The sequence below is a fragment of the Pseudomonas sp. NPDC089407 genome, from assembly GCF_044900445.1.
Classification (GTDB): Bacteria; Pseudomonadota; Gammaproteobacteria; order Pseudomonadales; family Pseudomonadaceae; genus Aquipseudomonas.
Map to the genome: position 1 here is coordinate 1 of NZ_JBJDNB010000005.1, position 112,581 is coordinate 112,581.

The following is a 112,581-nucleotide window of genomic DNA, read 5'->3' on the forward strand; positions in this document are numbered from 1 at the left end:
TCCAGGTAGTAGGAACGCAGGCGCTCCAGGTCACCGGAGAGTTTTTCGCGGGCGTACTTGTCGTCGTTCTTGAAGAACGACAGCCAGTTGGTGGTCTTCAGCTCGAACAGCTGGCCCAGGGTGTCATCGTCGAACACGTTGTTGCCAACGATGTTGATGTGCTGAATGGCAGCGACGGTGCCTTCGTTGATCTTGATCTTCAGCGCCACACGGTTGCGCGGCTGCGGCACCACCTCGGCGTCGACCTCGGCCGAGTAGCGGCCCTGGGCCACGTACTGGCGTTGCAGCTCGTTACGCACGCCTTCGAGGGTGGCACGCTGGAAGATCTCGCCTTCGGCCAGGCCCGATTGCTTCAGGCCCTTCATCAGGTCTTCGGTGCTGATCGCCTTGTTGCCTTCGATCTCGATGCTCGACACCGACGGGCGCTCGACCACGTTGATGATCAGCACATTGCCATCGCGGTTCAACTGGATGTCCTGGAAGAACCCGGTCTTGAACAGGGAACGGGTCGAGTCCACCAGGCGGCGGTCATCGGCCTGATCGCCAACGTTCAGCGGCAGGGCACCGAACACGCTGCCGGCGGAAACCCGCTGCAGGCCGTTGACGCGAATATCGGAGATGGTGAAGGACTCGGCGTGAACTTCAGCGATCATCAGTGCGGACATGACCGCAGTTAGCAGCAGACGTTTCATGAAGTCCTTTTATTCCAACTGGCAATAAACAACCCGCTGCAGCAAAACGGCAGCAGGTTCGCAATTGAGCGAAGCTTTATAGTCGACCCAGATCGTTGATCAGGGCGAGCAACATCACCCCTATGACCAAACTGATACCGATCTGGACCCCCCAACCTTGCACCCGATCCGACAGCGGACGACCGCGCGCCCACTCGACCAGGTAAAACAGCAAATGCCCCCCATCCAGTACAGGAATGGGCAGCAGGTTAAGAACCCCCAGGCTTATGCTCAGGTAGGCCAGGAAATTCAGGAAATCCCCCACGCCGGACTGGGCTGAAGCGCCCGCCACTTTAGCAATGGTTATCGGTCCACTCAAGTTTTTTACCGAGAGCTCCCCGAACAGCATTTTCTTCAACGATTCAAGGGTCAGCACACTCATGTTCCAAGTGCGCGACAGGCCCTCACCCACCGCATCAAGCGGGCCGTAGCTGACCTCGCGAAGCATGTCGGCAGGCCATTCGCCACCTTTTACCCCGGCACCAAGGTAGCCACCCAGAGCCTTACCCTCGCCCTTATGGGCCAGGGTCACCGGCACGTCCAGCGCCGCGCCGTCACGTTCCACGCGCACCAGCACTTCGGCATCCGGGCGGGCGCGCACACGGTCGACCACCTGCTGCCATTCGGTCACCGCCTCGCCGTCGACCGCCAGCAGCTTGTCGCCGGTTTTCAGGCCGGCAGCGGCCGCAGGCCCCTTCGGATCGATCTCGGCCAGCACAGGCGCGATCGCCGGGCGCCAAGGGCGCAGCCCCAAGGACTGGATCGGGTCAGGTTCATCTGCGCCCTTGAGCCAACTGTCGAGCTTGACCTGCAACTGGCGCTCGGCGCTCGCGCCTTCGTCGCGCACGCCAACCTGCAAGGTACCGCTTTCGCCCAGGCGACGAACCAGTTGCAGATTGACCGCCGACCAACCGTTGGTCGGTTTACCGTCGATAGAGACGATTTCCTGACCTGCGGTCAGCCCCGCCGATGCTGCCAGGCTGCCAGTATCGACAGCGCCGATGACAGGGCGGATTTGCTGAGTACCCAGCATCGCCAGTACCCAGAAGAACAGGATCGCCAGCAGGAAGTTGGCGATCGGGCCAGCCGCTACGATCGCGATACGCTGGCGCACCGACTTGCGGTTGAACGACTGCCCGGCCAACGCGGCCGGCACATCGCCTTCGCGCTCGTCGAGCATCTTCACGTAGCCGCCCAATGGAATGGCCGCCACTACGAACTCGGTGCCGTGGCGGTCATGCCAGCGCAGCAGCGGCGTGCCGAAGCCCACCGAGAAGCGCAGCACCTTGACGCCGCAGCGGCGCGCCACCCAGAAGTGGCCGAATTCGTGGAAGGTAACCAGCACACCCAAGGCCACGAGGGTGCCGATAATCATGTAGAGCGCTGTCATGTCCATCTCCGAATGATGTTCAGCGGGCCGGCTTCACGCCTGGCCCCTCATGAACCTGGGCAGGCCTGCGTCAGCGACCGTGACGCCTCAGCCACTCACGGGAACGCTCCCGGGCACGCTGGTCGGTGGCGAACACCGCATCCAGCGACGGCAGCGGCACGACGGACTCCTGATCAAGCACTTGCTCGATCATACCCGCGATTTCCGGGAAGCGGATACGCCGCTCGAGAAATGCTTCGACCGCCACTTCGTTGGCCGCATTGAGCACGGCAGGTGCGCTGTTGCCGGCCTCGGCTGCCTGCCGAGCCAGGCGCAGGCAAGGGAAACGTTGCTCGTCGGGCGCCTGGAAATCCAGACGGGCGATGGCGAACAGGTTCAGCGGTGCCACACCGGAATCGATCCGCTCAGGCCAGGCCAGCGCGTTGGCAATCGGCGTGCGCATGTCCGGGTTGCCCAACTGGGCCAGCACGGAGCCGTCCACATAGTCGACCAACGAGTGGATCACGCTCTGCGGATGCACCACCACTTCGACCTTGGCCGGCGCAGCATCGAACAACCAGCAGGCTTCGATCAGCTCCAGGCCCTTGTTCATCATGCTGGCCGAATCGACGGAAATCTTGCGACCCATCGACCAGTTGGGGTGCGCGCAGGCTTGCTCCGGGGTTACATCCAGCAGCGCCTCTACCGGCGTCTCACGGAACGGCCCACCCGAGGCGGTCAGCAGGATGCGGCGCACGCCCACGGCACTCAGGCCACGGGCATAGTCGCCAGGCATGCACTGGAAGATAGCGTTGTGCTCGCTGTCGATCGGCAACAATACGGCACCATTGCGCCGTACCGCGTCCATGAACAGCGCGCCCGACATCACCAGCGCTTCCTTGTTGGCCAGCAACACCTTCTTGCCCGCCTCGACGGCTGCCAAGGTAGGGCGCAAGCCTGCAGCACCGACGATCGCCGCCATCACTGCGTCCACCTCGGCCGCCGACGCCACCTGGCACAGCCCGGCCTCGCCTTCCAGCACTTCGGTGCCACAACCGGCTGCTGCCAGGCCTGCACGCAGCCTTACGGCTGCCTCGGCACTCGGCACCACGGCGAACGCCGGGCGATGGCGCACACACAGGGCCAACAGTTCATCGACCCGCGAATAGCCACTGAGGGCGAACGCCTGGTAGCGATCAGGGTGCCGCGCAATCACGTCCAGCGTGCTCAGGCCGATGGAACCGGTGGCCCCAAGCACGGTGATACGTTGCGGGCGACTCACATCACACCCCATTCGGCAGCCCACAGCAGCACAGCGAAGATCGGGATAGCGGCAGTCAGGCTGTCGATGCGATCGAGCACGCCACCATGACCCGGCAGCAGGTTGCTGCTGTCCTTGATACCAGAGCGGCGCTTGAACATGCTCTCGGTCAGGTCACCGACCACCGAAGCCATCACCAGCAGCGCTGCGCCCAGCAGGCCCAGCAGGATCTGGCCAAAGCCCCAGTCGCGGCTGATGCCGACCCCCAGGGTAATCAGCAAGCTGACTGCCAGACCGCCATACACGCCTTCCCAGCTTTTGCCCGGGCTGACCTGCGGGGCCAGCTTGCGCTTGCCGAATGCCCGGCCAGAGAAGTAGGCGCCAATGTCGGCAGCCCACACCAGCACCATGACCGACAGGATCAGCCAGTTGCCCAATGGCCAGTGCTTGAGCAGCACCAGCCCTTGCCAGGCGGGCAGCAGCACCAGCAGGCCGATCAGCAAACGGCAGGCGGCACTGGCCCACAGCTCGCTGCTGCGCGGATAGGTAAGCACCAGCCAGGTGGCCAGCCCCCACCAGATCACCGCAGCGCCGAGCACCCAGGGCGCCAGCTCCGGAAGGATGTACAGCAGCATCAGTGCCCCGGCGACCACCACGGCATAGGCTATGCGCAGCGGTTGGGCCATCAGCCCGGCCAGGCGCGCCCACTCCCAGGCACCGAGGGTCACCACGAAGCCGATGAACAGGGCAAAGTCGCCACCGTTGAGCAGGAAGAAACCGCCCAGCGCGATCGGCAGCAGAATCAGCGCGGTAATGATGCGTTGTTTAAGCATTAAGCACGAGCTCCAGCCTCGACCTGCTCGCTGGTCTTACCAAAGCGGCGCTGGCGCGAAGCGAAATCGGCCAGGGCATTGCGCATGGCCTCGTGTTTGAAGTCCGGCCAGTACAGGTCGGAGAAATACAGCTCGGCATAGGCCAGCTGCCACAGCAGGAAATTGCTGATGCGGTGCTCGCCACCGGTACGGATGCACAGGTCCGGCAGCGGTAGCTCGCCGGTTGCCAGGCAGGTCTGCAGCAAGCCCGGGGTAATGTCTTCCGGGCGCAAGTGCCCGGCTTGCACTTCCCGCGCCAGCCGCTGGGCAGCCTGGGCGATGTCCCACTGGCCACCGTAGTTGGCGGCAATCTGCAGGATGAAACGGTTGCTGCCCGCGGTCTGGGCCTCGGCCTCACGCATGGCAGCCTGCAATTCAGGGTGGAAACGCGAACGGTCACCGATGATGCGCAGGCTGATATTGTTCTCGTTGAGGCGCTTGGCCTCACGGCGCAGGGCCGAGAAGAACAGCTCCATCAACGCACCCACCTCTTCGGCCGGGCGCTGCCAGTTTTCGCTGGAGAAGGCGAACAGGGTCAGTACCTCGACCCCGGACTTGGCACAGACTTCGATGACCGCGCGAACGGCGTCGACACCCGCCTTGTGCCCGGCAACGCCGGGCAGCAGGCGTTTTTTCGCCCAGCGGTTGTTGCCATCCATGATGATCGCGACATGACGCGGCACCGAGGACGGCGCCGCTGGCTTGGTCTTTTCCATTAAAAAACCCCGGCCTTAAACGGCCATCAGGTCCTTTTCCTTGGCCTTGTAAGCAGCGTCGACGTCAGCGATGAACTTGTCGGTCAGCTTCTGGATTTCGTCAGCGGCGCGACGCTCGTCGTCTTCACTGATTTCCTTGTCCTTGGTCAGCTTTTTCAGGTCGGCCATGGCGTCGCGACGCACGTTGCGCACGGCCACCTTGGCGTCCTCGGCAACACCGCTGGCCTGCTTGGTGTAGCCCTTGCGGGTTTCCTCGGTCAGGGCCGGCATCGGCACGCGGATGGTGGTACCGGCGCTCATCGGGTTCAGGCCCAGGTCGGAGTTCAGGATGGCCTTCTCGATGGCGGCACTGAGGTTTTTGTCGTGAGCGACAATTTTCAGGGTGCGGGCATCTTCGACGGAGATCGCGGCCACCTGGTTCAGCGGCATTTCGCTACCCCAGGCAGTGACCTTGACGGTATCCAGGATGCTTGGGTGAGCGCGACCGGTGCGGATTGCCGCCAGGTTGCGGCCCAAGGCCTCGAGGGACTTGGTCATGCGCTCCTGCGCGTCTTTCTTGATGTCGTTGATCATGCTTGGCCTTCCTCGATCAAAGTGCCTTCGGCGCCACCCACTACGATATTCAGCAGGGAGCCAGGCTTGTTCATGTTGAATACCCGCAACGGCATGTTGTGGTCACGGCACAGACAGATTGCGGTCAAGTCCATGACGCCGAGCTTGCGATCCAGGACCTCATCGTAGGTCAGGTGATCGAACTTCTCGGCGTGCGGGTCCTTGAATGGATCGGCAGTGTATACGCCGTCAACCTTGGTAGCCTTCAGCACCACATCTGCATCGATTTCGATGCCACGCAGACACGCTGCGGAATCGGTGGTGAAGAACGGGTTGCCGGTACCGGCGGAGAAAATTACCACATCCCCGGAGTTGAGGTGGCGAATAGCTTTGCGACGATCGTAATGATCGGTGACACCGACCATGGAAATGGCCGACATGACCAGGGCCGGGATGTTCGAGCGCTCCAGCGCGTCGCGCATGGCCAGGCCGTTCATGACGGTGGCGAGCATGCCCATGTGGTCACCGGTAACGCGGTCCATGCCGGCTGCGCTGAGCGCGGCGCCACGGAACAGGTTGCCACCGCCGATCACCAGGCCGACCTGGACACCGATCCCTACCAACTGGCCAACTTCAAGGGCCATGCGATCCAGCACCTTCGGGTCGATCCCGAAGTCTTCCGAGCCCATCAGGGCCTCGCCGCTAAGTTTGAGCAAAATGCGTTTATAGCGAGGTTGGCGTCCACTCACCTGCTGAGCCATTGCGAGTCTCTCCTGCGGCGTACTTTTAGAAAATTCGTGCGGGCTGTTTGCAGCCTGCTAACTGTAGCGTGGCACCGTTTTGGTGCCAGCGGAGAGGAAGCCGGATAAACCCCCTCTCCGTTTGACAAAGAGGCTGCGCGCGTGAGCGGGCAGCCTCTTTGGGGCGACAGACGGGGCTGTCTTACTGCTTGGCAGCAGCTACCTGAGCGGCAACTTCAGCAGCGAAGTCGTCGACTGGCTTCTCGATGCCTTCGCCAACCTTGAAGTAGGTGAAGGAAACGATTTCAGCACCGGCTTTCTTGGCCAGTTCTCCAACCTTGACTTCCGGGTTCATGACGAAGGCTTGCTCTTTCAGCGAGGCTTCGGCCTTGAACTTGGTGATACGACCGTTGATCATGTTCTCAACGATGTTTTCCGGCTTGCCGGCGATCTTGTCAGCGTTCAGCTGCAGGAAGACGCCCTTCTCGCGCTCGATGGCCTCGGCGGAGATTTCCGACGAATCCAGGAACTCCGGGTTCGAAGCTGCAACGTGCATGGCGATGTTCTTGGCCAGCTCGACGTCGCCGCCTTTCAGGACAACAACGGCACCGATCTTGTTGCCGTGCAGGTAGGCACCGACAACGTCACCCTCAACGCGCACCAGGCGACGGATGTTGACGTTCTCGCCGCACTTGGCAACCAGGGCTTCACGAGCAGCTTCACGCGAGGCGATCAGCGGAGCAGCGTCGGTCAGTTTCTGGGCGAAGGCTTCTTCGAGGCTTTCGGCAACGAAGTTCTTGAAGTCGTCTTGCAGGGCCAGGAAGTCGGTCTGCGAGTTCACTTCCAGCAGAACGGCGGATTTACCGTCGGTCTTGACCGCGATAGCGCCTTCAGCAGCGACGTTGCCAGCCTTTTTGGCGGCCTTGATGGCGCCAGAGGCACGCATGTCGTCAATGGCTTTCTCGATGTCGCCGCCGGCCTTTTCCAGGGCCTTTTTGCAATCCATCATGCCTTCGCCGGTACGCTCGCGCAGTTCTTTTACCAGCGCTGCAGTAATTGCTGCCATTTCAAAATCCTCTTGGAAAGTTTTTCAACCATTCCACCCGCTTGTCACGGGCGTTAAATTCTGCAAATCCGCTGACTTCATTCAGCAGGCCCATGATGCGGGGCCGATGCTGACAGCAGGATTTCAAGGTGGCAAAAAGGGGGCAAAGCCCCCTTTTCGCGTGCCAAGTAGACGCTAGCGCCTAATTACTCAGCAGCAGGTGCAGCCGCTTCTTCAACATAGACTTCGGTGCCGCCAGCAACGTTGTTGCGGCCGCGGATGATGGCGTCAGCCATCGAAGTCATGTACAGCTCGATAGCGCGGATGGCGTCATCGTTACCCGGGATGATGTAGTCAACACCTTCTGGGCTGCTGTTGGTATCGACAACGCCGATAACCGGGATGCCCAGCTTGTTGGCTTCGGTGATAGCAATGCGCTCGTGGTCAACGTCGATCACGAACAGGGCATCAGGCAGGCCGCCCATGTCCTTGATACCACCCAGGCTGCGGTCCAGCTTTTCCAGATCGCGCGAACGCATCAGGGCTTCTTTCTTGGTCAGCTTGGCAAAGGTGCCATCTTCGGCCTGAGTTTCCAGGTCGCGCAGACGCTTGATCGAAGCACGGATGGTTTTGTAGTTGGTCAGCATGCCGCCCAACCAGCGGTGGTCAACGTATGGCGAACCGGCACGAGCAGCTTGCTCGGCGACGATCTTGCCGGCGGAACGCTTGGTGCCGACGAACATGATCTTGTTCTTGCCCTGAGCCAGACGCTCTACGAAAGCCAGAGCTTCGTTGAACATTGGCAGGGTTTTTTCCAGGTTGATGATATGGATCTTGTTACGCGCGCCGAAAATGTACTTGCCCATTTTCGGGTTCCAGTAACGGGTCTGGTGGCCGAAGTGCACACCGGCCTTCAGCATATCGCGCATATTGACTTGGGACATGATAGTTCCTTGGTAAGTCGGGTTGGGCCTCCACGCATCCCAATGACCAACCCACGCCTGCGAACAGGACGGGGCACCCAGGTCATCGTGTCGACACGTGTGTGGGTTTGGTACTTCCGGGGTCGTCCCCGAAAGCGGCGCATTTTATACCACAGACCGCGGGCAAACGGAACCCGCATACTGTTGCGTCTGTCAGCGGCTTTTGCAGCACCCCGCCAAACAGGCCAGAATGCCCTTATAAATAGCAGCTTCAGGGTATTCGGGGCCGCTGCGCGCCCCATCGCCGGCAAGCCAGGCTCCCACAAGGGTAACGCTATTTCTGTGGGAGCTGGCTTGCCGGCGATGGGCTGCACAGCAGCCCCAATTCTGCACCGGTATCCCGACCGATTGGCGCCCTGCTCTGCTAGAATCCGGCCTTTCCCGTTTGTTCGCGCCGTGCACGGCGCCGTAGAGAGCCTGTAATGACCGTCACCATCAAGACCGCAGAAGACATCGAAAAGATGCGCATCGCTGGCCGCCTGGCCGCCGACGTGCTGGAAATGATCGAAGAACACGTCAAGCCCGGTGTCACCACCGAAGCGCTCGACCGCCTCTGCCACGACTATATCGTCAATGTCCAGCAGGCCATCCCGGCACCGCTCAACTACAAGGGCTACCCGAAGTCGATCTGCACCTCGATCAACCATGTGGTCTGCCACGGCATCCCCAATGACAAGCCGCTCAAGGACGGTGACACGCTGAACATCGACGTCACCGTGATCAAGGACGGTTACCACGGCGACACCAGCCGCATGTTCCACGTCGGCACCGTACCGGTCTGGGCCGAGCGCCTGTCCAAGGTGACCCAGGAGTGCATGTACAAGGCCATCGAACTGGTCAAGCCGGGCTGCCGCCTGGGCGACATCGGCGAAGTGATCCAGAAGCACGCGGAAAAGAACGGTTTCTCGGTGGTGCGTGAATTCTGCGGCCACGGCATCGGCAAGGTGTTCCACGAAGAGCCGCAGATCCTCCACTACGGCCGCGCCGGCACCGGCATGGAACTGAAAGAAGGCATGGCCTTCACCATCGAGCCGATGATCAACCAGGGCAAGGCCGACACCAAGGTGCTGGGCGACGGCTGGACCGCCATCACCAAGGACCGCAAGCTCTCGGCCCAGTGGGAACACACCTTGGTGGTGACCGCGACCGGCTACGAGATCTTCACCCTGCGCAAGGACGACACCATCCCGCGCACTTCGGCCTGATCGCACCCCGACAGGCCACCCCCACGACAGGAACGTGACGCGATGCCCCAGGTGGATCCCGAGCTGTTCGACCGCGGCCAGTTCCAGGCGGAACTGGCGCTCAAGGCGAGCCCTATCGCCGCCTTCAAGAAAGCCATCCGCCTGGCCGGCGAGGTGCTCGACAAGCGTTTTCGCGCCGGCAGCGAAATCCGCCCGCTGATCGAGGCCCGCGCCTGGCTGGTCGACAATATTCTGCAACAGGCCTGGAACCAGTTCGACTGGGGCGACCCGAACGGCATCGCCCTGGTCGCGGTGGGTGGCTACGGGCGCGGCGAACTGCACCCGCACTCGGACATCGACCTGCTGATCCTGCTGGGTGCCGCCGAGCACGAGCAGTACCGCGACGCCATCGAGCGTTTCCTGACCCTGCTGTGGGACATCGGCCTGGAAGTGGGCCAAAGCGTGCGCACCGTCGACGAGTGCGCCGAGCAGGCCCGCGCCGACCTGACGGTGATCACCAACCTGATGGAAAGCCGCACCATTGCCGGCCCCGAGGCCTTGCGCCAGCGCATGCTGGAAGTGACCAGCACCGCGCATATGTGGCCGAGCAAGGAGTTCTTCCTGGCCAAGCGCGCCGAGCTCAAGGCCCGCCACCACAAGTACAACGATACCGAATACAACCTCGAACCCAACGTCAAGGGTTCGCCCGGCGGCCTGCGCGACATCCAGACCGTCCTGTGGGTAGCCCGCCGCCAGTACGGCACCCTCAACCTGCACGCACTGGCCGGCGAAGGCTTTTTGCTGGAAAGCGAGAACGAACTGCTGGCGTCGTCCCAGGACTTCCTGTGGAAGGTGCGCTACGCCCTGCACATGCTGGCCGGGCGCTCTGAGGACCGCTTGCTGTTCGACCACCAGCGCAGCCTGGCCGCGCTGCTGGGCTACAGCGACGAAAACCCCAAGCGGGCGATCGAGCAGTTCATGACCCAGTACTACCGGGTGGTGATGAGCATCAGCCAGTTGTGCGACCTGATCATCCAGCACTTCGAAGAAGTCATCCTCGCCGACGAGGAAAGCGGCAGCACCCAGCCACTGAACGCACGCTTCCGCCTGCATGACGGTTATATCGAGGCCGCCAACCCGAACGTGTTCAAGCGCACCCCGTTCGCCATGCTGGAGATCTTCGTGCTGATGGCCCAGCACCCGGAGATCAAGGGTGTACGTGCCGATACCGTGCGCCTGCTGCGCGAGCACCGGCACCTGATCGACGACACCTTCCGCACCGATATCCGCAACACCAGCCTGTTCATCGAGCTGTTCAAGTGCGAAATCGGCATCCACCGCAACCTGCGGCGGATGAACCGCTACGGCATTCTTGGCCGCTACTTGCCGGAGTTCGGCCTGATCGTCGGGCAGATGCAGCACGACCTGTTCCACATCTATACAGTCGATGCTCACACCCTCAACCTCATCAAGCACCTGCGCAAGCTGCAATACACCCCGGTGTCCGAGAAATTCCCGCTGGCCAGCAAGCTTATGGGGCGCCTGCCCAAGCCCGAGCTGATCTACCTGGCCGGCCTGTACCACGACATCGGCAAGGGCCGCCAGGGCGACCACTCGGAGATCGGTGCCGTTGACGCGCAGAAGTTCTGCGAACGTCACCAACTGCCGGCCTGGGACAGCCGGCTGATTGTGTGGCTGGTGCTGAACCACCTGGTGATGTCGACCACTGCCCAGCGCAAGGACTTGTCCGACCCGCAGGTGATCAACGACTTTGCCCTGCACGTAGGCGATGAAACGCGCCTGGATTACCTGTACGTGCTGACCGTGGCCGACATCAATGCCACCAACCCCAGCCTGTGGAACTCGTGGCGCGCCAGCCTGCTGCGCCAGCTTTACAGCGAAACCAAGCGCGCCCTGCGCCGCGGCCTGGAAAACCCGCTGGACCGCGAAGAACAGATCCGCCAGACCCAGTCGGCAGCACTGGATATCCTGGTGCGCGAGGGCACCGACCCGGACGATGTCGAACAGTTGTGGTCGCAACTGGGCGATGACTACTTCCTCAAGCACACCGCCGCCGACGTGGCCTGGCACAGTGACGCCATCCTGCAGCAGCCGGCCGATGGCGGGCCACTGGTGCTGATCAAGGAGACCACCCAGCGCGAGTTCGAGGGCGGTACGCAAATCTTCATCTATGCCCCCGACCAGCACGATTTCTTTGCCGTGACGGTGGCGGCCATGTCGCAGCTGAACCTGAACATTCACGATGCGCGAATTATCACCTCGAGCAGCCAGTTCACCCTCGACACCTACATCGTGCTGGACAACGATGGCGGCTCGATCGGCGATAACCCGCAGCGGGTGCGGCAGATTCGCGACGGCCTGACCGAGGCGCTGCGCAACCCCGAGGACTACCCGACGATCATCCAGCGCCGGGTACCGCGCCAGCTCAAGCACTTCAACTTCCCGCCGCAGGTGACCATCCTCAACGATGCCCAGCGGCCGGTCACCATCCTCGAGATCACCGCCCCCGACCGCCCGGGTCTGCTGGCCCGGCTGGGGCGGATATTCCTGGAGTTCGACCTGTCGCTGCAGAACGCCAAGATCGCCACCCTGGGCGAGCGGGTGGAGGACGTGTTCTTCATCACCGATGCCAACAACCAGCCGCTGTCCGACCCGCAACTGTGCAGCCGCCTGCAGGAAGCCATCGTGCAGCAGCTGCAGGCCGGCCAAGGGAGCGACACCAGCCCGACCCGCGTGACCTTTTAACGATTAGACGATTGACGAGACCTTGCGCCGATGAACCATGCCTTGACCCAGCTTCAGCCCTACCCGTTCGAAAAGCTCCGCGCCCTGCTGGGCACCGTGAAGCCTGCGGCGGACAAACGCGCCATCGCCCTGTCGATCGGTGAGCCGAAGCACGCATCGCCGGCGTTCGTCGCCCAGGCCATGGCCGACAACCTCGACAAGCTGGCGGTGTACCCCAGCACCATCGGCCTGCCGGCCCTGCGCCAGGCCATCGGCCAGTGGTGCGAGCGGCGTTTTGGCGTGCCGGCTGGCTGGCTGGATGCCGACCGCCACATCCTGCCGGTCAATGGCACCCGCGAAGCGCTGTTCGCCTTCACCCAGGCCGTGGTCAACCGCGCCGACGATGGCCTGGTGGTCAGCCCCAACCCGTTCTATCAAATTTACGAAGGCGCAGCGTTGCTGGCCGGTGCTACCCCGCACTACCTGCCGTGCCTGGAAAACAACGGTTTCAACCCGGACTTCGACGCCGTGCCGGCCGATGTGTGGCAACGTTGCCAGATTCTGTTCCTGTGCTCGCCAGGCAACCCGACGGGCGCGCTGGTGCCGATGGATACCCTGAAAAAGCTGATTGCCCTGGCCGACGAACACGACTTCGTGATTGCTGCCGACGAGTGCTACAGCGAGTTGTACTTTGACGAAGACGCGCCGCCGCCTGGCCTGCTGACTGCCTGCGCCGAGCTGGGCCGCAGCGACTTCAAGCGCTGCGTGGTGTTCCACAGCCTGTCCAAGCGCTCCAACCTGCCGGGACTGCGCTCGGGCTTTGTCGCCGGCGATGCCGAGATCATCAAGCCGTTCCTGCTGTACCGCACCTACCACGGCTGCGCCATGCCGGTGCAAACCCAGCTGGCCAGCATCGCCGCCTGGCAGGACGAGGCGCATGTGCGTGAAAACCGCGACCAGTACCGCGCCAAGTACGATGCCGTGCTCGACATTCTGCAACCGGTGCTGGACGTGCAACGCCCGGACGGCAGCTTCTACCTGTGGGCCAAGGTGCCGGGTGGCGATGCCGAGTTCACCCGCGACCTGTTCGAGGCCCAGCATGTAACGGTGGTACCAGGGTCGTACCTGTCGCGTGAGGTGGGTGGCGTGAACCCGGGTGCCGGGCGGGTGCGCATGGCCCTGGTTGCACCGCTGGCCGAGTGCATCGAGGCGGCGGAGCGGATTCGCGCATTCCTGCAAACCCTCTGACAGCATCGGGGGGCGCTTTGCGCCCCTTTCGCGACACAAGGCCGCTCCTACAGGGGTACGCGAAATACCTGTAGGAGCGGCCTTGTGTCGCGATCGGGCTGCAAAGCAGCCCCCAGCGATCTATTTGACTGACCCCAGGTTCGCCTCACTCATATCCAGCTCACCCAGCACTTGGCGTACCACTTCATCCCCCACCAAATGCTGGCGATGCAGGTTATACAGCTCCAGCCGCTGCGCCCTAAGCGCCCGCAGTCGCAAACGCCGCTCCAGCAAGTCCATCTGCTCCGCCAGGGCCTTGGCCTCGGCACTGTCGTTATAGCTGTCCAGCTCATCCCGGTATTCCGCCATCAACCGTGCCTTCAGCTCGGTCGCCAGGGTCGCCTGCGCGGCATCCTGCGGGGCATTGCTGTCGATCACCTCCTCTGCCTCCAGAGCATGGATCGCCGCCTCCGCCGTGCGCCGCCAGGCTTCCTGCACTTCCTGTTGCAAGCGTTCATCCGGGCTCTTGGTTACCCCTCGCAGCAGCAGCGGCAAAGCGATACAGGCACTGACCAACGACAGCAGAATCACCCCGGCAGCAATGAAGATCAGCAAGTCCCGCTCCGGGAAGGCCTTGCCCGCGCCCATCAGCAGCGGCACCGACATCACACCGGCCAGGGTCACTGCACCGCGCACCCCGCCCAGGGTCAGCAGCCAGCAGGAGCGCGCAGTAGGCATCAGCACCAGCGCCGGCTTGCCGCGCCAGCGCCGCACCACACCGATCGAGCGCCAGATGCTCTGTACCCAGATGAACCGCAGCAGGATCAGCGCCGCAAAGATCGCTACGACATCCAGGCAGCGGTAGGCCAGGGTGGGCCACACGGTCGCTTCGTGGCTGACCACGGCCTTGATGATGTCTGGCAGCTGCAGGCCCAGTAGCAGAAAGATCAGCCCGTTGAAGGCGAATTCCAGCAACGACCACACGCTGCGGTTGAGCAGGCGGGTGCTGGTCTGGCGTGGCAGCAGGTCGAGCCAGCTTTGCATCATGCCCGCCGCTACCGCCGAGAGAATGCCCGACACGCCAAGGCGCTCGGCCAGCACATAGGCGGCAAACGGCAATAGCAGCATGAACACCACATGGGTGGCCGGGTCATCCCAGCCACGGGCGATCATCCACGCGCGCAGGCGGCCGATCAGCCAGCTCAGCGCCACCCCCACCGCCAGCCCACCCAGTGCAACCAGAACGAAGCTGAAACTGGCGTCGGCCAGCGAGAACACCCCGGTGATCGCTGCCGCCAGGGCAAACTTGAAGGTCACCAGGCCCGACGCGTCGTTCATCAGCGCCTCGCCCTGCAGCATGTGCATCAGCGGGGTGGGCAGACGGTCCTGGGTAATCGCAGAAACGGCCACAGCGTCGGTCGGCGACAGCACTGCGGCCAGGGCAAAGGCCACTGGCAGCGGAATGCTCGGCATCAGCCAGTGGATGAAGTAGCCGGCGCCGACCACGGTAAACAACACCAGGCCCACGGCCAGCGCCACCACCGGCCCGCGTATGCGCCACAGTTCGCGCTTGGGAATGCGCCAGCCGTCGGCAAACAGCAGCGGCGGCAGGAAAAGGAACAGGAACAGCTCAGGGTCCAGGGCCACATGCAGGCCCAGCGTCGGCCACGCCAGCAAGGCGCCAGCCGCAATCTGCACCAGCGGCAAGGGCAGCGGAATCATGCGGCCGACCAGCTTCGACACGCTGACCAGCGTCAGCAGGATGAGGACGGTGTAGGCGGACTGCATCCGGTAAGGCTTCCTTTTTGAACCAGAAACGACAACAGGGCGAAACATCGCCATTGAAACAATATGTTAGCGGCGATCGGCGAGTTGGGGCCGCTGCACGATAGTCGCAGGTGGCTGGGGAATATGTAACATCATGATACTAGCGCCTGGTGGGTTGTGCAGGTTCGGACCCGGCTTGGCCTGGAGGTACATGCCTTGGGTGCTTTGGGGCTGCTGACATCGTGCGCCGCCCGCGCGGCGCTTCGCGGGGCAAGCCCGCTCCCACAGTCTGTTTCGGGCCAGTCACTCCAGTGCGGTCTCCACTGTCCGCCTTGGTGCATGACTGGAGACAGGTTGAACGGCGTCAGCGCCCACCAAGATATCTTGCCATGCCAACAAGGCGGGCCCTGATGGCTTCACAGGAGCAATTGGTCCGAAACAGACTGTGGGAGCGGGCTTGCCCCGCGAAGCGCCGCGCGGGCGGCGCTCGATCTCATAGGCGCCACAACTCCCAAGGCAAGCACCTCTCACAAGCACTGAAAACCTCAAGACATGCACACCCCGTGGCGCTCATACAATCGTTCCCGCATAATCCCGCGACTGACATCGAAAAACGGAGAGATTGGGGCAACCTGTGATCCCCAATGCACACAATGACCTACACGCTCTACGGCATCAAAGCTTGCGACACCATGAAAAAGGCACGTACCTGGCTCGAAGACCAGGCCATCGCCTACGAATTCCATGATTACAAAACCCAAGGCATCGACCGTGACAGCCTGAACCGCTGGTGCGACGAACACGGCTGGGAAGTCATCCTCAACCGTGCCGGCACCACCTTCCGCAAGCTGGACGACGCCAGCAAGGCAGACCTCGACCAGGCCAAGGCCGTCGAGTTGATGCTGGCCCAGCCGTCGATGATCAAGCGCCCGGTGCTCGACCTTGGCGCGCGTACCCTGGTCGGCTTCAAGCCCGACCTGTACGCCGCTGCCCTGGCCTGAAGCCCTTACCCTATTTCGCACGAGGTAATCACATGTCCAATACCCTGTTCAGCCTGGCCTTCGGTGTCGGCTCCCAGAACCGCCAGGGCGCCTGGCTGGAAGTGTTCTACGCACAACCCCTGCTCAACCCGAGCGCCGAACTGGTTGCCGCAGTAGCCCCTGTTCTCGGTTACGAAGGTGGCAACCAGGCCATTGCCTTCAGCAATGCCCAGGCCGCACAACTGGCCGAAGCCCTGAAAGGCGTCGACGCTGCCCAGGCCGCCCTGCTGACCCGCCTGGCCGAAAGCCACAAGCCGCTGGTCGCCACCCTGCTGGCCGAAGACGCCGCGCTGAGCTCGACCCCCGAGGCTTACCTCAAGCTGCACCTGCTGTCGCACCGCCTGGTCAAGCCGCACGGCGTGAGCCTGGCCGGCATCTTCCCGCTGCTGCCGAACGTGGCCTGGACCAACCAGGGCGCAGTCGACCTGGGCGAGCTGGCCGAACTGCAACTGGAAGCGCGCCTGAAGGGCGAGCTGCTGGAAGTGTTCTCGGTGGACAAGTTCCCGAAAATGACCGACTACGTGGTCCCGGCCGGCGTGCGTATCGCCGACACCGCCCGTGTGCGCCTGGGCGCCTACATCGGCGAAGGCACCACCATCATGCACGAAGGCTTCGTCAACTTTAACGCTGGCACCGAAGGCCCGGGCATGATCGAAGGCCGCGTTTCTGCTGGCGTATTCGTCGGCAAAGGCTCGGACCTGGGCGGCGGCTGCTCGACCATGGGCACCCTGTCCGGTGGCGGCAACATCGTCATCAAGGTTGGCGAAGGCTGCCTGATCGGCGCCAACGCCGGTATCGGCATCCCGCTGGGTGACCGCAACACCGTCGAAGCCGGCCTGTACATCACCGCGGGCACCAAGGTGAACCTGCTGGACGAGAACAACGAGCTGGTCAAAGTGGTCAAGGCCCGTGACCTGGCCGGCCAGACCGACCTGCTGTTCCGCCGCAACTCGCTGAACGGTGCGGTGGAGTGCAAGACCCACAAGTCGGCCATCGAGCTGAACGAAGCCCTGCACGCGCACAACTGAGAACCTTACCGGGTTTGAGGTGTTAAGATCGGGTCTGGCGCCAACGCGCCAGACCCGATTTTCATTCCAGGCCCCGCGAACATGTTCCAGCCCTCCCCCTGGCGTGCCGATTTCCCCGCCATCGCCGCCCTGCAACGGCAGCACCAGACCTATCTGGACAGCGCCGCCACCACCCAGAAGCCGCAAGCCCTGCTGGATGCCCTGAGCCATTACTACGGCCATGGTGCGGCCAACGTGCACCGTGCCCAGCACCTGCCCGGTGCGCTGGCGACCCAGGCCTTCGAAACCAGCCGCGACAAGGTCGCCGCCTGGCTCAATGCCGCCGACGCACGGCAGGTCGTGTTCACCCATGGCGCCACTTCGGCACTGAACCTGCTGGCCTATGGCCTGGAGCACCGCTTCGAAGCCGGTGACGAGATTGCCATCAGCGCCCTGGAGCACCATGCCAACCTGCTGCCCTGGCAACAGCTCGCGCTTCGGCGCAACCTGCGCCTGGTGGTGTTGCCGCTGGACATTCACGGCCGTATCGACCTGGACCAGGCCCTGCAACTAATCGGCCCGCGCACCCGGGTACTGGCGGTCAGCCAGTTGTCCAACGTACTGGGCACCTGGCAGCCGTTGCCCGCCCTGCTGGCTCACGCCCGTGCGCAAGGTGCAGTGACCGTGGTCGACGGTGCCCAGGGCGTGGTGCATGGCCGCCATGACGTGCAGCAACTGGGCTGCGATTTCTATGTGTTTTCCAGCCACAAGCTGTATGGCCCGGACGGCGTCGGCGTGCTCTACGGCAGCAGCCAGGCACTGGCGCTGCTGCGCCACTGGCAGTTCGGCGGCGAGATGGTGCAACTGGCCGACTACCACAGCGCAAGCTTGCGCCCGGCACCGTTGGGTTTCGAAGCGGGTACGCCACCGATTGCCGGGGTGATCGGCCTGGGCGCAACCCTGGACTACCTGGCCAGCCTCGACGCCGTGGCGGTCGAAGCCCATGAGGCCAGCCTGCACCAACACCTGCTGCGCGGCCTGGCCGACCGCGAGGGCGTGCGGGTGCTGGGTGCGCCGCAAACGGCCCTGGCCAGCTTCGTCATCGACGGCGTGCACAACGCCGATATCGCCCACTTGCTCACCGAGCAGGGCATTGCCGTGCGTGCCGGGCATCACTGCGCTATGCCGCTGTTGAAGGGGCTGGGCCTGGAAGGTGCGATCCGCGTGTCGTTGGGCTTGTACAACGACAGCGACGACTTGCAGCGCTTCTTCGACGCGCTGGACCAAGGCCTGGAGTTGTTGCGATGAACCTGCCGGAACAGGCGCTTCAGGCCCTGGAGGCTTTTGAAAAGGGCAAAGGCTGGGAACAACGGGCGCGGCTGCTGATGCAGTGGGGCGACCGGCTTGAGCCGCTGACTGACGCCGAAAAAACCGAGGCCAACCGGGTGCATGGCTGCGAGAGCCTGGTGTGGCTGGTGGCCGGCCAGGTCGACGGGGTATGGCGGTTCAAGGCCAGTAGCGATGCCCGCTTGTTGCGTGGGCTGCTGGCGTTGCTGCTGGTGCGGGTTCAGGGGTTGGCCAGTGCAGAGCTGGCCGGGCTTGATCTGCGGGAGTGGTTCAGCCAGTTGGGGCTGGAGCGACAGCTGTCGCCGTCGCGCAGCAATGGGCTGCATGCGGTGTTGCAGCGGATGGCGGAGTTGGCGGCCATCCGTTAGATGGGTGCTGGCATCTTCGCGGGTGAACCCGCTCCTACAGAGACCGCGCAACGCTTAGGCTGGCGCTGTACCTGTACAGGCTGTGTGAAAACCCCCGTCACTTTTCGATGATCGCGCTCGTACGTGAAATCTGAAAAGAGTTGGCTGCTCAGCAGACCCAGATTTTGCGTAAGAGCGCGATTTTTAGGATGTTTTTTGAACAGCTACATCGGTCGGGAGGTTTTCACACAGCCTGTGTAGGAGCGGCCTTGTGTCGCGATGGGGCACGCAGCGCCCCCCACAATTTCAGCTTAGCCGCGAACATTGCCGGGGCCGCTTTGCGGCCCTTTCGCGACACAAGGCCGGTCCTACAGGGACCGAGTAATCCCGTAAGATTTACTCGGGCTTGACCCGCTCCGAAGGCCTGCGCGCACCGGCCACCAGTTTCTCTATCGCCTTGCTCGCTGCCACCATGCCAAAAGTCGCGGTCACCATCATCACTGCGCCAAAGCCCCCCGAGCAGTCCAGGCGCACACCCTCACCAACGAAGCTCTTCTGCAGGCACACGCTGCCATCCCCCTTGGGGTAACGCAGCTGTTCGCTGGAAAACACGCACGGCACCCCATAGTTGCGGCTGACATTGCGCGAGAAGTTATAGTCGCGGCGCAGGGTGGAACGCACCCGCGAGGCCAAGGGGTCGTTGAAGGTCTTGTTCAGGTCGGCGATCTGGATCTGCGTCGGGTCGATCTGCCCGCCGGCGCCACCGGTGGTGACGATGGCGATCTTGCGCCGCCGGCACCAGGCAATCAGCGCCGCCTTGGCCATGACGCTGTCGATGCAGTCGATCACGCAGTCGAGGTTTTCGGTGATGTACTCGGCCATGGTTTCGCGGGTGACGAAATCGGCCACCGCATGCACCACGCACGCCGGGTTGATCGCCCGCAGGCGCTCGGCCATGACCTCGACCTTGGGCCGGCCCACCTGGCCTTCCAGGGCGTGCGCCTGGCGGTTGGTGTTGCTGACACAGACATCGTCCAGGTCGAACAGGGTGATCTCGCCCACGCCGCTGCGGGCCAGCGCTTCGGCCACCCACGAGCCAACCCCGCCAATCCCGACCACGGCCACATGGGCCTGGCCCAGGCGTTGTAGGCCCTGGTCACCGTACAGCCGGGCGACGCCGGCGAAGCGTGGATCTTCTGTGCTCATGTTCATACCCCAAAAAACCGGCGCGCATTATATGCCAGCGGGCCCACGGCCTGCACCGTTAGGAAAGACACGGCCAACCCTGCTTTAATGTCCTATCACTTCGACACGAATGGACGACAATGTCTTCACGTAAATTCGGCCTGAACCTGGTCGTGGTCCTGGCCATCGCCGCGTTGTTCACCGGCTTCTGGGCGTTGATCAACCGCCCGGTATCCGCACCTGCCTGGCCGGAACAGATCTCTGGCTTCTCGTATTCGCCTTTCCGCCTGGGGGAAAGCCCGCAAAAAGGGCAATACCCCAATGACGACGAGATGCGCCAGGATCTCGAGCAGATGAGCAAGCTGACCGACAACATCCGCATCTACACCGTAGAGGGCACGCAGGCCGACATTCCGCGACTGGCCGAAGAACTTGGCCTGCGGGTAACGCTGGGGATCTGGATCAGCCCGGACCTGGAGCGCAACGAACGCGAGATCGCCACGGCCATCCAGCTGGCCAACACGTCGCGCAGCGTGGTGCGGGTGGTGGTCGGCAACGAGGCGCTGTTCCGCAAGGAAGTCACCCCGGAAAACCTCATCAAATACCTGGACCGGGTGCGCGCAGCGGTCAAGGTTCCGGTGACCACCAGTGAACAATGGCACATCTGGAAGGAAAACCCCGAGATTGCCAAACACGTCGACCTGATTGCCGCGCACATCCTGCCCTACTGGGAGTTCGTGCCGATGAAGGACTCGGTCGAATTCGTGCTCGACCGGGCGCGCGAGCTGAGGCACCAGTTCCCGCGCAAGCCGCTGCTGCTGTCGGAAGTCGGCTGGCCAAGCAATGGCCGCATGCGCGGGGGCGCCGACGCCACCCAGGCCGATCAGGCCATCTACCTGCGCACCCTGGTCAACACCCTCAACCGTCGCGGTTACAACTACTTCGTCATCGAAGCCTACGACCAGCCCTGGAAGGCCAGCGACGAAGGTTCGGTAGGCGCCTACTGGGGCGTGTACAACGCCGGGCGCCAGCAAAAATTCAACTTCGAAGGGCCAGTGGTGGCGATTCCGCAGTGGCGTGCACTGGCGGTGGCCTCGGTGGTGCTGGCAATGATCGCCTTGATGGTGCTGTTCATCGACGGCTCGGCCTTGCGCCAGCGGGGCCGAACATTCCTGACCTTCATCACCTTCCTGTGCGGGTCGGTACTGGTGTGGATCGCCTACGACTACAGCCAGCAATACAGCACCTGGTTCAGCCTGACCGTGGGCGTGCTGCTGGCGCTGGGCGCGCTGGGCGTGTTCATCGTGCTGCTCACTGAAGCCCATGAACTGGCCGAGGCCGTGTGGATCCACAAGCGCCGCCGCGAGTTCCTGCCGGTGCAGGCCGACAGTGCCTACCGGCCCAAGGTGTCGGTGCATGTGCCGTGCTACAACGAGCCGCCCGAGATGGTGAAGCAGACCCTCGATGCACTGGCCGCGCTGGACTACCCTGATTACGAAGTGCTGGTGATCGACAACAACACCAAGGACCCCGCTGTGTGGGAACCGCTCAAGGCCCACTGCGAGAAGCTTGGCGAGCGCTTCAAGTTCTTCCACGTCGCGCCCCTGGCCGGCTTCAAGGGCGGTGCACTGAACTACCTGCTCCCGCATACCGCCAAGGACGCCGAAGTGATCGCGGTCATCGACTCGGACTACTGCGTCGACCGCAACTGGCTCAAGCACATGGTGCCGCACTTCGCCGACCCGAAAATTGCCGTGGTGCAGTCGCCGCAGGACTACCGCGACCAGCATGAAAGCGCCTTCAAGAAGCTGTGCTACAGCGAGTACAAGGGCTTTTTCCACATTGGCATGGTCACCCGCAACGACCGTGACGCGATCATCCAGCATGGCACCATGACCATGACCCGGCGCAGCGTGCTGCAAGAGCTGGGCTGGGCCGAATGGTGCATCTGCGAAGACGCCGAGCTGGGCCTGCGCGTATTCGAAAAGGGCCTGTCGGCCGCCTACGCCCACAACAGCTACGGCAAGGGCCTGATGCCCGACACCTTCATCGACTTCAAGAAGCAGCGCTTCCGCTGGGCCTATGGCGCCATCCAGATCATCAAGCACCACGCCAGCGCCCTGCTGCGCGGCAAAGGCAGTGAACTGACCCGTGGCCAGCGTTACCACTTCCTGGCCGGCTGGCTGCCGTGGATCGCCGATGGCATGAACATCTTCTTCACCATTGGCGCACTGCTGTGGTCGGCGGCGATGATCATCGTGCCGCACCGGGTCGATCCGCCGCTGATGATCTTCGCCATCCCGCCGCTGGCGCTGTTCTTCTTCAAGGTCGGCAAGATCGTCTTCCTCTACCGGCGGGCGGTGGGGGTGAACCTGAAGGATGCCTTCGCGGCGGCGCTGGCCGGGCTTGCGCTGTCGCATACCATCGCCAAGGCGGTGCTGTATGGCTTCTTCACCAGCAGCATGCCGTTCATCCGCACACCCAAGCATGCCGACAGCCATGGCTTGCTGGTGGCGATTTCCGAAGCACGGGAAGAGCTGTTCATCATGTTGCTGCTGTGGGGTGCTGCGCTCGGCATCTACTTGGTGCAGGGGTTGCCGAGCTCGGACATGCGCTTCTGGGTGGCGATGTTGCTGGTGCAGTCGTTGCCTTATGTGGCGGCGCTGGTGATGGCGCTTCTGTCGTCGCTGCCCAAGCCTGCGGAAAAGGCTGCCGAGGCGCAGCAGGCTTAAGATTTTGGTGGCGCTTTGCGCCCCTTTCGCGACACAAGGCCGCTCCTACAGGGTCACTGCTGCCCTGTAGGGCGGTGCAGTATCTGTAGGAGCGGCCTTGTGTCGCGATAGGGCCGCAAAGCGGCCCCAATGGCCCTTCAGTTTGATATAAGATAACGCCCCTCAGTTTTTCCCCCGCCTTGCCTTGCCCCGGAGTCCCCCATGACGGCCCCTGCCGAGCTCTCGCCTACCCTTCAACTGGCCTGCGACCTGATCCGCCGCCCCTCGGTCACCCCCGTCGATGCCGACTGCCAGGCGCAGATGATGAACCGCCTGGGCGCCGTGGGCTTCCAGCTGGAGCCGATGCGCATTGAAGACGTCGACAACTTCTGGGCGACTCACGGCAACCAGGACGGCCCGGTGCTGTGCTTCGCCGGCCACACCGACGTGGTGCCCACCGGTCCGGTGCAGCAATGGCAGCATGAGCCGTTCGAGGCGCTGATCGACGCCGAGGGCATGCTCTGCGGCCGTGGCGCCGCCGACATGAAAGGCAGCCTGGCGTCCATGGTGGTCGCCAGCGAGCGCTTCGTGCACGATTACCCGAACCACCGCGGCAAGGTCGCCTTCCTGATCACCAGCGACGAGGAAGGCCCGGCCCACCACGGCACCAAGGCCGTGGTCGAGCGCCTGCAAGCGCGCAACGAGCGCCTGGACTGGTGCATCGTCGGCGAACCGTCCAGCACCACCCTGCTGGGCGACGTGGTCAAGAATGGTCGCCGCGGTTCGCTGGGCGCCAAGCTGACCGTGCGCGGCAAGCAGGGCCACGTGGCCTACCCGCACCTGGCGCGCAACCCGATCCATCTGGCCGCCCCGGCCCTGGCCGAACTGGCCGCCGAGCACTGGGACGAAGGCAATGCGTTCTTCCCGCCGACCAGCTTCCAGATCTCCAACCTCAACGCCGGCACCGGCGCCACCAACGTGGTCCCGGGCGAGCTGAGTGCGCTGTTCAACTTCCGCTTCTCCACCGAGTCCACCGTCGAAGGCCTGCAGGCACGGGTGGCGGCGATTCTCGACAAGCACGGGCTGGACTGGTCGGTCGACTGGGCACTGTCTGGCCTGCCATTCCTCACCGAACCGGGCGAACTGCTCGATGCGGTAGCGGCCAGCATCAAGGGCGTCACCGGCCGTGATACCCAGCCCTCCACCAGCGGCGGCACCTCCGATGGCCGCTTTATCGCCACCATGGGCACCCAGGTGGTCGAGCTCGGCCCGGTCAACGCCACCATTCACCAGGTCGACGAGCGGATCCTGGCCAGCGACCTCGACCTGCTGACCGAAATCTACTACCAGACCCTGGTCCGGTTGCTCGCCTGATGCTCGCCTGCCCCCTTTGCCAGGCGCCGCTGAGCCGGCTCGACAACGGTGTGACCTGCCCCGCAGGCCACCGCTTCGACCGCGCCCGCCAGGGTTACCTGAACCTGCTGCCGGTGCAGCACAAGAACAGCCGCGACCCGGGTGACAACCAGGCCATGGTCGAGGCGCGCCGTGATTTCCTCGACGGTGGCCACTACGCCCCCGTCGCCCGCCGCCTGGCCGAGCTGGCCGCCGAGCGCCAGCCCGGTGCCTGGCTGGACATCGGCTGCGGCGAGGGTTACTACACCGCGCAGCTTGCCCAGGCCCTGCCCGCCGCCGACGGTTACGCCCTGGATATCTCCCGCGAGGCGGTCAAGCGTGCCTGCCGCCGCGCGCCGGAAGTGACCTGGATGGTTGCCAGCATGGCCCGCGTGCCACTGGCCGACGCCAGTTGCCAGTTCATCGCCAGCGTGTTCAGCCCGCTGGACTGGGCCGAGGCCAAGCGCCTGCTCAGCCCCGGCGGTGGCCTGATGCGCGTTGGCCCGACCAGCGGCCACCTGATGGAGCTGCGCGAAGTGCTCTACGATGAAGTACGCCCTTATGCTGACGACAAGCACCTGGCCCTGGTGCCTGAAGGCATGGCCCATGCCCACAGCGAAACCCTCGAATTCCGCCTGAGCCTTGCCGCGCCTAAGGCCCGCGCCGACCTGCTGGCCATGACCCCGCACGGCTGGCGCGCCAGCGCCGAAAAACGTGCGCGGGTGATCGACCAGCCCGAGCCGTTCGAGGTTACGGTTTCCATGCGTTATGACTATTTCGTGCGCCAAGACTGAGCACAACCGGAGCCCTTATGCGCCAACCTGATATCGAGATTTACCTGAAGGACGCCGACGTCGACCACAAGCAGATTGCCGAGTGGCTCGCCCAGGCCGTCGGCCCGTGCAGCGAATGGCAGCAGAAAGGCCATACCTTCAAATGCCAAGCCGGTAACATTCCGGTCACTTGGTTACCGAAGGCTGTAGGGAAATGGAACAGCCTGTACCTGGAAAGCGACCAGACGCCATGGGCCGATGACGTCGCCTGCGCCCGCGCCGCATTCGCCGCACTGGGCGTGGAAGTGCGCTGCGCGCCGGGTGGCTGGGTGGAAGAAGACGGGGAAGAAGATGCCGACCGCTGGGTCCGCATCAGTGCCGACGGTGAAGAGGAAATCACCTGGCGTACTTCTTGAGCTGCAAGCTGCAAGCGGGATCGCATCAGGCTGCAAGTACACGGTCACTTGCAGCTTGAAGCCTATAGCTTAAGGCTCAGAGGCCCACTACGTCTTCGGCTTGCAGGCCTTTCTGGCCCTGCACGCAGGCGTATTCCACCCGCTGCCCTTCGACCAGGGTACGATGCCCCTCACCGCGAATCGCCCGATAGTGGACGAACACATCCGCACCACCTTCGCGCTGAATGAAGCCATAACCCTTGGCATCGTTGAACCACTTTACATTCCCAGTCTCACGAGACGACATCTGAACTACTCCGGATTTTTATTGTGAAAATCGCCTTGTAGGCAAGGGGACACCTGCCCCGTACCAACGCCGCTTGCCGAAATATCCTGCAAGTGGCAGGCCGAGTATATGACACAGAACAAAAAAAATTGATGACGGTCCCGCTGTTGGCCGATTTTTGCTGAACTTACGCACATACGGCAGACTAAATAGCTGGATACTCACCTGAACATCACACCCAGGGCACACACCCCATGACCCGTTCCCCCCTGCGCCGCCTGATTTTCGGCGCCCTGCGTCGCCTGTTGTACCTGTGGGTGCGCTCCGAGACCATCAACCAGTCTTCCATGTCATTGAACCTGGACCGCAGCCGGCCAGTGTTCTATGCCCTGCCGTCACCGGCGCTCACCGACCTGGCCGTACTCGACCACGAGTGCACCAAGGCAGGGCTGCCGCGCCCGGTGCTGCCGGTCGCGGTCGGGCCACTGCAAGAGCCCGCCGCGTTCTTCTACCTGACCCCCGACCCGGACTGGCTCGGCCGCCAGGACAAGCGCGGTGCCCCGCCCACACTTGAGCGCCTGGTGGCTGCCATCAGCCAGCATGCCGAGGAAGATGCGCAGATCATTCCGGTCAGCGTGTTCTGGGGCCAGACCCCGGCCAGCGAATCCAGCCCGTGGAAACTGCTGTTCGCCGACAGCTGGGCGGTGACCGGGCGCCTGCGCCGGCTGCTGACCGTGCTGATCCTGGGGCGCAAGACCCGGGTGCAGTTCTCCGCGCCGATTCACCTGCGCGACCTGGTGCAACACAACAAGGGCCACGAGCGCACCGTACGCATGGCCCAGCGCCTGATGCGCGTGCATTTTCGCAACCTCAAGACCGCCGTCATCGGCCCGGACATCTCGCACCGGCGCAACCTGGTCAAAGGCCTGGTCCACGCCCCGCTGGTACGCCAGGCCATCGTCGACGAGGCGCAGCGCGAAAACCTGCCGCTGGCCAAGGCCGAAGCCCAGGCCCTACGCTACGGCAACGAGATCGCCTCGGACTACACCTACACCGCCATCCGCTTTCTTGAAGTGGTATTGAGCTGGTTCTGGAACAAGATCTACGACGGCATCAAGGTCAAGCACATCGAACAGGTGCAAAGCATCGCGCCCGGCCACGAAGTGATCTACGTGCCGTGCCACCGCAGCCACATCGACTACCTGCTGCTGTCATACCTGCTGTTTCGCAATGGCCTCACCCCGCCGCACGTGGCAGCGGGCATCAATCTCAACATGCCGGTGGTGGGCAACCTGTTGCGCCGTGGCGGCGCGTTCTTCATGCGCCGCACGTTCAAGGGCAACCCGCTGTACACCGCTGTGTTCAACGAGTACTTGCACACCCTGTACACCAAAGGGTTCCCGGTCGAGTACTTCGTCGAAGGCGGCCGCTCGCGCACCGGGCGCATGCTGCAACCGCGCACCGGGATGCTGGCCATCACCCTGCGCAGCTTCCTGCGCTCGTCGCGCACGCCAATCGTGTTCGTGCCGGTGTACATCGGCTACGAGCGCGTGCTCGAAGGCCGCACCTACCTGGGTGAGCTGCGCGGTGCCAGCAAGAAGAAGGAATCGGTATTCGACATCTTCAAAGTGTTCGGGGCGCTCAAGCAGCGCTTTGGCCAGGTCTATGTCAACTTCGGCGAACCGATCCGCCTGGCCGGTTTCCTCGACCAGCAGCAGCCCGGCTGGCGCGAACAGGACCACGGCCCGCAGTACCGCCCGGACTGGCTCAATGCGACTACCACCCGCCTGGGCGAGACCGTGGCCCGTCACCTCAATGAAGCGGCTGCGATAAACCCGGTCAACCTGGTGGCCCTGGCGCTGCTGTCCACCAGCCGCCTGGCCCTGGACGAACGCGCCCTGACCCGCGTGCTCGACCTGTACCTGGCGCTGCTGCGCCAGGTGCCTTACTCGCCGCACACCACCCTGCCCGACGGCGACGGTGCAGCGCTGATTGCGCATGTACGCAGCATGAACCTGGTCGCCGAGCAGAAGGACGCCCTGGGCCGCATCCTGTACCTGGATGAAGGCAACGCGGTGCTGATGACCTACTACCGCAACAACGTGCTGCACATCTTTGCCCTGCCGGCGCTGCTGGCCAGCTTCTTCCTCAGCAGCTCGCGGATGAGCCGTGAACTGCTGGGCCAGTACGTGCACGCGCTGTACCCGTACCTGCAGGCCGAACTGTTCCTGCGCTGGACACCCGAGCAGCTGGACGAGGTCATTGACCAATGGCTGGCCGCGCTAGTCGAACAGGGCCTGTTGCGCCAGGACAACGATGTATACGTGCGCCCGGCGCCCAGTTCGCGGCAGTTCGTGTTGCTGACCCTGCTCGCCCGCACCATCACCCAGACCCTGCAGCGTTTCTACATGGCCACCTCGCTGCTGCTCAACAGCGGGCAGAACAGCCTGAGCGCCGAAGAGCTGGAAGACCTGTGCGTGATGATGGCCCAGCGCCTTTCCATCCTGCATGGCCTGAATGCACCGGAGTTCTTCGACAAGACGTTGTTCCGCCACTTTATCCAGACCTTGCTCGAGCAAGGCGTGCTGCATGCCGACGCGCACGGCAAGCTGGGTTACCACGACAAGCTTGGCGAGCTGGCCGAGGGGGTAGCCAAGCGTGTGCTGTCGGCAGAACTGCGCCTGTCGATCCGTCAGGTGGCGTTGCACCGTGAGGACGGCCTGGAGACCTCTGCCTCTGATGGGTGTCCGCCACAGCATTTTCATCGCCTGTGAGATCGAGCGCCGCCCGCGCGGCGCATCGCGGGACAAGCCCGCTCCCACATTTGTTGCAACGTGCCAAACCTGTCAGGCCATGGTTGCCAGCCTGGCGGGCTGACTGGATTTCTGGGTTGGCACCAATGCCGCCCCACATGTCTCAAGCCTTACAACACCTCTCCCACAGGCATGGCCACGTTGCAACAAATGTGGGAGCGGGCTTGCCCCGCGATGCGCCGCGCGGGCGGCGCTCGATCTCCCAGGCGCTGCAAGACCAACGGCGAAGACCTGCAGCCAACGATTGACAACCCCTCACCAGCCGGGAAAATCCGCAACACTACCTCTCCACAAGGAAAGCTTCATGATCCGCACTTCCCTGCGCTTCACCACCCTGTGCGCCGGCCTGCTGCTGTCGGCCAGCGCCCTGGCCCTGTCGCTGGGCGACCTTAGCCAGAAAGACGCCACCGGCGGCCTGAAGGATGCCCTGACCCAAGGTGCGCAGTTGGCCGTCAAGCAACTGAGTACCCCGGGCGGTTTCAGCAACAACCCGGACGTGCGCATCGAACTGCCGGGCAACCTGGGCAAGGCCGCCAAGGCAATGAAAATGTTCGGCAAGGGTGAACAGGTCGAAGCCCTGGAAACCAGCATGAACAAGGCGGCCGAGGCTGCCGTGCCGCAGGCCCAGGCGATTCTGGTGGATGCCGTGAAGAACATGAGCGTGACCGATGCCAAGGGCATCCTCAGCGGCGGTGACGAGTCGGCTACCCAGTACCTGAACAAGAGCAGCCGCGAGCAGATCCGCGCCAAGTTCCTGCCAATCGTCAAGCAGGCCACCGACAAGGTTGGCGTGGCCCAGCAGTACAATGCCTTCGCCGCCCAGGCCAAAGGCCTGGGGCTGGTCAAGGATGACGCCAATATCGAAAACTACGTAACCGAGAAGGCGCTGGATGGCCTGTTCGAGATGATCGGCAAGCAGGAACAGAGCATTCGCCAGAACCCGGCGGCTGCGGCTACCAGCCTGGCCAAGAAGGTCTTTGGCGCCCTGTGATGGCCCTGGGGGCTGCTGCGCAGCCCTTTCGCGACACAAGGCCGCTCCTACACCGGAACGCAATCCCTCATGGAGGTGCGATCGCCTGTAGGAGCGGCCTTGTGTCGCGATAGGAGGGCGAAGCCCTCCCCTGCGGTGTCAGCCCTTCTTCACCCTGAACCACGCCGCATACAGCGCCGGCAGGAACAACAAGGTCAGCGCCGTAGCCACGATCAACCCACCCATGATCGCCACCGCCATCGGCCCGTAGAACACGCTGCGCGACAACGGGATCATGGCCAGCACCGCCGCCAGTGCGGTCAGCACGATCGGCCGGAAGCGCCGCACAGTGGCCTCGATGATCGCCTGCCAACGCTCCATCCCCGCAGCGATGTCCTGCTCGATCTGGTCCACCAGAATCACCGAGTTGCGCATGATCATCCCCGCCAGGGCAATGGTGCCCAGCATCGCGACAAAGCCGAACGGCTGGCGGAACACCAGCAGGAACAGGGTCACGCCAATCAGCCCCAGCGGTGCGGTGAGGAACACCATTACCGTGCGCGAGAAGCTGCGCAGCTGAATCATCAGCAAGCTCAGCACCACCACGATGAACAGCGGCATGCCGGCATTCACCGACTTTTGCCCGCGCTCGGAGTCCTCCACCGTGCCGCCCACCTCCAGCAGGTAGCCATCCGGCAGCTTGGCGCGGATCTCTTGCAAGGTCGGCTCGATTTGCTTCACCAGCGTCGCCGGCTGCTCCTTGTCGTAGATATCGGCGCGCACGGTCACCGTCGGCAAGCGGTTGCGGTGCCAGATGATGCCTTCCTCAAAGCCGTACTCCAGGGTCGCCACCTGCGACAGCGCCACGCTCTGGCCGTTGTCGGTCGGCAACGCCAGGCTGCCGAGGTTGCCCAGCTCGCTGCGCTCCTGCTGGGTACCGCGCAGCAGGATCTCGATCAGCTCGTTGTCCTCGCGGTACTGGCTGACGGTGGTGCCGATCAGCGAGCTTTGCAGGAAGCTCGACAAGTGTGCGGTACTCACGCCCAGCGCCCGCGCACGGTCCTGGTCGATCTCAAGGAACACCGCCTTGCTCGGCTCCTCCCAGTCCAGGTGCACGTTCACCACATGCGGGTTCTCGCGCACCTTGTCGGCCACTTCGCGGGCCAAGGCGCGGGCCTTTTCGATGTGCTCGCCGGTGACCCGGAACTGCACCGGGTAACCCACGGGTGGGCCGTTTTCCAGGCGGGTAACACGGGCGCGCAGGTCGGGGAACTGCTGGTCGACAGTGTCGATCAGCCAGCTACGCAGGCGCTCGCGGTCTTCCATCGACTTGGCCAGCACCACGAACTGGGCAAAACTGGCCGCCGGCAGTTGCTGGTCCAGCGGCAGGTAGAAACGCGGCGAACCGGTGCCCACGTAGGCCACGTAGTTGTCGATGCCATCCTGCTGCTTGAGCAGCGCTTCCAGCTGCTTGACCCGCTCAGCGGTATTGGCCAGCGAGGCGCCTTCGGCCAGCTTCAGGTCGACCATCAGCTCCGGGCGACCGGAGGCGGGGAAGAACTGCTGAGGCACGAAGCGGAACAACAGAATGCTGCCGACAAACGCGGCAATGGTCAGCAGGATCACCGTCTTGCGCCGCCGCACGCACCACTCCACCACCCGTCGCACGCGCTGGTAGAACGGCGTGGCGTACGGGTCGGGTGCATGGCCATCCTTGCCATGGCGGGCGGCATGCAGCTTGGCAAGGTCTGGTAACAGGCGCTCGCCAAGGTAGGGCACGAACACTACGGCCGCTACCCACGAGGTCAGCAAGGCGATGGTCACCACCTGGAAAATCGAGCGGGTGTATTCGCCGGTACTGGAGGCTGCAGTGGCAATCGGCAGAAAACCTGCTGCGGTGATCAGGGTGCCGGTGAGCATCGGGAAGGCCGTGCTGGTCCAGGCATAACTGGCCGCCTTTAGGCGGTCGTAGCCCTGTTCCATCTTGATCGCCATCATCTCCACCGCAATGATCGCGTCGTCCACCAGCAAGCCCAGGGCCAGTACCAGTGCACCCAGGGAGATCTTGTGCAGGCCGATGCCAAAGTAGTGCATGGCAGCAAAGGTCATGGCCAGCACCAGCGGGATGGCCAGCGCCACCACCAGGCCAGTGCGCAGCCCCAGGGAAAAGAAGCTCACCAGCAACACGATGACCAGCGCCTCGACCAGCACTTGGACAAACTCGCCCACACCGGCCTTGACCGCCGCCGGCTGGTCCGAGACCTTGCGCAGCTCCATGCCGGCCGGCAGGTTGTGCGCCAGCCGGTCGAACTCGCCTTCCAGGGCCTTGCCCAGCACCAGGATATCGCCGCCATCCTTCATCGACACCGCCAGGCCAATGGCATCTTCGCCCATGAAGCGCATGCGCGGTGCGGGTGGGTCGTTGAAGCCCCGGTGCACTTCGGCGACATCACCGATACGGAAGGTGCGGTCACCCACGCGAATGGGGAACTGGCGAATCTGCTCGACGCTGTCGAAGCGCCCGCTCACGCGCAGTTGCAGGCGCTCGCTGGGGGTTTCAAAGAAGCCGGCAGTGCTGACTGCGTTCTGCTCCTGCAGGGCCTGCTGCACCGCTTCCAGCGGTACGCCGAGGGTGGCCAGCTTGAGGTTGGACAGCTCGATCCAGACCTTTTCGTCCTGCAGGCCGATCAGCTCGACCTTGCCCACGTCCTTGACCCGCTGCAGCTGGATCTGGATACGGTCGGCGTAATCCTTGAGCACGGCATAGTCGAAACCTTCGCCGGTCAGCGCATAGATATTGCCGAAGGTGGTACCGAACTCGTCGTTGAAGAACGGCCCCTGGATCTCCGGCGGCAAGGTGTGGCGGATGTCCGCGACCTTCTTGCGGATCTGGTACCACAGCTCGGGGATATCCTTTGAATGCAACGAGTCGCGGGCCATGAAGGTGACTTGCGATTCGCCGGGGCGGGAGAACGAGACGATCTTCTCGTACTCGCCGGTTTCCATCAGCTTCTTCTCGATGCGCTCGGTCACCTGGCGCGACACTTCCTCGGCAGTCGCACCCGGCCACAGCGTACGAATGACCATGGCCTTGAAGGTGAATGGCGGGTCTTCGCTCTGGCCGAGCTTGGTGTAGGACATGGCGCCGATGGCTGCCAGCAAAATCATCAGGAACAGGACGATCTGGCGGTTGCGCAGCGCCCAGGCAGAAAGGTTGAAACCCATCGGGACTTACTCCTTGGCCGTCAGGTTCACGACGCGGTTGCTACGGTCCACGGGGCGTACCTGCTGCCCCTCACGCAGCACATGGCCGCCAGCGGCAACTACCCAGTCACCCGGGGCAAGGCCCTCGAGCACCGGCACGCTTTCGCTGCCATAGGCCCCCAGGCGCACCACGGCCCGCTCCAGGCGGCTGTCCTTGTTCACCCGCCAGACATAGGCCTGGCCGTTCTCCGCAGTAATCGCCGAAAGCGGCACGGCCAGCGGGATCAGCCCATCATGGGCGATGAATACGCGGGCGCTCTGGCCCAGCTCAGCCGGCGTGGCCGCCGTGGTAAAGGCGATGCGCGCGGCAAAGGTACGCGAACGCGGGTCGGCGGCCGGCGACAGCTCGCGGATGCGCCCCTGGAAGCGCTCCTGCGGGTGCGACCACAGCTCCACACTCACTGCCTGGCCTACGGCGAAGCGGGCGAACTGCTGCTCCGGCAAGCTGATGGCCACTTCCCGCTCGCCATCGGCGGCCAGGGTGAACACGGTCTGGCCGGCGGCGACCACCTGGCCCACTTCGACCTGGCGCTTGGCAATCACCCCGGCCTGCGGTGCGCGCAGCACGGCATAGTCGGCCTGGTTGCCGGCCACGTCGAATTCGGCCTTGGCCTGCTTCAGGCGGGCAAGGCCTGCACGGTACAGGTTTTCGGCATTGTCGTACTGGGAGTGGCTGACCATCTGCCGGTCCAGCAGCTTCTGGTAGCGGTCGCGCTCGGCGCGCACCAGCGACAGGTTGGCCTCGGCAGCTGCCATCTGGGCGCGGTTGGCTTCCAGTTGCAGGCGCACGTCCTGTGGGTCCAGCTCGGCCAGCGCCTGGTCGGCCTTGACCCGCTGCCCCTCTTCGACCAGGCGCTTGCTGACCTTGCCGCCAATGCGGAAGGCCAGTTCCGGCTCGAAGCGCGCGCGCACTTCACCGGGGTAACTGTCGGCAGCGGCGGCGGCTGGCTGCGGCTGCACCACCAGCGCCGGGCGTGGCGCGGCAGGCGGGGCGGCTTCCTGGCCGCATGCCGCCAGAAGCAGGGCAGCGGCGGCAGGCAAGGCGATGGACAAGGCATGGCGCAACATGATGAATCCTTTCCCGGAGGGCACTTCGAATATTTGTACTGGCGGGTATATTAAGTCAGGCGAGCGGTGCCGGGAAGGGTGTGACGGGTGGTTTTTGCGGGGAGATGGCTGAGGGGTGTGGTGCCCCGGGTGTAGGGCTTTAAGTTTGCAGCGCCTGTGAGGTCGAGCGCCGCCCGCGCGGCGCTTCGCGGCACAAGGCCGCTCCCACATTTGTTTCGGGCCAGTCATTCCTGTGCCAGAGGTGCGCGCACCCTGGGTGCATGGCTGTAAAACGATAAGCAGCAGCGGCACCCTCAATATCGAATGGAACAAACAAGGCGGACAGAGTTGACCTCACAGGAGAGACTGGCCCGAAACAGATGTGGGAGCGGCCTTGTGCCGCGAAGCGCCGCGCGGGCGGCGCTCGATCTCACAGGCGCTGCAACCCTCCCGCCAAACAACTGCCAACTCGACCGCCACTGACGCAAGCTCGATACCCTTTTCCAGATATTCAACCTGGCTTTAGCCGGATGGCCCCTGACCCGTTAAAATGAGCGATTCTTCAACCAGATGCAGACCACAATGTCCAACGACGCACCCATCGGCCCGGGCCGGCCCAAGGACCTGGCCAAGCGCGAGGCGATTCTTGAAGCGGCCAAGTCGCTGTTCTTAAGCCTTGGCTACGCCAACACCAGCATGGATGCGGTCGCTGCGGCGGCAGGTGTTTCAAAGCTCACCGTGTACAGCCACTTCACCGACAAGCAGACCCTGTTCTGCTCGGCGGTCATGGCCACTTGTCAGTTACAGCTGCCCGACCTGCTGTTCGAGTACCCCGCAGGGGCGCCGGTGGAAGAGGTGCTGCTGTCCATCGCCCGCGGCTTCCAGGCACTGATCAGCAGCGACGAAGCGGTCAAGCTCAGCCGCCTGATCATGGCTCAGGGCAGCCAGGACCCGAGCTTTGGCGAGTATTTCTACGAAGCCGGGCCCAAGCGTGTGCTGGCCGGGATGGAAGCGCTGCTGCGTGGCGCGGATGAGCGCGGGTTACTGCGTGTCGATAACCCGCTGCGGGCGGCGGAGCACTTTTTCTGTTTGGTCAAGGGTGCGCCGGATTATCGCTTGTTGCTGGGCTGTGCGGGGCCGCTGGAAGGTGAAGAGGCCGAGGCGCATGTGCGCGAGGTGGTGGGGGTGTTCTTGCGGGCGTTCCAGTATTGAGGATTGCGACAATTCTGGAACTACTCGAATTTTTTAGTCAACTGTAAGGAGCGCTACTTTCTTGCCCCACGAAAGTAGCTAACACAGTAGATCGAAATTCAAGTTTGCATACCCTAATACGCCCCCACAAAGGCGACTTAATCTACTGCCCAAAAGTTACCTGTTCTATTCTGTTCCGCAATCTGTCTGCCAGTCGCATATCCGCAGTCGACCCTCCCCCTCTCGTCTGCTCATTAAGAATATCCAACTCTCTAACAAGAACTTCAAGAGAGGCCGTCTTACGCGACTCACTCCTATCCAAGGAGCGTACAGAGTTATTCCCTTGCGCCACATCCGGCCAAGAGACTGAGGATTTTATAGCTTTAGACACTACATTCGAATTTGATGATTTATATTGAATCCGATCTAAAATTTCAAACTGCCCGGCGACAAACTCATCATTAAAACCCAGCACAGACGACACACTAGAGCGACCAGGCGATGCAGCCACCAACTTGCCAACAACATACTGTTTTTCTTGTGTTATATTTTCACTAGCAACAGAGTTCTTGATATTCACCTTCTTTGACGTCTTCGGCTTCATGCCAAACAGTCTTCTAAAGAATTTTCCAATCCCCCAGAAGTGCCCCGTCGGGTCAATACGGTTTGCGGGATCTCCCCCACAATATCCATATGCATTCAGACCACCCGCCCCAAACGGGCTCCAGCTGTCCGGGGAGCAAAACCGCATCATGACCGGACTAAACTGCCTGTAGCCATTCCCCAGGTGATAATTCCCCGTAACTGCATCCCGACGCTCGCCATTGAAGGCAAGCAAGGACAGTAAAACGTTCCCTTGGATGTGATGCCCATAGGGAGAATAAGCCTGCGACTCAGCAGCTATCCCCTCATGCATAGACAATACCGAGCGCTGCTGGTCGCACGCCACCAGCGTGCTAGGTAGGCCCGGAATCTTGTGGTTATTCTGAGCCAGTATCAGGCCATTGCCCTGAAGGAAACGCCAGCGGGCTTCGCCACTCATCTCAGTAGAGATCTTGCCGTTACAGTAAAAAAGCTGGCGCCTATTTTGATGGGTATCGGGAAGAGGCAGCATGAACATTAACCTTGATGAGGATTGAATGTTCGATATGTTCGCTCCCCCAGCCAAAAATTTGCTACTGGCAGAAATGACAGCTCAGCCGAGCGCGGTCATTGTAGGAGCGGGTTTACCCGCGAAGCAGGCGACGCGGTGGATGGCACCGGCGTTGCCGGTGTTCGCGGCTAAAGCCGCTCCTACAATGACCGTACTAGCCGGTCAGGCCTTCAGGGCCTTCTTCGGGTAGATGTCATACCGGCTCGACTTGCCTTCCAGGCTATGGCTCGGCTTCGGCCCGTCGATGATCGGCGCCTTGCGCGGGCGCTTCACCACCACCCGGTGGCTTGCCAGTGCCAGGGCAGCTTCAAGTAGCGCCGGGGCGTCCAGGTCATCCCCGACCAAGGGCCGGAACACGCGCATTTCCTTTTTCACCAGCGCGCTCTTGTCGCGGTGCGGGAACATCGGGTCAAGGTAGATGACCTGCGGCGCCTCGCCTTCCCAACTGCGCATGCGTTCGATGGCATTACCGGTCAGTAGGCGCATGCGCCCGACAATCGGCCCCACCTCTTCATCCAGCCGGGCGCGCGCCAGGCCATCCTCCAGCAACGCGGCAATCAGCGGCTGGCGCTCGATCAGGGTCATCTGGCAGCCCAGGCTGGCCAGCACGAACGCGTCTTTGCCTAGCCCTGCCGTGGCATCCAGCACCTGCGGCCGCACGCCTTGGGCGATGCCCACCGCCTTGGCGATCATCTGCCCATTGCCACCGCCGAACTGGCGCCGGTGCGCAGCCTGCCCTTCGACGAAGTCCACCCGCACCGGCCCCGGTGCCTGCGGGCCCAATTGCTGGATCTGCAAGCCATCAACGCCCACCTGCACGGCAAAACCGGCGTCCTCGTCCTGCAATGGCAGCGCCAGGCGCTCGGCCCACGCGGCGGCCTGCGCCTCGAATTCAGCCGACAGCGCCTCGACCCGGATACCTGTGCCCTGCTCTTCCATCATTCACACCTAGAAATTGAACCCAGCCCCTCATGTAACGGCCATCACGGCCGATACAGGCAATATCCCGCTATTCTGCCAGAGCACAACGCGCGCGACTGCCATGTCAGATACTCTTCCCATCGGCTTGACCTATTTGTCGCCAGTCGGCAACTACAGTCAGCACAACACCCAGGCACTCGGGGGCGTCAGCCACCTGTGGCAGGATTTTTTTGCCCGGGCCATGGCCGAGCAGCAGGAAGAGCCGGCAGACAGCGTCAGCCAGTCGTTCGTACAGTATGACCACGACAGCGGCGAACCCATCGGCGGCGCCCGCGCGCTGGCCATGATCGACGCCCAGCGCGCCTGCCCGGTGCAGGACACCGTAGTCGCACCGCCCGAACCGCTGTTCCTGCCCAAGGCCGAGCTGGAAGCCAAGCTGCTGCCACCGGCCCCTGAGCCGTTCAGCGCCATGGAACTGATCGAGCAGCAACGCCAGCTGGACATCAACAACAGCTGGCTGCGCCCGGTGGTGATGAGCCAGGGCCAGCTGATCGCCGAGCCTGGCCCAGGCCCGACCCCACGTTCGTTGTTCCTGCCGATCGCCGAGCTTGAAAGCAACCTGCTGGACCCAGCCCCGGAACCGTTCGACGATGCCACCCTGGCCAAACAGCAGAACGACCTTGAATTCGACATCCACTGGGCACGCCCGGTGGTGCTGAACAACGTCCGCGCTTACGCCTGAGGCTAGCGACAGACCTGCCAGCGCCCCATGTCCAGGTGAACGTGGTTGTGGTGCGCAGCGTTGTAATCCGGCCCCAATACCGTGCTGAAGCTTTCGCACGCCGCCTGCTGCACCTCACGCAAAAACTCCGCCTTCTGCCCGCCCGCCTGCCAGTCACGCGCCAATACGATGCGCTGGCCGTCCTGCAGGCGAAAACCGCTGATGTCCAGGGCATTGGCCGTGGCGTGCTGGCTCAGTCGGCCTTGCTTGCGGTGGTAGACGTTGCGGCAGGCAAAGCTACCCAGGTGGTCGACCTGTGTTACCGGCTGGCCCAGCACCCGCTGTGCCAGCGGCTGCAAGCCATGCTTTTCGAACAGCGCATAGGCCACCGCCAGCGGGCAACTGGCCAGGAAGCTGCTGCTGAGGCGCGCCTGGCCACCTTCGATACGCCATACATTTTGCAGCGGGCAATTGGCCGAGGCCGCGCTGTCGGCCTGCGCCCGGTAGCGTAGCTGGCTGGTTTCCAGTGCTTGGCGGCACAGCGCCGGGTCATCGCGCAGCCGCGCAAGCTTGTAAGTTGTCAGCAGGTTGGGCGGTTGGCGCACGTCCAACGGCGCCCACGGGTTCCACACCGCGGGCAGGCGCCAGCCGAAGTGCCAGGCCAGGCCAGCCAGTAGCAGCAGGCCAGCCAGCAGCGCCAGCACGCCCCGCATCAGCGGCGGAACAGGTCGTTGAGCTGGGCGAACGGCAGCGCCTGCTCGCCGTAGCCGAACGTGCCCTCATCACGGATTTCCAGGGCGGCCCGGCGGAAGGCTCCGAGCGCCGCACGGGCCAGCGATGAGCCAACGCTGATGCGGCGTACGCCCAGGTCTTGCAACTGGTTGACGCTCAGTGGCACGCCGGCCATGCCCATCAGCACGTTCACCGGCCGCGGGGCGACGGCCTGTACCACCGCGCGCACTTCCTCGACGGTACGCAGCCCAGGGGCGTAGAGCACGTCGGCGCCTGCCTCGGCATAAGCTTGCAGGCGCAGGATGGTGTCATCCAGGTCCATACGCCCATGCAGCAGGTTTTCTGCGCGGGCGCACAGGGTAAAGGGGAATGGCAGGCTACGGGCGGCCTGCACTGCAGCACGCACGCGCTCCACGGCCAGGCCGAAGTCATAGATGGGCGCGTCACTCCGGCCACTGGCATCTTCGATGGAACCGCCTACCAGGCCAACCTCGGCGGCGCGCAGAATGGTTTGTGCGCAGTCCTCGGGCAAGTCACCAAAGCCGTTCTCCAAGTCGGCGGCAACCGGCAAGGCGGTGGCGTCGACGATTTCGCCGGCATTGTCCAGGGTATCGTCGAGGCTCAAGGCACCTTCGGCATCCGGGCGCCCCAGGCTGAAGGCCAGGCCGGCACTGGTAGTGGCCAGCGCTTCGAAGCCCAGGCTGGCCAGCAGCTTCGCTGACCCGGCATCCCATGGGTTGGGGATGACGAACGCGCCATCGCGCTCGTGCAGGGCCTTGAAGGCTTCGGCTCGCAGGGTTTGCACATCCATGGTTGAACCTCCAGCAGTCGGGGAAAGGTCAGAGTAGACCCAGTTGTTCGACCTCAGGGGCGCGCGGCAATTCCGGCAGCGCTGCAAGGCCTGGCAAGCGCTGCATCAGGCGCTGGTGGAAACGCTTGGCCAGGGCCGCTGCCAGTCGGTTGTCCGAGGTATGCAGGAAGATGTAGGGGCTGCGACCTTCCTCGATCCAGCCGGCCACCTTATCCACCCAAGGGGTGAGAAACGCCTCGTTGGCATCCAGTTGCGGATGACCGATGAAGCGCACCTGCGGGTGCTGGCTGAAGGCTGCAGGGCGCGGCGGTACCTTGGGCTTCTTCGACTGCGCATGCAGCACGGCAGGCTCGCGCGAGGTGCAACTGAACAGCGCGCGCGGGTCGAGGCAAATGCGCTCGACGCCACGCTCGTGCAGCAGGCGGTTGAGCAACCGTTCCTCTTCACCCTTGGCGAAAAACGCCGGGTTGCGCACTTCCACGGCCACCGGCACGGCTATCTCATCAAGAAAATGGCAAAGCTCGCCCAGGCGTGCGGGGCCGAATTGGGCCGGCAACTGCAGCCAGTAAGGCGCTACGCGCTGGCCCAGCGGGGCCATCAGCCGGGTAAAGTCAAAGGCCGGCTCAAGTTGATCGCGCAGGTCGCCTTCGTGGCTGATGTCGCGGGGGAACTTGGCGGTGAAACGAAAGTGCTCGGGCATCACCTGCGCCCAGCGGGCGATGGTGCCGGGCGCGGGCCGCGCATAGAACGTGGTGTTGCCCTCGACCGCATTGAACACCTGGCTGTAGAAGCCCAGCATCTGGCCGGTGCTGGCGTCGGCGGGGTACAAGTAGTCGCGCCAGGCGTTTTCACTCCATGACGGGCAACCGAGAAAGTAAGGCAGTGGTGATGGACTCATCCATCAAATGTACAGGTCGAGCCCCAGTACTTCCATGTCCCAGTCGGTAAAACCGGCAGTGCTCAGGTAGCTGGCCAGTGCGTTGGCGGTGCGCCGGTCTCGGGCGCGGGGGAACACCATGTCCTGCTGGCGGGCTGGCAGGCCACCGCTGCGACGGCGGGCGGTGGTTTCCTGCGCAGCCGCTTCGGTTTCTTCGATCAGCTCAGCATCATCAATGGCCTCGTCACGCACCGCTGCCTTGCGCGGGGCGCGCTTGATCGGGTAGGACTGCGATGAGAAACCGTCGATACGCATGGCATGAGCACTCAGGACCAATGATGGCAATTTAGCAGCATCAGGGTTCCGTCGCTAATGCTTAAGTGATAACTGGACCACAGATCGCACAGAAGGTTTTAGTATCGCCAACGCAAACCGACGAACAGCACTCAGTGCTTCTTGGGCGTAGCGACATTATCGCGCAGGTAGACCGGTTGCGCCTGTTCGGCGTCGATTGCCTCGCCACGTGCCCAGGCGAAGCTGGCCAGGCTGAGTACGTCCAGCGCATTTGGCAAGGCGCAGGCATTGCTTGCCGCGGCCTGTACCGCCAGGCGCTCGGCATAGCCCCAGCCGGTACCGGCGCCGAACCACTCGCCATGGCTACCTTCAGGCAGGGCAACCTGCTCGGGCGGCAATACGGCCTCGCGGCCGACCAGGCGCATTTCGCCGGCCGTGGCCTGGTAGCAGCCCCAGTACACTTCATCCATGCGTGCATCGATGGCTGCCGCCACCTGCTGTGCACCGTGTTCGCGCATCGCGCCCTGGGCCAGCGCGGCCAGGTTGGAGACCGGCAGCACCGGGCGCTCGAGAGCGAAGGCCAGGCCCTGGACCACGCCGATGGCGATACGCACACCGGTGAACGCGCCCGGGCCACGGCCAAAGGCAATGGCGTCCAGCGCATTCAGCGCCACGCCAGCGTCGGCCAGCAGCTGCTTGATCATCGGCAGCAGCTTCTGGGCATGCATGCGCGGGATCACCTCGTAATGGCTGGTTACCTTGCCGTCATGCAACAGCGCGACGGAACAGGCTTCGGTGGCGGTATCCAGGGCCAGCAGGGTGGTCATCGAACAGGTATCCAGGTGCGAATGAAAAGAGCGGCAGTATAGAGCAGCGGCGGCGATGTGTCCCGAGGGGGCCGCTGTGTGGGCATTGCCCTCAGCCTGACGCGGTCCCTGTAGGAGCGGCCTTGTGTCGCGATGGGCCGCAAAGCGGCCCCGGCAATTTTTGCGGCGAAGCTGAAATTTTGGGGCCGCTGCGCGCCCCATCGCGACACAAGGCCGCTCCTACAGGGACCGCGTCAGGCCAAAGCCCCAAAACAACAACGGCCCGCAAGCGGGCCGTTGTCGAGGTGCGTCAGGTGTGGATCAGCTCAGGGCTGCCAGGACCTTGGCAGTGATGTCTGCAACCGAACCCACGCCTTCGATGTGGCTGTACTTCGGCTTGCCGGCATTGGCAGCCGACAGCTTCTGGTAGAAGTCCACCAGCGGCTTGGTCTGGCTGTGGTAGACCGACAGGCGATGGCGAACGGTTTCTTCCTTGTCGTCGTCGCGCTGGATCAGGTCTTCGCCAGTAACGTCGTCCTTGCCTTCAACTTTCGGCGGGTTGTACTGAATGTGGTAGGTACGGCCCGAGGCCAGGTGCACGCGGCGGCCAGCCATGCGGCCGACGATTTCTTCATCGTCCACGGCAATTTCGACCACGGCGTCGATGTCGACACCGGCAGCGACCATGGCTTCGGCTTGCGGAATGGTGCGAGGGAAACCGTCGAACAGGCAGCCATTGGCGCAATCAGGCTGGGCGATGCGCTCCTTGACCAGGCTGATGATCAGCTCGTCGGAAACCAGCTGGCCGGCATCCATGACTTTCTTCAGTTCCAGGCCCAGCGGGGTGCCGGCCTTGACGGCGGCACGCAGCATGTCACCGGTGGAGATCTGGGGGATACCGAACTTTTCGGTGATGAACTTTGCCTGAGTACCTTTACCGGCCCCGGGAGCTCCCAGCAGAATTACGCGCATCTCGTGCTCCTCAAATTTTTTTATGAAATTCAATGGATTCGGCAACCTGGGCCAAGTCCGGAAAATCGGGTATGACCATAAATCGGTCAGAAGGCTGCTCAAGATACACAGCGCCCGGCAGCCAGACAAGCGTCCCAAAGTTGCAGGAATGCGCCACTTGCGGCTGACCAAGCAGGCGGTTGCGCCCGGCGCAACCTCCCTCCCCGTCCTTGCACCGGGCCTGCACGGCACACACCTGGCATGGCCCTGGCATGCCTTCAGCCGGTGTTACGCAAGCCTGCGGCGATACCCGCCACGGTCACCAGCAAGGCCTGCTCCAACGGGCTGTCCAGAGCGGCTTCGCGGCTGCGCGAGCGGGCCAGCAACTCGGCCTGCAGGCGGTGCAGCGGGTCCAGGTAGGTGTTGCGCAAGCTGATGAATTCCAGCGTCTCGGGGCTGTGGGCCAGTAGCACCGGTTGCCCGGTCAGGCCCAGCACCACCTGGCACGACTGCGACAATAGGTCGCGCAGATGCACACCCAAAGCAAGCAGATGGGGTTGCACCAGACGTTCGTCGTAGGCCTCGGCGATTTGCGCATCGGCCTTGGCCAACACCATTTCCAGCATGTCGATGCGGGTGCGAAAGAATGGCCATTGCTCGCGCATCTGCGCCAGCAGTTCACCTTGGCCGCGCGCCAGGGCATTGCTCAGCGCGGTCTCCCAGCCCAGCCAGGCCGGCAACATCAGCCGGGTCTGGGTCCAGCCGAAAATCCACGGGATGGCCCGCAGGCTTTCGATCCCACCGGCGCGGCGCTTGGCCGGGCGGCTACCGAGCGGCAGGCGCCCCAGTTCCTGTTCCGGCGTCGACTGGCGGAAGTACTCGACAAAGTCGGGGTTTTCCCGCACGACGCTGCGGTAAGCCTTGACGCCATCGGCGGCCAGTTGGTCCATTACCTCGCGCCAGGCTGGCTGCGGTGGCGGGGGTGGCAGCAGCGTGGCTTCGAGTACGGCAGCCAGGTACAGGTTGAGGTTTTGCTCGGCAATGCCCGGCAAGCCGAACTTGAAGCGGATCATCTCGCCCTGCTCGGTAGTGCGGAAACGCCCCGCCACTGAGCCGGGTGGTTGCGACAGGATCGCCGCATGGGCCGGGCCACCACCGCGCCCGACCGTGCCGCCACGGCCGTGGAACAGCAGCAGTTCGACCTGGTGCTCGGCGCAGATGCGCACCAGGTTTTCCTGGGCCCGGTACTGCGCCCAGGCAGCAGCCGTGGTACCGGCGTCCTTGGCCGAGTCGGAGTAGCCGATCATTACCTCCTGCGGGCCGCGCAGGCCAGCGCGGTAGCCCGGCAGACCCAGCAGGCGCTGCATCACCGGGCCAGCATTGTCAAGGTCGGCCAGGGTTTCGAACAGCGGCACTACGCGCATCGGCCGGGTCAGGCCGGCTTCTTTGAGCAGCAACTGCACCGCCAGCACGTCCGAGGCGGCACCGGCCATGGAAATGACATAGGAACCCAGCGAGGCTGCCGGTGCTGCCGCCACTTCCCGGCAGGTGGCCAGCACTTCGGCGGTATCCGCCTGCGGTTTGAAATGCGCAGGCAGCAGCGGCCGGCGGTTTTTCAGCTCGGCCTGGAGGAATTCAATGCGCTGCTCTTCGTCCCAGTCGGCATAACGCCCCAGGCCCAGGTAGTCGGTGATTTCGGTGAGCGCATCACGATGACGGGCCGCGTCCTGGCGCACGTCCAGGCGGCCGAGGAACAAGCCGAAGGTGACGGCGCGACGCAGGCAGTCGAGCAGCGGGCCTTCGGCAATCACGCCCATGCCGCATTCGTGCAACGAGTGGTAGCACAGCTCCAGCGGCGCAATCAGGTCGCGGTTGTCTACCAGTACCTCGGCGCTGGCCGGCTGGCTGCTGGTCAGGGCCGAATGCGCCCAGGCACGCGTCGCGCGCAGGCGGTCGCGCAATTGCTTGAGCACGGCGCGGTAGGGTTCGGCGCTGTCGCCGGCCCGCTCGCGCAAGGCGTCACTGGCCTGCTGCATGGACAATTCGGCGGCCAGCGCGTCGATGTCACGCAGGAACAGGTCGGCGGCCATCCAGCGCGCCAGCAACAAGACCTCCCGGGTGACCACGGCGGTCACGTTGGGGTTGCCGTCCCGGTCACCGCCCATCCACGAGGCAAAGCGAATCGGCGCGGCCTCCAGCGGCAGGCGCAGGCCGGTGGCCTCGAGCAGGGCTTTGTCGACCTTGCGCAGGTGGCTGGGGATGGCGTGCCACAGCGAATGCTCGATTACCGCAAAGCCCCACTTGGCTTCGTCGACCGGGGTTGGCCGGGTGCGGCGGATTTCCTCGGTGTGCCAGGCCTCGGCGATCAACCGGCGCAGGCGTTCGCGTACCTGCTGGCGTTCGGTCGGGGTCAGGTCGCGGTGGTCCTGTGCGGCCAACTGGCCGGCAATGGCGTCGTATTTCTGGATCAGCGTGCGCCGGGCCACTTCGGTGGGGTGTGCGGTGAGTACCAGCTGGATGTCGAGCTTGGCCAGTTGCCGAGCCAGGGCATAGTTGCTGTGGCCGGCCTGTTTGAGGCGCGCAAGCAGCTCGGGCAGCACCCGCGCCTCGAACGGCTCAGGCTGGTCGGCATCGCGACGGCGAATCAACTGGTACTGCTCGGCCATGTTGGCCAGGTTGAGAAACTGGTTGAAGGCCCTGGCCACCGGCAGCAGGTCTTCTTCGGCGAGGTCCGCCAGGGTCGAGCTCAGTTGCTCTCCAGGGCCACGGCGGTCGGCCTTGGCACTGTGGCGGATGGCTTCAATCTTCTGCAGGAACGCATCGCCATGCTGCTGGCGGATGGTTTCGCCTAGCAGCTCACCCAACACATGGACATCTTCACGCAAACGCACATCGATATCGGTCATTGGCCCCTCTCCGTAACATCCCTTGCCGGCTTCACGCGACCCCTGTGGGCTTGCCCGCGAACACCGGCGCAGCCGGTGCCATTCACCGCGTCGTATTCTTCGCGGGCATGCCCGCTCCCACAATGGGCCGAGATATGCCCCCAAGAGTGCCCACAGCCGGGCAACGATGGCAAGCCGTGATCAGCCAAAGCAAACTAAAATGAAAGCACAGCACTCCGAAGCTATGCATGCCCTACGAGGCGCTTACTGAGGTCATCATGAAAATCCGTGAACTCGCCCAGCACTGGGAACAGAATGCCGCCGGCCCCCTCAGCCGCACGGGCCATGTCCTGCACCTGGACCTGGAGTCCGAGGCGCGCCTGGCCGCGTTGATCGACATGTACCCCAAACGCACAGCAGAGGAACTGCTCGGCGAATTGGTGGCGGCCGCGCTTGAAGAAGTGGAAGCCAGCTTCCCATACGTGCAGGGCCGCCAGGTCATCGCCACCGACGAAGAGGGCGACCCGCTGTACGAAGACATCGGCCCTACGCCGCGCTTTTTGTCCCTCTCCCGGCAGCACTTGCACACCTTGAGCAACCCCACCGACGACAGCAACAATTAACAGCCTGCATCATTGTTCCGGGCCATGCCACGGCCCGGAATACCGTTTCAGCCAGAGAAAGTTCCAGAAAAACACACTGACCGATCAGTCAGAAATAGTTGCCCGCAATCGCCACTTTTTTCTGAACTATCCGAAAAACGCCCCAGTCACAGCCAATAGCCATCACGCTAAAACCCTGCACACCTGCCGTTGTGCACCGTTGATTTCAGCGCGCGGACTTGTCAGGGAATGAGCGATGGACTGCTACGGACATCGTTATCAGGAGTGATCCAATGGAGCTGACCACCATGAAAACCCGCACTAGCAAACTGTCATTCACTCATGTGCGCGGGTTCAAGCTGGCCGCGCTGGCCCTGGGCAGTAGCCTGGTCCTGGCCGGCTGTGCGGGCAACCCGCCCACCGAGCAGTATGCAGTTACCCAATCCGCCGTGAACTCGGCTGTCAGCGCTGGCGGCACCGAGTTTGCCGCCGTGGAAATGAAAGCGGCGCAGGACAAGTTCAAGCAGGCCGAAATCGCCATGCACGACAAGAAGTACGACGACGCCAAGCGCCTGGCCGAACAGGCCGAGTGGGACGCGCGCCTCGCCGAACGCAAGGCCCAGGCGGCCAAGGCCCAGAAGGCCGTGCAGGATGCCCGCCAGGGTGTTCAGGACGTACGTGAGGAAGGCCTGCGCAGCGCTCAGTGAGCCCTGCCCCGCCAACCTTAGCCTTCGCACACGATCAAAGGATGAACACTATGCGCAATTACGTCATGATTCCCGCCCTGCTGGCCCTGAGCGTCGGTCTTGCTGCCTGCTCGCACGACCCGAACGCCAACCTCGAATCGGCCCGTACCAACTTCTCGGCGCTGCAAAGCGACCCGCAATCGAGCAAGGTGGCGGCGCTGGAAACCAAGGACGCCCAAGATTGGCTGAACAAGGCCGACAAGGCGTACATGGACCGTGAAGACCAGAAGAAGGTCGACCAGCTGGCCTACCTGACCAACCAGCGCGTCGAGGTGGCCAAGCAGACTATCGCCCTGCGCACCGCCGAAGGTGAGCTGAAAAACGCCTCGGCCCAGCGCGCCCAGGCCAAGCTGGACGCCCGCGACGCCCAAATCGCCAAGCTGCAGGACAGCCTTAACGCCAAGCAGACCGACCGCGGTACGCTGGTAACCTTCGGTGACGTGCTGTTCGACTTCAACAAGGCCGAACTCAAGAGCAACGCCTACCCGAACATCACCAAGCTGGCGCAGTTCCTCCAGGAAAACCCTGAGCGCAAGGTGATCGTCGAGGGCTACACCGACAGCGTCGGCTCGGCCAATTACAACCAGAGCCTTTCCGAGCGCCGCGCCAACAGCGTGCGCATGGCGCTGGTACGCGCTGGCGTAGACCCGGCACGCGTTGTATCGCAGGGTTATGGCAAGGAGTACCCGGTAGCGGACAACGGCAGCAACTCGGGCCGTGCGCAGAACCGTCGGGTGGAAGTGACCATTTCCAACGACAACCAGCCGGTGGCGCCACGCTCGGTGAGCCAGGTCAGCCAGTAAGACCGTTTGGCTGAACTGGAAAACCCCGCCTTCATGGCGGGGTTTTTATTTGGGCGTTTGGTCTCATGTCTTTAGAGGTGTGGTGGCTGGGTGACCGAGCGCCGCGCGGGCGGCGCTCGATTTCCCAGGCGCCACAAAAATCAAGTCGCCCCCTCACTGCACCTGCTGCGGTGTTTCCTCACCCATGCAGCGCACCGCGCGCTTGCGGTTGTCCACCAGCACGCCGGTCAGGCCTTTTTGCTGGGTGTCGAACAGCACCAGCACACCATCCAGGCACTGGGCCACCTGTGGCGCCGGGTCCAGCGATACCTTGTAATCCTCGCCCGGGATGGTCTTGAGCATGGTGAAGTCCTGCAGCAGCAGGGCATCTTCGGGCTTGGCGAAATGCAGGTAACCGTAGTACCACAAGGCCCCCACTGTCACGATGATGCTACCGACGCCGGTCAGGATCAGCGGGATGGCGTTGCGTTCTTCACTCATTGCTTGTTCTTCTCGTCAGGGAAATTGGGCACTTCGGCAAGCCGCCGCAGGCCGTTGAAATGGCTGGGGTCATCGAGGAAACGCAGCATCACGTGGCGCCACGTCGGGTCGGCGAAGGTCTGCACGTGGCCACCTCGGGTCAGTTGCAGCACCCGCGGCGGTGGTGCGTGCTGGTACAGGCGGATGCCGTTGTCCATCGGCACCAGGTTGTCGTCGATGCTGTGGAAGAACAGCTTGGGCGGGCCGCTCAGTTGCTCGATCGAGCGGATCGCGCTGTCGCCGTCCGGCACCAGCCACGACAACGGCACTTGCAACGGCCAGGTCAGCCATGAGGTGCTGAGGGCATATTGCCCCACCGCACGGTAACTGGCCGGCACGCCATCGAACACCAGCGCGCTGAAGCGCTGGCGCTGCTCGGGATGAGCGGCCAGGTAGTGAATGGCCAGGGCGCCGCCCAGGCTCTGCCCCAGCAGCACCAGCGGCTTGCCTTTGACCTCGGGGGCCTGGTCCAGCCAGGCCATGGCCGTATCGATGTCCTTGTACACGGCTGGCAGGCTCGGCTGGCCCTCGGACAAGCCATAGCCGCGGTAATCGATCATCAGCACCTGATAACCCTGCTCTGGCAACCAGTAGCTGGCCCCCAGGTGGCCTGGCAGGTTGCCGCCATTGCCATGCAGGTGCAGCACCGTGCCCTTGACCTCGACCCCGGCCTTGGCCGGCAGCCACCAGCCGTGCAAGCGCAGGCCGTCCGCAGTCACAAGGGTGACATCACGGTATTGCAGCTTGGCCCGTTCAGGCGTGAAGGCCTGGCCAGGTTCGGGGTAGAACAACAGGCTGCTGCAGCCGGCAAGGCCCAGCAGGGCCAGGCCCAGCACCAGCAGGCGGCAGGACTCAGAGAATGTTCGCGTAGTCGGCTTCAATGCGATCCAGGCTCAGGTGGTTGAGGAAGTTGGAGAAGCACATCCAGGCCGACAGCGCGTTGAGGTCGCGGAACTGTTCGGGCAGGTACTTGGGCGGCTCGACCAGGCCTTCCTCTACCAGCTGGCGCAGGGTGCGCATGTCTTCCAGGGTGGTCTTGCCACAGAACAGCAACGGAATCTGCTCAAGCTTGCCCTTCTTCACGGCCAACTGAATGTAGTTGTAAACCATGATGAAGCCCTTGAGGTAGGACAAGTCCTTGGTGAATGGCAGGCCATTGGGTACCGAGCCACGGAACACCCGGCTGGCGTTGCTGTAGCTCTGTTCCATCTCGAAGCCCTGGGCGCGGAAAAAGTTGTACACCTGGAGGAAATCGGCGCCCTCCTCCACCATATGGATGGCGCGGGTGCGGTTAGTGAGCTTGCGCAGGCGGCTGGGGTAAGAGGCAAAGGCAATCACCTCCATGAGGATGGCCAGGCCTTCCTGGGTAACGGTCGATGACGGCGGCCCTTTGGCCAGGAACGTGCAGATCGGCTGGTTCTGGCCGTTCAGCGTTGTGCCCACGTGCACCAGCCCTTCGTGCACCTCCAGGGCGCGCACGTCGCGGACGTTGAACATCGCGTCGGCGCGCACCTTGATGTAGTCGGCACCGGCCGCCGCATCGGCGACGATGCCGTCAGATTCGAATACGCGAATGGTCTCCTCGGCCTCGCCGAATACCTTGTTCAGCCGGCGCTGGAGAATGTCCACGGCCTCTTTGGCTGTCAGGTTCTTCGGTTCGTCCTTGAGGTCGCCCCGGCCGTCGATGTTGTTCAGGTAGTCGGAGAACATCATGCCGAGGTCGGCCAGGGTCGGGTCACCGGCATGGAAGGCATCCGAGGCCGCGCCGTAGAGCTCCTGGGAGATCAGGCCGAAGTCCTCGGTACCGCGCGCTTCGAGCATGCGCACCACCATGCGGTATTCGCGGCACATGCGTTTCATGATCTGCCCGACCGGGTTGAACTGGCCGAGCTGGCGAATGATGTCGCGCTCGATGCCCTGGAACTCGGCCTTGACCGCGCTGGAGTCAAACGCCAGCGGGCGCGACTGGTAATAGACGCGGTCGACTGCTGGCGGCTCCTTGCCTTTGGCCTTGAGGAAGCCCTGGCGAATGTTGTCGTCCCATTTCACCGCGTCCAGGACCCGGATCGGGGTCTGCGCCGCGACGATGCGGTCGGACAGGGCGCGGATGGTTTGCTGGTATTCGTCCACCGGGGACTCCTTTTTAGTACAAGAAACCTGTGCCGGTCTCTTCGCGGCTAAAGCCGCTCCTACAACAACGACTGCATCAGGGCTGAAGGCTGTGATATCGATGTAGGAGCGGCTTTAGCCCCGAAAGGGCCGGCACAGGTAATTACTTGCCGGACCGCTGGAACCGCGCCACTTCGACGAACAGGTCGGAGTTGGCCGGGTCGTCCAGGTACGCCAGCACCCGCGCCGACGGGCTGTCGATCAGCACGCCGTCGCCGTTGTCTTCCGGCACCTCGGTACTGCGCCCGGTCAGTTCCTTCTTGTCCACCGCCTGCTGCACCTGCTCGACATCCAGGTTGTACACGACCAGTTCCTTGCCATCGACGATGTCGAACCCGCCGATCAGGAAATTGCCGCCCAGGCGCTTGGGCACGCCGGCCGACAAGTACCAGCGGTTGCCGTGGCGCGACACGGTGAACACATATTCTTCAGGGGCCTTGCCCTTGGCCGTGGCCACCGCCTTGTAGGCACCGGCACCGCTGCGGCTGATCACAAGCTTCAGCGGCTCGCCCCAGGCGTCCTTGCTGCTCCACATGCCAAGCAAGGCCTTGGGCGCCGCCTGGTTGCTCGGCAACGGCTCATGGAAGGTCACCAGACAACCGCCCAGCAGCAGGAATGACAAAGTCAACAACACCACACGCCAGGCTTTCATCAGGTTCTCCTTGAAAAGTCGGTCTCGCTCAGGCCGATGCCAGCACCAGTTGCAAGTATCGGGTAAGCATAGCGAGCATCTGCCCATCGGCTTGCGCATCGGCATCCTTGAGCAGGCCCTGATATTCCATCTGCTCGATAATCGCCGTCAACATTTGGGCGTCCTGTTCCGGTTGCCGCGATCCCACCACCTGCAGCAACTGCCGGGTGCCGTGCAGCAAGATCTGCTCATGGGCGCACACCAACTCGGCCAGGCGCGGGCACAGCAGCGCCTCCTGGCGGAAGGCCTGCTCGGCCATCAGGAAGTCACGGCGGTTGAGCAACTGGCGCTGCACATAGTCGGCGGTCATGCGCGCCACTTCGTCCGCCAGCCGCGCCCGCGCCTGCGGGCTGCCATCGCCCTGGGCCAGCAACTGGCGCAACACCACTTCGGTGTTGGCCCACAGCTTGGCCATGTAAGCGGCGCTACGCTCGACGTACTGGGCGAAGGTATCGGTGAGCAGGTCCTCGATATCCTTGAAGTAATACGTGGTGGCCGACAATGGCACACCGGCCTCGGCGGCCACGGCGCGGTGGCGCACACCGCGCACGCCGTCGCGCACGACAATGCGCATGGCGGCGTCGAGGATCAGCTGGCGGCGCTGCTCGCTGCCTTGGCGGGCAGTCTTGCGGCCTTGGTATTGCACGCTTTCGGCGACGGCGGTGGCGATGCCGGCGGCGCCCTGGTCAGGCATGGCGGGTGTCACGGGTGGGGTACCTCATGGTTCGAGTCATATGCAGCCTGTACCGGCCCTATCGCCGGCAAGCCAGCTCCCACAGGTATTGCACAGAGCCTGAAACTTGTACGGTCCCTGTGGGAGCTGGCTTGCCGGCGATAGGGCCGGTACAGACAACATAATGCTTCAGGCAAGAAAAAGCCGCCTCGAAAGGCGGCTTGTTCAATTCACTCAAGCCTGCGGACGCATGTGCGGGAACAGGATCACGTCGCGGATCGACGGCGAGTTGGTCAGCAGCATGACCAGGCGGTCGATGCCGATGCCTTCACCGGCAGTCGGCGGCATGCCGTACTCCAGGGCACGCACGAAGTCGGCGTCGTAGTGCATGGCTTCGTCGTCACCGGCGTCCTTCTCGGCCACCTGGGCCAGGAAGCGCTCGGCCTGGTCTTCGGCATCGTTGAGCTCGGAGTAGGCGTTGGCGATTTCGCGGCCACCGATGAACAGCTCGAAGCGGTCGGTAACGGCCGGGTTGTCGTCGTTGCGACGGGCCAGCGGCGACACTTCGAACGGGTACTCGGTGATGAAGTGCGGCTGCTCCAGCTTGTGCTCGACCAGCTCTTCGAAAATCATCACCTGCAATTTGCCCAGGCCTTCGTGGCCCAGCACCTTGGCACCGGCCTTCTTCGCGATGTCGCGGGCACGGTCGACGTCCTGCAGGTCGGCAGCGGTCAGCTCAGGGTTGTACTTGAGGATCGAGTCGAACACCGACAGGCGCACGAACGGCTCGCCGAAGTGGAACACCTTGTCGCCGTATGGCACATCGGTGCTGCCCAGTACCAGCTGCGCCAGTTCGCGGAACAGTTCCTCGGTGAGGTCCATGTTGTCGCGGTAGTCGGCGTAGGCCTGGTAGAACTCGAGCATGGTGAATTCTGGGTTGTGACGAGTCGAAACGCCTTCGTTACGGAAGTTGCGGTTGATCTCGAACACTTTTTCAAAGCCGCCAACCACCAGGCGCTTGAGGTACAGCTCTGGCGCAATGCGCAAGAACATGGCCATGTCCAGGGCGTTGTGGTGGGTTTCGAACGGCTTGGCCGCGGCACCGCCCGGGATGGTCTGCAGCATCGGCGTTTCGACTTCGAGGAAGTCGCGCTCGATGAGGAACTTGCGAATGTGCGAGATCACCTGCGAACGCACACGGAAGGTGTGGCGGGTTTCTTCGTTGACCATCAGGTCGACATAACGCTGGCGGTAGCGCTGCTCGGTGTCGGTCAGGCCGTGGTGCTTGTCGGGCAGCGGGCGCAGCGACTTGGTCAGCAGGCGCACGTTGGTCATCTCGACGTACAGGTCGCCCTTGCCGGAACGGGCCAGGGTACCTTCGGCACTGATGATGTCGCCCAGGTCCCAGGTTTTGACCGCTGCCAGGGTTTCTTCCGGCAGGGTCTTGCGGTTGACGTAGACCTGGATGCGGCCAGTCATGTCCTGAATGACCATGAACGAGCCACGGTTGAGCATGATGCGGCCAGCCACCTTGACCGGGATCGCGGCTGCTTCCAGCTCTTCCTTGGTCTTGTCCGCGTACTGCTTCTGCAGGTCGTTGCAGTAGCTGTCGCGACGGAAGTCATTGGGGAAGGCATTGCCCTTGGCGCGCTCGGCGGCCAGTTTTTCCTTGCGCAGGGCGATCAGGGCATTTTCTTCCTGTTGCAGGTCTTGCGATTCGGTCTTGAGGTCGCTCATGTCGTCATTCTTTCCATCAGGTATTCGTTGCCCTTTTCGGGCAGGGCACGCGCTACCGGCGGTTGGCCGGTAGCGCGGCAGTGGTGTGCGGCTTACAGGCCCTGCTTGAGGCTCGCTTCCAGGTACTGATCGATGTCGCCGTCCAGGACCTTGTTGCAGTCGCTGCGCTCGACGCCGGTACGCAGGTCCTTGATACGCGAGTCATCCAGCACGTAGGAGCGGATCTGGTGGCCCCAGCCGATGTCCGACTTGCTGTCTTCCAGTGCCTGCGAAGCGGCGTTGCGCTTCTGCATTTCCAGCTCGTACAACTTGGCCCGCAGCATTTTCATGGCGGTGTCCTTGTTGGCGTGCTGCGAGCGTTCGTTCTGGCAGGCCACCACGGTGTTGGTCGGCACGTGGGTGATACGTACCGCCGAGTCGGTGGTGTTTACGTGCTGACCACCGGCACCGGAGGAGCGGTAGGTATCGATGCGCAGGTCGGACGGGTTGATATCGATCTCGACCTTGTCGTCGATCTCGGGCGAGACGAACACCGCCGAGAACGAGGTGTGGCGACGGGCGCCGGAGTCGAACGGGCTTTTGCGTACCAGGCGGTGCACACCGATTTCGGTACGCAGCCAGCCAAAGGCGTACTCGCCCTTGATGTGCACGGTCGCACCCTTGATGCCGGCCACTTCACCTTCGGAAAGCTCGATGATGGTGGCATCGAAACCACGCTTGTCGGCCCAGCGCAGGTACATGCGCAGCAGGATGTTGGCCCAGTCCTGCGCTTCGGTACCACCGGAGCCGGCCTGGATGTCCAGGTAGGCGTTGTTCATGTCCATCTCGCCGCTGAACATGCGACGGAACTCAAGCTGGGCCAGGCTTTCTTCCAGGCCTTCCAGCTCGGTCACGACGTCGCCCACGGCGCTTTCGTCTTCTTCCTCGACGGCCATGTCGAGCAGGTCTTTGCAGTCAGACAGACCATTGGACATCTTGTCCAGGGTCTCGACCACCTGCGCCAGCATGGCACGCTCGCGGCCCAGGGCCTGTGCGTACTCGGGCTTGTTCCAGACGTTGGGGTCTTCCAGCTCGCGGTTGACTTCGATCAGGCGGTCATGCTTGTGATCGTAGTCAAAGATACCCCCGAATTGACTGGGAACGCTCGGTGAGGTCCTTGATGGTGTTCAGGATCGGTTGGATTTCCATGGGCTGGCTACTCGCACGAATTCGGTGAAAAGCCTGCGAGTATAACCGAGTCCGCCGCAGGGCGGCAGACCCGCCGGGCGGTAGAAGTGGCATCGTTTGAATGACTTCTGGCACCTGTCCCGGCCTCATCGCCGGCAAGCCAGCTCCCACAGGTACTGCATAGACCTCAAGGACAGTGCTGTACCTGTGGGAGCTGGCTTGCCGGCGATAGGGCCCTGTCAGGCTATGCCGACCTGGTTGCGCCCGCCGTCCTTGGCCTGGTACAGGCCCTTGTCCGCTGCCGAGATCAGCTGCCGGCAATGGCTGCCAACGGCTGGGGTCTGGGTGGCCAGGCCAATGCTCACGGTCAGGAACGAGTCCGCCACCGGCGCAGTGTGCGGGATGCCCAGGCCGAGCACGGTCTGGCGCAGCTTCTCGGCCACCAGCCGCGCCCCGCCGGGCGAGGTGTTGGGCAGGACCAGGGCGAACTCTTCGCCACCGTAGCGCGCCGGCAGGTCGGTCGGCCGCGAGCACGACCCTCGGATGGCCTCGGCCACTTGGCGCAAGGCTTCGTCGCCGGCCAAGTGACCGAAGCTGTCGTTGTAGGCCTTGAAGTAGTCGACGTCGATCATCAGTAACGACAGCTGCTGCTGTTCGCGCATGGCCCGGCGCCATTCCAGCTCCAGGTATTCGTCGAAGTGACGACGGTTGGACAGCCCGGTCAGGCCATCGGAGTTCATCAACCGCTGCAGCATCAGGTTGGAATCCAGCAATTGCTGTTGGCTGACGCGCAGGGCACGGTAGGCCTCGTCACGCTGCAGCAAGGTCAGGTAGGAGCGCGAGTGGTAGCGAATGCGTGCCACCAGTTCGATGGTATCGGGCAGCTTGACCAGGTAATCGTTGGCACCGGCAGCAAACGCCGCACTCTTGACCAGCGGGTCTTCCTTGGTTGACAGGACGATGATCGGAATGTCCTGGGTGGCCGGGTTGTTACGGTACTCGCGCACCAGGGTCAGGCCATCCAGCCCAGGCATGACCAGGTCCTGAAGAATCACCGTGGGCTTGATGCGCATGGCCTGCGCCACCGCCTGGTGCGGGTCGGCACAGAAGTGGAAGTCGATGTTGTCCTCGTTGGCCAGACCACGCCGCACCGCCTCGCCGATCATGGCCTGGTCATCGACCAGCAGCACCATCGCCGAGTTGTCGTTGCTGCTCGCAAAACCTTCGATCGGTAAATCACTCATAGCTGCTCACCCGATCACTACCGGCTTGGCGGCGTGATTCAATACATGTCGTCATTTTCCGAAAATTTCCATCAAGCGCCCGGCTATGCGTTCCAGCGGGCGGATTTCCACTGCGGCATCGATGGCCGCAGCGGCTTTGGGCATGCCGTACACGGCACTGCTGGCCTGGTCCTGGGCGATCGTCAGAAAGCCTTGCTGACGCATCTGTTTCAGGCCCTGTGCACCATCGCGGCCCATGCCGGTGAGCAGAACCCCTACCGCTTCACCGCTCCAGTAACGCGCCACGCTCTCGAAGAACACATCGATCGAGGGCCGGTAGATTTCATTGACAGGCTCGGCAGTGTAGGCCAGTTGGCCGTTCTGTAGCAGGCGAATATGGTGGTTGGTACCGGCCAGCAGCACCTGGCCCGGCTGCGGCGGCTCGCCTTCACGGGCCAGGCGCACCGGCAGGCCGGCGGCACTGCTGAGCCATTCGGCCATGCCCGCGGCAAACACCTGATCGACATGCTGGACCAGCACGATGGCCGCCGGGAACGCCCGCGGCAACCCCTTGAGCAGTACTTCCAGGGCCGCCGGGCCACCGGCCGACGAGCCGATCGCCACCAGGCCGCGGCGCTGCGAAGCTTCGCGCAGCGGCGCAGCCACCGGGCGCGCGGCCGGCACACGCTGCTGGCCGATCAGCCAGCCGATATTGAGGATCTTGCGCAGCAAGGGGGCTGCCGCTTCGCGGGGGTCACCCGCGCCCAGTGCCGGGGTATCGACCACATCGAGCGCACCGTGGCCCATGGCCTCGAATACCCGGTGCACGTTCTGCTGGCGGTCGACCGTGACAATGACGATGGCACACGGGGTTTCGGCCATGATCCGCCGGGTTGCCTCGACGCCGTCCATGACCGGCATGATCAGGTCCATGAGGATCAGGTCCGGCAGTTGCTCGGTACAGCGCTGCACCGCCTCGGCGCCATTGCTGGCTACCCACACCACCTGGTGTGTGGGCTCGAAAGCGAGCGCCCGGCGCAGTGCCTCCACAGCCATTGGCATATCATTGACGATGGCGATCTTCATCCCTGAGCACCTCCGATCAGCTCCACCACAGCATCCAGCAACGCATCGTCGTGGAAACTGGCCTTTGCCAAATAGTAGTCGGCGCCAGCATCCAGGCCACGCCGTCGGTCTTCCTCACGGTCTTTATAGGACACCACCATCACTGGCAACGATTGCAGGCGCTGGTCGCGGCGCACCAGGGTAACCAGCTCGATACCGTCCATGCGCGGCATGTCGATATCGGTAATCAGCAGGTCGAAGTCGTCGCTGCGCAGGGCGTTCCAGCCGTCCATGCCATCCACCGCCACCGCCACGTCGTAGCCACGGTGGCCCAGCAGCTTGCGCTGCAGTTCGCGCACGGTCAGCGAATCGTCGACGACCAGGATGCGTTTGCGGGCCACGCCACGGGCAGCGCTGTTGCCGCGCTCGACGCGCTCCAGGCTACCGGTACTGAGCAGTTTTTCCACCGAGCGCAGCAAGTCCTCGACATCGACGATCAGCACCACCGAGCCATCATCCAGCAACGCGCCGGAAGAGATGTCCTGCACCTTGCCCAGCCGGGGGTCGAGCGGCATCACCACCAGTACCCGTTCGCCCACCAGCCGCTCCACGGCCACACCGTACAGTTGCTCGCGCTCACGGATTACCACCACCCGCAGGCTGGCTTCGTCGCTTTGCCCGATTGGGCGGTTGAGCAACTGGCTGGCTGCCACCAGGCCGATGTGCCGGCCCTCGTGCCAGAAGTGTTGGCGCCCTTCGATCTGCACGATCTGTTCGGCGGTCACTTCCAGGGTGCGCTCGATATGGGCCAGTGGGAAGGCGTAGGCCTCGCCGCCCACCTCGACCACCAGGCTGCGCACCACCGACAGGGTCAACGGCACCTGCAGATGGAAGCGGCACCCCTGCCCCGCCACCTGAGTCAACTCGATCGAGCCGCGCAACTCGCGGATCATGTGTTGCACCGCATCCAGCCCGACGCCGCGCCCGGACACTTCGGTAACTTTGTCGCGCAGGCTGAAACCGGGCAGGAACAGGAACGTCAGCAGCTCCGCCTCGCTCATGCGCGCCACCGTATCGGCAGGCGACAGGGCGCGCTCGACAATACTGCTGCGCAGGCGCTCCAGGTCGATACCGGCGCCGTCGTCGATCAGTTCCAGGCTGAGCATGCCGGCCTGGTGCGAGGCGCGCAGGCGGACTACGCCTTCGTCCGGTTTGCCCGCCAACAGGCGCCGTTCCGGCGCTTCGATACCGTGGTCGACGGCGTTGCGCAACAGGTGGGTCAACGGCGCTTCGAGCTTTTCCAGCACATCGCGGTCGACCTGGGTCTTTTCCCCGTCCACCACCAGCCGCACCGGCTTGCCCAGCGAGCGGCCAAGGTCGCGGACCATGCGGCTCTGGCCGGCCAGCACGTCGGCAAACGGCCGCATCCGGCAAGCCAGGGCGGTGTCGTACAGCAACTGCGCGCGCTGGCTGGCCTGCCAGCCGAACTCGTCGAGGTCGGCCGCCTGCTGTTGCAGGATCTGCTGGGTTTCTGCCAGCAGACGCTGGGTTTGCGCCAAGGCTTCGAGCACTTCGCTGCTCTGGCCACTGTCCTCCAGTTGCATGCGCAAGCCGTCGAGTGCCTGCATGCCCTGGCCGTGCATGCGCTTGAGGCGCTGCAGGGTGGCCAGGTAAGGCTTGAGGCGCTGGGTTTCCACCAACGACTTGCTGGACAGGTCGAGCAGGCTGTTGAGGCGGTCGGCGGTGACCCGCAGCACCCGCTCCCCCCCTTCGCCACCGCGCTTGCCAGCCTTGCGCCGCAAGGCCGGTTCAGGCTCTGGCTCTGCTTCTGGCTCCGACGGCTCGCTGGGTAACCGCAGCGGCTCAGGTGGCAAGGCGAGCGGCGACGGCGCCAGGGGCTCCGCGGGTTGCACCCCTGCAGCCGGAGGCGGTGCAGGCACGGCGGGCGCCTCTGGGTCGAGCAGGCTGGCCATTTGCGCAAGGAACACCGGCAGGGTCGCCTGCGCCCCGCTATCGCCTGGCGTGGCGATACGCATCAGCAAGTCGGTACCCTGCAACAGCGCGTCGATATGCTCGGCACTCAGCCGCAGGCGGCCCTCCTGGGCGGCCACCAGGCAATCTTCCATGACGTGAGCGACGCTGACGCCTGCGTCCACGCCGACGATACGCGCAGCGCCCTTGAGCGAGTGGGCGGCGCGCATGCAGGCTTCGAGCTGATCGGCCTGGGTAGGGTTGCGCTCAAGTGCCATCAGGCCGGCGCTGAGCACCTGGGTCTGCGCCTCGGCCTCCAGGCTGAACAGCTCGAGCAACGATGCGTCGCGCATTTGCTCTGGGGTCATGACAGGCTCCGCTGCACGGCAGACAGTAAGTGTTGATCGTCCAGCACCCGTACGCTGCGCCCACGCCATTGCAGTACGGCGGCGGTAAAGCGCGTGGCGTCCTGGCCACTGCCCAGCAGCAGTGGATCGAGCCGGTGAATACCATCGATTTCCTCGACGGCCATCACCACCGGCCCACCTTCGCTGGCCAAAATCAGCATGCGCGGCATCGCCCGGCCGCTTCGTTGCTCGGCAGCGCCAGCCTGCACACCCAGCAAATCAGCCAGCGACAGGCACGGCACCAGTGCGCCGCGCACGTTGGCTACCCCCTGCAGCAGGCGCGAGCGCTGGTGCGGCAGCGAGTGCACGGCCTGCAACGGGGCGATTTCGGCCAGGCATGCGGTCGCCAGCGCCAGCCATTCTTCGCCCAGGCGGAACAGCAGCATGGAGCGGCCAGCGTGGTCCTCGACCGCCGGCTGCGCTGCGGCCGGGTGATCCTGCATCAGCGCATAGCGGTCGAGCAGCCGTGTGGCCGCTGCGGCATACACCTCGCAGTTGCGGCAATGCACATGCCGCTCCAGCAGCGGGCATTGCTTGTCGCCATGCACGCCAATACGGTTCCAGCAGTCGTCGATGTGCGCGTCATCCTCAGCCAGCAGCTGCATCGCGGATTCACTGTTCATCGTTCAGGCTCCCGGCCAGCCCGTGCCGCCCGCTCCTGCAGGCGCCGAGCGCCGGCCAGGTCACCCTGCGCCGCCAGCAGGGCCGCCAGGTGCACCAACGCCTCGGGGTGTTGCGGTTGCAGGTACAGCGCTTTGCGATAGTGCGTCAGCGCCTGTTGCGCATCGCCTTCGGTATCACTGAGCAGCCCCAGCCAGTAGTACACCTGCGCCGAGGGCGCGAACTGGCCCAGATAGCGCTGGCATTCGGCCCGGGCCTGCTCGCTGGCACCGGCATTGGCCAGCCGGGCAATATTTGCCAGCAACTCGCTGGCGGCCTCGTGCTGGTACTCATGGGCCGGCGCTGGCTTGGCCACCACCGGCAGCACACGCAACGGGCGTGGCATTGGCGGATTCGGCGGCGGGTAAGCCGGTACCACCGGCGCCGCCATCGTGCGCCTGGCGGGTGGCGGCGGTGGCGCTGACAATGGCGCGCTGGCGCCTTCCTGGCGTACGTAGGCAAACGACTGGGCGACCCCCAGCGGGCGCATGCCCAGGCGTGCCAGCAAGCTGCCCTCGGCCGGGCCGATGAACAGCACGCCCTGTGGGTGCAGCAAGCGCTTGAGCACTTCGAACACGCGTTGCTGGGTGGGCACGTCGAAATAAATCAATAAATTGCGGCAAAATACGAAGTCGTACAGGCCATCACGGCTGCTTAGCGCCGGGTCGAGCACATTGCCCACTTGCAGGCTGACTTGCTGCTGCACCCGCTCATGCAGGCGGTGGCCCTCGTCGAGGGCCTCGAAATGGCGCTCGCGAAAGCCCAGGTCGCTGCCACGGAAGGCATTGCGCCCATATACCGCATGCGCGGCCTTGGCCACCGAACCGGGGCTGATGTCCATGCCGTCGATCAGGAACGCAGCCGGTGCCATGCCGGCGTCGAGCAAAGCCATGGCCAGCGAATAGGGTTCCTCGCCAGTCGAGCATGGCAGGCTGAGCAGCCGCAGCGGGCGTGCCCCGGCCAGTTCGGCCTGGCGTTTGTGCGCCAGGCTGGCCAGCGCGGTGAAGGATTCGGGGTAACGGAAGAACCAGGTTTCCGGAACGATTACCGCCTCGATCAGTGCCTGTTGCTCGTCGTTCGACTGCTGCAGGCGCAGCCAGTAATCGTCCAGGTCCGTGGCGCCCACGGCCACGCAACGCTGGCGCAACGCACGCTCGACCATGGGCGCGCCCACCGAGTCCACGTCCAGGCCAATGCGCTCGCGCAAGAAGCGGAAGAAACGCTGTTCGATCATGTCGGCATCCCTGTCGGGTCTTGCGTGTACAACAATTCGTGCACGGCCTCGGGCAGCAGGTCATTGACCTCGATGCGCTGCAACAGCCCCTGGGCATCCTGGCGCACCGGCCCCAGGTACGGCGCCTGGCCGCTGTGCACCCCATAAGGCTGAAATTCTTCGGGCTGGCAGCGCAGGGTTTCGGTGGCTTGTTCCAGGATCAGGCCAAGCTGCAGGCCGACACGGTAATGCACCAGTACCAGGCGCGTGCTGGTGCGGTGCGCCGCTGGCGTGCCAAAGCTCAACGCGGCAAGGTCGATGACCGGTACCAGCAAGCCGCGGTGGGCAACAATGCCCGCCACCCAGGCCGGTGCCCGGGCAATGGGCTTGAGCGGCTGACGCGGCAGCACCTCGATGACCTCGTGCACGCTCAGGGCAAAGCGCTGGTCCTTGATACGAAACTGCAGGTACAGCGCCCCCTTGGCGTTTTCCGCCCGCGCGCCGTGCGGTTGCAAGTCGTTCATCACGGTCAGACTTTGAAGCGCGACACGCCGCCACGCAGGCCGGCGGCCACCTGGCTCAGCTCATCGATGGCAAAACTGGCCTGGCGCAGCGACTCGACGGTCTGGGTGCTGGCATCGCTGAGCTGGGCCAGCGCCTGGTTGATCTGTTCGGCGCCGGTGGCCTGGGCCTGCATGCCTTCGTTGACCATCAGCACGCGCGGCGCCAGGGCCTGCACCTGGTGAATGATCTGGCTCAGTTGCTCGCCCACCTGCTGCACCTCGAACATGCCGCGGCGCACTTCTTCGGAGAACTTGTCCATGCCCATGACCCCGGCCGACACCGCCGACTGGATCTCGCGCACCATCTGCTCGATGTCGTAGGTGGCCACGGCGGTCTGGTCGGCCAGGCGCCGCACTTCGGTGGCCACCACGGCAAAGCCGCGGCCGTACTCGCCGGCCTTTTCCGCTTCGATGGCGGCGTTGAGCGACAGCAGGTTGGTCTGGTCGGCGACCTTGACGATGGTCACCACCATTTGGGTGATGTTGCTGGCCTTTTCGTTGAGGATGCCGAGTTTGGCGTTGACCAGGTCGGCAGCACCCATCACCTGGTGCATGGTTTCTTCCATGCGCGCCAGGCCCTGCTGGCCGGAACCTGCCAGGCTGGAAGCCTGGTCGGCGGCAGAAGTGACCTCGGTCATGGTGCGCACCAAGTCACGCGAAGTGGCGGCGATTTCCCGCGAGGTGGCGCCGATTTCGGTGGTGGTGGCGGCGGTTTCGGTTGCGGTGGCCTGTTGCTGCTTGGACGTGGCAGCAATTTCGGTCACGGAAGTGGTCACCTGTACCGACGAGCGCTGGGCTTGGGCTACGAGGGTGGCGATGGCCTCGGCCATTTCGTTGAAGCCGCTTTCGATGGCACCGAATTCGTCTTTGCGGTCCAGGCTCAGGCGCACGCTCAGGTCGCCCGAGCGCAGTTTATCCAGGGCATGCACGATACGCTGCATGGGTGCAGTGATGGCGCGCATCAGCAGCAGGCCGCAGATACCGGCCGCGACGATTGCCAGCAACAGCGAAACCATCATGCTGCCCTTGGCCGTACTCACTGCGCTGACGATATCGTTGGTGGCCGCGTCGGCGGCGGCGCGGTTGTGTTCGATCACTTCGTTCAGGTGCTTGCGCCCTTCCACCCAGGCCGGTGTGAGCACCTCGGTGATCAACCGCTGCGCTTCGTCGTAGTTGTGCTGGCGGTAGGCGTCCAGCACCTGGCCAACGATCTTCACGTAGGTTTCTTCCAGCTGGATGAATTGGTTGAAACGGTCCTGGTCGTCCTGGTCCTGGATGGTGGACTGGTAGCTGGCCATGTGCTGCTTCAAGCGGTCTTCGAAACCTTTGAACAGCTCCATGTCGGTTGAAGTGATTTCGCGGCGGTTGGACAGCCCCACCAACTGCTGGCTGGTGACGTAACTGTCGACCCAGGCGCTGCGGATCATCGAGCTGTAGTAGACCCCGGGGATGCTGTCGGTGCCCACCGCCTCCTCAGCAGTTTCGATGGCCACCAACCGCGAGTAGGCGGCCACGATCATCAGCAGCATGATGGCAATGATCACGGCGAAACTTGCCAGGATCCGTTGGCGCAAGGTCCAGTTCTTCACATTCAGCCCTCAGGAATTCACAACGAGCGGGAAAAATCGCCGAAGTATAGCCTAGAGGCCTTGGGGTTTTGCGGGTGAAGTGAGGGGATGAGGCGTCAAGGCCACCAGGTGCTCGCCTCGACAGATTCAGCGCCTGTGAGATCGAGCGCCGCCCGCGCGGCGCTTCGCGGCACAAGGCCGCTCCCACATCTGTTTCAGGCCAGTTATTCCTGCTTGCTCCGCACTCGCGCCCTGGGTGCATGGCTGGGGATTGCAGGAAAGCGCAGGCGGCACCTTCAATTTTGAGGTGAACAAACAAGGCGGACAGCGGTGACCTCACAGGAGTGACTGGCCCGAAACAGATGTGCGGCCTTGTGCCGCGAAGCGCCGCGCGGGCGGCGCTCGATCTGTGCACCACCTCATATCCCGAGACAGGAACCAATCACACGCCAGCCAACCGCACCTGGCTCTCCAGCTCCTGACGCAACCCCGGGTCCAGCCGCAGCTGGCGGGCCAGCTCATCCAGGTAGGCACGCTCCATGAAGTTCTCCTGGTCGACCATCATCACGCTGGCCAGGTACATCTCGGCGGCCATTTCCGGCGTTTGCGCGGCGCGGGCCACTTCGGCCGGGTCCAGCGGTTTGTTCAGCTCGGCATGCAGCCAGTGCTGCAGTTCGCGGTCACTGTCCAGGCGGGTGAACTCACCCTCGATCAACGCCCGTTCACGTTCGTCGATATGGCCATCGGACTTGGCCGCCGCCACCAGCGCGCGCAGTACCGCCTGGCTGTGCTGCTCGGCCTGGGCCGGGGGCAAACGGTCGAGGGTCTGCGGCTCGGCGGCGGCCACCTGCTGGTTGGCCTGCCAGTTGCCATAGGCTTTGTAGGCCAGCACGCCCAGTGCGGCCAGGCCACCGTAGGTCAATGCCTTGCCGCCATACTTGCGGGCCTTCTTGCTCCCCAGCAACAGGCCCAGGGCACCACCGCCCAACAGGCCACCACCCGCCCCCGACAGCAGCCCGCCAAGGCCCCCGGCAGCACCACTGGCGTTGGCCGGGCCGGCTTTCTTGTCGAGCAGTTGCTGGCCGGATCGGAGCAGTTGGTCAAGCAGGCCACGGGTATTCATGCGCGCGTCTCCACATAACGGAATTCAACCGCCAGAGTAAGGCTTGGCGAATCCCGCGCCAGCGAGGATTTGCTTCCGGATGTTGCGTTAGCGGGCCAAAAGCCAACTAGACTCGATATCGCCAATACCTCGCACCCGCGCACTACGCTTATAACGATTGCTTCACTGCTTGCTTGATGTCTGCCCCGAACAAGATCGCCAATAAAGAGGGAACAACATGTCAGTGCACAAGACCGCATTGCTCGGCGCCGCCACCTGCGCCGTGCTGGCCAGCGCCAGCCTGCAGGCCGCCGAGCCGCCCAAGGCCCTGGGGCCCGGCGAGGGGCGCCTGGATATCGTCGCCTGGCCCGGCTACATCGAGCGCGGTGAGAGCGATAAGGCCTACGACTGGGTGACCGGCTTCGAGAAGGAAACCGGCTGCAAGGTCAGTGTGAAAACTGCCGCCACCTCGGACGAGATGGTCAGCCTGATGACCAAGGGCGGCTACGACCTGGTCACCGCCTCGGGCGATGCCTCGCTGCGGCTGATCGTCGGCAAGCGGGTCCAGCCAATCAACACCGCGCTGATCCCCAACTGGAAGAACATCGACCCGCGCCTGCAGAACGGTGGCTGGTACGTGGTCGACAAGCAGGTGTATGGCACCCCGTACCAGTGGGGGCCGAACGTGCTGCTGTACAACACCAACACCTTCAAGCAGGCACCCACCAGCTGGAACGTGGTGTTCGAGCCGCAGGACCTGCCTGACGGCAAGCCGAACAAGGGCCGCGTGCAGGCCTACGACGGGCCGATCTACATCGCCGACGCGGCGCTGTACCTGAAGTCGGCCAAACCCGAACTGGGCATCAAGGACCCGTACGAGCTGAATGAAGAACAGTACAAGGCGGTGCTCGAACTGCTGCGCCAGCAGCAGCCACTGATCCATCGTTACTGGCATGACGCCACGGTGCAGATGAGCGACGTGAAGAACGAAGGCGTGGTCGCCTCCAGCTCGTGGGGCTACATGGTCAACGGCCTGAAGGCCGAGAACCAGCCGGTGGCCTCGACCATTCCCAAGGAGGGTGCGACCGGCTGGGCCGACACCACCATGCTGCACGCCGAGGCCAAGCACCCCAACTGCGCCTACAAGTGGATGGACTGGTCGCTGCAGCCGAAGGTACAGGGTGACGTGGCCGCCTGGTTCGGTTCGTTGCCGGCAGTGCCGGCGGCATGCACCGGCAGTGAGCTGCTGGGGGCCGGGGGTTGCAAGACCAACGGTTTCGACAACTTCGACAAGATCGCCTTCTGGAAAACCCCGCAGGCCCAAGGGGGCAAGTTCGTCCCGTATAGCCGCTGGACCCAGGATTACATTGCGATCATGGGTGGGCGCTGAGGGTTTCTTCGCCTGCATCGCCGGCAAGCCAGCTCCCACAGGTACCGCACAAGTCTTGAGTCCTGTGTGGTCCCTGTGGGAGCTGGCTTGCCGGCGATAGGGCCGGTACAGGCAACACAAGAACAACAGAGAACCGCTTATGCCCCTAGCCGTCCAGTTCACCCAGGTTTCCCGCACCTTCGGCGAGGTCAAGGCCGTCGACCAGGTCAGCATCGACATCATCGATGGCGAGTTCTTCTCCATGCTCGGCCCGTCCGGCTCGGGCAAGACCACCTGCCTGCGCCTGATCGCCGGCTTCGAACAACCCTCCAGCGGTTCGATCCGCATTCACGGGGTGGAGGCCGCCGGCGTGCCGCCCTACCAACGTGACGTCAACACCGTGTTCCAGGACTACGCGCTGTTCCCGCACATGAATGTGCTCGACAACATCGCCTACGGCCTGAAAGTAAAAGGCGTGGCCAAGGCCGAACGCCACAGCCGCGCCGAAGAAGCCCTGGCGATGGTCGCCCTGGCCGGCTATGGCGCACGCAAACCGGCGCAGCTATCCGGTGGCCAGCGCCAGCGCGTGGCCCTGGCCAGGGCGCTGGTCAACCGGCCGCGGGTGCTGCTGCTGGACGAGCCGCTCGGCGCGCTAGACCTGAAACTGCGCGAACAGATGCAGGGCGAACTGAAGAAGCTTCAGCGTCAACTGGGCATCACCTTCATCTTTGTCACCCACGACCAGACCGAAGCGCTGTCGATGTCCGACCGAGTGGCGGTGTTCAACCGCGGTCGCATCGAGCAGGTCGACACCCCGCGCAACCTGTACATGAAGCCCGCCACCACCTTCGTCGCCGAGTTCGTCGGCACCTCCAACGTGCTGCGTGGCGAACTGGCCATGGCACTCAACGGCAACTCGGCGCCGTTCTCCATCCGCCCCGAACATATCCGCCTGGGCGACCCGGTGGTAACCAGCCATGAAGTGCAGGTCAGCGGGCTGTTGCGCGATGTGCAGTACCAGGGCAGCGCCACCCGCTACGAGTTGCAACTGGACAATGGCCAACTGCTTGCAGTCAGCCAGGCCAACGACCGCTGGCAGGCACAGGCACAGGCCTGGCAACCCGGGCAACGGGTGCAGGCACATTGGCCACGCGAGGCAATGACCGTGCTGCAAGACACCGCAGGGCCGTTGCCATGAGCACCCTGCGCGGCCTGTCCAACGTGCTGTACCGGCGCCCCAACCTGTATCTGGCACTGCTGCTGATTCCGCCGCTGACCTGGTTCGGCGCGATCTACCTGGGCTCGCTGTTGAACCTGTTGTGGCAAGGTTTCTACACCTTCGACGACTTCACCATGGCGGTCACCCCGGACATGACCCTGGGCAACTTCGCCGCGCTGTTCAACCCGTCGAACTTCGACATCATCCTGCGCACCTTGTGCATGGCGGTGGCGGTGTCGCTGGCCAGCGCCGTGCTGGCCTTCCCCATCGCCTACTACATGGCGCGTTACACCAGCGGCAAGACCAAGGCGTTTTTCTACATTGCGGTGATGATGCCGATGTGGGCCAGCTACATCGTCAAGACCTACGCCTGGACCCTGCTGCTGGCCAAGGGCGGGGTGGCTCAGTGGTTCGTCCAGCAGCTGCATCTGGACGGCCTGCTGCAGCTGGTACTGACGGTACCGGGCGTGGGTGGCAGCACCCTGTCGACTTCGCACCTGGGGCGTTTCATGGTGTTCGTGTACATCTGGCTGCCGTTCATGATCTTGCCGATCCAGGCTTCGCTGGAGCGCTTGCCAGCGTCCTTGCTACAGGCCTCGGCAGACCTCGGCGCCCGCCCCGGGCAAACTTTTTGGCAGGTGATCCTGCCGCTGTCGATCCCCGGCATTGCCGCCGGCTCGATCTTCACCTTCTCGCTCACCCTGGGCGACTTCATCGTGCCGCAACTGGTCGGCCCGCCGGGTTACTTCATCGGCAGCATGGTCTATGCCCAGCAAGGGGCGATCGGCAACATGCCGATGGCCGCCGCCTTCACCCTGGTGCCGATCGTGCTGATCGCCGTGTACCTGTCCATCGTCAAACGCTTGGGGGCCTTCGATGCACTCTGAAAAAGCGTCTACGGGGCTGCGCCTGGCGGCCTGGGGCGGGCTGGTGTTCCTGCACTTCCCGATCCTGATCATCTTCCTGTACGCCTTCAACACCGAAGACGCCGCTTTCAGCTTCCCGCCCAAGGGCTTTACCCTGAAGTGGTTTGCCGTGGCCTTCGCCCGCCCCGATGTGCTTGAGGCGATCAAGCTGTCGCTGCAAGTGGCCTGCCTGGCCACGCTGATCGCGCTGGTGCTGGGCACACTGGCTTCGGCGGCGCTGTACCGGCGCAGCTTTTTCGGCAAGGAGAGCATTTCGCTGATGCTGATTCTGCCTATCGCCCTGCCTGGCATCATCACCGGCATCGCCCTGCTCTCGGCGTTCAAGGCCCTGGGCATAGAGCCCGGGGTGTTCACCATCGTGGTCGGCCACGCCACTTTCTGCGTGGTGATCGTCTACAACAACGTGATCGCCCGCCTGCGGCGGACTTCGCAGAGCCTGATCGAAGCCTCGATGGACCTCGGCGCCGATGGCTGGCAAACCTTCCGCTACATCATCCTGCCCAACCTCGGCTCGGCACTGCTGGCTGGCGGCATGCTGGCCTTTGCCCTGTCGTTCGATGAAATCATCGTCACCACCTTTACCGCCGGCCACGAACGCACCCTGCCGATCTGGCTGTTGAACCAGCTCAGCCGCCCGCGCGACGTGCCGGTAACCAACGTGGTCGCCATGCTGGTGATGCTGGTCACCATGCTGCCGATCCTTGGCGCCTATTACCTGACCCGTGGCGGCGAAAGCGTGGCGGGCAGTGGCAAATGACCCTGGAGGAGTTCCGATGCAAACGCAGATGCTGATCCATGGCCAACTGGTCGCTGGCCAAGGCCCGACCTGGACTGTGCTCGACCCGGCGCAGGGCACAGCCCTGGCGCAGATCAACGAGGCCACCGAGGCCCAGGTGGACAGCGCCGTGCGCGCTGCCGACCAGGCCTTCGACAGTTGGTCGCAAACCAGCCCCAAGGAGCGCTCGCAGGCCCTGCTGAACCTGGCCGACGCCATTGAAGCGCATGCGGATGAACTGGCCCGACTGGAGTCGCAGAACTGTGGCAAACCGCTGAGCGCCGCGCTCAACGATGAGATCCCGGCCATTGCCGACGTGTTCCGCTACTTTGCCGGTGCCGCGCGCTGCCTGGGCGGTTCGGCGGCGGGCGAGTACCTGCCGGGCCACACGTCGATGATCCGCCGCGACCCACTGGGTGTGGTGGCCTCGATCGCACCGTGGAACTACCCGTTGATGATGCTGGCGTGGAAGATCGCCCCGGCCCTGGCCGCCGGCAATACGGTGGTGATCAAACCCTCCGAGCTGACCCCACTGACCGCCCTGCGCCTGGGCGAACTGGCACAGGGCCTGCTGCCACCGGGGGTGCTGAACATTCTCTTTGGCCGCGGCCAGACGGTCGGCAACCCGTTGGTCACCCACCCCAAGGTGCGCATGGTCTCGCTGACCGGCTCGATCCCCACCGGCGCGCACATCATCAGCGCCACCGCCGACAGCGTGAAGCGCATGCACATGGAACTGGGCGGCAAGGCGCCGGTGCTGGTGTTCGACGATGCCGACATCGACGCGGCCATCGACGGCATTCGCACATTCGGCTTCTACAACGCTGGCCAGGATTGCACGGCAGCGTGTCGCCTGTATGTGCAGGACGGCATCTACGAGCGTTTTGTCGAGCGCCTGGGTGAAGCGGTCGCTACCCTGAAACCCGGCCTGCAGGACGCCGAGGATACTGAACTGGGGCCACTGATCAGCGCCCAGCACCGCGACAAAGTCGCCGGCCTGGTGCAGCGGGCCATCGCCCAGCCGCACATCCGCCTGGTGACTGGCGGCAAGGCCATCGAGGGTAAGGGTTTCTTCTTCCAGCCGACCGTGCTGGCCGATGCCCTGCAGGATGACGAAATCGTGCGCAACGAAGTGTTCGGGCCGGTGGTGTCGGTCACCCGCTTTACCGATGAAGCGCAGGCACTGGAATGGGCCAACGACTCCAACTACGGCCTGGCCTCATCGGTCTGGACCCGCGACACCGGCCGCGCCCACCGCCTGGCCGCGCGCTTGCAGTATGGCTGCACCTGGGTGAATACCCACTTCATGCTGGTCAGCGAAATGCCCCATGGCGGGCAGAAGCATTCGGGGTATGGCAAGGACATGTCGATGTATGGGCTGGAGGATTACACCTGTGTGCGGCATGTGATGATCAAGCATTGAGCGTGAAGCCTGGATTGAGGCCCGCACCTCAATCCAGGCGCCTTCCTACAAGCGGCTCAGCCCATTCCCAATGCCAAATCCATTATCTTGGGGCCATCAAAATGGGATGAGCAAAGGGCCGGTTGACATGGAATATCGAGGACAAAGAGCAACGGTGAAATACAGCAAGGAAGACCGCTTATGGGTCGGTCACCTTTGTACAGCCCACGAAATCGTCGGGTTTCATGCTCGGTCACGCAGGATACTGTCTGCTGCATTCAAGGAGGCAGTGGACGACTATCTGGAAATAGCCCGAGGAGCAGGAGCATGTATCCAGTCCTGACATTGCACGTTCTCTGTGGGAGCGGGTTCACCCGCGAATGCAGCGGTAAAATCACCATCGCATTCGCGGGCTTGCCCTAATGCCGGTCAGTTAAGCAATTTGGGGCCGCGTTGCGGCCCATCGCCGGCAAGCCAGGCTCCCACAATATGGCGCATGGCTTGAATCCGATGCGGTCGGTGTGGGAGCTGGCTTGCCGGCGATGGGCTGCACAGCAGCCCCGGCAGTCTTAACTGACTGGCATTAGGGCTTGCCCGCTCCCACAGGTACATCACAAACCTCAAGGGCTGTGATGTACCTGTGGGAGCGGGCAAGCCCGCGAAGAGGCCAGTACAGGTAGCCCCTAGTCGCGCAAATCCGACTCGTGAATCGGGTTGGCCCGGCTGGTGGCGCGTTGGTATTGCGCTGGCCAGGTGGCCTTGTTGCCGCCCAGGTCGTCGTCGGCATGCAGCGGCCAGTACGGGTCGCGCAGCAGTTCGCGGGCGAGGAAGATGATGTCGGCCTGGCCGGTGCGCAGGATGTGCTCGGCCTGGGCCGGCTCGGTGATCATACCCACAGTGCCGGTGGCGATTTCCGATTCCTTGCGCACGCGCTCGGCAAAACGGGTCTGGTAGCCTGGGCCGGTGGGGATTTCGGCGTTGACCGAGGTGCCGCCGGAGGATACGTCGATCAGGTCGACACCCAAGCCGCGCAGGCGCCGGGCCAGTTCGACGGTTTCATCCGGGTTCCAGCCATCTTCCACCCAATCGGTTGCCGATACCCGCACCAGCAGCGGCAATTCGGCAGGCCAGACCTTGCGCACAGCCTCTACCACCTGCAAGGTCAGGCGGATGCGGTTTTCGAAGCAGCTGCCGTACTCGTCACGGCGCTGGTTGCTCAGCGGCGAGAGGAATTGATGCAGCAGATAGCCGTGCGCGGCGTGGATTTCCACCACCTTGAAACCGGCCCTCAAGGCGCGCTCGGTCGAGGCGACGAAGGCGCCAATCACATCCTGAATCTCGTCCTGGCTCAATTCACGTGGGGCGGTGTGTTGCGGGTCGAAGGCGATTTTCGACGGCCCCACCGGCTGCCAGCCACCCTCCTCCAGCTTGACGCTGCCTTGTTTGCCCAGCCACGGGCGATAGGTGCTGGCCTTGCGCCCGGCATGGGCCAGCTGGATGCCGGGCACAGCGCCCTGGGCGGTGATGAAACGGGTGATGCGTTGCAGCGGGACGATCTGCGCGTCGTCCCACAGGCCAAGGTCTTCGGCGGTTATTCGGCCATCGGCGGTAACCGCCACGGCTTCGGTGATGACAAGGCCCGCGCCACCTACGGCGCGGCTGCCCAGATGAACAAGGTGCCAATCGTTGGCCAGGCCATCGACGGCGGAATACTGGCACATCGGCGACACGGCGATGCGGTTGGGCAGCGTCAGCTGACGCAGGGTGTAAGGCTCGAGCAGCAGGCTCATGAGGGCACCTCCCAAGGACTCCAATGGTGATCCGGCCCGAGCACTCAATTACACGTCCCTGGCCCGGGTCCGGTCAGTATTCAGACTAGACCAGAATGGTTGGGGGGAAGGTTCCATGGGATTTTGGGTGGGGGTGCGGGGTGATCGTCTTGAGAGTGATGTCGCCTAAGAGATCGAGCGCCGCGCGGGCGGCGCTTCGCGGGGCAAGCCCGCTCCCACATCTATTTCGGGCCAGTAATGCCTGTGCCTTTAGCGCGCGCCCCTTGTTTGCACGACTCGATATCGAGCCATGCTCCAAGGGGCGCGCGAAGATGCCACAGGATTAATTGGCCCGAAACAGATGTGGGAGCGGGCTTGCCCCGCGAAGCGCCGCGCGGGCGGCGCTCGATCTCATAGGCGACATCACCCTCAAGGCAGGCACCTGGCAGCCCTAACTGCCGCTAAAGCCAAACACCCTGACAGGCATTTCAGATATCCCCTACAACCCAGATATGGTGATTCCCAGTCTGAGGAAATACCCTACAAGTCCTGTCGACTGGCGTCTGATTGTTCTTGGAAACTCTGCCACTTAGGCTTTCCAGGTCGCTGAAATCTAGCGATGCGGGTGTGGAAACCCGGCCAATCTTCAAGTAACTCCTTCAGCCTTCAAGGAATTGCTATGAAAACGTCCGTCCCAGAAACCCAATTCACCGTCGGCAAAACCACGTTCTTCCAAGGTGAAAACCAGACCCACCCCCTGTTTCGCATCGAAGCAGGCATTCCCTGCCGGGACGCCCGTGATCAGGCATCCGAATTGATGGGCTACGTACGCGAACTGACCATCGTCGGCCTGATGGATGAGAAACCGATGATGATCTGGGCTGCGCACTACCTGAGTGCGATGGCCAAGGCGTTGATGGATGATGCCGAGTTAGGCATGTCACGTTAAGGTTGGTGTGGTCGTTGTTCGCGTGATGGCCGCCAGGTGTACGCCGACAGGCTTGCAGCGCCTGTGAAATCGAGCGCCGCCCGCGCGGCGCTTCGCGGGGCAAGCCCGCTCCCACATTTGTTTCGGGCCAATTATTCCTGTGGCATCTTCCCGCGTCCCTTGGCGCATTGCTCAATATCGAGTCGAACAAACAAGGGGCGCGCGCCAATGGCACAGGCGAAATTGGCCGGAAACAGATGTGGGAGCGGGCTTGCCCCGCGAAGCGCCGCGCGGGCGGCGCTCGATCTCATAGGCGGCATCACTATCAAGGCTGGCACCTGGTAGCCCCAACCACCGCCACAGCCAAACACCCGCCCATGAGTGTTCTGTGCCATGCCTGCACAATTGTGGAAGCGATACAGCCTACAATCAGCGCGGCTCCATGTGCGCAATCATCAACTGCACACTCTCATTACCGCGAAACTCGTTCACATCCAGCTTGTAAGCCAATTCCACCCAACGCACCGTCGGGTTCGGCCACACTTCGCGGTCAACGCCGAAGGCAATACCATCCAGCCGCACCGAGCCACATTCGCTCTTGAGCACCACCTTCAGGTGCCGCTCGCCAACCACACGCTGCTCCACCAGCTGGAACACGCCATGGAACAACGGCTCGGGGAAGTGCTGGCCCCAAGGCCCGGCATGGCGCAGGGCCTTGGCCAGTTCGAGGTGAAATTCCTCCACGGCCAGGCTGCCATCGGACAGCAGCCGGCCGGTCAGGTCCTCTTCGCGCAGCTGGCGCCGCACTTCTTCGTCGAACGCCTGAGCAAAGGCCGGGAAATTGGCCTCGGGCAACGACAACCCGGCCGCCATGGCGTGGCCACCAAACTTGCTGATCAGTTGCGGGTGGCGCGCGGCCACGGCATCCAGCGCATCACGAATATGGAACCCCGGCACCGAACGCGCCGAACCTTTGAGCATGCCCTCGCCGGCATCGGCAAAAGCGATGGTCGGCCGGTGGTACCGCTCCTTCAGCCGCGAAGCCAGAATACCGATCACGCCCTGGTGCCAGTCAGCATCGAACAGGCACAGGCCATACGGCATCGACTCGACCGGCAGGTCCTTGAGCTGGGCCAGGGCCTCGCGCTGCATGCCCTGCTCAATGGACTTGCGGTCCTGGTTGAGGTCGTCCAGCTGCTGGGCCATGTCCTGGGCCAGCGCCGCGTCTTCGCACAGCAGGCACTCGATACCCAGGCTCATGTCATCCAGCCGCCCGGCGGCGTTCAGCCGTGGGCCGAGGATGAAACCGAGGTCAGTCGAGGTGATGCGCCGGTGATCACGACGTGCCACTTCAAGAATGGCCTTCAGCCCCGGGCGGGCGCGGCCGGCGCGGATGCGCTCCAGGCCCTGGTGCACCAGGATGCGGTTGTTGGCATCCAGCGGCACCACGTCGGCGACGCTGCCCAGGGCAACCAGGTCGAGCAGTTCACCGATGTTCGGCTGTGGCTGTGTTTCATAGCGCCCCAGGCTGCGCAAACGTGCACGCAGGGCCATCAGCACGTAGAAGATCACCCCTACCCCGGCCAGCGACTTGCTCGGGAAGCTGCAACCCGGCTGGTTGGGGTTGATGATGGCATCGGCGTCGGGCAACTCTGCACCCGGCAAGTGGTGGTCGGTCACCAGCACCTTGAGCCCGGCAGCCTTGGCGGCGGCCACACCGTCGACGCTGGAAATGCCGTTGTCCACGGTAATCAGCAACTGCGGCTGGCGCTGCAACGCCACCTCGACGATTTCCGGGGTCAGGCCGTAACCGTACTCGAAGCGGTTGGGCACCAGGTAATCGACATGGGCCGCACCCAGCAGGCGCAGGCCCAGCACGCCGACGGTGCTGGCCGTGGCGCCATCGGCATCGAAGTCGCCGACGATCAGGATGCGCTGGCGCTGGTCGAGGGCCTCGACCAGCAGGTCGACGCCAGCCTCGATGCCCTTGAGCAGCTGATAAGGCAGCAGGCGCGCCAGGCTTTTGTCCAGCTCGGCCTCGCTCTGCACGCCGCGTGCGGCGTACAGGCGGGTCAGCAAGGGTGGCAGGTTACCCAGAAATGGCAGGGTCGATGGCAGTGGGCGGGGTTCGATGCGCATGGGTTGCTTCAGCCACGCTCACCGAGCAGCCACTGCAGTTGCACTTCGTGCTGGCCACGGTCGTCGGTGACGAAAACCGTACCTTCGCTGATCATCACGTCCCACTTGATGCTGCGCGGCATGTCGGTGGCCAGGGTTTCCAGCACTTCTTGCGGCACAGCGGCAATGTTCAGGTTCTTCAGGTTCTTGACTGCCGGCACCACTTTGCCTTCCCACACCCGCAGGCTGCCGTAGGCCAGCAGGCTGGTGCGTTCGGTGCGACGCGAGCACCAGGTCAGGCGGTCGGCATCCGGTTGGCCGACTTCGATCCAGTGCAGCACACGGTCGTCCAGGCTCTTTTCCCACAGCGCCGGTTCATCGACATCCGACAGGCCACGGCCAAACGACAAGTTCTCGTTGTACCAGAGCGCATACGCCAGCAGCCGAACCGCCATGCGCTCTTCAGTTTCCGAAGGGTGACGCGCGATGGTTTGCTTGACGCTTTCGTAGACGTTGCGATCAAGGTCGGTGAGATTCAGTTCGAACTTGTAGGTGGTGGACGGCTGGGCCATGGTCGACGGGCTTCGTGCAAAAGAAAAGTGGCACAGTCTAACCCATCCGCACCCTCCATGCGCCGCAGCAGTACCCGGCGAAACCGACGTGTGATAAAACCACGGCTCTGCCCAACTGCCACGGATGCCCCATGTCGACGCCCAGCAAACCCCTCGCCGGCCTTAAAGTTGTCGAACTCGGCACCCTGATCGCCGGGCCGTTCGCTTCGCGGATCTGCGCCGAATTCGGTGCCGAGGTGGTCAAGGTCGAATCGCCCGATGGCGGCGACCCGCTGCGCAAGTGGCGCAAGCTGTACGAGGGCACCTCGCTGTGGTGGTTCGTGCAGGCGCGCAACAAGCAGTCGCTCACCCTCAACCTCAAGCACCCCGAAGGCCGCGAGGTGCTGAAAAAGCTGCTGGCCGAAGCCGACATCCTGATCGAGAACTTCCGCCCCGGCGTGCTGGAAAAGCTCGGCCTGGGCTGGGAGGTGTTGCACGCGCTGAACCCGCGCCTGGTCATGGTGCGCCTGTCAGGCTTTGGTCAGACCGGGCCGATGAAAGACCAACCAGGCTTCGGCGCGGTAGGCGAGTCGATGGGCGGCCTGCGCTACATCACCGGCTTCGACGACCGCCCACCTGTGCGTACCGGCATTTCCATCGGTGACTCGATTGCTGCCTTGTGGGGGGTGATCGGTGCGCTGATGGCGCTGCGCCACCGGGAAGTCAACGGTGGCCAGGGCCAGGTGGTGGACGTGGCGCTGTACGAGGCGATATTCGCCATGATGGAAAGCATGGTCCCGGAATTCGATGTGTTCGGGTTCATTCGCGAGCGCACCGGTAACATCATGCCCGGCATCACCCCCTCCTCCATCCACACCAGTGCCGACGGCAAGCATGTGCAGATCGGCGCCAACGGCGACGCAATCTTCAAACGCTTCATGCAGGCCATCGGCCGCGACGATCTGGCCAATGATCCGACGCTGGCCACCAACGATGGCCGCGACCTGCGCCGCGATGAGCTGTACGGTGTGATCGACCGCTGGGCCAACAGCCTGCCGCTGGAACAGTTGATGCAGGTGCTGAACACGGCCGAAGTCCCGGCCAGCCGCATTTATTCCGCCGAGGACATGTTCAACGACCCGCAGTACCTGGCGCGGGAAATGTTCCTGCAGGCCAAACTGCCGGACGGCAAACCGTTCAAGATGCCCGGCATCGTACCCAAGCTGTCGGACACCCCCGGTTCTACCGAGTGGGTAGGCCCGGCATTGGGCGAGCACACCGAGGCATTGCTCGGCAGCCTCGGTTACGACGCGGCGGCCATCGCCAGCCTGCGCGCAGCAGGCACGGTCTGACCCTGGCGCGTCCCGGCTCCATGCGCGCTGCCCGCTGCCGTCGCCACCTGGCCCTGCTGTGCGGGCTGTTGGCTGCTTTGCTGCTGCAACCGGCCAGCGCCAAGGAGCGCCTGTTCTGGCTGGTGCGCGACCTGCCGCCGTTCACCATTTTTGAAGGCCGGGAAAAAGGCCAGGGCGTGGTCGACCAACTGTTACCGCTGCTGATCGGGCAAATGCCCGAGTACGACCACAGCATCGTGCGGGTCAACCGCGCCCGTGGCCTCCAGATGCTGCAAGACCCCAGCAGTTTCACCTGCGACCCGACCCTGCTCTGGACCCCGCAACGCGCCGAGTATGTGCGCTTTTCCATGCCATCGCTGGGCGTACTCAGCGGTGGTCTGGTGCTGCGCAAGGAAAATCAGGCGCTGGTGGCGCCCTACCTCGACGGCCAGCAGGTGGACCTGCACGGCATGCTGAGCAAGACCCCGTTGAAGCTTGGGATTGTTGCCGAGCGCAGCTATGGCACGCAGATCGACGGCATCCTGCGCCAGTTGCCTGACACCTCGCTCAGCCGCCATTACGGCAACGATGCCACCGCCAACTTGCTGCAGATGCAGCAACTGGGGCGCTTGCGCCTGGTACTCGGCTACTGGCCGGAGGTGCGCTATCTGATTCAGCAACAAGGGGGCTCACTGGCTGATTACCAGTTTCACCCCGTGCAGGGCGTGGAGCGCTATCAGTTTCTGCATGTGGGGTGTTCGGACAGCGAACGGGGGCGTGCTGCGGTGGCGCATATCGACCAGTTGCTGCCGGCGCTGCGCCGGGATGTGCTGCCGGCGTTGTATGCGCGCTGGCTGGACCCGGCGTTGCAGGACGATTACCTGGAAGAGAGCAAGCGGTTCTTTGAAGCACATTGATTGCCTGCACCGGCCCTATCGCCGGCAAGCCAGCTCCCACAGGTACTACACAGCCCTTGAGACGTATGCAGTACCTGTGGGAGCTGGCTTGCCGGCGATAGGGCCGGTGCAGGTTGCAGAAAAAAGAAACCCCGGGCGCTGGGGAAGACGCCCGGGGCCAAGCGAAAGTCCTTGGGGACTTCCCGTGACAGCCTTGCCAATACCGGAGCAAAGCACTGGCCGGCTGCCCTACTGTGTCTGATAAGCCACTCAGGCAAAGGTTCCCTGCGGTTGCTGACGCTGCTGCAGTGCCGCGATCACACAGGGCTGCAAACGCCCCTCGGCTATCTGCAGGTCACGGTGCAGGCCATCCACCAGGTCGATCAACAGGCGTTGCTCCTGCAACTGGCGCTCGCTGACGGTGCGCCGCAAGGTAATGCCGGCGAGGCGGTCATGAACGGTCAGTTGGCGGTTACCGCTGGCATCGGCGATGCCGAGGTGGGTCTGGTAAGGGCTCAGGGCGTCGTTGAGCAGGCTGCAGATTCTTTCCATCCGGTTCACTCGCTGCGTGGTGGGATATAAAGGAACTGACCAACAGACGCAGCGAAAAGTTCGTCATGCTGCACCTGTTTCAGTGAGCATGCGGGGCTGACATGACAGTTTGGATACGCCGACCCGGGCGCACCTGCAGGGTTTGCAGGGCATGCTGCAGGCGCGGCATCGACAGTGGCCAGGGCAGCTCGGCGAGTACCCACAGGCCCTTCTTTCGTGCCTCTTGGGCAAGGTTGTGGCGCTCAGGCATGGGTTGACCCACGAACAGCAGTGCACGCGCCTGCTGCCGCCGGGTTAGCAAGGCAAGGCCGGCCCGGATCGGCATGGCGTGGTCGAGGATCAGCAGGTCGGGATGGCGTTTGGCGCCGAGACAGGCATCCAGTTCAGCGGTGCTTGCGCTGATGCGCACGTCGAACACACCTTGGGCATTGAGGGCCTGGTGCAGGAGGATCTGGTGGGATGGGCGCGCCTGGTGGATCAACACGGAGGTCTGGTACATGAGCCGCTCCTGGTGGGAGGACCGGCTAATCTAGGTGTTGCGCTGGGTGTGGCTGAATAGGATGTTTCTGATTGAGCCCTCAGAAAAGGCTTCGATTTTGGGGCCGCTTTGCGGCCCTATCGCGACACAAGGCCGCTCCTACAGGGGAACGCGTCAGCTACATGGGACGCGGTCGCCTGTAAGAGCGGCCTTGTGTCGCGATAGGGCTGCGAAGCAGCCCCAGAAAGCTACGCGGTTACAACGGCTTGCCGCGGTTACCGTGCTGGCTGACAAAGTCCTGTACCGCTTTCAGGTCATTGGCCAGGACCGTGCAACGCTCATCACGGCTGAACAGGTCGCTGAGGTGCGCCGGCAGCTCAAGCGCCTTGCCCACACCGGCCTTTTCGACCGCTTCCGGGAACTTGACCGGGTGTGCGGTACCCAACACCACCATCGGCGTGTCCAGGCTGCGACGGCACTCGTGGGCGGCCTTGACGCCGATCGCGGTGTGCGGGTCGAGTACTTCACCGGTAGCGGCGAATACCTCGGCGATGGTCTCGCAGGTTTGCGCGTCACTGACGGCCAGCGAGTCGAACAGCTTGCGCGCTTCGGTCCAGCGGTCTTGCTCGACGCTGAAGCCGCCACCTTGCTTGAAGTTGGCCATCAGCTCGGCAATCGCACCACCGTTGCGACCGTGCAGGTCGAACAGCAGGCGCTCGAAGTTGGACGAGACCATGATGTCCATCGACGGCGACAGGGTCGCGTGCAGGGTTTCCTTGACGTACTGATTGCCGCTCATGAAGCGGTGCAGGATGTCGTTGCGGTTGGTGGCGACAATCAGCTGGCTGACCGGCAGACCCATGTTGCGCGCCAGGTAACCGGCGAAGATGTCACCGAAGTTGCCGGTGGGCACCGAGAACGCTACCGAGCGCGCCGGGCCACCCAGCTGCAGCGCTGCATGGAAGTAGTAGACGATCTGGGCCATGATCCGCGCCCAGTTGATCGAGTTGACTGCCACCAGGCGGGTACCCTTGAGGAACGACTGGTCAGCAAAGCTGGCCTTGACCATTTCCTGGCAGTCATCGAAGTTGCCTTCAATGGCGATGTTGTGGATGTTGTCACCGAAGATTGTGGTCATCTGCCTGCGCTGCACCTCCGACACGCGCTGGTGCGGGTGCAGGATGAAGATGTCGACGTTGTCGCAACGGCGGCAACCTTCGATGGCGGCAGAGCCGGTGTCGCCACTGGTGGCGCCGACAATCACCACGCGCTCGTTGCGCTTGGCCAGTACGTGGTCGAGCAGGCGGCCGAGCAGTTGCAGGGCAAAGTCCTTGAACGCCAAGGTCGGGCCGTGGAACAGCTCGAGTACCCACTCGTTGCTGTTCAGCTGACGCAGCGGGGCCACCGCAGCGTGGGAGAACTCGCCGTAGGTTTCTTCGAGGATCTTCTTGAAGTCGGCGTCGGCAATGCTGCCTTCGACGAACGGGCGCATGACCCGGAAGGCCAGCTCGTGGTACGGCAGGCCGGCCCACGAGGCGATTTCTTCCTGGGTGAAGCGTGGCAGGTTTTCCGGCACGTACAGGCCGCCGTCGCTGGCCAGGCCAGCCAGCAGCACGTCTTCGAAATTCAGGGCCGGTGCCTGGCCGCGAGTACTGATATAGCGCATGGGTGCAAACCTTTGATTTGAGCGGCAAGCTATAAGCTGCAAGCTACAAGAAAAAGCCGATTGGCATTGCTCTCGTGCTCCGCGTCTCATCATTGCCGCAAATTTACTCTCTTCGAAGCTTCAACACCGAACTGCCTTTACTTGCAGCTTGCAGCTTGAAGCTTGCCACTTAATTGAGCTGTTCGACGCGGATGCGCACAACGTTGCCGACTACGTCCTGCAGGGCTTCCAGGGCGACGATGGCGTCGTTGATACGCTGCTCGACCACGCCATGGGTCAGCAGGATCATCGGCACCAGGCCGTCCTGTTCCTCGGCTTCCTTCTGCATGATCGACTCTATGTTGATGCCCCGCTCCGAGAGAATGCTGGCCACCTGGGCCAGTACGCCCGGATGATCCTTGGCCTGGATGCGCAGGTAGTAGGCGCTCTGGCAGGCTTCGATCGGCAGGATCGGGTGGGCCGACAGCGAATCTGGCTGGAAGGCCAGGTGCGGCACACGGTTTTCCGGGTCGGAAGTCATCGCGCGGACCACGTCGACCAGGTCGCCCACCACCGACGAAGCCGTAGGCTCCATGCCGGCACCGGCGCCGTAGTACAGGGTAGAACCGGCAGCGTCGCCGTTGACCATGACCGCGTTCATCACGCCGTTGACGTTGGCGATCAGGCGGTCGGCCGGGATCAGCGTCGGGTGCACGCGCAGCTCGATGCCTTCGGCAGTGCGGCGGGCCACGCCCAGGTGCTTGATGCGGTAGCCCAGCGCTTCAGCGTAGTTCACGTCAGCAGTGGTCAGCTGGGTGATGCCTTCGGTGTAGGCCTTGTCGAACTGCAGCGGGATACCAAAGGCGATGGACGCCAGGATGGTCAGCTTGTGTGCAGCATCGATGCCTTCGACATCAAAGGTCGGATCGGCTTCGGCATAGCCCAGCGCCTGGGCTTCGGCCAGCACGTCCGGGAAGGCACGGCCCTTCTCGCGCATTTCGGTGAGGATGAAATTGCCGGTGCCGTTGATGATACCGGCCAGCCAGTTGATGCGGTTGGCCGACAGGCCTTCGCGAATGGCCTTGATCACCGGGATGCCGCCGGCCACGGCTGCTTCGAAGGCAACGATGACGCCCTTCTCGCGGGCCTTGGCGAAGATTTCGTTACCGTGCACGGCGATCAGCGCCTTGTTGGCGGTGACCACGTGCTTGCCGTTTTCGATGGCCTTGAGCACCAGGTCGCGGGCGATGGTATAGCCACCGATCAGCTCGATGACAATGTCGATCTCCGGGTTGCTCGCAACTTCGAACACGTCAGCGGTAATGGGGGTACCGGTAATCTGGCAGTTCGGGTTCTGCGAGCGCATGGCGATCTGTGCCACTTCAATACCGCGCCCGGCACGGCGGGCAATCTCCTCGGCGTTGCGCTGAAGTACATTGAAGGTTCCGCCACCGACGGTCCCCAACCCACAGATGCCTACTTTGACCGGTTTCACTGTGAACTCCCCATTGAACGGCCGGCACCTTTGCCGACCGTGAAACATACCGTCACCCCATGACGACGGCGTACTGAATTGAATTACTTGGCCAGTGCCAGCTTGGCAACCTGCGGTGCCGGCTGGTAGCCCGGAATGACCTGGCCGCTTTCCAGCACGATGGCTGGCGTGCCGTTGACGCCAATCGACTGGCCCAGCTGGAACTGCTTGCCAACCGGGTTGGCGCACTTGGCAGCCTTGATTTCTTCGCCTTCGACCATCTTGTCCATTGCCCCACGGCGGTCGCTGGAGCACCACACCGCCTGCAACTGCTGGTCACCCGGCGAGCCGAGGCCCTGACGCGGGAAGGCGACGTAGCGCACTTCGATACCGCGGCGGTTCAACTCGGGCACTTCGGCATGCAGCTTGTGGCAGTACGGGCAGGTGGTGTCGGTGAACACGGTGATGTGCGACTTGGTCTCGCCCTTGGCAGGATAAACCACCATCTCGGCGGCTGGAATGCCGTTGATGAGCTTGGCGATGCCCTGACGCTCGGTTTTTTCAGTGAGGTTGACCGGCTTGCCGTCCTGGATCTGGAACAGGTAGCCCTGCATCACGAACTGGCCATCAGCGCTGGCATACAGCACACGGCCGCCTTGCAGCTTGACTTCGTACAGGCCGTTCAGCGGGCTGCTGGCCACGCTTTCCACGGGCACTTCCAGCTCAAGGTTTTGCAACGATTTGCGGATGGCCTGCTCGGCACCGGCATTGCTATCGGTTGCCGCGGCAACGGCAAAGGTACTGGCCAGCGCCAACGCGGCGGCGGCGAAAAACTGGGTCACGCGCATGGGAACTCCTGAAGGCGGACAGGGGCCGGAGGGCGCCACCTGCGGAAAATACGCGGTGGCCGTGCGGCCCTTGGTGCAAACCGCCCAAGCCTACCACATCACGCTACCGGTGAAGGGGCTTGCAAGGACCGGTCGGCGGAACATGAAAAACATTCATCCACGCGGGTGGTGCTGGGCGTGCAGCTGCTGCAGGCGGGCCTTGGCCACGTGGGTGTAGATCTGCGTGGTCGACAGGTCGCTGTGGCCCAGCAGCATCTGCACCACCCGCAGGTCGGCGCCGTGGTTGAGCAGGTGGGTGGCGAAGGCATGGCGCAGGGTGTGCGGTGACAGCGGTTTGTCGATGCCGGCAACCCGGGCATGGTGCTTGATGCGGTGCCAGAAGGTCTGGCGGGTCATCTGCTCGCCGCGCAGGCTGGGGAACAGCACGTCACTGGGGCGGCCATTGAGCAGCTCGGCACGGCCATCGCGCAGGTAGCGTTCCAACCACACCACCGCCTCTTCGCCCATGGGCACAAGGCGCTCCTTGCTGCCCTTACCCATTACCCGCAGTACGCCTTGGCGCAGGTTGACCTGGTCGAGGGTGAGGCTGACCAGTTCGGTGACGCGCAGGCCGCAGGCATACAGCACTTCGAGCATGGCGCGATCGCGCTGGCCGATGGCTTCGCCCAGGTCCGGGGCTTGCAGCAGGGCTTCTACGTCAGCCTCGGACAGCGATTTGGGCAGTGGCTTGCCCAGCTGGGGCATGTCGACTTGCAGGGTCGGGTCGATGGCCACCAGCTTTTCCCGCAACAGATAGCGGAAGAAGCCGCGCAGGCCAGAGATGAAACGCGCCGTGGAGCGCGGCTTGTAGCCCTGGTCGAGGCGCCAGGCCAAGTGGTCGAGGATCAGCTCGCGACCCGCGTCGGGCAGCGACACCGAACGCTCCTGCAGCCAGCCGTTGAACAGGGCCAGGTCGCTGCGGTAGGAAACGCGGGTGTTGTCGGCCAGGCCTTTTTCAAGCCATAGGGCATCGAGGAACTGGTCGATCAGGGGGTGGTCTAGGGCGGGCATTCGGGGCTGCTGGGTGTTGGAGGTGGGGTTAGTGTTTCACAGCCGCTTGGGGGTTGTCGTGATCAATCGGACATTGAACGGCTGACGCGCCCCCTGTAGGAGCGGCCTTGTGTCGCGATGGGCTGCGCAGCAGCCCCAGAAATGGTGCAGCGCCGCTGAAATCCCGGGGCTGCTGCGCAGCCCATCGCGACACAAGGCCGCTCCTACAGGGACCGCGTCAGCCGAACACAGCAAGTCGCACCTGAGAAAGACTCAGGCCTGGGGCAGCACGGGCACCGGGCGCTTGTCCTCGTCGATGGCGACGAAACTGAATACCCCGTGGATCGCCCGCTCGCGGCCGTCCAGGTACATATTCTCGACGAACACGTCCACCTGTACCTGCAAGCTGGTATTGCCGACCTTGACCACAGAACCCACCAGTTCGACGATCGATCCCGCCGGGATCGGGTGCTTGAAGTCGATGCGGTCGGTGGACACGGTCACCAGCGGCAGGCGGCAGAAGCGCGTGGCGGCAATGAACGACACTTCGTCCATCCAGGCCAGGGCGGTGCCGCCGAACAAGGTGTTGTAGTGGTTGGTGGTGTTGGGGAACACTGCCTTGGTCACGCGGGTTACCGACAACTCGGTGCGGCGCTGGATTTCCTGGTCTCGGGTAGTCATGGCAATCAGGTCTTTTGAAGGTTCAAAACGCAAAAAAGCAGCCCGAAGGCTGCTTTTTTCTCGCTAGGCGGCCTTGGCCACCGGGCAAACTGTACTCAGGACAGTTTTTCCTTGATGCGAGCGGCTTTGCCGGACAGGTCGCGCAGGTAGTACAGCTTGGCTTTACGCACGTCACCACGACGTTTCACGGCCAGGCTGTCGATTTGCGGGCTGTAGGTCTGGAAGGTACGCTCTACGCCAACGCCGCTGGAGATCTTGCGCACGGTGAAGGCGCTGTTCAGACCGCGGTTACGCTTGGCGATAACAACGCCTTCGAACGCCTGCAGACGGGAACGCTCACCTTCCTTCACTTTAACCTGAACGACAACGGTGTCGCCTGGTGCGAAGGTCGGGATTTCCTTGCTCATCTGCTCGGCTTCGAGCTGCTGGATGATCTTGTTGGTCATGCTGTGCTCCTAAGATGGATACGCGATCCACCATCGATACGTTTAACTATCGTCCCGCTCGCGGAGATATTCCTCGAGCAGCTTCTTCTCTTCTCCAGAAAGCGAGCGACTTTCCAGAAGATCGGCGCGTCGTTCGAAGGTCCTACCAAGGGACTGCTTCATCCTCCAACGCCGGATATGTGCATGGTTGCCACTTAGCAACACGTCGGGAACACGCTGATCCGCATACACCTCAGGTCGGGTGTAGTGCGGGCAATCAAGCAGACCGTCGGTAAAGGAATCTTCCTCCGCCGAGTCCACATGCCCTAAAGCTCCGGGCAGCAGCCGCGTAACCGCATCGATCAGAACCATGGCCGGCAGCTCGCCACCGGAAAGCACATAGTCACCAATCGACCACTCCTCATCGACATGAGCCTCTATAAAGCGCTCGTCAATGCCTTCATAACGACCGGCGATCAGGATCAACGATTCCTGTTCGGCCAGGCCTTTGACCGCCTGCTGAGTCAGCTTGCGGCCTTGCGGCGAAAGGTAGATTACCTTTGCCGATGCTCCGGTCGCTTGCCTGGCGCTAACCAGTGCGTCTTCCAGAGGCTTGATTTTCATCACCATGCCCGGACCACCGCCAAACGGCCGATCATCTACCGTGTGGTGACGATCTGTGGTGTAGTCCCGCGGGTTCCAGCAAGTCACCTGAAGCAACCCCTGTTTCACCGCGCGGCTGGTAATGCCGTACTCAGTGATGGCCGAGAACATCTCGGGGAACAACGTGATGACGTCTACGCGAAGGTTACCCATCGTTTAGAAGTCCGCGTCCCACTCAACCCGCATCGTGCCTGCTTCCAGGTCGATTGCCAGCACGCATTGCTCCGTATAGGGCAACAGACGCTCGCGATCATCCAGGCTGCCTGCGCAAGGTTTGACCACCATTACATCGTTCGCACCGGTCTCCAACAGGTGATCGACCTTGCCGAACAGCTGTTCGTCCTGGTTGATGACCTTCAGGCCTTCCAACTGGTACCAGTAGTACTCGTCGGCAGCCAGGTTGGGCAAAAGGCTCCGCGCAATGCAGATTTCGTAACCGCTCAGAAGACGGGCTTCATCACGATCTTCGAGGCCTTTCAGTTTCACGACCAGGCCCTTTTGGGAGCCACGACCGCTGACCAGCTCGACCTGCTTTACCTTGCCTTCGTGCCGAAGCGTCCAGCGTGGATAATCCAACAGGTTTTCAATCGGATCGGTAAAGGAATACACCTTCACCTCGCCGCGAACGCCGTGAACCGAAAAAATCTTGCCAACGACGATGAGGTCGTCAGCCTTTTCTGGCGTCGCGTTCATACTATTTAGGCAGCAGCCTTGGCAGCGTCCTTCAGCAGCTGAGCAACGCGCTCAGACGGCTGTGCACCCTGGCTCAGCCAGTAGGTGACGCGCTCCTGGTTGACCGACAGCTTGACTTCGGCGCCCGATGCGATCGGGTTGAAGAAGCCTACGCGCTCAACGAAACGGCCGTCACGGGCGTTACGCGAGTTGGTCACGGTCAGGTGGTAGAATGGGCGCTTTTTCGAGCCGCCACGGGCAAGACGAATGGTTACCATGTGAACATTGTTCCTATAGTCGGTACTGCAAATCTGAATGCCAAATAGGCACACGGGTGCCCAAAAGGCCGCATATTCTCGAGGAATACACGGACATTTGCAAATGACTTTTTCGGCAAGGCTTTGCCTTACCGATCAGATTTGCCGGTTAAACCGTGAAATCCACGGCCGTTGCCCCGCCGTAGCGGGGGTCTGGGCGCCCACCTCAGCAGAGGCAGGCACCCGAATCAGGTATTACAGCTTCGGCATACCGCCGCCGGGCAGCATGCCGCCAAGGCCGCGCATCATCTTGGCCATGCCGCCTTTGGCAGAGAACTTCTTCATCATCTTCTGCATCTGCTTGTGCTGCTTGATCAGCCGGCCGATGTCCTGCACCTGGGTGCCGGAACCCAAGGCGATACGGCGCTTGCGCGAACCGCTGATCAGGTCAGGGTCGCGGCGCTCGGCCGGGGTCATGGAGTTGATGATCGCTTCCATCTGCTTGAACTGCTTCTCGGCCGCGCCCTGGGCATTGCCCATTTGCGACAGGTTGACCCCGCCGATGCTCGGCAGCTTGTCCATCAGGCCGCCGAGGCCGCCCATGTTCTTCATTTGTTGCAGCTGGTCGCGGAAGTCTTCAAGGTCGAAGCCCTTGCCCTTCTTCAGCTTCTTGGCCAGTTTGTCGGCCTTGGCCTTGTCGATGGTCTGCTCGGCCTGCTCGATCAGGCTGAGCACGTCACCCATGCCGAGGATGCGCGAAGCGACGCGGTCAGGGTGGAACGGCTCGAGGGCCTCGGTCTTCTCACCCATACCGATGAACTTGATCGGCTTGCCGGTAATGGCACGCACCGACAGCGCAGCACCGCCGCGGGCGTCACCGTCGACCTTGGTCAGCACCACGCCGGTCAGCGGCAGCGCCTCGCCAAACGCCTTGGCGGTGTTGGCGGCGTCCTGGCCGGTCATGGCGTCGACCACGAACAGGGTCTCGATCGGCTTGACCGCAGCGTGCAGCGCCTTGATCTCGTCCATCATGTCGGCGTCGATGTGCAGGCGGCCGGCGGTGTCGACGATGACCACGTCGATGAACTTCAGCTTGGCTTCACGGATGGCCGCTTCGGCAATGGCCACCGGCTTCTGGCTGATGTCGGACGGGAAGAAGGTGACGCCGATATCGTTGGCCAGGGTTTCCAGCTGCTTGATCGCCGCCGGGCGGTAGACGTCGGCGGACACCACCATCACGCTCTTTTTCTTGCGCTCTTTAAGGAAGCGCGCCAGCTTGCCGGCGGTGGTGGTCTTACCGGCACCCTGCAGGCCGGCCATCAGTACCACGGCGGGCGGGGCGGCGTTCAGCGCGAGGTCTTCGTTGGCCGCGCCCATCAGGCTTTCCAGCTCGGCCTGGACAATCTTCACGAACGCCTGGCCTGGGGTGAGGCTGCGCGACACTTCGGTGCCGACCGCACGCTCCTTGACGCTGTTGACGAAATCCTTGACCACCGGCAGGGCAACGTCGGCCTCGAGCAGGGCCATGCGCACTTCGCGCAGCGTGTCCTTGATGTTGTCTTCGGTCAGCTTGGCCTTGCCGGTGACATGGCGCAGCGTCTGTGACAGGCGGTCGGTCAGGTTTTCGAACATGGTGATCCTTTCAGGCCCAGTAAAAGCCGAGGTTTGTCAGGCGCCCGCGGGGTAATGCACACCCGCCGGGCACAGCAAGGCGGCGATTATAGCGAAGTGCGGCGGCGGCGCACACCTTGGCTTCCGAGCGGCAAGCTACAAGCTGCAAGCTACAAGCTGCAAGCTGCAAGCTGCAAGCTGCAAGCTGCAAGCTGCAAGCTGCAAGCTACAAGCTACAAGCGAGAGCCGATGCGCGGGATGGCTGCTTTTTCTTGAAGCTTGCAGCTTAAAGCTTGCAGCTTCAGGCTAGCGGCTTCCAGCTTGCAGCTCACTATGCCAAACTCCGTCTCTTTAAGGCTCGCCAACCAGGACTTATGGTCTCCTCACCCAGCCTCATCCCCAACCTGATCGCCGCCGGCCTTTATATAGCTGCGGCCATCTACCAGGGCTCGCACCTGGCCCAGGGCCGCAAGGCCGACAAGCGCCTGCTTGGCCTGCTGGGTGCCGTCGCGGTGCTGGCCCAGGCCGGCGCGCTGTTCTTCCAGCTGATTACCCCGCTGGGCCTGAGCCTGGACTTTTTCAGCGCCGCCAGCCTGATTGCCGTGGCGGTCATTGCCCTGACCCTGCTGGCCTGCCTGCGCATACCGGTAGAAAACCTGCTGATGCTGCTGTTCCCGCTGGGCGCGGTAACCGCCCTGCTGGCGCAGTTCGCGCCGCCCGGCACGGTACCGCTGATCAACGAAGAACCGGGCATCCTTGCGCATATCCTGCTGTCGATCCTGGCCTACGGGCTGTTCACCATCGCGGTGTTCCAGTCGCTGTTGCTGCTGCTGCAGGACCGCCAGCTGAAGAACAAGCACCCGTCCGGGCTGATCCGCAACTTCCCGCCCCTGCAAACCATGGAAAGCCTGCTGTTTGGCTTCCTCTGGGCCGGCTGGTGCCTGCTGTCGCTGTCGCTGATCTCCGGCTGGCTGTTCCTCGACAACCTGTTTGCCCAGCACCTGGTGCACAAGACCTTGCTGGCCTGCGTGGCCTGGGTGGTGTTCAGCGTGCTGCTGTGGGGCCGCACGCGGCTGGGCTGGCGTGGCCACAAGGCCATCCGCTGGACGCTGGCCGGTTTCTGCCTGCTGATGCTGGCCTATTTTGGCAGCAAGCTGGTTCGCGAATTCATCCTGCATATCTGACGGCCGCCCATGGACACCCTGCCGTACGCACCGCTATTGGTCACTTTGGCACTGGCGCTGCTCTGGGCAGCGTTGTTTACCGCCGTGGATGCTGCCCGCCTGCACCTCAATGGCTCGCTGCGCCCCCATGAAGACGGGCAGCCAGCGCTGCCCGTCCAGGCGCTGGTGCTGTGCGCCAGCCTGGGCAAGCTGCTGGTACTCGGCCTGGCGTGCCTGATCGGCCAGCGCTATAGCGGTGAACACGGGTTCTGGCTGGCCGGCCTGGGTGGCGCACTGGCCTTGCTGATCTTTGCCGAATTCCTGCCTCGGCGCCTGGCCCGGCGCAACCCGCAGGCACTGGTCAGCCTTGGGGTTAGCCTGCTGAAAGCGCCGCTGATACTGTTGCAACCCTTTGCCTGCCTGCTCGACGGCTGCGCCAAGCTGGTCTTGCGCCCGTTCCGCACCCAGCCGGCAGCGGTGGCCCTGCATCCGCGGGAAGATGACGACCTGGACGAGGACGATGAGCACGAAGCGCCCCGCCACGGCTTGCTCGACGGCCTGCAGGCGCTGGACAAGATCACGGTCAACGACATCCTGGTGCCACGCAATGAAGTCGACGGTATCAACCTCGACGAGCCGATCGAGCGCATCATCGAACAGCTGATCGTCAGCCGCCACACCCGCTTGCCGGTGTACCACAACGACATCAACCAGGTCGAAGCGATCCTCAACACCAAGCTGATCAGCCACCTGCTGCCCAAGGCCGAGTTGACCCTGGAGGCGCTGCACGGCGCCTGCTACGAGCCGTATTTCGTGCCGGAGAGCACGCCGCTGCAAATGCAGTTGCTGAACTTCCACAAGCAGCAGCGGCGGCTGGGCGTGGTGGTGGACGAGTACGGCGAAGTTCTGGGTATCGTCACCCTCGAAGATATCCTCGAAGAGATCGTCGGCGAGTTCGAGGACGAACAAAGCCTGGAGAACCCGCATGTGCACCCGCAGCCCGATGGCACCTTCGTCATCGACGGCACCGCCTCGCTGCGCGAAATCAACCGATCCCTGGGCTGGCACCTGCCCTGCGACGGCGGCCCGAAAACCCTCAACGGGCTGGTGACCGAAGCGCTGGAAAGCATCCCGGAAAGCGCCGTTTGCCTGAAGATCGGCCGCTATCGCCTGGAAATCCTCGAAACAGAGGACAATTGTGCCAGCAAGGTACTGGTGTGGACCGTGACCCGCTAGCTATACTCGGGTCACGCTTACCCAGCCCCGCCGTCACGCCTGCTACCCGCACCCGGCGTTCCACGGCCAGTCCGCTCCACTGACACGCCCCGCGGTCCTGCTTCAACACCCCGAACAGTGCCCGCCCCGCCCCTACCCCCCTTGGGCTATCGTCAGTCGGGCGCACACAACAACAAAACGCTCCGGCGCCCGCGCAGCCGTGCCTGCCCTGTTGCATGCATGCCCACGCAGGCCAAGCCATGGAGCCGGACCAGACTGTCAGGGACCTACTTAATGACAAGCAGCACCTATGCCCAAGCGCCTGCCGCGCCGGTCAACTCGCCTGCGCGGGTAGCCACTGCCAGCTTCATCGGCACCGCCATCGAGTTCTACGACTTCTACGTCTATGCCACTGCCGCGGCCCTGGTAATCGGCCCGGTGTTCTTCCCGTCCGGGTCGGGCACCGCGCAGATGCTGGCGGCCTTCCTAACCTTTGGTATCGCCTTCCTTGCACGGCCGCTGGGCTCGGCCTTGTTCGGCCACTTTGGCGACCGCATTGGCCGCAAGTCGACCCTGGTCGCCTCGCTGTTGCTGATGGGCGTGTCTACCACGGCCATCGGCGTGCTGCCAGGCTACGACAGCATCGGCGTGTGGGCACCGATCATCCTTTGCCTGCTGCGCTTTGGCCAAGGCCTGGGCCTGGGCGGCGAATGGGGTGGCGCGGCACTACTGGCCACCGAAAACGCCCCGGAAGGCAAACGCGCCTGGTTCGGCATGTTCCCGCAGCTGGGCCCTTCGATCGGCTTTCTGGCGGCCAACGGCCTGTTCCTGACCCTGGCGCTGACCCTGAGCGACGAGCAGTTCCGCGACTGGGGCTGGCGCATTCCGTTCCTGCTCAGTGCTGCGCTGGTGCTGGTGGGGCTGTATGTGCGCCTGAAGCTTGAAGAAAGCCCGGTATTCGCCAAGGCGGTTGCTCGCCAGGAGCGGGTGAAAATGCCGGTGGTTGACCTGTTCGCCAAACACTGGCGCCCTACCCTGCTGGGCGCTGCGGCGATGGTGGTGTGCTACGCGCTGTTCTATATCTCGACGGTGTTCTCGCTGAGCTATGGCGTGACCACACTGGGCTACAGCCGCGAGAGGTTCCTTGGCTTGCTGTGCTTTGCGGTGGTGTTCATGGCCTTGGCAACGCCGCTGTCGGCCTGGCTCAGCGACCGTTATGGGCGCAAGCCGGTGCTGATCGTTGGTGGCCTGCTGGCGGTTGCTTCGGGCTTCACCATGGAGCCGCTGCTGACCTCGGGTTCGACCACTGGTGTGGCGCTGTTCCTGGCCATTGAGCTGTTCCTGATGGGCGTGACCTTTGCGCCGATGGGGGCTTTGCTGCCTGAATTGTTCCCGACTCATGTGCGTTATACCGGCGCTTCGGCGGCGTATAACCTGGGCGGCATCGTCGGCGCCTCGGCGGCACCGTTCTTTGCCCAGAAGCTGGTGAGCATGGGTGGATTGAGCTGGGTGGGTGGGTATGTGTCTGCCGCGGCGGTGATCAGTTTGATTGCTGTGTTGTGCCTGAAAGAGACCCGCAATACACAATTGTGAGAATGCTGGGGCTGCTTTGCAGCCCATCGCCGGCAAGCCAGCTCCCACAGGTACCCCACAGCCCTTAAGCCTGGTGATTTCCCTGTGGGAGCTGGCTTGCCGGCGATGGGCCGCAACGCGGCCCCCTGCAATCCTGGATCAGAACTCGACCTTGACCGCCTGCGATGCACGGGTCGCCTTGGCCCGCGCCGCTTCGACCGATTCATCACGCGCCAGGCACACCCCCATGCGGCGGGTACCGTTGATTTCCGGTTTGCCGAACAGGCGGATGGCAGTATCCGGCTCGCTCAATGCTGCACTCAGGTTGGCGAAGCGGGTCTGCTGCGACTGACCTTCGGGCAAGATCACCGCCGAAGCCGAAGGACCAAACTGGCGAACCACCGGAATCGGCAGGCCGAGAATGGCGCGAGCATGCAAGGCGAACTGCGACTGGTCCTGGGAAATCAGGGTCACCAGGCCAGTGTCATGCGGGCGCGGCGAAACTTCGCTGAACCACACCTGGTCGCCTTTCACGAACAGCTCCACGCCAAACAGACCGCGACCGCCCAGGGCATCGGTGACCGCCTTGGCCACGCGCTGCGACTCGGCCAGCGCTTTCGGGCTCATGGCCTGCGGCTGCCAGGATTCCTGGTAGTCGCCTTTCTCCTGGCGGTGGCCGACCGGTTCGAGGAAGGTGGTGCCGCCAACGTGGCGCACGGTCAGCAGGGTAATTTCGTATTCGAAGTCGATAAAGCCTTCGACAATCACCCGGCCCTTGCCGGCGCGGCCGCCTTCCTGAGCGTAGTCCCACGCCTTTTGCAGGTCGGCATCGCTGCGCAGCAGGCTCTGGCCCTTGCCCGACGAACTCATCACCGGCTTGACCACGCACGGGTAGCCGACATCGGCCACGCCCTTGGCGAAGTCTTCGTAAGTGTCGGCAAAGTGGTACGGCGAGGTTGGCAGTTCCAGCTCTTCGGCGGCCAGGCGGCGGATGCCTTCGCGGTTCATGGTCAGTTGGGTGGCGCGGGCGGTCGGCACCACGGTGAAGCCTTCGTTTTCCAGCTCGACCAGGGTGGCGGTGGCGATGGCTTCGATTTCCGGAACGATATAGTGCGGCTTCTCGGCTTCGATCACGGCACGCAGGGCCACGCCATCGAGCATGTTGACCACGTGGCTGCGGTGCGCCACCTGCATGGCCGGGGCATTGGCGTAGCGGTCGACGGCGATCACTTCGACGCCCAGGCGCTGCAGCTCGATCACCACTTCCTTGCCCAGCTCGCCACAGCCGCACAGCAGTACACGGGTCGCGGTGGGCGACAAGGGGGTTCCGATACGGGTCATTTCAGGTCCTCGAAGGCATCCGGGGCCGCGCCAGGCTTGGCGCCACCCGCTGAAAAAGGACCGCTATTCTACACCATCAACCGGCAACGGCAGCCCGCCGGGCGCGAAATGCCATGGCCAGCCACACGGCGGTGACGCCAGCGAATTTCGAGGCCATGGCGGTGCCGATCACCGCTGGGGTCAGGGCGCCAATCATGCCGAAGAAGATGAAGGTATCCACCGGGATGCTCAGCGCCGAACTCAGCCACAGGCGATCGCGCAGCGGCCGACGGGTGATGCTGAACACCAGCCAGTCGATCAGCTCGGAAATGAAGAACGCGGTGGCACTGGCCAGGGCAATGGCCGGCTCCGAGGTGACATAGGACAGCACCAGCGCCACCAGCATGGCGACCAGGGCGCCGTGGCCGAAGCGGGTTTGCACCATGTCACGCAGGATGAACACCAGGCCGCCCCAGGCGGACCAGATGATGTCCAGGTGCGGGGCACTGGAGAAGGCGTAGTTGATCAGCACTACGCTGCTTATGTAGGCAATGAGATAGAACATGGCGGGTAGTCGGTGGGCAAGCCGTACAGATTACCGCTGGCGCCCTCGACAGGCAACGCCGTCCCTGTAGGAGCGGCCTTGTGTCGCGATGGGCTGCGCAGCAGCCCCAAGGCTTCCGAGGCACACCGAAGATTGCAGGGGGCTGCTGCGCAGCCCATCGCGACACAAGGCCGCTCCTACAGAATCAAGCCTGCTTCTACTGCCCTTTCATGGCAAAGCTTGAGCACCGCCCGGCGCTCGTCATTGTCCATCCGTCCCCAGCGGCCAATCTCGGCCACGGTACGTTGACAACCGGTGCAAATGTCCTGCTCGTCCAGCGCGCAAATACTCACGCACGGCGAGGCCACCGGCCGTTCCACAACATCACTCATCGTCAACCACCAACGCCTGCGCATAACGCTGGGCATTGTGCACGTAATGTGCGGCGCTGGCTTCAAGCATACGCTTCTGCTGCTCGGTCAGTTCGCGCACCACCTTGCCCGGCGAGCCCATCACCAGCGAACCGTCGGGGATTTCCTTGCCCTCGGCAATCAGTGCATTGGCGCCGATGATGCAGTGCTTGCCGATGCGCGCGCCGTTGAGGATCACCGCATTGATACCGACCAGGCTGTAGTCGCCCACCGTACAGCCATGCAGCATGGCGTTGTGGCCAACCGTCACACCTTTGCCCAAGGTCAGCGGCGAGCCCATGTCGGTGTGCATCACCGTGCCATCCTGCACGTTGCTGCCTTCGCCGATGTCGATCAGCTCGTTGTCGCCGCGCAGCACCGCACCAAACCATACGCTGGCATTGGCCTGCAGGCGCACGTTGCCGATCAGCGTGGCGTTGGGTGCGGCCCAACTGGTGGGGTGGCTTTCGACCCGCAGGTCGCCCAGGCGGTATTTCATGCTTGCTCCTCAGGCTATGACGCAGACGGCGGGGTCGGCCCCGCTCAGTTTTCGATGTAACGCTCCGGGGGCTGGTGCAGGCTGATGCCGGCATCGAACAGCAAGTTGACCAACTCGACGATCATGATCGCCGACAAGCCCCAGATCTTGTATTCGCCATAGCGATAGCTGGGCACATACCAGCTGCGCCCCTGGTAATCGATACGGTGGGTATGGTCACGCGGGTCCTGGCGGAAGAATTCCAGGGGCACGGTGAATACTGCCGCGATCTCGGCATCGTTGGCGCGGTATTCGACGAAGTCGGGGATAACCCCGACGAATGGCGTCACTTTAAGGCCATGCAGCGAAATCAGCGGGCTGAGCGGGCCGATCACTTCGACCAGGCCAGGCGGCAGGCCGATTTCTTCTTCGGCTTCACGCAGCGCAGTAAACACCAGGTCCGGGTCTTCCGGGTCGCGGCGGCCACCGGGAAAGGCCACTTCGCCGCCGTGGGTCGACAAGCCTTTGGCGCGCAAGGTCAAGACCAGTTCGGGCGCTTCGCTGCGAGTAATGGGCAGGAGAACCGCCGCTTCGGGGAACCGTCGGTCGGTTTCCAGTGATGCGGGGTGGTGGTTGCTCATTCGGCGAAGTAGCTCGTCCAGCATTGCGCACGCTCGTATCCAAGGCCTGCCTTGCATGATGCACCAAAGCCGCGAAGCACCCAAGCCCCTGCGCTTGCGGCGGCCCTGCAGCCACGCCAAGATAGCCCTGAACAAAAGGAACCCATCATGAAATTCTGCAGCGCGTGCGGCCAGCCGGTCACCCAGCGGATCCCCGAAGGCGACAGCCGCCTGCGGTATGTCTGCGATGCTTGCCAGACCATCCACTACCAGAACCCCAACATTGTCGCCGGCATACTGCCCACCTGGGGTAGCCAGGTGCTGCTGTGCCGCCGCGCCATCGAACCGCGCCGCGGTTTCTGGACCCTGCCCGCCGGGTTCATGGAGAACGGCGAAACCCTCGACCAGGCCGCCCGTCGCGAAACCGTCGAGGAAGCCTGCGCCCGGGTCGGGCCGACCAGCCTGTATCAATTGTTCGATTTGCCGCACATCAACCAGGTACACGTGTTCTTCCGCGCCGAACTGGCGGACCTTGCCTTTGATGTGGGTGTCGAAAGCCTGGAGGTGCGATTGTTCGAGGAACATGAGATACCGTGGGGCGAGCTGGCTTTCCGCACCGTCACGCGCACACTAGAATGCTACTATCGCGACCGCATCGGGCAGCACTACCCCTTAGGCCATGAATACCTGCCGCCGATGAACGTTTCGCCCAACACCTAAACGCCTTCAGGGATACCGTTACATGCGCTGGTTGCTTGCCCTTTTCTGCCTTTGCGTTACCTCGGTGTCCCAGGCGGCCTTCACCGAGACCATCGTCCGCAAGCCTCTGTCGCCCGCGCAAGCGCCTACGCAGTCGCAACAGGCCATGCAACCGTTGATCGACAAGGTGCTGGTGATCAAGTCCGAGCGCCGTCTGCAATTGATCAGCCGCGGCGAGCCGCTGAAAACCTACCGCATCTCGCTGGGCAAGCAGCCCAAGGGCGCCAAGGAGCGCGAGGGCGACAAGAAAACCCCCGAAGGCCTGTACTGGCTGGACTGGCGCAAGCAGAGCGACCGCTTCAACCTGGCCATGCACATCAACTACCCGAACATCAGCGACGCGGCCCGCGCCACGCGTGAAGGGGTGAGTGCCGGCAGCATGATCATGATCCACGGTACACCGCTCAACGATGAATACCCGGAGTGGTACTTCCATACGCTGGACTGGACGGACGGTTGTATTGCCATGCGTAACCGCGACATGCAGGAGGTATGGGATTTGGTGCGAGACGGGACGTTGATCGAGATTCGGCCTTGAGGCTGAAGTGAAAAGCTATGGCAGACCCGGCAACCTGAATGGAGTTACCAGATGATCAGCCCACGCGTGGCAACAGGGTAACCAAAGCAAATACCATCAGCGCCAACCCGGCGCCCAGGGTAAAGGGCAGCCAGACCTTGAATGGGTGGGCACGCACTGACTGGCGCATTTCTGCATGGAAGGCTGCTACATCAGCATGCAATTGCGCCAACTCGGTAGCGGGGTCGAAGGGAGAAGCTGGACGCCGTGTCGACATGGATCATCCTCGATTGCAAAAAACAGGGCACATAAACAACACCCCAACAGGGGAAACTCTGAGCGGTCCATAGCAAGAATTCAAGTCTACCGAGACAGAGCACGGGTGGACGCCAGCATGGTCAGCGACTCAGAAAAGTAAACAATGCGACGAGTGCAGTGACCAGTCCTGCGCTAACCGCGAATGGATAGAGCATCGACTCACGCCGCATTTTTTCCTCTTCGGTTTTCAGTTTGCGGGTCTCCGCCATAAATTTGCGTATTTCCACTGATAGCCTCTCTAGCTCAATGTATTCACGCTCATCTCTTTTCATGAATTGTCCTGTCGTGTCGCAGGCAATACCGGCTTGCTTTGCACCGGCGAGCCACCTGGTCGGGTCGATGAAAGTACACCCATTTGGAGTGAATTCATTCACCCGGGACCAAAAACAGAAGGTTCTGTAGGAAACGGCTGACCTCAGCAACATTGCAGCTTCCCAATAGGCAAATGCAGTACCTTTGACCGCAAGCTTGTTGGTGATAGAACGGGTCTACCAGCGCAAGTCCCGCTGCCCTGCCAACGCCTGCGGCCCAAGCCACTGTGCCCCGCGCAGCAATGGCGTCAGCTCTGCCTCAGGCTGCAACTGGAACACCACCTGCGCCCGGCGCGCGAGCAAGTCGGCATCCACGGCCAAATGATGCTGCCCCTGCTGTGCCAACTGCCCGCGCAGCCGCCAGCCGCTGCGGCAGTCCATTTCCAGCCACCCCTGCCCCAGGGCCAGTGACCACGGTTCGCTCAGGGCAAGGTCGGTTACCGTAATGCGGCCTTCACTGCCGCTGCATTGGCGCCCTGCCCCCTGTAACCGCAAAGCCCCCTGCCACTGCCCCGCCAGGCGGTAATCCGTCTGCGCTGTCGCTTGAGCGCCTGCCGCAACGGCCTCCAGTCGCCAGCGCCAGGGCCAGGGCCAGCCCTCGGCACGCAATTGCCAGGCCTGGCCCTGAAAGCCCAGCTGTGCGTTCGCCTGCAAGCGCCAAGGCTGCACCGCCCAGCGCAAAGGGCCGACCGGGCCTAACTGTCGTGCCTGGCCATGCCAGAAGCTGCCACTGACTTCCTGCATCGGCAGGCCAAACGCCCGCGCTACCCAATTGGCCGGAAGCTCAACCAACAGCGTGAGTACGAATACCAGCCCAACCCACGCCATTCCCTTGCGGTTCATGGCTGCACCACCAAATCAAAGCGCAGGCCCTTGCCCTCCCGCTCCAGCCCCCACTGCATTGGCTGTGCGCCTTCTGCACGCAGGCTTTGCAGCCAGCCCTGCAACACGCGCTCATCAGCCACCTGCCCACGCAGCTGCCAGGCCTTGCCCTGTACATCGACCTCTGCCAACTCGATCTGCCGTGCCTGGGCCGACTGGCGTAACCGCTCCAGGTTCAGCCCCGGGCCGCCTTGGAGGCTGGCAGCCTGTTCGGCCAGCCCGTGCCACTGACCAAGTTCGCGCCATTGCGCAATGCCGGCGCGCAGGGCCAGGAAGGCCAACAACAGGGCAATCAGTGCCCAAGCGAATGCCAGACGGTGGCGCTGTAGCCAATCGCGGTTCATGTGGCGGCTCCCAGCTCGAAGATCACTTGGTCAGCTTGAACCTGCACCGTGGCGCCAGCGGCAGCCGCCATGTCCTGCCAGGGCGGCGCATTGCCCTCGCCCTCCAGGCGCAGGTGCCAACGCTGGCCATCAAAGCGCACCGCCTGCAGCTGCCAGCCTGGGTTGTCACGCAGCCAGGCCTGCAAGCGGGTTTGCAGGTCCTGCAGCTGGCGCGTGCGCAGTTGCTGTTGCAATTCGCTTTCCCGCAGGCGCTTGAGCGCCAGTGCAGCATGCCGGGGGCTGGCTTGCTCGCCGATCACGGCAACGACCTGGCTGCGCCAGAGCTGCGCCTGACGCGATTGCTGGGTCAACCACAGGGCACCCCAGACGGCAGCCAGTAGCAGGCAGGCGGCAAACAGACGCTGATGCTGACGGGGCAATACCAGGATCGAGCGCATTTTGTGGGCGCGTTCGAACAGGCTTGGCATTGAGTCGAGTGGTGCCCATGTGCTTGGCCAGTCCCCGCTCAACGCCAGCGCCTGCAGTTTCGCCCAGGGATGCTGCGGCACGCTACCCAGCGCATCCGGCCACGCCAGCCAGTGTTCCTGGCCGTCCTCGGTCACCCCCTTGCACAAGGACAGCCCGGCAGTGCGTTGCCAGTTCCAGCAGCGGCCTGCCTGCGGCGCTGGCAGTAACTGCAACTCTGCCCAGCAACGTTCCACCTGCAAACCCCAGACAGCACATTGCTCACGCCACGCGTCCAACTGCTGGCGGGCCACCACCAACAGGCGAAGGTAACCGGGTTCACGGGCCAGGCAGGCGCAAGCCACTTCGTCGGGGGTCTGCAACAAGCGGTCTTCGAGCAGCAACGGCCACTCCTCGCGCTTGAGCCCGGGCGGGGCCGGCACACGAAAATGGCTGCAGGCTTCGGCAGGCAATACCAGCGCTACACGGGCCTGCAGGTTGGCCGGTGGCTGGCCCTGCCCTTGTTGCTGCAGGGTGCCGCCTTCAACCAGCGCCCAGTGCCACACCGGGCCCGGCCGCAGCAACAGCCACGTTTGGGCCGGTGTGCCCCGCCGCCATTCAAACTTCATGAACGCCCCCACGGGAGGGCGAAGGTGCAGACATAAGGTGCTCCATCACGCTGCAGTTCCAGGCGCACACCACGGCCGGGGTGCGCCGGTTGATCGGAAGGCCAGGCCAGCCAGCGGCCGCCCTGGTAATACAGGACATTCAGGGCGCTGACCCGCTCGAGTTGTTCGCGCTGGACCCAACGTGGGGCGGCGGCGGCGTACAGGTCGGGCGAGCTTTCCAGCAGCAGGCGTTGCTCGCGGGCTTCGAAGCGCAGGCGCTGGCGTTGCAGGCGCGAGCCGCCTTCGGCTTCTGGCAAGCCAGTGCTGGCAACCCACAGCAACTGGTTACTGGCGGGTTGCCAGTCCAGCCAGCGGCTGGCCAACGGCAGGCGCTGGTCGTAAACGCGGCGTAGTACCGGGCTGTCGAAGCGGCGCTCCAGGGCCAGGCAAAAGTCCAGAACCGAGGTTTGCTGGGTGGTGACTTGCAGGCGTTCGCGCACCTTGAGCCAGCCGTTGACCAGCGCGGCGAGCATGATGCCGAGGATGGCGGTCAGGGCCAGGGCGACCATCAGTTCGATCAGGGTGAGGCCGGCCTGACGGTGTTTCATGGCTTGAGCGCCAGGCTGACGGGTGCCTGTGGGAGCGGGTTTACCCGCGAAGAAGACACCACGGTGGATGGCACCGGCTTTGCCGGTGTTCGCGGGTGAACCCGCTCCCACAGAGATTGAGCAGAATGATGGATAGTTGTCACCAGCAGGGTATGCGTAACACTCACGGGCGCTGAAGGTCATGGGCGCTCCAGAAACACGGTGTACTGGCCCAGTGGCAAACGCTGGTCGCGGTCCGCGAACAGTTGCAATTCACCACGGCGCAGGTCGCGTACGCCGGTGCGGCGCAGTTGCAGTTGCCAGTGGCACCGCTGGCCACCCTGGCTCAATTCGCCGCCCACCTGGTTTTCCGCAGGCCAGTACTGCTCAACGGCAAAGCGGGTTTGCAGTTCGCGTGCGCACAGCAGGCCAAGGCGGTGCTGTTGCAAGTTGTCCTGCACGGCCAGGCGTTGGCGCAAAACCTGGCTGGTGATCACGGCCAACACTGCAGCAATTGCCAGTGCCACGGTGACTTCCAGCAAGGTGAAGCCGCGCTGATGCCGCCTCATGGCCCCACCTGCAAACGGCCATCGCGGCGCCAGGCCCATTGTTGGCTGCCATCGGCCCAACGCCAGCGTACGCTGCCCGGTTGCGCCCAGCCATGCGGGGTGAACAGCAGGCGCGGTTGCGGGCTGGCGGCCCACTCCGGGTGCAGGCCCTTGGGCCAGGCGCCGAGCGCGACCGCTTCGACCACCCAGCCATTGCCCTCACGCCGGACAAACTCCGGGCGCTGGCCATTCCAGCGCAACCCGCGCAATTGCCCGGCATGCCGGGCCAGCGCAGCCTGGCCACGGGTCTCGGCCGCCAGCCGCTGCAGGGCCTGGTCGACACTGGCCTGGCCGCTGCCGAGCCCGGCCACCGCCAGCCCGGTCATCAGCCCGGCAATGGCCAGCACCACCAGTAGCTCGATCAGGCTGAAACCGCGCTGGCGACGCATCCGTTACAGTTCCCAATTACCCAGGTCGGCATCCTGGCCTTCGCCGCCGGGCAGGCCGTCGGCACCCAGCGAGTAGACATCGACCCGCCCATGCTCGCCGGGCATGCGGTACTGATACGGGGTGCCCCACGGGTCTTCCGGCAGGCGGCGCACGTAGCCGTCACTGCGCCAGGCACGTGGCAGCGGTTCCTGTGCCGGTTTTTTCACCAGCGCGGCCAGGCCCTGTTCACTGCTGGGAAAGCGCAGGTTGTCCAGCCGGTACATGTCCAGCGCCTGTTCCAGGGTGGCCAGGTCGGCCATTACCTTCTGCTTCATGGCCTTGTCCTGGTTGCCCAGCACACTGGGCGCGACCACGGCGATCAGCAGGCCGATGATGAAGATCACCACCATGATTTCCATAAGGGTGAAACCGCGCTGGCGGTTGCGTCGTTGCTGCATGGCAAAGCTCCTTGTTGTCACAATTGCAGGCCCTGGTTGAGTTGCATGATCGGCAGCAACACCGCCAGTACGATGAACAGCACCACGGCGCCCATCACCAGGATCATCAGGGGTTCGAACAGCGCCATGGCGGTATCGACCTGACGGGCGAAGCCGCGCTCCTGGTCGTCGGCCACGCGCTCGAGCATGTCGGCCAGAGTGCCGCTGGCCTCGCCGCTGCCGACCATGTTCACCAGCAGCGGCGGGAATTGCTGGCTGGCGTCAAGCGCGCGGTGCAGGCTGGTGCCGCCCTGCACCTGCTGGCGCACCTGTTCCATGGCCAGGCGGATGCGCCGGTTGCCGACGGTTTCGGTGGCCACCTGCAAGGCTTCGAGCAGGGCCACGCCACTGCCGCTGAGAATTGCCAGGCTGCGCGCCAGGCGTGCGCTTTCCAGCACCTGCAGCAAGCTGCCGATGCGCGGCAGGCGCAACAGCAACTGGTCACGGCGCAGGCACCAGTGCGGCTTGCGCAGCAACCAGCCGCCGACCGCACCGAGCACCAGCGCCAGCCCCAACAGCCAGGGCCCGGCGTGCACCAGCCCCTGGCTGAGGCCGATCAGCAACGACGTGATCAGCGGCAGGCTCTGCCCGGCGTGGGCGAACTGTTCGGTGAGCTTGGGCACGACGAAGGTCATCAGCCCGACCACCACGGCCAGCGACACGCCCATCAGCACGGCGGGGTAGATCAGTGCAGTACGGGCCTTGTGCTGCTGGCGTTGCACCTGCTCCAGGTGATCGGCCAGCCGCGTCAGAACCTGGGCCAGGCGCCCGGAACGTTCGCCGGCCTCGACCAGCGCGCAGTACAGGCCGGTGAACGGTGCCCCCTGACGCGCCAGGCTGCGGGCCAGGCCCAGCCCTTCGGCCAGCGAGCCGCGCAGGGCCACCAGCACACTGTGCAAGGCGGGCTGTCGCAGTTGCCGTTCAAGGGTGGCCAGGGCATCGACCAAGGGAATACCAGCCCCGGTCAGGGTGGCCAACTGGCGGGTCAGCTCGCACAGCTGGGCGCGGCTCAGGCGCTGGCGCCGGGGCTGGCGGGTGCCGGCTTCATGACGCTGCAACTGGCGGGCAAACAGGCCCTGCTCGCGCAACAGCTGGCGGGCATGGCGTTCGCTGTCAGCCTGCAGGCTGGCCTTGTGCGGTTTGCCGGCGAGGTCCACGGCCTGGTAGCGATAGGTCGGCATACGTTAGCCCTGCACCACGCGCAGCACTTCGGCCAGGCTGGTCTCGCCGCGCGCCAGGCAATCGCTGGCCATCGCCACCAGGCTCTGCCGGCGCCCCGCCAGGTAGTCCTGCATCGCCAGCTCGCTGGCGCCGTCATACAGCAGGCCGATCAGCCCGGCGTCCAGCTCGATGAACTCATAAAGGCCCAGGCGCCCGACGTAACCGCTGCCCTGGCAGTGCTCGCAACCCACCGCGTGGTAGCTGTTGCCCAACGCCGCCAACTCAGGCCACAAGTCACGCTCGGCGGGTTGCAATGGATGCGCCACCGCGCAGCTGCACAAGCGGCGAACCAGGCGCTGGGCCAATACCCCGCGCAGGCAGGAAGCGATCAGGAACGGCTCGATGCCCATGTCGCGCAGGCGGGTCACTGCGCCCACGGCGCTGTTGGTGTGCAGGGTAGACAGCACCAGGTGGCCGGTGAGGCTGGCCTGCACGGCGATCTGCGCGGTTTCCTGGTCGCGGATTTCGCCGAGCATGATCACGTCCGGGTCCTGGCGCAGGATCGCGCGCAGGCCGCTGGCGAAGGTCAGCCCGGCGCGCGGGTTGATCGCGGTCTGGCCAATGCCGGCGATGGCGTATTCCACCGGGTCCTCGACGGTGAGGATGTTGCGGCTGCCATCGTTGAGGCTGTTGAGGCTGGCGTACAGGGTAGTGGTCTTGCCCGAGCCGGTCGGGCCGGTGGACAGGACGATACCGTTGGGCCGTGCCAGGCAACTGCGCAGCCCCTGCAGCACCGCTGCCGGCATGCCCAGGTTGTCCAGGGCCAGCAGGCTGGCCTGCTTGTCGAGCACACGCATCACCACCCGCTCGCCGTGGATGCCGGGCAAGGTCGACACCCGCACATCCACCTCGCGGCCTGCCGCACGCAAGGTAATGCGACCGTCCTGCGGTTGGCGTTTTTCAGCGATGTCCAGGCGCGCCATGACCTTGATCCGCGACACCAGCATGGCCGACAGCGCCCGCGGCGGGCGTAGCACTTCACGCAGGTGGCCATCGACGCGCAGGCGCACCACCAGGCTCTGCTCAAAGGTTTCGATATGAATGTCCGAGGCGCGCAGGCGCAGGGCCTGGCCGAACAGGCCGTTGATCAGGCGGATCACCGGCGCTTCGTCATCACTTTCCAGCAGGTCCTCGATGCGCGGCATTTCGCTCATCAGGCTGTCGAGGTCGACCTGGTCGCCGATGCCTTCGATCAGTGCTTCGGTGGCGGCATCGCCGGCCTGGTACAGCTGGCCAAGGCGCTCGTCGAACAGCGCAGGTTCCAGGTACTCCAGCGTGCTCGGCTGACCATGCACACGCAGCAGTTCCTGCAACTGGGCACCGTCGGCGTCGGCCCGCAGCCACAGCTGCCAACCCTGCTCCGCCGGGGCCATGGCCACCCCGCTCTGGCGGGCCTGACGATAAGCCAGCATCACCAGTCACCGCCTTCCAGGCGTGCGCGGCTGGCGGGGAAAACCTTGAGCAACTGCGAGCTACCCTCGGCAAGGTCCGGCAATTGCAGCGGCGTGGTCTGCTGCAGGGTGCGGTACTTGTCCTCGCTGAGCCCGGCCAGGCTTGGCCCATCGCGCAGGATGCGCGGGCGGATGAACACCATCAGGTTCTGCTTGGTGTTCTTGCTGGCATCGGAGCGGAACAACCGGCCCAAGTAAGGGATATCGCCGAGCAATGGCACACGCTGGTCGCTGGTGCTCAGCTCGTCGCTGATCAGGCCGCCGAGGATCACCAGGCCGTTGTCCTCGACCATGACCTTGGTCTTTATTTCACGCTTGTTGGTGATCACGTCGCTGGCAGCGCTGGATTCGGCAATCGACGACACTTCCTGGACGATGTCCAGGCGCACGCTGTTGTCGATGTTGATCTGCGGCTTGATGCGCAGCTTCACCCCGACTTCCTTGCGCTCGATGGTCTGGTACGGGTTGGCGTTGTTCTGCGTCACCGAGCCGGTGACGAACGGCACTTCCTGGCCCACCAGGATCGACGCTTCGGCGTTGTCCAGGGTCAGCAAGGTGGGCGTGGACAGAAGGTTGAAGCCGCTTTTGCCCTTGAGCGCGTTGACCAGCATGGCGAAGTTGAAACCGCCGCCGAAGTGGCCAATGCCCGCAGTGGCACCGGCGGTGCTAGAGAGCAGGTCGCCCAGCGCTTCGTTGTCGCCACTGGCTGCCGCCCCGGCGATGTTGGCGATGTTCACCCCGTTGCTGCCGAAATTGACGATGCCGGCGCCAAACTTTTCATCGGCGAACAGCCACTGCACGCCCAGCTCCTGGGCGCTGCTGTCGGACACCTCGGCGATGATGGCCTCGACCACCACCTGGGCCCGGCGGATATCCAGTTGCTCGACAATGGCGCGGTAGGCCGCCAGCTCGCGCTCGGGGCCGACCATGACCACGGCATTGGTGCCTTCTTCGTACTCCAGGCGAATGCCCGAGTCATTGGCAACCGGCAGTGGCTGGTCCTTGCCCTGCCCTTCAGCACCGCCGTTGGTCGCGCCTTCGCTGGGCACCGCGCCCTCCTGGCTGAGGCCGCGCAGCACCTTCACCACTTCGCCTGCGTTGGCGTGGCGCAGGTAGATGACCTGGGTACTGCTGCCAGCAGCTTCACTGGGGCGCTCCAACTGCCGAAGCAGGCTGGCGATACGCTCAAGGTTGCTGCGCCAGTCGGTGACAACCAGCTGGTGCGCGGCCGGATAGGGCGTGATCACGCCGACACGCGGGTCGATCAACGGCTTGAGTATGCCCAGCACCTGCTCGCTGGCAGCATTGCGCACATTGAATACGCGGGTAGCCACGCTGTCGCTGCCCTCGCCCTGCTGGCCGGCCGTCTCCACCGGCACCGGCTCCAGGCGAGCGGCCTGGTCGGGAACGATCTTTACGCTGCCGTTGGGCAGGTCGACGGTGGCATAGCCCTGGGCGCGCAACTGGGCCAGGAAGATGTCGTAGATGGCGTCAGCGTCGTGCAGGTCGACGGTGCGCACGGTGACCTTGCCCTTGACCCGCGGGTCGACGATGAAGGTCGTGCCGGTGATGCGCGACACGCTGTCGATGAACTCGCCCAGTTCGGTGTCGACAAAGTTCACCTCGTACATCGGCGTGCCGTTTTCATCGAACACCGGTTCTTCAGCGCTGGCCATGGACAAGGCCAGGCTCAACGCGACCGCTACGCAGTATCTAACAGGCATCGTTCATCCTTGCCGCTTGAAGCCGGTCACGGCAGGGCGTGGCGGCCAGGGCAGGCGCTCACGCCGCCCCTGGTTGTTGAAGATCAGGCCATCGCTGTCGATGTCCTGCAGCACGATCCCGGGCGCCAGGCGCTGGCCACGGGCCAGAGTGCGCACCTGTTCGCCATAGCGCAGCACCACCACGCTGGAGGCCAGCGGCTGGGCCCTGAGGCCGCCAAGGTAGTGCAGCGGCAGGCGGGTAACGGCGATGGCGCCGTCGTCGATGGGCGCTTGCCAGTGGCCGACCATCAGCCCAGGCAGCGGGCTGTCGGCAGCGGCAGGCGCGGTGGCGGGCTGTGGCTGGCGGCTCAGTTGCAGCGCACACTGGGCAGCGAGCCAGCCGGCCAGGGTCAGGCCAGCGCCGGTGAGCAAGCGCGAGGCGAGCCTCACGACGCCAGCTGCCGTGGGTGCCAGCCCGGGTGGCCCTGCACGTAACGCACTTCTGGCAGCTGCAGCGGCGCCAGTTGCCAGTCGGCTTTCTGCCGGCCGAGCCAGGCTTCCAGCCGTTGCCACAGCGGCTCGCCCGCCTGGGCCTCGAATTGCAGGCCGAAGGTGCGGCACAGGCCCTGCACCGGTTCCAGCCCGGCGATGCGCTTGCCTTGCGGGCTGTAGCTGACGCGCCAGGCCTGGCCCTGCCAACGTGGCAGGTCCTGGCTGTTGTCCAGCAGCAGCGGGTCGCCAAACAGTTGCTCGGCGGCGTTCTCCAGCACTTGTTCGACCTGCCGGGCCGGGGCCTCGACCACTGGCGCCGGGTAACCACCGGTAAGGCTGATCAGGTGCTCGCGGGTAATGGAGGCCCCCGCCGGCAGCGGGTAGTCATAGCGCAGGCCAGGCAGCAGCACAGGCATGCTGCCGTCATCGGCCAAGGCTTGATGCAGCAGGCGGTCCCAGCTGCCGCCGCGGGTGTCGCGGCGCCACAAGGCCTGGGGTGCGCGGGCCAACGGTTGGTCGAGCCAGGCGGCGTGACCGGCGCGTTGCTGGCGCAGTTGTGCCTGTAGCGGCGCGACACGTAGCTGCGCCGCAGGTGCCAGTTGTTGCTCGAAAGCGGGGAAAAAACGCCCGTCAAACTGCCACAGCCCGGCCACCCGCTGGCAACGCAGGCGGAAGGCGCCACTGCCGCGGCAACCCGCGAACAGTACCGGTACACGGCGGCCGCTGGCCTGGGTGACCTCGACCGGCGCCGGCCACAGGTCCTGGCCACGGGCGCACAGCAGCACATCGATTTGCGGCACCCGTTCAGCCAGCCACAACCCGGGCCCCGTGCCGACATCGGCCATGGCCACCACCAGGTCGGCTTCACGCCGGGCCTGCTCGAACACCGGCTGTAGCGACTGGTACCACTGTTTGAGAGAGGCTTTCTGGTCTTGCGCGTAGGGGTCGGTCACGCCGACCAACGCAATCCGCGCGCCACCACGCTCGTAGATATGCAGGCTTTCCAGGCCCAATGCCTGGCGCTGTTGTTCCCCCAGGCCGGCGCCCAGGGTAATGGCGCTGGCCTGACGGTAGAGGCCCGGGCTGCGTTGCGGCCACAGCACGCGTTCATCGCTGCTGACCCGCGCTTCGATGCCCAGCAACTGGCTGCCCTGCACACCGCTTTCGCCCTGGGTCAGGTAGGCCAGGCCACTGCCGTTCCAGCCCTGGCCGTTTTCCAGGGTCAGGCTGTTGCCCGCACCGGCCTCGCCACGCAGTTGCTCCAGCAGTGCCGCCAGCACCGCATAGCCGCCCAGTTGGGCAGCAGCAGCCTGGCTGGCGTCAAGCAGCGGCGCCAGTTGCGGGTAGGCAATGCTGGCACTGCTGCCGGTCATCCACGGCGCGCGGCCCAGGTGGCTGACCGGCCCCAGGCGGGTTGCCGGCACCACGGCCTGGCCAGGCTGGCGGGCATCGAGCGTGTCGGCCACGTACAGCAGGTCGAGGCTGGCATTGCCACCTGGCTGGCCGGGGAATGCGGAGCAGGCGCCAAGCAGCGGCGCCAAGGCCCCGACGCCCATCCAGCCAATCACTTCGCGCCTGTGCACACTGCTCGCCATCGCACCCGCCATCCTTTTCCACACTCATTCAGGGCCCCGGATGTTGCGGCGTTGGCATTACAGTTTGATGGCAGAAATCCGACAGCAATTCCAAATTGATCTGTTCGGCACAAATCTAAGAACCGGCAGTTTTAAAAGCTCGTTAACATTTCTGCCAAGGAATCATCACACTTGCGCCTTAAAGTCGCGGTTCTTCCAACTCAGCCAACATAAGGACACCCTGATGAGTCGAGATACCGGCGACAACCTGGACCGCAACCCAAGCGGCAACCTGCCGATGGCCACGGTCATGGACGCCTACCTGAGCCGCCGCAGCGTGATGCGCGGCAGCCTGGGCGCCGCCATCGCCATGATCGCCGGCACCGGCCTGACAGGCTGCTTCGACGGCGGTGGGTCCGATCACGATGATCCGGTCACCGAACCACCGGTAACCGAGCCGCCAGTCACCGAACCAGAAGTGCCGAAACTGGCGCTGGGCTTCCAGTCCATCCCTGGCTCGCGGACCGACGCCTGCGTGGTTGCCGCCGGCTACAGTGCGTATGTGCTGGCACCTTGGGGTACGCCGCTGAACAGCAACGGCAACCCGTGGAAATCCGATGGCAGCAACACCTCGACCGACCAGGCCAACGCCATGGGCATGCACCATGACGGCATGCACTTCTTCCCGATCAACGGCAGCTCGGAAGACGGCCTGCTGGCGATCAACTTCGAATACATCGACGCCGCTGCCCTGCACCCGGCCGGCCCGACCACCGATGTCAACGGCAAGCGCCCGGTTGAAGAAGTGCGCAAGGAAATCAACGCCCACGGCGCTGGCGTGGTGCGCCTGCAGAAAGTCAACGGCCGCTGGCAGGTGGTCGACAACGACCCGCTGAACCGCCGCTTCACCACCGCTTCGCGCATGGAAATCACGGGCCCGCTGCGTGGCACCGACCACGTCAAGACCAAGTACTCCACCGCCGGCACCCACTGCCGTGGCACCAACAACAACTGCGGCAACGGCTACACCCCGTGGGGCACCTACCTGACCTGCGAAGAGAACTGGCCGGGGATCTTCGTTAACAAGGGTACCCGCCCTGAAGACCAGCGCCGCATCGGCGTGGGCACTTCCAGCGGCCAGTACAAGTGGGAAAGCGCTGCCGGTGACAGCACCGAAGTAGCCGACGAGTTCGCCCGCTTCGACGTGACCGTGAAGGGCGCCAGCGCCACCGACGATTACCGCAACGAAGCCAGCACCTACGGCTACATCGTCGAGATCGACCCGTACAACAGCAGCACCCTGGCCACCAAGCGCACTGCGCTGGGGCGCTTCCGCCACGAAGGTTGCGCCCCGGGCCTGCCGGTCCCCGGCAAGCCGCTGGTGTGGTACATGGGTGACGACTCGAACAACGAGTACTTGTACAAGTGGGTGTCCACCGCCGTGTGGGATGCCGCCGACGCCACCCCGGCCGACCGCCTGGCCACCGGTGCCAAGTACCTGGACCAGGGCAAACTGTACGTGGCCCGCTTCAACGCAGACGGTACCGGCGTCTGGCTGCTGTTGGACGTGGCCACCGCCACCACCGGCGGTAGCACCCTGGGTGCGCTGTACGGCGACCTGCCGGGCATCATCCTCAACACCCGGGGTGCTGGCGATGCCGTGGGCGCCACGCCGATGGACCGCCCGGAATGGACCACGGTCAACCCGCTGAACGGTGATGTGTACCTGACCCTGACCAACAACAGTGCGCGTACCCCGGAAAAGGTCGATGCCGCCAACCCGCGTGGCCCGAACCGCCATGGCCACATCATTCGCTGGCACGACAGCGACGACCAGCTGAGCTTCACCTGGGACATCTTCGTGTTCGGCGCCAACGCTGCCGGTACCGCCGACATCAACCGTTCCGGCCTGACCGAACTGAACCAGTTCGCCAGCCCGGATGGCATGAGCTTCGATAGCCGTGGTGTGCTGTGGTTCGAGACCGACAACGGCGAGACCACCTTGACCGACTACACCAACGACCAGTTGCTGGCGGTAATCCCTACCGACCTGGTGGATGCCAGCGGCAAGCAGGTGCCGGTAAACGCGCAGAACCAGGTGGACCTGCGGCGCTTTTTTGTCGGCCCGAATGACTGCGAAGTGACCGGAATCAGCTTTACCCCGGACAACAAGACGCTGTTCGTCAACATCCAGCACCCGGGGAACTGGCCATATACCGACAAGGCTACCGATGTGACGCCGGCGGGGGCCACGGTGCGGCCGCGGGCTTCGACGGTGGTGATTCAACGGATTGATGGCGGGGAAATCGGGACCGTCTGATAGCGCGGTGTACGGGGGCCGCTTTGCGGCCTAATCGCCGGCAAGCCAGCTCCCACAGGGACGGTGCAAGCCTCAAGCCTTGTGCAGTACCTGTGGGAGCTGGCTTTCCGGCGATTGGGCTGCAAAGCAGCCCCGGCTAGCTCAAGCCTTACCAGACTATCGGCTCGCGGCTGCGCACCCGCACTTGCTGCGCCGGCACCCGGGCATGCCATTGCACCACCCCCAGCGCCTCCACCTGGAACTCGCTGCGTATCACCCGCCCCTCTTCCGCAAACGACAGCTGCAACAGAAAATACCCGCTGTTGAGCAGCAAGCCTTCGCTCAGCCGTTCGAATGTTTCGTCATCCACCGCCCCCAGCGCCTGCCGCAGTGCGGCCGCATCCACGTACCCCGACGCCGGCCGGCCACTGACGATGCGGCTGAGCAAGGACCGTGGATATCGCCCCTCGTACAGGGCTTCCAGCAACGGCAGGTGCTCCAACCCCAGGGCGTTGGCATTCAGCCGCCAGCCGGTGGTCTGCGGCAACGCACACAGCATCGGGTAACGCGCCTGGCGGCTGGCATCCTGCTCCAGCAACAGGTTCAGTTCGCTGGTGTCGAGCATCGGCTGGTTGGCCGCCAGCCTGGGTGGCTGCTGGCGTAGGTACTGGGCGCTTTCGGCGCCCTGCAGGCGCGCATCGCTGTCCGCATCGAGCCAGTCAGCCAAGGCGTCGACCAGGCGTTGGGCAGCCATGTCATCGCCCAACAGGTAGCGCAACTGGTGCTCTGCGCGCTCGCCATCGGCGCCGAGCAGTGCATTGACGTTGAAGCAGGTGTGCTGGTCGCGCACCCGCAACTGCGCCTGGCCGGCGCCAAAGTCGTAATTCAGTGGCTGCCCGCGCAGCGCTTGCCAGAACAGCGGGCTCAGCCGCCAGGCGGGGTCACGCAGGGCCTGCTTGGCATAGGCCAGGCCGGCTTGTTCCATGGCCCGCGCCTGTACCCGCTGGTGTAGCAGGCGCACTTCATCGACCTGGCGCCGGCCGTCTTCTACCAGCCAGGCCATGCCCGCCGCCAGCATTGCCAGCACCACCATCACCATCAGCAGGGCCGCGCCCTGCTGTTGCCTGCCAGCCATCCGTGCGTGCCTCGCTCGCGCAATAAAGACGCCAGTCAACACGCGGTGTGTTGCAGGTAGATGGCAATGCCCCGTCCGTCATGTTCACGTCATCTGGGCGAGGCAGGATTGCCCTTCCTTTTCATGACCTTACAGGAGTGGTCGCAATGGGTGGCATTGGAATCTGGCAACTGGTGATCGTACTGCTGATCGTATTCCTGCTGTTTGGTACCAAGCGCCTCAAAGGCCTGGGTAGCGATGTGGGCGAGGCAATCCAGGGTTTTCGCAAGTCCATGGGCGGCGACACTGACGCCAACGCACCTGGCCACGCGCAGGTGCAACAGGATGCTCCGCTGACCGGCCAGGCTACGCAGCAGCCACAAGCGGACCGTCAGGCCTGATGTTCGAGGTAGGTTTCAGCGAGTTGCTGCTGGTCGGCATCGTCGCATTGCTGGTGCTGGGCCCGGAGCGCCTGCCGGTGGCAGCGCGCACCCTCGGCCGTGGCCTGGGCCAGGCGCGCCGGGCCATGCACGCCTTGCGCACACAGGTTGAGCGCGAAATCGAAATGCCCAACCTCGACAGCGCACCGTTGCAGCGCCTGGAGCAGGAGATTCGCCAGGGCATCAGCCTGCACGCAGAACCGGCCAATGATGCGGCCACGGTCGCCGTGCCCAAGGAAAACGCCTCATGAGTATTACCATGGACCCGGCAGCGAACATGCCGCTGACCGAACACCTGCGCGACCTGCGCAAGCGCCTGGTGCGTTGCCTGGGCTTGGTGGCGCTGGTATTCGCCGGCCTGTTCCCGTTTGCCCAGACGCTGTACACGCTGATTTCCGAGCCGCTGCGGCGCTTCTTGCCGGAAGGCACAAGCATGATCGCCACCAGCGTCACTTCGCCGTTCCTTACACCGTTCAAGTTGACCGCAATGTGCGCCGTGTTCGTCGCCATGCCGCTGCTGCTGCACCAGGCCTGGGGCTTTCTGGCGCCGGGGCTGTACCGCCGTGAACGGCGCATTGCCTTGCCGCTCTTGGTGTCGAGCATTGTGCTGTTCTATGCCGGCATGGCCTTCGCGTTCTTTTTGGTGTTCCCGATGATGTTCGGCTTCTTTGCCAGCGTGACGCCAGACGGCGTGGCGATGATGACCGACATCAGCCAGTACCTGGACTTTATCCTGGCGCTGTTTCTGGCGTTCGGGCTGGCGTTCGAAATCCCGGTGGCGACGTTTATCGTGGTTTGGGTGGGGTTGGCCGATGTGGCCACGTTGCGGCGCAGCAGGCCCTACGTGATCGTCGGGTGCTTTGTGGTGGGGATGATTCTGACGCCGCCGGATGTGTTTTCGCAGACGATGCTGGCGGTGCCGATGTGGGTGCTGTTCGAGGTGGGGTTGCTGGCGTGTGGGATGTTGAAGCGGCCGGGGCCGGGCAAGGAGATTGTGGCTGGGTTGTAGGGCCCTATCGCCGGCAAGCCAGCTCCCACAGGGATATCACAGGGACTGAAAATGGTGATAACCCTGTGGAGCTGGCTTGCCGGCGATGGCCTTGATGCGGTCT

General features: G+C 63.7%; 109 protein-coding genes (1 of these 109 only partly in view). 35 read left to right on the plus strand and 74 right to left on the minus strand.

Features of this window, described 5'->3' with window-relative positions:
- From ACI2KG_RS05580 to rpsB, 9 genes are all read right to left on the minus strand, one after another.
- Positions 1-692: POTRA domain-containing protein (locus ACI2KG_RS05580; RefSeq protein WP_404661151.1), on the minus strand; the 692-nt coding region annotated here is incomplete at its 3' end.
- Between the two features lie 76 nt (positions 693-768).
- Positions 769-2,121: an RIP metalloprotease RseP gene (gene rseP, locus ACI2KG_RS05585; RefSeq protein WP_404661153.1), complete on the minus strand. Its 1,353-nt coding sequence runs from the start codon at positions 2,119-2,121 to the stop codon at positions 769-771.
- 70 nt (positions 2,122-2,191) lie between these two features.
- Positions 2,192-3,382: a 1-deoxy-D-xylulose-5-phosphate reductoisomerase gene (gene ispC / locus ACI2KG_RS05590; RefSeq protein ID WP_404661154.1), complete on the minus strand. Its 1,191-nt coding sequence runs from the start codon at positions 3,380-3,382 to the stop codon at positions 2,192-2,194.
- A complete protein-coding gene (locus tag ACI2KG_RS05595; RefSeq protein ID WP_404661155.1) occupies positions 3,379-4,194 on the minus strand; it encodes a phosphatidate cytidylyltransferase in 816 nt (271 codons plus the stop codon). The genes ispC and ACI2KG_RS05595 overlap by 4 nt, the downstream gene beginning before the upstream one ends.
- A complete protein-coding gene (uppS, locus tag ACI2KG_RS05600; protein WP_201203082.1) occupies positions 4,194-4,949 on the minus strand; it encodes a polyprenyl diphosphate synthase in 756 nt (251 codons plus the stop codon). The genes ACI2KG_RS05595 and uppS overlap by 1 nt, the downstream gene beginning before the upstream one ends.
- 15 nt (positions 4,950-4,964) lie before the next feature.
- A complete protein-coding gene (gene frr, locus ACI2KG_RS05605) occupies positions 4,965-5,522 on the minus strand; it encodes a ribosome recycling factor (RefSeq protein WP_400615714.1) in 558 nt (185 codons plus the stop codon).
- Positions 5,519-6,262 carry a UMP kinase gene (gene pyrH / locus ACI2KG_RS05610; protein ID WP_136916302.1) on the minus strand — a complete coding sequence of 248 codons (744 nt, stop codon included), beginning with the start codon at positions 6,260-6,262 and terminating at the stop codon, positions 5,519-5,521. The genes frr and pyrH overlap by 4 nt, the downstream gene beginning before the upstream one ends.
- A gap of 181 nt (positions 6,263-6,443) precedes the next feature.
- Positions 6,444-7,307, minus strand: a complete 864-nt coding sequence (gene tsf / locus ACI2KG_RS05615; protein WP_012270835.1) for a translation elongation factor Ts — start codon at positions 7,305-7,307, stop codon at positions 6,444-6,446.
- Positions 7,308-7,492: 185 nt separating this feature from the next.
- Entirely contained in the window at positions 7,493-8,230 is a 738-nt protein-coding gene (gene rpsB / locus ACI2KG_RS05620; protein ID WP_016501167.1) for a 30S ribosomal protein S2, read from the minus strand.
- 461 nt (positions 8,231-8,691) lie between these two features.
- Between rpsB and map the strand changes: the two genes are divergently transcribed.
- Genes map through dapC form a run of 3 tightly spaced genes read left to right on the plus strand, consistent with a single transcriptional unit; the run spans position 8,692 to position 13,446 of the window.
- Positions 8,692-9,474 carry a type I methionyl aminopeptidase gene (gene map / locus ACI2KG_RS05625; protein WP_404661156.1) on the plus strand — a complete coding sequence of 261 codons (783 nt, stop codon included), beginning with the start codon at positions 8,692-8,694 and terminating at the stop codon, positions 9,472-9,474.
- Positions 9,475-9,516: 42 nt separating this feature from the next.
- The gene (locus ACI2KG_RS05630) at positions 9,517-12,219 is read left to right on the plus strand and encodes a [protein-PII] uridylyltransferase (RefSeq protein WP_404661157.1); all 2,703 of its coding nucleotides are present in this window, start codon (positions 9,517-9,519) and stop codon (positions 12,217-12,219) included.
- A 30-nt stretch (positions 12,220-12,249) separates the two neighbouring features.
- Entirely contained in the window at positions 12,250-13,446 is a 1,197-nt protein-coding gene (gene dapC / locus ACI2KG_RS05635) for a succinyldiaminopimelate transaminase (RefSeq protein ID WP_404661158.1), read from the plus strand.
- 120 nt (positions 13,447-13,566) lie between these two features.
- Here the strand turns inward: dapC and ACI2KG_RS05640 are convergent, their stop codons facing one another.
- Entirely contained in the window at positions 13,567-15,213 is a 1,647-nt protein-coding gene (locus ACI2KG_RS05640; RefSeq protein WP_404661159.1) for a Na+/H+ antiporter, read from the minus strand.
- A 632-nt stretch (positions 15,214-15,845) separates the two neighbouring features.
- Here ACI2KG_RS05640 and ACI2KG_RS05645 point away from each other — a divergent pair.
- From ACI2KG_RS05645 to ACI2KG_RS05660, 4 genes are all read left to right on the plus strand, one after another.
- Positions 15,846-16,193 (plus strand): ArsC family reductase, encoded by a 348-nt coding sequence (locus ACI2KG_RS05645; protein ID WP_075043977.1) that lies wholly within the window; start codon positions 15,846-15,848, stop codon positions 16,191-16,193.
- Positions 16,194-16,225: 32 nt separating this feature from the next.
- Positions 16,226-17,260, plus strand: a complete 1,035-nt coding sequence (gene dapD / locus ACI2KG_RS05650; RefSeq protein WP_004574732.1) for a 2,3,4,5-tetrahydropyridine-2,6-dicarboxylate N-succinyltransferase — start codon at positions 16,226-16,228, stop codon at positions 17,258-17,260.
- An 81-nt stretch (positions 17,261-17,341) separates the two neighbouring features.
- On the plus strand, positions 17,342-18,547 hold the full coding sequence (locus ACI2KG_RS05655; protein ID WP_404661160.1) for a cysteine desulfurase: 1,206 nt from the start codon (positions 17,342-17,344) through the stop codon (positions 18,545-18,547).
- Positions 18,544-18,954 (plus strand): SufE family protein, encoded by a 411-nt coding sequence (locus ACI2KG_RS05660; protein ID WP_404661161.1) that lies wholly within the window; start codon positions 18,544-18,546, stop codon positions 18,952-18,954. Before ACI2KG_RS05655 ends, ACI2KG_RS05660 begins: the two co-directional genes overlap by 4 nt.
- Before the next feature lie 375 nt (positions 18,955-19,329).
- On the opposite strand, the gene tcdA is transcribed toward ACI2KG_RS05660, so the two are convergent.
- Positions 19,330-20,139 (minus strand): tRNA cyclic N6-threonylcarbamoyladenosine(37) synthase TcdA, encoded by an 810-nt coding sequence (gene tcdA / locus ACI2KG_RS05665; RefSeq protein ID WP_404661162.1) that lies wholly within the window; start codon positions 20,137-20,139, stop codon positions 19,330-19,332.
- A gap of 119 nt (positions 20,140-20,258) precedes the next feature.
- On the opposite strand from tcdA, the gene ACI2KG_RS05670 reads away from it, so the two are divergent.
- From ACI2KG_RS05670 to ACI2KG_RS05685, 4 genes are all read left to right on the plus strand, one after another.
- On the plus strand, positions 20,259-22,850 hold the full coding sequence (locus ACI2KG_RS05670; protein ID WP_404661163.1) for a glycosyltransferase: 2,592 nt from the start codon (positions 20,259-20,261) through the stop codon (positions 22,848-22,850).
- Between the two features lie 201 nt (positions 22,851-23,051).
- Positions 23,052-24,203, plus strand: coding sequence for a succinyl-diaminopimelate desuccinylase (gene dapE / locus ACI2KG_RS05675; RefSeq protein ID WP_404661164.1), 1,152 nt, complete (start codon positions 23,052-23,054; stop codon positions 24,201-24,203).
- Positions 24,203-25,015, plus strand: a complete 813-nt coding sequence (locus ACI2KG_RS05680) for a putative RNA methyltransferase (RefSeq protein WP_404661165.1) — start codon at positions 24,203-24,205, stop codon at positions 25,013-25,015. The genes dapE and ACI2KG_RS05680 overlap by 1 nt, the downstream gene beginning before the upstream one ends.
- A 17-nt stretch (positions 25,016-25,032) precedes the next feature.
- Positions 25,033-25,410, plus strand: a complete 378-nt coding sequence (locus ACI2KG_RS05685) for a hypothetical protein (protein WP_201203110.1) — start codon at positions 25,033-25,035, stop codon at positions 25,408-25,410.
- A gap of 76 nt (positions 25,411-25,486) precedes the next feature.
- On the opposite strand, the gene ACI2KG_RS05690 is transcribed toward ACI2KG_RS05685, so the two are convergent.
- Entirely contained in the window at positions 25,487-25,696 is a 210-nt protein-coding gene (locus tag ACI2KG_RS05690) for a cold-shock protein (protein ID WP_003252255.1), read from the minus strand.
- Positions 25,697-25,929: 233 nt separating this feature from the next.
- On the opposite strand from ACI2KG_RS05690, the gene plsB reads away from it, so the two are divergent.
- Entirely contained in the window at positions 25,930-28,449 is a 2,520-nt protein-coding gene (gene plsB, locus ACI2KG_RS05695) for a glycerol-3-phosphate 1-O-acyltransferase PlsB (RefSeq protein ID WP_404661166.1), read from the plus strand.
- A 343-nt stretch (positions 28,450-28,792) separates the two neighbouring features.
- The gene (locus ACI2KG_RS05700) at positions 28,793-29,479 is read left to right on the plus strand and encodes a DUF4197 domain-containing protein (protein ID WP_201203115.1); all 687 of its coding nucleotides are present in this window, start codon (positions 28,793-28,795) and stop codon (positions 29,477-29,479) included.
- Positions 29,480-29,617: 138 nt separating this feature from the next.
- Here ACI2KG_RS05700 and ACI2KG_RS05705 read toward each other — a convergent pair whose 3' ends face one another.
- Both ACI2KG_RS05705 and ACI2KG_RS05710 read right to left on the minus strand, forming a co-directional pair.
- Positions 29,618-32,683 (minus strand): efflux RND transporter permease subunit, encoded by a 3,066-nt coding sequence (locus tag ACI2KG_RS05705; protein ID WP_404661167.1) that lies wholly within the window; start codon positions 32,681-32,683, stop codon positions 29,618-29,620.
- Between the two features lie 6 nt (positions 32,684-32,689).
- Entirely contained in the window at positions 32,690-33,790 is a 1,101-nt protein-coding gene (locus tag ACI2KG_RS05710) for an efflux RND transporter periplasmic adaptor subunit (RefSeq protein WP_404661168.1), read from the minus strand.
- 549 nt (positions 33,791-34,339) lie between these two features.
- Here ACI2KG_RS05710 and ACI2KG_RS05715 point away from each other — a divergent pair.
- Positions 34,340-34,981 (plus strand): TetR/AcrR family transcriptional regulator, encoded by a 642-nt coding sequence (locus ACI2KG_RS05715; protein ID WP_404661169.1) that lies wholly within the window; start codon positions 34,340-34,342, stop codon positions 34,979-34,981.
- A 142-nt stretch (positions 34,982-35,123) separates the two neighbouring features.
- On the opposite strand, the gene ACI2KG_RS05720 is transcribed toward ACI2KG_RS05715, so the two are convergent.
- Both ACI2KG_RS05720 and ACI2KG_RS05725 read right to left on the minus strand, forming a co-directional pair.
- A complete protein-coding gene (locus tag ACI2KG_RS05720; protein WP_404661170.1) occupies positions 35,124-36,074 on the minus strand; it encodes an RHS repeat-associated core domain-containing protein in 951 nt (316 codons plus the stop codon).
- Between the two features lie 201 nt (positions 36,075-36,275).
- Positions 36,276-37,052 (minus strand): class I SAM-dependent methyltransferase, encoded by a 777-nt coding sequence (locus tag ACI2KG_RS05725; protein WP_404661278.1) that lies wholly within the window; start codon positions 37,050-37,052, stop codon positions 36,276-36,278.
- 103 nt (positions 37,053-37,155) lie between these two features.
- Between ACI2KG_RS05725 and ACI2KG_RS05730 the strand changes: the two genes are divergently transcribed.
- Positions 37,156-37,776, plus strand: a complete 621-nt coding sequence (locus tag ACI2KG_RS05730) for an energy transducer TonB (RefSeq protein ID WP_404661171.1) — start codon at positions 37,156-37,158, stop codon at positions 37,774-37,776.
- Positions 37,777-37,778: 2 nt separating this feature from the next.
- On the opposite strand, the gene ACI2KG_RS05735 is transcribed toward ACI2KG_RS05730, so the two are convergent.
- The 7 genes from ACI2KG_RS05735 to ppc form a co-directional block, all read right to left on the minus strand.
- Entirely contained in the window at positions 37,779-38,468 is a 690-nt protein-coding gene (locus ACI2KG_RS05735) for an extensin family protein (protein ID WP_404661172.1), read from the minus strand.
- Positions 38,468-39,298, minus strand: a complete 831-nt coding sequence (locus ACI2KG_RS05740; RefSeq protein WP_400615651.1) for an oxaloacetate decarboxylase — start codon at positions 39,296-39,298, stop codon at positions 38,468-38,470. Before ACI2KG_RS05740 ends, ACI2KG_RS05735 begins: the two co-directional genes overlap by 1 nt.
- A gap of 28 nt (positions 39,299-39,326) precedes the next feature.
- Positions 39,327-40,196, minus strand: coding sequence for a DUF72 domain-containing protein (locus tag ACI2KG_RS05745; RefSeq protein ID WP_400615648.1), 870 nt, complete (start codon positions 40,194-40,196; stop codon positions 39,327-39,329).
- 3 nt (positions 40,197-40,199) lie between these two features.
- A complete protein-coding gene (locus tag ACI2KG_RS05750; RefSeq protein ID WP_404661173.1) occupies positions 40,200-40,490 on the minus strand; it encodes a hypothetical protein in 291 nt (96 codons plus the stop codon).
- A 131-nt stretch (positions 40,491-40,621) separates the two neighbouring features.
- On the minus strand, positions 40,622-41,296 hold the full coding sequence (tsaB, locus tag ACI2KG_RS05755) for a tRNA (adenosine(37)-N6)-threonylcarbamoyltransferase complex dimerization subunit type 1 TsaB (protein WP_404661174.1): 675 nt from the start codon (positions 41,294-41,296) through the stop codon (positions 40,622-40,624).
- A gap of 300 nt (positions 41,297-41,596) precedes the next feature.
- Complete coding sequence (gene adk, locus ACI2KG_RS05760) at positions 41,597-42,247, minus strand: adenylate kinase (protein ID WP_404661175.1); 651 nt, start codon at positions 42,245-42,247, stop codon at positions 41,597-41,599.
- Positions 42,248-42,504: 257 nt separating this feature from the next.
- Positions 42,505-45,132, minus strand: coding sequence for a phosphoenolpyruvate carboxylase (gene ppc / locus ACI2KG_RS05765; RefSeq protein WP_404661176.1), 2,628 nt, complete (start codon positions 45,130-45,132; stop codon positions 42,505-42,507).
- Between the two features lie 257 nt (positions 45,133-45,389).
- On the opposite strand from ppc, the gene ACI2KG_RS05770 reads away from it, so the two are divergent.
- From ACI2KG_RS05770 to ACI2KG_RS05780, 3 genes are all read left to right on the plus strand, one after another.
- Entirely contained in the window at positions 45,390-45,734 is a 345-nt protein-coding gene (locus tag ACI2KG_RS05770; RefSeq protein WP_404661177.1) for a pilin assembly protein, read from the plus strand.
- A gap of 272 nt (positions 45,735-46,006) precedes the next feature.
- Positions 46,007-46,420, plus strand: a complete 414-nt coding sequence (locus ACI2KG_RS05775) for a DUF4398 domain-containing protein (RefSeq protein ID WP_400615636.1) — start codon at positions 46,007-46,009, stop codon at positions 46,418-46,420.
- A 50-nt stretch (positions 46,421-46,470) separates the two neighbouring features.
- On the plus strand, positions 46,471-47,262 hold the full coding sequence (locus ACI2KG_RS05780; protein WP_400615634.1) for an OmpA family protein: 792 nt from the start codon (positions 46,471-46,473) through the stop codon (positions 47,260-47,262).
- Positions 47,263-47,415: 153 nt separating this feature from the next.
- Here ACI2KG_RS05780 and ACI2KG_RS05785 read toward each other — a convergent pair whose 3' ends face one another.
- From ACI2KG_RS05785 to ACI2KG_RS05855, 15 genes are all read right to left on the minus strand, one after another.
- Positions 47,416-47,742 (minus strand): hypothetical protein, encoded by a 327-nt coding sequence (locus ACI2KG_RS05785; RefSeq protein WP_125857655.1) that lies wholly within the window; start codon positions 47,740-47,742, stop codon positions 47,416-47,418.
- Positions 47,739-48,662 carry an alpha/beta hydrolase gene (locus ACI2KG_RS05790; protein ID WP_404661178.1) on the minus strand — a complete coding sequence of 308 codons (924 nt, stop codon included), beginning with the start codon at positions 48,660-48,662 and terminating at the stop codon, positions 47,739-47,741. Before ACI2KG_RS05790 ends, ACI2KG_RS05785 begins: the two co-directional genes overlap by 4 nt.
- A complete protein-coding gene (locus tag ACI2KG_RS05795; RefSeq protein WP_404661180.1) occupies positions 48,634-49,911 on the minus strand; it encodes a flavohemoglobin expression-modulating QEGLA motif protein in 1,278 nt (425 codons plus the stop codon). The genes ACI2KG_RS05790 and ACI2KG_RS05795 overlap by 29 nt, the downstream gene beginning before the upstream one ends.
- A 142-nt stretch (positions 49,912-50,053) precedes the next feature.
- On the minus strand, positions 50,054-50,602 hold the full coding sequence (locus ACI2KG_RS05800; protein ID WP_404661181.1) for a hypothetical protein: 549 nt from the start codon (positions 50,600-50,602) through the stop codon (positions 50,054-50,056).
- 28 nt (positions 50,603-50,630) lie between these two features.
- The gene (locus ACI2KG_RS05805; RefSeq protein WP_201205756.1) at positions 50,631-51,335 is read right to left on the minus strand and encodes a TetR/AcrR family transcriptional regulator; all 705 of its coding nucleotides are present in this window, start codon (positions 51,333-51,335) and stop codon (positions 50,631-50,633) included.
- Positions 51,336-51,548: 213 nt separating this feature from the next.
- Positions 51,549-53,051, minus strand: a complete 1,503-nt coding sequence (lysS, locus tag ACI2KG_RS05810; RefSeq protein WP_012270790.1) for a lysine--tRNA ligase — start codon at positions 53,049-53,051, stop codon at positions 51,549-51,551.
- Positions 53,052-53,143: 92 nt separating this feature from the next.
- Positions 53,144-54,239 (minus strand): peptide chain release factor 2 gene (prfB, locus tag ACI2KG_RS05815; RefSeq protein ID WP_400735007.1). Its coding sequence is split into 2 segments (ribosomal slippage): positions 53,144-54,166 and positions 54,168-54,239, totalling 1,095 coding nucleotides; the frame shifts between segments, so codons are not numbered across the junction.
- Between the two features lie 218 nt (positions 54,240-54,457).
- Complete coding sequence (wspR, locus tag ACI2KG_RS05820) at positions 54,458-55,462, minus strand: Wsp signal transduction system regulator diguanylate cyclase WspR (protein WP_400615622.1); 1,005 nt, start codon at positions 55,460-55,462, stop codon at positions 54,458-54,460.
- Positions 55,463-55,513: 51 nt separating this feature from the next.
- Positions 55,514-56,527: a Wsp signal transduction system protein-glutamate methylesterase WspF gene (gene wspF, locus ACI2KG_RS05825; RefSeq protein WP_404661182.1), complete on the minus strand. Its 1,014-nt coding sequence runs from the start codon at positions 56,525-56,527 to the stop codon at positions 55,514-55,516.
- Positions 56,524-58,845, minus strand: coding sequence for a hybrid sensor histidine kinase/response regulator (locus ACI2KG_RS05830; RefSeq protein ID WP_404661183.1), 2,322 nt, complete (start codon positions 58,843-58,845; stop codon positions 56,524-56,526). The genes wspF and ACI2KG_RS05830 overlap by 4 nt, the downstream gene beginning before the upstream one ends.
- Positions 58,842-59,507: a chemotaxis protein CheW gene (locus tag ACI2KG_RS05835; protein ID WP_400615614.1), complete on the minus strand. Its 666-nt coding sequence runs from the start codon at positions 59,505-59,507 to the stop codon at positions 58,842-58,844. The genes ACI2KG_RS05830 and ACI2KG_RS05835 overlap by 4 nt, the downstream gene beginning before the upstream one ends.
- A complete protein-coding gene (locus ACI2KG_RS05840) occupies positions 59,504-60,778 on the minus strand; it encodes a CheR family methyltransferase (protein WP_404661184.1) in 1,275 nt (424 codons plus the stop codon). Before ACI2KG_RS05840 ends, ACI2KG_RS05835 begins: the two co-directional genes overlap by 4 nt.
- A complete protein-coding gene (locus ACI2KG_RS05845; protein ID WP_404661185.1) occupies positions 60,775-61,281 on the minus strand; it encodes a chemotaxis protein CheW in 507 nt (168 codons plus the stop codon). The genes ACI2KG_RS05840 and ACI2KG_RS05845 overlap by 4 nt, the downstream gene beginning before the upstream one ends.
- Positions 61,282-61,286: 5 nt before the next feature.
- Positions 61,287-62,909 carry a methyl-accepting chemotaxis protein gene (locus tag ACI2KG_RS05850; protein ID WP_404661186.1) on the minus strand — a complete coding sequence of 541 codons (1,623 nt, stop codon included), beginning with the start codon at positions 62,907-62,909 and terminating at the stop codon, positions 61,287-61,289.
- Between the two features lie 421 nt (positions 62,910-63,330).
- Positions 63,331-64,011, minus strand: coding sequence for a tellurite resistance TerB family protein (locus tag ACI2KG_RS05855; RefSeq protein WP_404661187.1), 681 nt, complete (start codon positions 64,009-64,011; stop codon positions 63,331-63,333).
- 217 nt (positions 64,012-64,228) lie between these two features.
- Between ACI2KG_RS05855 and ydcS the strand changes: the two genes are divergently transcribed.
- The 5 genes from ydcS to ACI2KG_RS05880 all read left to right on the plus strand — a co-directional run bounded on the left by ydcS (position 64,229) and on the right by ACI2KG_RS05880 (position 69,702).
- The gene (gene ydcS, locus ACI2KG_RS05860; RefSeq protein ID WP_404661188.1) at positions 64,229-65,380 is read left to right on the plus strand and encodes a putative ABC transporter substrate-binding protein YdcS; all 1,152 of its coding nucleotides are present in this window, start codon (positions 64,229-64,231) and stop codon (positions 65,378-65,380) included.
- 139 nt (positions 65,381-65,519) lie between these two features.
- Positions 65,520-66,557, plus strand: a complete 1,038-nt coding sequence (locus tag ACI2KG_RS05865; RefSeq protein WP_404661189.1) for an ABC transporter ATP-binding protein — start codon at positions 65,520-65,522, stop codon at positions 66,555-66,557.
- Complete coding sequence (locus ACI2KG_RS05870) at positions 66,554-67,465, plus strand: ABC transporter permease (protein WP_404661190.1); 912 nt, start codon at positions 66,554-66,556, stop codon at positions 67,463-67,465. The genes ACI2KG_RS05865 and ACI2KG_RS05870 overlap by 4 nt, the downstream gene beginning before the upstream one ends.
- On the plus strand, positions 67,455-68,261 hold the full coding sequence (locus ACI2KG_RS05875; RefSeq protein ID WP_201205718.1) for an ABC transporter permease: 807 nt from the start codon (positions 67,455-67,457) through the stop codon (positions 68,259-68,261). Before ACI2KG_RS05870 ends, ACI2KG_RS05875 begins: the two co-directional genes overlap by 11 nt.
- Positions 68,262-68,277: 16 nt before the next feature.
- Complete coding sequence (locus ACI2KG_RS05880; protein WP_404661192.1) at positions 68,278-69,702, plus strand: gamma-aminobutyraldehyde dehydrogenase; 1,425 nt, start codon at positions 68,278-68,280, stop codon at positions 69,700-69,702.
- Between the two features lie 662 nt (positions 69,703-70,364).
- Here the strand turns inward: ACI2KG_RS05880 and ACI2KG_RS05885 are convergent.
- Positions 70,365-71,471 carry an NADH:flavin oxidoreductase/NADH oxidase gene (locus tag ACI2KG_RS05885; RefSeq protein ID WP_404661193.1) on the minus strand — a complete coding sequence of 369 codons (1,107 nt, stop codon included), beginning with the start codon at positions 71,469-71,471 and terminating at the stop codon, positions 70,365-70,367.
- A 658-nt stretch (positions 71,472-72,129) separates the two neighbouring features.
- Between ACI2KG_RS05885 and ACI2KG_RS05890 the strand changes: the two genes are divergently transcribed.
- On the plus strand, positions 72,130-72,399 hold the full coding sequence (locus ACI2KG_RS05890) for a DUF3077 domain-containing protein (RefSeq protein ID WP_404661194.1): 270 nt from the start codon (positions 72,130-72,132) through the stop codon (positions 72,397-72,399).
- Between the two features lie 408 nt (positions 72,400-72,807).
- On the opposite strand, the gene recJ is transcribed toward ACI2KG_RS05890, so the two are convergent.
- A complete protein-coding gene (recJ, locus tag ACI2KG_RS05895; RefSeq protein ID WP_404661195.1) occupies positions 72,808-74,517 on the minus strand; it encodes a single-stranded-DNA-specific exonuclease RecJ in 1,710 nt (569 codons plus the stop codon).
- A gap of 8 nt (positions 74,518-74,525) precedes the next feature.
- Positions 74,526-75,068, minus strand: coding sequence for a YaeQ family protein (locus tag ACI2KG_RS05900; protein WP_400615584.1), 543 nt, complete (start codon positions 75,066-75,068; stop codon positions 74,526-74,528).
- Positions 75,069-75,199: 131 nt separating this feature from the next.
- On the opposite strand from ACI2KG_RS05900, the gene ACI2KG_RS05905 reads away from it, so the two are divergent.
- Positions 75,200-76,399 carry a CaiB/BaiF CoA transferase family protein gene (locus tag ACI2KG_RS05905; RefSeq protein ID WP_404661196.1) on the plus strand — a complete coding sequence of 400 codons (1,200 nt, stop codon included), beginning with the start codon at positions 75,200-75,202 and terminating at the stop codon, positions 76,397-76,399.
- 20 nt (positions 76,400-76,419) lie between these two features.
- Complete coding sequence (locus ACI2KG_RS05910; RefSeq protein ID WP_404661197.1) at positions 76,420-77,295, plus strand: TIGR02285 family protein; 876 nt, start codon at positions 76,420-76,422, stop codon at positions 77,293-77,295.
- A gap of 249 nt (positions 77,296-77,544) precedes the next feature.
- On the opposite strand, the gene ACI2KG_RS05915 is transcribed toward ACI2KG_RS05910, so the two are convergent.
- From ACI2KG_RS05915 to ffh, 12 genes are all read right to left on the minus strand, one after another.
- Positions 77,545-77,826 carry a DUF3509 domain-containing protein gene (locus ACI2KG_RS05915; RefSeq protein WP_051096702.1) on the minus strand — a complete coding sequence of 94 codons (282 nt, stop codon included), beginning with the start codon at positions 77,824-77,826 and terminating at the stop codon, positions 77,545-77,547.
- A 79-nt stretch (positions 77,827-77,905) separates the two neighbouring features.
- Positions 77,906-78,325, minus strand: coding sequence for a histidine kinase (locus ACI2KG_RS05920; protein ID WP_404661198.1), 420 nt, complete (start codon positions 78,323-78,325; stop codon positions 77,906-77,908).
- A gap of 235 nt (positions 78,326-78,560) precedes the next feature.
- On the minus strand, positions 78,561-79,970 hold the full coding sequence (thrC, locus tag ACI2KG_RS05925) for a threonine synthase (RefSeq protein WP_404661199.1): 1,410 nt from the start codon (positions 79,968-79,970) through the stop codon (positions 78,561-78,563).
- A 169-nt stretch (positions 79,971-80,139) separates the two neighbouring features.
- Positions 80,140-81,444: a homoserine dehydrogenase gene (locus ACI2KG_RS05930; protein WP_400615572.1), complete on the minus strand. Its 1,305-nt coding sequence runs from the start codon at positions 81,442-81,444 to the stop codon at positions 80,140-80,142.
- A gap of 83 nt (positions 81,445-81,527) precedes the next feature.
- A complete protein-coding gene (locus ACI2KG_RS05935) occupies positions 81,528-82,271 on the minus strand; it encodes a thioredoxin fold domain-containing protein (RefSeq protein ID WP_201207839.1) in 744 nt (247 codons plus the stop codon).
- A 153-nt stretch (positions 82,272-82,424) separates the two neighbouring features.
- On the minus strand, positions 82,425-83,321 hold the full coding sequence (gene xerD / locus ACI2KG_RS05940; protein ID WP_404661200.1) for a site-specific tyrosine recombinase XerD: 897 nt from the start codon (positions 83,319-83,321) through the stop codon (positions 82,425-82,427).
- A gap of 252 nt (positions 83,322-83,573) precedes the next feature.
- Positions 83,574-83,981 (minus strand): acyl-CoA thioesterase, encoded by a 408-nt coding sequence (locus ACI2KG_RS05945; RefSeq protein WP_404661201.1) that lies wholly within the window; start codon positions 83,979-83,981, stop codon positions 83,574-83,576.
- 95 nt (positions 83,982-84,076) lie between these two features.
- Positions 84,077-84,427 carry a 50S ribosomal protein L19 gene (gene rplS / locus ACI2KG_RS05950; RefSeq protein WP_003252148.1) on the minus strand — a complete coding sequence of 117 codons (351 nt, stop codon included), beginning with the start codon at positions 84,425-84,427 and terminating at the stop codon, positions 84,077-84,079.
- A gap of 42 nt (positions 84,428-84,469) precedes the next feature.
- Positions 84,470-85,222 (minus strand): tRNA (guanosine(37)-N1)-methyltransferase TrmD, encoded by a 753-nt coding sequence (gene trmD / locus ACI2KG_RS05955; protein ID WP_008094486.1) that lies wholly within the window; start codon positions 85,220-85,222, stop codon positions 84,470-84,472.
- 3 nt (positions 85,223-85,225) lie between these two features.
- On the minus strand, positions 85,226-85,762 hold the full coding sequence (rimM, locus tag ACI2KG_RS05960; protein WP_201207780.1) for a ribosome maturation factor RimM: 537 nt from the start codon (positions 85,760-85,762) through the stop codon (positions 85,226-85,228).
- Positions 85,763-85,767: 5 nt separating this feature from the next.
- Entirely contained in the window at positions 85,768-86,019 is a 252-nt protein-coding gene (gene rpsP / locus ACI2KG_RS05965) for a 30S ribosomal protein S16 (protein ID WP_008094480.1), read from the minus strand.
- 234 nt (positions 86,020-86,253) lie between these two features.
- Complete coding sequence (ffh, locus tag ACI2KG_RS05970; protein ID WP_012270758.1) at positions 86,254-87,630, minus strand: signal recognition particle protein; 1,377 nt, start codon at positions 87,628-87,630, stop codon at positions 86,254-86,256.
- A 353-nt stretch (positions 87,631-87,983) separates the two neighbouring features.
- On the opposite strand from ffh, the gene ACI2KG_RS05975 reads away from it, so the two are divergent.
- The 3 genes from ACI2KG_RS05975 (at position 87,984) to ACI2KG_RS05985 (ending at position 91,580) form a co-directional block, all read left to right on the plus strand.
- Positions 87,984-88,793, plus strand: coding sequence for an inner membrane protein YpjD (locus ACI2KG_RS05975; protein WP_400615565.1), 810 nt, complete (start codon positions 87,984-87,986; stop codon positions 88,791-88,793).
- A gap of 9 nt (positions 88,794-88,802) precedes the next feature.
- On the plus strand, positions 88,803-90,008 hold the full coding sequence (locus ACI2KG_RS05980; RefSeq protein ID WP_404661202.1) for a transporter associated domain-containing protein: 1,206 nt from the start codon (positions 88,803-88,805) through the stop codon (positions 90,006-90,008).
- Positions 90,009-90,281: 273 nt separating this feature from the next.
- A complete protein-coding gene (locus ACI2KG_RS05985) occupies positions 90,282-91,580 on the plus strand; it encodes an MFS transporter (RefSeq protein ID WP_404661203.1) in 1,299 nt (432 codons plus the stop codon).
- 138 nt (positions 91,581-91,718) lie between these two features.
- Here ACI2KG_RS05985 and purT read toward each other — a convergent pair whose 3' ends face one another.
- The 5 genes from purT to ACI2KG_RS06010 form a co-directional block, all read right to left on the minus strand.
- Positions 91,719-92,900, minus strand: a complete 1,182-nt coding sequence (purT, locus tag ACI2KG_RS05990) for a formate-dependent phosphoribosylglycinamide formyltransferase (protein ID WP_404661204.1) — start codon at positions 92,898-92,900, stop codon at positions 91,719-91,721.
- Between the two features lie 76 nt (positions 92,901-92,976).
- On the minus strand, positions 92,977-93,444 hold the full coding sequence (locus ACI2KG_RS05995; RefSeq protein ID WP_010952556.1) for a VUT family protein: 468 nt from the start codon (positions 93,442-93,444) through the stop codon (positions 92,977-92,979).
- 176 nt (positions 93,445-93,620) lie between these two features.
- A complete protein-coding gene (locus ACI2KG_RS06000) occupies positions 93,621-93,815 on the minus strand; it encodes a DUF1289 domain-containing protein (RefSeq protein WP_024086383.1) in 195 nt (64 codons plus the stop codon).
- On the minus strand, positions 93,808-94,332 hold the full coding sequence (locus ACI2KG_RS06005; RefSeq protein WP_259536938.1) for a gamma carbonic anhydrase family protein: 525 nt from the start codon (positions 94,330-94,332) through the stop codon (positions 93,808-93,810). Before ACI2KG_RS06005 ends, ACI2KG_RS06000 begins: the two co-directional genes overlap by 8 nt.
- Positions 94,333-94,376: 44 nt before the next feature.
- A complete protein-coding gene (locus tag ACI2KG_RS06010) occupies positions 94,377-94,976 on the minus strand; it encodes a CoA pyrophosphatase (protein ID WP_201207893.1) in 600 nt (199 codons plus the stop codon).
- A gap of 123 nt (positions 94,977-95,099) precedes the next feature.
- On the opposite strand from ACI2KG_RS06010, the gene ACI2KG_RS06015 reads away from it, so the two are divergent.
- Both ACI2KG_RS06015 and ACI2KG_RS06020 read left to right on the plus strand, forming a co-directional pair.
- Positions 95,100-95,651 (plus strand): NUDIX hydrolase, encoded by a 552-nt coding sequence (locus tag ACI2KG_RS06015; protein ID WP_404661205.1) that lies wholly within the window; start codon positions 95,100-95,102, stop codon positions 95,649-95,651.
- Between the two features lie 22 nt (positions 95,652-95,673).
- Positions 95,674-96,228: a murein L,D-transpeptidase family protein gene (locus ACI2KG_RS06020; protein ID WP_404661206.1), complete on the plus strand. Its 555-nt coding sequence runs from the start codon at positions 95,674-95,676 to the stop codon at positions 96,226-96,228.
- 55 nt (positions 96,229-96,283) lie between these two features.
- Here the strand turns inward: ACI2KG_RS06020 and ACI2KG_RS06025 are convergent, their stop codons facing one another.
- The 14 genes from ACI2KG_RS06025 to ACI2KG_RS06090 form a co-directional block, all read right to left on the minus strand.
- Complete coding sequence (locus tag ACI2KG_RS06025) at positions 96,284-96,484, minus strand: hypothetical protein (protein ID WP_400615550.1); 201 nt, start codon at positions 96,482-96,484, stop codon at positions 96,284-96,286.
- A gap of 121 nt (positions 96,485-96,605) precedes the next feature.
- Complete coding sequence (locus tag ACI2KG_RS06030; protein ID WP_346644839.1) at positions 96,606-96,797, minus strand: hypothetical protein; 192 nt, start codon at positions 96,795-96,797, stop codon at positions 96,606-96,608.
- A 216-nt stretch (positions 96,798-97,013) separates the two neighbouring features.
- Positions 97,014-97,679, minus strand: coding sequence for a hypothetical protein (locus tag ACI2KG_RS06035; RefSeq protein ID WP_404661207.1), 666 nt, complete (start codon positions 97,677-97,679; stop codon positions 97,014-97,016).
- The gene (gspM, locus tag ACI2KG_RS06040; RefSeq protein ID WP_404661208.1) at positions 97,676-98,062 is read right to left on the minus strand and encodes a type II secretion system protein GspM; all 387 of its coding nucleotides are present in this window, start codon (positions 98,060-98,062) and stop codon (positions 97,676-97,678) included. Before gspM ends, ACI2KG_RS06035 begins: the two co-directional genes overlap by 4 nt.
- Entirely contained in the window at positions 98,059-99,135 is a 1,077-nt protein-coding gene (locus ACI2KG_RS06045) for a GspL/Epsl periplasmic domain-containing protein (RefSeq protein WP_404661209.1), read from the minus strand. Before ACI2KG_RS06045 ends, gspM begins: the two co-directional genes overlap by 4 nt.
- On the minus strand, positions 99,132-99,722 hold the full coding sequence (locus tag ACI2KG_RS06050; RefSeq protein WP_404661210.1) for a prepilin-type N-terminal cleavage/methylation domain-containing protein: 591 nt from the start codon (positions 99,720-99,722) through the stop codon (positions 99,132-99,134). The genes ACI2KG_RS06045 and ACI2KG_RS06050 overlap by 4 nt, the downstream gene beginning before the upstream one ends.
- Positions 99,723-99,901: 179 nt before the next feature.
- Positions 99,902-100,270: a type II secretion system protein GspI gene (locus ACI2KG_RS06055; protein WP_400735090.1), complete on the minus strand. Its 369-nt coding sequence runs from the start codon at positions 100,268-100,270 to the stop codon at positions 99,902-99,904.
- Positions 100,267-100,698, minus strand: coding sequence for a type II secretion system minor pseudopilin GspH (gene gspH / locus ACI2KG_RS06060; RefSeq protein WP_404661211.1), 432 nt, complete (start codon positions 100,696-100,698; stop codon positions 100,267-100,269). The genes ACI2KG_RS06055 and gspH overlap by 4 nt, the downstream gene beginning before the upstream one ends.
- 3 nt (positions 100,699-100,701) lie before the next feature.
- A complete protein-coding gene (gene gspG, locus ACI2KG_RS06065; RefSeq protein ID WP_404661212.1) occupies positions 100,702-101,136 on the minus strand; it encodes a type II secretion system major pseudopilin GspG in 435 nt (144 codons plus the stop codon).
- A gap of 17 nt (positions 101,137-101,153) precedes the next feature.
- On the minus strand, positions 101,154-102,356 hold the full coding sequence (gspF, locus tag ACI2KG_RS06070) for a type II secretion system inner membrane protein GspF (RefSeq protein ID WP_404661213.1): 1,203 nt from the start codon (positions 102,354-102,356) through the stop codon (positions 101,154-101,156).
- 3 nt (positions 102,357-102,359) lie between these two features.
- Positions 102,360-103,808, minus strand: a complete 1,449-nt coding sequence (locus ACI2KG_RS06075; RefSeq protein WP_404661214.1) for a GspE/PulE family protein — start codon at positions 103,806-103,808, stop codon at positions 102,360-102,362.
- A complete protein-coding gene (gene gspD, locus ACI2KG_RS06080) occupies positions 103,808-105,571 on the minus strand; it encodes a type II secretion system secretin GspD (RefSeq protein ID WP_404661215.1) in 1,764 nt (587 codons plus the stop codon). The genes ACI2KG_RS06075 and gspD overlap by 1 nt, the downstream gene beginning before the upstream one ends.
- A gap of 3 nt (positions 105,572-105,574) precedes the next feature.
- Positions 105,575-106,000: a pilus assembly protein PilZ gene (locus ACI2KG_RS06085; protein WP_404661216.1), complete on the minus strand. Its 426-nt coding sequence runs from the start codon at positions 105,998-106,000 to the stop codon at positions 105,575-105,577.
- On the minus strand, positions 105,997-107,637 hold the full coding sequence (locus ACI2KG_RS06090; RefSeq protein WP_404661217.1) for a lipoprotein UxpA: 1,641 nt from the start codon (positions 107,635-107,637) through the stop codon (positions 105,997-105,999). The genes ACI2KG_RS06085 and ACI2KG_RS06090 overlap by 4 nt, the downstream gene beginning before the upstream one ends.
- 223 nt (positions 107,638-107,860) lie before the next feature.
- Here ACI2KG_RS06090 and ACI2KG_RS06095 point away from each other — a divergent pair, with 223 nt between their 5' ends.
- On the plus strand, positions 107,861-109,936 hold the full coding sequence (locus ACI2KG_RS06095; RefSeq protein WP_400615518.1) for a PhoX family protein: 2,076 nt from the start codon (positions 107,861-107,863) through the stop codon (positions 109,934-109,936).
- A 148-nt stretch (positions 109,937-110,084) separates the two neighbouring features.
- On the opposite strand, the gene gspK is transcribed toward ACI2KG_RS06095, so the two are convergent.
- Positions 110,085-111,050: a type II secretion system minor pseudopilin GspK gene (gene gspK / locus ACI2KG_RS06100; RefSeq protein ID WP_404661218.1), complete on the minus strand. Its 966-nt coding sequence runs from the start codon at positions 111,048-111,050 to the stop codon at positions 110,085-110,087.
- Between the two features lie 146 nt (positions 111,051-111,196).
- Between gspK and tatA the strand changes: the two genes are divergently transcribed.
- From tatA to tatC, 3 genes are read left to right on the plus strand one after another with little or no spacing between them, the layout of a single operon-like run.
- Positions 111,197-111,430, plus strand: coding sequence for a twin-arginine translocase TatA/TatE family subunit (tatA, locus tag ACI2KG_RS06105; RefSeq protein ID WP_400615513.1), 234 nt, complete (start codon positions 111,197-111,199; stop codon positions 111,428-111,430).
- Complete coding sequence (gene tatB / locus ACI2KG_RS06110; protein ID WP_201200191.1) at positions 111,430-111,720, plus strand: Sec-independent protein translocase protein TatB; 291 nt, start codon at positions 111,430-111,432, stop codon at positions 111,718-111,720. The genes tatA and tatB overlap by 1 nt, the downstream gene beginning before the upstream one ends.
- On the plus strand, positions 111,717-112,478 hold the full coding sequence (gene tatC, locus ACI2KG_RS06115; protein ID WP_404661219.1) for a twin-arginine translocase subunit TatC: 762 nt from the start codon (positions 111,717-111,719) through the stop codon (positions 112,476-112,478). Before tatB ends, tatC begins: the two co-directional genes overlap by 4 nt.
- Before the next feature lie 101 nt (positions 112,479-112,579).
- Here tatC and ACI2KG_RS06120 read toward each other — a convergent pair whose 3' ends face one another.
- A protein-coding gene (locus ACI2KG_RS06120; RefSeq protein WP_404661220.1) for an NGG1p interacting factor NIF3 crosses the window boundary here: on the minus strand, positions 112,580-112,581 show a 2-nt sliver of it. Its footprint extends 310 nt past the window's final position; only 2 of the gene's 312 nt are visible here; its start codon lies off the right edge, out of view; only part of the stop codon is in view: it crosses the right edge, with 2 bases visible at positions 112,580-112,581.

Excerpts from the sequence above, each read along its gene's own strand:
- rseP (WP_404661153.1), bottom strand. The coding sequence starts at position 2,121 with ATGACAGCGCTCTACATGATTATCGGCACCCTCGTGGCCTTGGGTGTG.
- ACI2KG_RS05595 (WP_404661155.1), bottom strand. The coding sequence starts at position 4,194 with ATGCTTAAACAACGCATCATTACCGCGCTGATTCTGCTGCCGATCGCG.
- uppS (WP_201203082.1), bottom strand. The coding sequence starts at position 4,949 with ATGGAAAAGACCAAGCCAGCGGCGCCGTCCTCGGTGCCGCGTCATGTC.
- frr (WP_400615714.1), bottom strand. The coding sequence starts at position 5,522 with ATGATCAACGACATCAAGAAAGACGCGCAGGAGCGCATGACCAAGTCC.
- pyrH (WP_136916302.1), bottom strand. The coding sequence starts at position 6,262 with ATGGCTCAGCAGGTGAGTGGACGCCAACCTCGCTATAAACGCATTTTG.
- tsf (WP_012270835.1), bottom strand. The coding sequence starts at position 7,307 with ATGGCAGCAATTACTGCAGCGCTGGTAAAAGAACTGCGCGAGCGTACC.
- rpsB (WP_016501167.1), bottom strand. The coding sequence starts at position 8,230 with ATGTCCCAAGTCAATATGCGCGATATGCTGAAGGCCGGTGTGCACTTC.
- map (WP_404661156.1), top strand. The coding sequence starts at position 8,692 with ATGACCGTCACCATCAAGACCGCAGAAGACATCGAAAAGATGCGCATC.
- ACI2KG_RS05630 (WP_404661157.1), top strand. The coding sequence starts at position 9,517 with ATGCCCCAGGTGGATCCCGAGCTGTTCGACCGCGGCCAGTTCCAGGCG.
- dapC (WP_404661158.1), top strand. The coding sequence starts at position 12,250 with ATGAACCATGCCTTGACCCAGCTTCAGCCCTACCCGTTCGAAAAGCTC.
- ACI2KG_RS05640 (WP_404661159.1), bottom strand. The coding sequence starts at position 15,213 with ATGCAGTCCGCCTACACCGTCCTCATCCTGCTGACGCTGGTCAGCGTG.
- ACI2KG_RS05645 (WP_075043977.1), top strand. The coding sequence starts at position 15,846 with ATGACCTACACGCTCTACGGCATCAAAGCTTGCGACACCATGAAAAAG.
- dapD (WP_004574732.1), top strand. The coding sequence starts at position 16,226 with ATGTCCAATACCCTGTTCAGCCTGGCCTTCGGTGTCGGCTCCCAGAAC.
- ACI2KG_RS05655 (WP_404661160.1), top strand. The coding sequence starts at position 17,342 with ATGTTCCAGCCCTCCCCCTGGCGTGCCGATTTCCCCGCCATCGCCGCC.
- ACI2KG_RS05660 (WP_404661161.1), top strand. The coding sequence starts at position 18,544 with ATGAACCTGCCGGAACAGGCGCTTCAGGCCCTGGAGGCTTTTGAAAAG.
- tcdA (WP_404661162.1), bottom strand. The coding sequence starts at position 20,139 with ATGAGCACAGAAGATCCACGCTTCGCCGGCGTCGCCCGGCTGTACGGT.
- ACI2KG_RS05670 (WP_404661163.1), top strand. The coding sequence starts at position 20,259 with ATGTCTTCACGTAAATTCGGCCTGAACCTGGTCGTGGTCCTGGCCATC.
- dapE (WP_404661164.1), top strand. The coding sequence starts at position 23,052 with ATGACGGCCCCTGCCGAGCTCTCGCCTACCCTTCAACTGGCCTGCGAC.
- ACI2KG_RS05680 (WP_404661165.1), top strand. The coding sequence starts at position 24,203 with ATGCTCGCCTGCCCCCTTTGCCAGGCGCCGCTGAGCCGGCTCGACAAC.
- ACI2KG_RS05685 (WP_201203110.1), top strand. The coding sequence starts at position 25,033 with ATGCGCCAACCTGATATCGAGATTTACCTGAAGGACGCCGACGTCGAC.
- ACI2KG_RS05690 (WP_003252255.1), bottom strand. The coding sequence starts at position 25,696 with ATGTCGTCTCGTGAGACTGGGAATGTAAAGTGGTTCAACGATGCCAAG.
- plsB (WP_404661166.1), top strand. The coding sequence starts at position 25,930 with ATGACCCGTTCCCCCCTGCGCCGCCTGATTTTCGGCGCCCTGCGTCGC.
- ACI2KG_RS05700 (WP_201203115.1), top strand. The coding sequence starts at position 28,793 with ATGATCCGCACTTCCCTGCGCTTCACCACCCTGTGCGCCGGCCTGCTG.
- ACI2KG_RS05705 (WP_404661167.1), bottom strand. The coding sequence starts at position 32,683 with ATGGGTTTCAACCTTTCTGCCTGGGCGCTGCGCAACCGCCAGATCGTC.
- ACI2KG_RS05710 (WP_404661168.1), bottom strand. The coding sequence starts at position 33,790 with ATGTTGCGCCATGCCTTGTCCATCGCCTTGCCTGCCGCCGCTGCCCTG.
- ACI2KG_RS05715 (WP_404661169.1), top strand. The coding sequence starts at position 34,340 with ATGCAGACCACAATGTCCAACGACGCACCCATCGGCCCGGGCCGGCCC.
- ACI2KG_RS05720 (WP_404661170.1), bottom strand. The coding sequence starts at position 36,074 with ATGCTGCCTCTTCCCGATACCCATCAAAATAGGCGCCAGCTTTTTTAC.
- ACI2KG_RS05725 (WP_404661278.1), bottom strand. The coding sequence starts at position 37,052 with ATGGAAGAGCAGGGCACAGGTATCCGGGTCGAGGCGCTGTCGGCTGAA.
- ACI2KG_RS05730 (WP_404661171.1), top strand. The coding sequence starts at position 37,156 with ATGTCAGATACTCTTCCCATCGGCTTGACCTATTTGTCGCCAGTCGGC.
- ACI2KG_RS05735 (WP_404661172.1), bottom strand. The coding sequence starts at position 38,468 with ATGCGGGGCGTGCTGGCGCTGCTGGCTGGCCTGCTGCTACTGGCTGGC.
- ACI2KG_RS05740 (WP_400615651.1), bottom strand. The coding sequence starts at position 39,298 with ATGGATGTGCAAACCCTGCGAGCCGAAGCCTTCAAGGCCCTGCACGAG.
- ACI2KG_RS05745 (WP_400615648.1), bottom strand. The coding sequence starts at position 40,196 with ATGAGTCCATCACCACTGCCTTACTTTCTCGGTTGCCCGTCATGGAGT.
- ACI2KG_RS05750 (WP_404661173.1), bottom strand. The coding sequence starts at position 40,490 with ATGCGTATCGACGGTTTCTCATCGCAGTCCTACCCGATCAAGCGCGCC.
- tsaB (WP_404661174.1), bottom strand. The coding sequence starts at position 41,296 with ATGACCACCCTGCTGGCCCTGGATACCGCCACCGAAGCCTGTTCCGTC.
- adk (WP_404661175.1), bottom strand. The coding sequence starts at position 42,247 with ATGCGCGTAATTCTGCTGGGAGCTCCCGGGGCCGGTAAAGGTACTCAG.
- ppc (WP_404661176.1), bottom strand. The coding sequence starts at position 45,132 with ATGACCGATATCGATGTGCGTTTGCGTGAAGATGTCCATGTGTTGGGT.
- ACI2KG_RS05770 (WP_404661177.1), top strand. The coding sequence starts at position 45,390 with ATGAAAATCCGTGAACTCGCCCAGCACTGGGAACAGAATGCCGCCGGC.
- ACI2KG_RS05775 (WP_400615636.1), top strand. The coding sequence starts at position 46,007 with ATGGAGCTGACCACCATGAAAACCCGCACTAGCAAACTGTCATTCACT.
- ACI2KG_RS05780 (WP_400615634.1), top strand. The coding sequence starts at position 46,471 with ATGCGCAATTACGTCATGATTCCCGCCCTGCTGGCCCTGAGCGTCGGT.
- ACI2KG_RS05785 (WP_125857655.1), bottom strand. The coding sequence starts at position 47,742 with ATGAGTGAAGAACGCAACGCCATCCCGCTGATCCTGACCGGCGTCGGT.
- ACI2KG_RS05800 (WP_404661181.1), bottom strand. The coding sequence starts at position 50,602 with ATGAAAGCCTGGCGTGTGGTGTTGTTGACTTTGTCATTCCTGCTGCTG.
- ACI2KG_RS05805 (WP_201205756.1), bottom strand. The coding sequence starts at position 51,335 with ATGCCTGACCAGGGCGCCGCCGGCATCGCCACCGCCGTCGCCGAAAGC.
- lysS (WP_012270790.1), bottom strand. The coding sequence starts at position 53,051 with ATGAGCGACCTCAAGACCGAATCGCAAGACCTGCAACAGGAAGAAAAT.
- wspR (WP_400615622.1), bottom strand. The coding sequence starts at position 55,462 with ATGAGTGATTTACCGATCGAAGGTTTTGCGAGCAGCAACGACAACTCG.
- wspF (WP_404661182.1), bottom strand. The coding sequence starts at position 56,527 with ATGAAGATCGCCATCGTCAATGATATGCCAATGGCTGTGGAGGCACTG.
- ACI2KG_RS05830 (WP_404661183.1), bottom strand. The coding sequence starts at position 58,845 with ATGACCCCAGAGCAAATGCGCGACGCATCGTTGCTCGAGCTGTTCAGC.
- ACI2KG_RS05835 (WP_400615614.1), bottom strand. The coding sequence starts at position 59,507 with ATGAACAGTGAATCCGCGATGCAGCTGCTGGCTGAGGATGACGCGCAC.
- ACI2KG_RS05840 (WP_404661184.1), bottom strand. The coding sequence starts at position 60,778 with ATGATCGAACAGCGTTTCTTCCGCTTCTTGCGCGAGCGCATTGGCCTG.
- ACI2KG_RS05845 (WP_404661185.1), bottom strand. The coding sequence starts at position 61,281 with ATGAACGACTTGCAACCGCACGGCGCGCGGGCGGAAAACGCCAAGGGG.
- ACI2KG_RS05855 (WP_404661187.1), bottom strand. The coding sequence starts at position 64,011 with ATGAATACCCGTGGCCTGCTTGACCAACTGCTCCGATCCGGCCAGCAA.
- ydcS (WP_404661188.1), top strand. The coding sequence starts at position 64,229 with ATGTCAGTGCACAAGACCGCATTGCTCGGCGCCGCCACCTGCGCCGTG.
- ACI2KG_RS05865 (WP_404661189.1), top strand. The coding sequence starts at position 65,520 with ATGCCCCTAGCCGTCCAGTTCACCCAGGTTTCCCGCACCTTCGGCGAG.
- ACI2KG_RS05870 (WP_404661190.1), top strand. The coding sequence starts at position 66,554 with ATGAGCACCCTGCGCGGCCTGTCCAACGTGCTGTACCGGCGCCCCAAC.
- ACI2KG_RS05875 (WP_201205718.1), top strand. The coding sequence starts at position 67,455 with ATGCACTCTGAAAAAGCGTCTACGGGGCTGCGCCTGGCGGCCTGGGGC.
- ACI2KG_RS05880 (WP_404661192.1), top strand. The coding sequence starts at position 68,278 with ATGCAAACGCAGATGCTGATCCATGGCCAACTGGTCGCTGGCCAAGGC.
- ACI2KG_RS05885 (WP_404661193.1), bottom strand. The coding sequence starts at position 71,471 with ATGAGCCTGCTGCTCGAGCCTTACACCCTGCGTCAGCTGACGCTGCCC.
- ACI2KG_RS05890 (WP_404661194.1), top strand. The coding sequence starts at position 72,130 with ATGAAAACGTCCGTCCCAGAAACCCAATTCACCGTCGGCAAAACCACG.
- recJ (WP_404661195.1), bottom strand. The coding sequence starts at position 74,517 with ATGCGCATCGAACCCCGCCCACTGCCATCGACCCTGCCATTTCTGGGT.
- ACI2KG_RS05900 (WP_400615584.1), bottom strand. The coding sequence starts at position 75,068 with ATGGCCCAGCCGTCCACCACCTACAAGTTCGAACTGAATCTCACCGAC.
- ACI2KG_RS05905 (WP_404661196.1), top strand. The coding sequence starts at position 75,200 with ATGTCGACGCCCAGCAAACCCCTCGCCGGCCTTAAAGTTGTCGAACTC.
- ACI2KG_RS05910 (WP_404661197.1), top strand. The coding sequence starts at position 76,420 with ATGCGCGCTGCCCGCTGCCGTCGCCACCTGGCCCTGCTGTGCGGGCTG.
- ACI2KG_RS05915 (WP_051096702.1), bottom strand. The coding sequence starts at position 77,826 with ATGGAAAGAATCTGCAGCCTGCTCAACGACGCCCTGAGCCCTTACCAG.
- ACI2KG_RS05920 (WP_404661198.1), bottom strand. The coding sequence starts at position 78,325 with ATGTACCAGACCTCCGTGTTGATCCACCAGGCGCGCCCATCCCACCAG.
- thrC (WP_404661199.1), bottom strand. The coding sequence starts at position 79,970 with ATGCGCTATATCAGTACTCGCGGCCAGGCACCGGCCCTGAATTTCGAA.
- ACI2KG_RS05935 (WP_201207839.1), bottom strand. The coding sequence starts at position 82,271 with ATGCGCGTGACCCAGTTTTTCGCCGCCGCCGCGTTGGCGCTGGCCAGT.
- xerD (WP_404661200.1), bottom strand. The coding sequence starts at position 83,321 with ATGCCCGCCCTAGACCACCCCCTGATCGACCAGTTCCTCGATGCCCTA.
- ACI2KG_RS05945 (WP_404661201.1), bottom strand. The coding sequence starts at position 83,981 with ATGACTACCCGAGACCAGGAAATCCAGCGCCGCACCGAGTTGTCGGTA.
- rplS (WP_003252148.1), bottom strand. The coding sequence starts at position 84,427 with ATGACCAACAAGATCATCCAGCAGCTCGAAGCCGAGCAGATGAGCAAG.
- trmD (WP_008094486.1), bottom strand. The coding sequence starts at position 85,222 with ATGGGTAACCTTCGCGTAGACGTCATCACGTTGTTCCCCGAGATGTTC.
- rimM (WP_201207780.1), bottom strand. The coding sequence starts at position 85,762 with ATGAACGCGACGCCAGAAAAGGCTGACGACCTCATCGTCGTTGGCAAG.
- rpsP (WP_008094480.1), bottom strand. The coding sequence starts at position 86,019 with ATGGTAACCATTCGTCTTGCCCGTGGCGGCTCGAAAAAGCGCCCATTC.
- ffh (WP_012270758.1), bottom strand. The coding sequence starts at position 87,630 with ATGTTCGAAAACCTGACCGACCGCCTGTCACAGACGCTGCGCCATGTC.
- ACI2KG_RS05975 (WP_400615565.1), top strand. The coding sequence starts at position 87,984 with ATGGTCTCCTCACCCAGCCTCATCCCCAACCTGATCGCCGCCGGCCTT.
- ACI2KG_RS05980 (WP_404661202.1), top strand. The coding sequence starts at position 88,803 with ATGGACACCCTGCCGTACGCACCGCTATTGGTCACTTTGGCACTGGCG.
- ACI2KG_RS05985 (WP_404661203.1), top strand. The coding sequence starts at position 90,282 with ATGACAAGCAGCACCTATGCCCAAGCGCCTGCCGCGCCGGTCAACTCG.
- purT (WP_404661204.1), bottom strand. The coding sequence starts at position 92,900 with ATGACCCGTATCGGAACCCCCTTGTCGCCCACCGCGACCCGTGTACTG.
- ACI2KG_RS05995 (WP_010952556.1), bottom strand. The coding sequence starts at position 93,444 with ATGTTCTATCTCATTGCCTACATAAGCAGCGTAGTGCTGATCAACTAC.
- ACI2KG_RS06000 (WP_024086383.1), bottom strand. The coding sequence starts at position 93,815 with ATGAGTGATGTTGTGGAACGGCCGGTGGCCTCGCCGTGCGTGAGTATT.
- ACI2KG_RS06005 (WP_259536938.1), bottom strand. The coding sequence starts at position 94,332 with ATGAAATACCGCCTGGGCGACCTGCGGGTCGAAAGCCACCCCACCAGT.
- ACI2KG_RS06010 (WP_201207893.1), bottom strand. The coding sequence starts at position 94,976 with ATGCTGGACGAGCTACTTCGCCGAATGAGCAACCACCACCCCGCATCA.
- ACI2KG_RS06015 (WP_404661205.1), top strand. The coding sequence starts at position 95,100 with ATGAAATTCTGCAGCGCGTGCGGCCAGCCGGTCACCCAGCGGATCCCC.
- ACI2KG_RS06020 (WP_404661206.1), top strand. The coding sequence starts at position 95,674 with ATGCGCTGGTTGCTTGCCCTTTTCTGCCTTTGCGTTACCTCGGTGTCC.
- ACI2KG_RS06025 (WP_400615550.1), bottom strand. The coding sequence starts at position 96,484 with ATGTCGACACGGCGTCCAGCTTCTCCCTTCGACCCCGCTACCGAGTTG.
- ACI2KG_RS06030 (WP_346644839.1), bottom strand. The coding sequence starts at position 96,797 with ATGAAAAGAGATGAGCGTGAATACATTGAGCTAGAGAGGCTATCAGTG.
- ACI2KG_RS06035 (WP_404661207.1), bottom strand. The coding sequence starts at position 97,679 with ATGAACCGCAAGGGAATGGCGTGGGTTGGGCTGGTATTCGTACTCACG.
- gspM (WP_404661208.1), bottom strand. The coding sequence starts at position 98,062 with ATGAACCGCGATTGGCTACAGCGCCACCGTCTGGCATTCGCTTGGGCA.
- ACI2KG_RS06045 (WP_404661209.1), bottom strand. The coding sequence starts at position 99,135 with ATGAAGTTTGAATGGCGGCGGGGCACACCGGCCCAAACGTGGCTGTTG.
- ACI2KG_RS06050 (WP_404661210.1), bottom strand. The coding sequence starts at position 99,722 with ATGAAACACCGTCAGGCCGGCCTCACCCTGATCGAACTGATGGTCGCC.
- ACI2KG_RS06055 (WP_400735090.1), bottom strand. The coding sequence starts at position 100,270 with ATGAGGCGGCATCAGCGCGGCTTCACCTTGCTGGAAGTCACCGTGGCA.
- gspH (WP_404661211.1), bottom strand. The coding sequence starts at position 100,698 with ATGCGTCGCCAGCGCGGTTTCAGCCTGATCGAGCTACTGGTGGTGCTG.
- gspG (WP_404661212.1), bottom strand. The coding sequence starts at position 101,136 with ATGCAGCAACGACGCAACCGCCAGCGCGGTTTCACCCTTATGGAAATC.
- gspF (WP_404661213.1), bottom strand. The coding sequence starts at position 102,356 with ATGCCGACCTATCGCTACCAGGCCGTGGACCTCGCCGGCAAACCGCAC.
- ACI2KG_RS06075 (WP_404661214.1), bottom strand. The coding sequence starts at position 103,808 with ATGCTGGCTTATCGTCAGGCCCGCCAGAGCGGGGTGGCCATGGCCCCG.
- gspD (WP_404661215.1), bottom strand. The coding sequence starts at position 105,571 with ATGCCTGTTAGATACTGCGTAGCGGTCGCGTTGAGCCTGGCCTTGTCC.
- ACI2KG_RS06090 (WP_404661217.1), bottom strand. The coding sequence starts at position 107,637 with ATGGCGAGCAGTGTGCACAGGCGCGAAGTGATTGGCTGGATGGGCGTC.
- ACI2KG_RS06095 (WP_400615518.1), top strand. The coding sequence starts at position 107,861 with ATGAGTCGAGATACCGGCGACAACCTGGACCGCAACCCAAGCGGCAAC.
- gspK (WP_404661218.1), bottom strand. The coding sequence starts at position 111,050 with ATGGCTGGCAGGCAACAGCAGGGCGCGGCCCTGCTGATGGTGATGGTG.
- tatA (WP_400615513.1), top strand. The coding sequence starts at position 111,197 with ATGGGTGGCATTGGAATCTGGCAACTGGTGATCGTACTGCTGATCGTA.
- tatB (WP_201200191.1), top strand. The coding sequence starts at position 111,430 with ATGTTCGAGGTAGGTTTCAGCGAGTTGCTGCTGGTCGGCATCGTCGCA.
- tatC (WP_404661219.1), top strand. The coding sequence starts at position 111,717 with ATGAGTATTACCATGGACCCGGCAGCGAACATGCCGCTGACCGAACAC.